This is a genomic window from Nitratireductor sp. GZWM139 (genome assembly GCF_030068685.1).
GTDB classification, from domain to species: Bacteria; Pseudomonadota; Alphaproteobacteria; order Rhizobiales; family Rhizobiaceae; genus Nitratireductor; species Nitratireductor aquimarinus.
The window spans coordinates 115,344-230,110 of the sequence record NZ_JAMQML010000003.1 but is presented as its reverse complement, the minus strand read 5'-3'; the positions used below and the strand labels follow the sequence as shown (position 1 = coordinate 230,110).

General features: G+C 62.4%; 102 protein-coding genes and 1 tRNA gene (1 of these 103 only partly in view). 47 read left to right on the top strand and 56 right to left on the bottom strand.

Annotated elements, in window-relative coordinates:
- A protein-coding gene (locus NDI72_RS05165) for a 2-dehydro-3-deoxy-phosphogluconate aldolase (RefSeq protein ID WP_113155999.1) crosses the window boundary here: on the bottom strand, positions 1 to 305 show its 5' end (the start). It extends 334 nt beyond the left edge of the window; only the first 305 of its 639 coding nucleotides appear in the window; it begins with the start codon at positions 303 to 305; the stop codon falls past the left edge of the window.
- A 131-nt stretch (positions 306 to 436) separates the two neighbouring features.
- Positions 437 to 1,324 (bottom strand): N-acetylmuramidase domain-containing protein, encoded by an 888-nt coding sequence (locus NDI72_RS05160; RefSeq protein WP_283799857.1) that lies wholly within the window; start codon positions 1,322 to 1,324, stop codon positions 437 to 439.
- A gap of 163 nt (positions 1,325 to 1,487) precedes the next feature.
- On the opposite strand from NDI72_RS05160, the gene trhO reads away from it, so the two are divergent.
- Positions 1,488 to 2,438 carry an oxygen-dependent tRNA uridine(34) hydroxylase TrhO gene (trhO, locus tag NDI72_RS05155; protein WP_206544174.1) on the top strand — a complete coding sequence of 317 codons (951 nt, stop codon included), beginning with the start codon at positions 1,488 to 1,490 and terminating at the stop codon, positions 2,436 to 2,438.
- 26 nt (positions 2,439 to 2,464) lie between these two features.
- On the opposite strand, the gene NDI72_RS05150 is transcribed toward trhO, so the two are convergent.
- Together NDI72_RS05150 and NDI72_RS05145 are read right to left on the bottom strand one after the other, a co-directional pair.
- Positions 2,465 to 2,638, bottom strand: a complete 174-nt coding sequence (locus tag NDI72_RS05150) for a hypothetical protein (protein ID WP_283799856.1) — start codon at positions 2,636 to 2,638, stop codon at positions 2,465 to 2,467.
- Between the two features lie 29 nt (positions 2,639 to 2,667).
- On the bottom strand, positions 2,668 to 3,249 hold the full coding sequence (locus tag NDI72_RS05145; RefSeq protein WP_283799855.1) for a TetR/AcrR family transcriptional regulator: 582 nt from the start codon (positions 3,247 to 3,249) through the stop codon (positions 2,668 to 2,670).
- A gap of 74 nt (positions 3,250 to 3,323) precedes the next feature.
- Between NDI72_RS05145 and NDI72_RS05140 the strand changes: the two genes are divergently transcribed.
- From NDI72_RS05140 to modC, 5 genes are all read left to right on the top strand, one after another.
- Entirely contained in the window at positions 3,324 to 4,094 is a 771-nt protein-coding gene (locus tag NDI72_RS05140) for an HD domain-containing protein (protein ID WP_283799854.1), read from the top strand.
- Positions 4,095 to 4,213: 119 nt separating this feature from the next.
- The gene (locus NDI72_RS05135) at positions 4,214 to 4,909 is read left to right on the top strand and encodes a tellurite resistance TerB family protein (RefSeq protein ID WP_113156000.1); all 696 of its coding nucleotides are present in this window, start codon (positions 4,214 to 4,216) and stop codon (positions 4,907 to 4,909) included.
- 473 nt (positions 4,910 to 5,382) lie between these two features.
- Positions 5,383 to 6,120: a molybdate ABC transporter substrate-binding protein gene (gene modA, locus NDI72_RS05130; RefSeq protein ID WP_113156001.1), complete on the top strand. Its 738-nt coding sequence runs from the start codon at positions 5,383 to 5,385 to the stop codon at positions 6,118 to 6,120.
- A 9-nt stretch (positions 6,121 to 6,129) separates the two neighbouring features.
- A complete protein-coding gene (modB, locus tag NDI72_RS05125) occupies positions 6,130 to 6,813 on the top strand; it encodes a molybdate ABC transporter permease subunit (RefSeq protein WP_206547808.1) in 684 nt (227 codons plus the stop codon).
- A complete protein-coding gene (gene modC, locus NDI72_RS05120; protein WP_283799853.1) occupies positions 6,810 to 7,931 on the top strand; it encodes a molybdenum ABC transporter ATP-binding protein in 1,122 nt (373 codons plus the stop codon). The genes modB and modC overlap by 4 nt, the downstream gene beginning before the upstream one ends.
- Here the strand turns inward: modC and NDI72_RS05115 are convergent.
- Positions 7,906 to 8,415 (bottom strand): OsmC family protein, encoded by a 510-nt coding sequence (locus NDI72_RS05115; RefSeq protein WP_206547810.1) that lies wholly within the window; start codon positions 8,413 to 8,415, stop codon positions 7,906 to 7,908. The two genes, modC and NDI72_RS05115, sit on opposite strands and share 26 nt — an antisense overlap.
- A gap of 217 nt (positions 8,416 to 8,632) precedes the next feature.
- On the opposite strand from NDI72_RS05115, the gene NDI72_RS05110 reads away from it, so the two are divergent.
- The 4 genes from NDI72_RS05110 to NDI72_RS05095 all read left to right on the top strand — a co-directional run bounded on the left by NDI72_RS05110 (position 8,633) and on the right by NDI72_RS05095 (position 13,701).
- Positions 8,633 to 10,882 carry a 5'-nucleotidase C-terminal domain-containing protein gene (locus tag NDI72_RS05110; RefSeq protein ID WP_502888374.1) on the top strand — a complete coding sequence of 750 codons (2,250 nt, stop codon included), beginning with the start codon at positions 8,633 to 8,635 and terminating at the stop codon, positions 10,880 to 10,882.
- Between the two features lie 127 nt (positions 10,883 to 11,009).
- Positions 11,010 to 12,074, top strand: a complete 1,065-nt coding sequence (gene hemH, locus NDI72_RS05105; protein ID WP_283799851.1) for a ferrochelatase — start codon at positions 11,010 to 11,012, stop codon at positions 12,072 to 12,074.
- 201 nt (positions 12,075 to 12,275) lie between these two features.
- Entirely contained in the window at positions 12,276 to 13,235 is a 960-nt protein-coding gene (locus tag NDI72_RS05100) for an SPFH domain-containing protein (RefSeq protein ID WP_113152925.1), read from the top strand.
- A gap of 4 nt (positions 13,236 to 13,239) precedes the next feature.
- Entirely contained in the window at positions 13,240 to 13,701 is a 462-nt protein-coding gene (locus NDI72_RS05095; protein WP_206544182.1) for an NfeD family protein, read from the top strand.
- A gap of 102 nt (positions 13,702 to 13,803) precedes the next feature.
- Here the strand turns inward: NDI72_RS05095 and NDI72_RS05090 are convergent, their stop codons facing one another.
- Together NDI72_RS05090 and NDI72_RS05085 are read right to left on the bottom strand one after the other, a co-directional pair.
- Positions 13,804 to 14,433, bottom strand: coding sequence for a LysE family translocator (locus NDI72_RS05090; protein WP_206994805.1), 630 nt, complete (start codon positions 14,431 to 14,433; stop codon positions 13,804 to 13,806).
- 264 nt (positions 14,434 to 14,697) lie between these two features.
- Positions 14,698 to 15,693, bottom strand: coding sequence for a KpsF/GutQ family sugar-phosphate isomerase (locus NDI72_RS05085; protein ID WP_283799850.1), 996 nt, complete (start codon positions 15,691 to 15,693; stop codon positions 14,698 to 14,700).
- A 176-nt stretch (positions 15,694 to 15,869) separates the two neighbouring features.
- Between NDI72_RS05085 and NDI72_RS05080 the strand changes: the two genes are divergently transcribed.
- Positions 15,870 to 17,477 carry an outer membrane beta-barrel protein gene (locus NDI72_RS05080; RefSeq protein WP_283799849.1) on the top strand — a complete coding sequence of 536 codons (1,608 nt, stop codon included), beginning with the start codon at positions 15,870 to 15,872 and terminating at the stop codon, positions 17,475 to 17,477.
- A 111-nt stretch (positions 17,478 to 17,588) separates the two neighbouring features.
- Here the strand turns inward: NDI72_RS05080 and galU are convergent, their stop codons facing one another.
- Positions 17,589 to 18,461, bottom strand: a complete 873-nt coding sequence (gene galU / locus NDI72_RS05075; RefSeq protein WP_113152930.1) for a UTP--glucose-1-phosphate uridylyltransferase GalU — start codon at positions 18,459 to 18,461, stop codon at positions 17,589 to 17,591.
- Positions 18,462 to 18,659: 198 nt separating this feature from the next.
- On the opposite strand from galU, the gene NDI72_RS05070 reads away from it, so the two are divergent.
- Positions 18,660 to 19,886: a lytic murein transglycosylase gene (locus tag NDI72_RS05070; protein ID WP_113152931.1), complete on the top strand. Its 1,227-nt coding sequence runs from the start codon at positions 18,660 to 18,662 to the stop codon at positions 19,884 to 19,886.
- Positions 19,887 to 19,922: 36 nt separating this feature from the next.
- Positions 19,923 to 21,167 (top strand): SGNH/GDSL hydrolase family protein, encoded by a 1,245-nt coding sequence (locus NDI72_RS05065; protein ID WP_283799848.1) that lies wholly within the window; start codon positions 19,923 to 19,925, stop codon positions 21,165 to 21,167.
- A gap of 291 nt (positions 21,168 to 21,458) precedes the next feature.
- On the opposite strand, the gene NDI72_RS05060 is transcribed toward NDI72_RS05065, so the two are convergent.
- From NDI72_RS05060 to gltB, 3 genes are all read right to left on the bottom strand, one after another.
- A complete protein-coding gene (locus tag NDI72_RS05060) occupies positions 21,459 to 22,913 on the bottom strand; it encodes a glutamate synthase subunit beta (RefSeq protein WP_206553722.1) in 1,455 nt (484 codons plus the stop codon).
- Positions 22,914 to 23,033: 120 nt separating this feature from the next.
- Positions 23,034 to 23,624, bottom strand: a complete 591-nt coding sequence (locus NDI72_RS05055) for a glutathione S-transferase family protein (protein WP_283799847.1) — start codon at positions 23,622 to 23,624, stop codon at positions 23,034 to 23,036.
- A 26-nt stretch (positions 23,625 to 23,650) separates the two neighbouring features.
- A complete protein-coding gene (gltB, locus tag NDI72_RS05050; RefSeq protein WP_283799846.1) occupies positions 23,651 to 28,384 on the bottom strand; it encodes a glutamate synthase large subunit in 4,734 nt (1,577 codons plus the stop codon).
- A 541-nt stretch (positions 28,385 to 28,925) separates the two neighbouring features.
- Here gltB and NDI72_RS05045 point away from each other — a divergent pair.
- From NDI72_RS05045 to NDI72_RS05025, 5 genes are all read left to right on the top strand, one after another.
- Positions 28,926 to 29,978 carry a threonine aldolase family protein gene (locus NDI72_RS05045; RefSeq protein WP_283799845.1) on the top strand — a complete coding sequence of 351 codons (1,053 nt, stop codon included), beginning with the start codon at positions 28,926 to 28,928 and terminating at the stop codon, positions 29,976 to 29,978.
- A 194-nt stretch (positions 29,979 to 30,172) separates the two neighbouring features.
- On the top strand, positions 30,173 to 30,478 hold the full coding sequence (locus NDI72_RS05040) for a BufA1 family periplasmic bufferin-type metallophore (RefSeq protein WP_113152937.1): 306 nt from the start codon (positions 30,173 to 30,175) through the stop codon (positions 30,476 to 30,478).
- 48 nt (positions 30,479 to 30,526) lie between these two features.
- Positions 30,527 to 31,471, top strand: a complete 945-nt coding sequence (gene bufB, locus NDI72_RS05035) for an MNIO family bufferin maturase (RefSeq protein ID WP_206547816.1) — start codon at positions 30,527 to 30,529, stop codon at positions 31,469 to 31,471.
- Positions 31,455 to 32,279 carry an HvfC/BufC N-terminal domain-containing protein gene (locus NDI72_RS05030; protein WP_283799844.1) on the top strand — a complete coding sequence of 275 codons (825 nt, stop codon included), beginning with the start codon at positions 31,455 to 31,457 and terminating at the stop codon, positions 32,277 to 32,279. Before bufB ends, NDI72_RS05030 begins: the two co-directional genes overlap by 17 nt.
- Positions 32,280 to 32,293: 14 nt before the next feature.
- A complete protein-coding gene (locus NDI72_RS05025) occupies positions 32,294 to 32,842 on the top strand; it encodes a DoxX family protein (RefSeq protein WP_283799909.1) in 549 nt (182 codons plus the stop codon).
- A 92-nt stretch (positions 32,843 to 32,934) separates the two neighbouring features.
- Here NDI72_RS05025 and NDI72_RS05020 read toward each other — a convergent pair whose 3' ends face one another.
- Positions 32,935 to 33,393, bottom strand: a complete 459-nt coding sequence (locus tag NDI72_RS05020; RefSeq protein ID WP_283799843.1) for an Hsp20 family protein — start codon at positions 33,391 to 33,393, stop codon at positions 32,935 to 32,937.
- A gap of 434 nt (positions 33,394 to 33,827) precedes the next feature.
- Between NDI72_RS05020 and NDI72_RS05015 the strand changes: the two genes are divergently transcribed.
- Positions 33,828 to 34,787: an alpha/beta hydrolase gene (locus tag NDI72_RS05015; protein WP_283799842.1), complete on the top strand. Its 960-nt coding sequence runs from the start codon at positions 33,828 to 33,830 to the stop codon at positions 34,785 to 34,787.
- A gap of 30 nt (positions 34,788 to 34,817) precedes the next feature.
- On the opposite strand, the gene hisN is transcribed toward NDI72_RS05015, so the two are convergent.
- Both hisN and NDI72_RS05005 read right to left on the bottom strand, forming a co-directional pair.
- Positions 34,818 to 35,588 carry a histidinol-phosphatase gene (gene hisN / locus NDI72_RS05010; RefSeq protein WP_206547819.1) on the bottom strand — a complete coding sequence of 257 codons (771 nt, stop codon included), beginning with the start codon at positions 35,586 to 35,588 and terminating at the stop codon, positions 34,818 to 34,820.
- Positions 35,589 to 35,856: 268 nt separating this feature from the next.
- A complete protein-coding gene (locus NDI72_RS05005; protein WP_113152943.1) occupies positions 35,857 to 36,747 on the bottom strand; it encodes an N-formylglutamate amidohydrolase in 891 nt (296 codons plus the stop codon).
- Positions 36,748 to 36,960: 213 nt separating this feature from the next.
- On the opposite strand from NDI72_RS05005, the gene cpdR reads away from it, so the two are divergent.
- Together cpdR and NDI72_RS04995 are read left to right on the top strand one after the other, a co-directional pair.
- A complete protein-coding gene (gene cpdR / locus NDI72_RS05000) occupies positions 36,961 to 37,323 on the top strand; it encodes a cell cycle two-component system response regulator CpdR (protein ID WP_007008549.1) in 363 nt (120 codons plus the stop codon).
- Between the two features lie 118 nt (positions 37,324 to 37,441).
- Positions 37,442 to 37,516, top strand: a tRNA-Val gene (locus tag NDI72_RS04995).
- Between the two features lie 121 nt (positions 37,517 to 37,637).
- Here the strand turns inward: NDI72_RS04995 and NDI72_RS04990 are convergent.
- Positions 37,638 to 38,360, bottom strand: coding sequence for a GntR family transcriptional regulator (locus NDI72_RS04990; protein ID WP_283799841.1), 723 nt, complete (start codon positions 38,358 to 38,360; stop codon positions 37,638 to 37,640).
- 107 nt (positions 38,361 to 38,467) lie between these two features.
- On the opposite strand from NDI72_RS04990, the gene kynU reads away from it, so the two are divergent.
- The 5 genes from kynU to NDI72_RS04965 all read left to right on the top strand — a co-directional run bounded on the left by kynU (position 38,468) and on the right by NDI72_RS04965 (position 45,678).
- Complete coding sequence (gene kynU / locus NDI72_RS04985; RefSeq protein ID WP_283799908.1) at positions 38,468 to 39,688, top strand: kynureninase; 1,221 nt, start codon at positions 38,468 to 38,470, stop codon at positions 39,686 to 39,688.
- Positions 39,689 to 39,856: 168 nt separating this feature from the next.
- A complete protein-coding gene (locus NDI72_RS04980) occupies positions 39,857 to 41,023 on the top strand; it encodes an efflux RND transporter periplasmic adaptor subunit (protein ID WP_206547820.1) in 1,167 nt (388 codons plus the stop codon).
- Positions 41,020 to 44,145 carry an efflux RND transporter permease subunit gene (locus NDI72_RS04975; protein WP_283799840.1) on the top strand — a complete coding sequence of 1,042 codons (3,126 nt, stop codon included), beginning with the start codon at positions 41,020 to 41,022 and terminating at the stop codon, positions 44,143 to 44,145. The genes NDI72_RS04980 and NDI72_RS04975 overlap by 4 nt, the downstream gene beginning before the upstream one ends.
- Before the next feature lie 129 nt (positions 44,146 to 44,274).
- Complete coding sequence (locus tag NDI72_RS04970) at positions 44,275 to 44,757, top strand: MaoC family dehydratase (RefSeq protein WP_113152956.1); 483 nt, start codon at positions 44,275 to 44,277, stop codon at positions 44,755 to 44,757.
- A gap of 213 nt (positions 44,758 to 44,970) precedes the next feature.
- Positions 44,971 to 45,678 carry a class I SAM-dependent methyltransferase gene (locus NDI72_RS04965; protein ID WP_283799839.1) on the top strand — a complete coding sequence of 236 codons (708 nt, stop codon included), beginning with the start codon at positions 44,971 to 44,973 and terminating at the stop codon, positions 45,676 to 45,678.
- 142 nt (positions 45,679 to 45,820) lie between these two features.
- On the opposite strand, the gene NDI72_RS04960 is transcribed toward NDI72_RS04965, so the two are convergent.
- Both NDI72_RS04960 and NDI72_RS04955 read right to left on the bottom strand, forming a co-directional pair.
- The gene (locus NDI72_RS04960; protein WP_206544199.1) at positions 45,821 to 47,827 is read right to left on the bottom strand and encodes a BCCT family transporter; all 2,007 of its coding nucleotides are present in this window, start codon (positions 47,825 to 47,827) and stop codon (positions 45,821 to 45,823) included.
- A 279-nt stretch (positions 47,828 to 48,106) separates the two neighbouring features.
- Complete coding sequence (locus NDI72_RS04955; RefSeq protein ID WP_283799838.1) at positions 48,107 to 49,135, bottom strand: DUF2156 domain-containing protein; 1,029 nt, start codon at positions 49,133 to 49,135, stop codon at positions 48,107 to 48,109.
- A 122-nt stretch (positions 49,136 to 49,257) separates the two neighbouring features.
- Between NDI72_RS04955 and NDI72_RS04950 the strand changes: the two genes are divergently transcribed.
- Together NDI72_RS04950 and NDI72_RS04945 are read left to right on the top strand one after the other, a co-directional pair.
- The gene (locus NDI72_RS04950; protein ID WP_206547822.1) at positions 49,258 to 49,929 is read left to right on the top strand and encodes a helix-turn-helix transcriptional regulator; all 672 of its coding nucleotides are present in this window, start codon (positions 49,258 to 49,260) and stop codon (positions 49,927 to 49,929) included.
- A 54-nt stretch (positions 49,930 to 49,983) separates the two neighbouring features.
- Positions 49,984 to 51,405, top strand: a complete 1,422-nt coding sequence (locus NDI72_RS04945; RefSeq protein WP_283799837.1) for an MFS transporter — start codon at positions 49,984 to 49,986, stop codon at positions 51,403 to 51,405.
- Here the strand turns inward: NDI72_RS04945 and NDI72_RS04940 are convergent.
- From NDI72_RS04940 to NDI72_RS04915, 6 genes are all read right to left on the bottom strand, one after another.
- Positions 51,402 to 51,710, bottom strand: coding sequence for a hypothetical protein (locus NDI72_RS04940; protein WP_283799836.1), 309 nt, complete (start codon positions 51,708 to 51,710; stop codon positions 51,402 to 51,404). The two genes, NDI72_RS04945 and NDI72_RS04940, sit on opposite strands and share 4 nt — an antisense overlap.
- A gap of 62 nt (positions 51,711 to 51,772) precedes the next feature.
- Positions 51,773 to 52,315, bottom strand: coding sequence for a sarcosine oxidase subunit gamma (locus NDI72_RS04935; protein WP_206547825.1), 543 nt, complete (start codon positions 52,313 to 52,315; stop codon positions 51,773 to 51,775).
- Entirely contained in the window at positions 52,308 to 55,292 is a 2,985-nt protein-coding gene (locus NDI72_RS04930) for a sarcosine oxidase subunit alpha (RefSeq protein ID WP_283799835.1), read from the bottom strand. The genes NDI72_RS04935 and NDI72_RS04930 overlap by 8 nt, the downstream gene beginning before the upstream one ends.
- A complete protein-coding gene (locus NDI72_RS04925) occupies positions 55,292 to 55,585 on the bottom strand; it encodes a sarcosine oxidase subunit delta (protein WP_206553738.1) in 294 nt (97 codons plus the stop codon). Before NDI72_RS04925 ends, NDI72_RS04930 begins: the two co-directional genes overlap by 1 nt.
- Positions 55,586 to 55,701: 116 nt before the next feature.
- Complete coding sequence (locus tag NDI72_RS04920) at positions 55,702 to 56,955, bottom strand: sarcosine oxidase subunit beta (protein ID WP_283799834.1); 1,254 nt, start codon at positions 56,953 to 56,955, stop codon at positions 55,702 to 55,704.
- Positions 56,956 to 57,101: 146 nt separating this feature from the next.
- Positions 57,102 to 58,187 carry a hypothetical protein gene (locus NDI72_RS04915; protein ID WP_283799833.1) on the bottom strand — a complete coding sequence of 362 codons (1,086 nt, stop codon included), beginning with the start codon at positions 58,185 to 58,187 and terminating at the stop codon, positions 57,102 to 57,104.
- A gap of 249 nt (positions 58,188 to 58,436) precedes the next feature.
- Between NDI72_RS04915 and rpsU the strand changes: the two genes are divergently transcribed.
- The 3 genes from rpsU to NDI72_RS04900 all read left to right on the top strand — a co-directional run bounded on the left by rpsU (position 58,437) and on the right by NDI72_RS04900 (position 60,372).
- On the top strand, positions 58,437 to 58,664 hold the full coding sequence (rpsU, locus tag NDI72_RS04910) for a 30S ribosomal protein S21 (RefSeq protein ID WP_007008828.1): 228 nt from the start codon (positions 58,437 to 58,439) through the stop codon (positions 58,662 to 58,664).
- Between the two features lie 251 nt (positions 58,665 to 58,915).
- Positions 58,916 to 59,746: a tetratricopeptide repeat protein gene (locus NDI72_RS04905; RefSeq protein WP_162742200.1), complete on the top strand. Its 831-nt coding sequence runs from the start codon at positions 58,916 to 58,918 to the stop codon at positions 59,744 to 59,746.
- 140 nt (positions 59,747 to 59,886) lie between these two features.
- Positions 59,887 to 60,372: a DUF992 domain-containing protein gene (locus NDI72_RS04900; protein WP_113152966.1), complete on the top strand. Its 486-nt coding sequence runs from the start codon at positions 59,887 to 59,889 to the stop codon at positions 60,370 to 60,372.
- Between the two features lie 225 nt (positions 60,373 to 60,597).
- Here the strand turns inward: NDI72_RS04900 and NDI72_RS04895 are convergent, their stop codons facing one another.
- From NDI72_RS04895 to NDI72_RS04830, 14 genes are all read right to left on the bottom strand, one after another.
- The gene (locus NDI72_RS04895) at positions 60,598 to 61,995 is read right to left on the bottom strand and encodes an NAD(P)(+) transhydrogenase (Re/Si-specific) subunit beta (protein ID WP_113152967.1); all 1,398 of its coding nucleotides are present in this window, start codon (positions 61,993 to 61,995) and stop codon (positions 60,598 to 60,600) included.
- A 1-nt stretch (position 61,996) separates the two neighbouring features.
- Complete coding sequence (locus tag NDI72_RS04890) at positions 61,997 to 62,422, bottom strand: proton-translocating transhydrogenase family protein (RefSeq protein WP_113152968.1); 426 nt, start codon at positions 62,420 to 62,422, stop codon at positions 61,997 to 61,999.
- Entirely contained in the window at positions 62,422 to 63,744 is a 1,323-nt protein-coding gene (locus NDI72_RS04885) for a Re/Si-specific NAD(P)(+) transhydrogenase subunit alpha (protein ID WP_206547830.1), read from the bottom strand. The genes NDI72_RS04890 and NDI72_RS04885 overlap by 1 nt, the downstream gene beginning before the upstream one ends.
- An 80-nt stretch (positions 63,745 to 63,824) precedes the next feature.
- The gene (locus NDI72_RS04880) at positions 63,825 to 64,052 is read right to left on the bottom strand and encodes an aa3-type cytochrome c oxidase subunit IV (RefSeq protein WP_283799832.1); all 228 of its coding nucleotides are present in this window, start codon (positions 64,050 to 64,052) and stop codon (positions 63,825 to 63,827) included.
- 219 nt (positions 64,053 to 64,271) lie between these two features.
- Positions 64,272 to 65,111, bottom strand: a complete 840-nt coding sequence (locus NDI72_RS04875) for an ABC transporter ATP-binding protein (RefSeq protein ID WP_206544209.1) — start codon at positions 65,109 to 65,111, stop codon at positions 64,272 to 64,274.
- Between the two features lie 71 nt (positions 65,112 to 65,182).
- Positions 65,183 to 66,502: an ABC transporter substrate-binding protein gene (locus tag NDI72_RS04870; RefSeq protein WP_206547831.1), complete on the bottom strand. Its 1,320-nt coding sequence runs from the start codon at positions 66,500 to 66,502 to the stop codon at positions 65,183 to 65,185.
- Between the two features lie 72 nt (positions 66,503 to 66,574).
- Positions 66,575 to 67,651 (bottom strand): branched-chain amino acid ABC transporter permease, encoded by a 1,077-nt coding sequence (locus NDI72_RS04865; protein ID WP_113152971.1) that lies wholly within the window; start codon positions 67,649 to 67,651, stop codon positions 66,575 to 66,577.
- Positions 67,652 to 67,654: 3 nt separating this feature from the next.
- A complete protein-coding gene (locus tag NDI72_RS04860) occupies positions 67,655 to 68,614 on the bottom strand; it encodes a branched-chain amino acid ABC transporter permease (protein WP_206544211.1) in 960 nt (319 codons plus the stop codon).
- 19 nt (positions 68,615 to 68,633) lie between these two features.
- Positions 68,634 to 69,458: an ABC transporter ATP-binding protein gene (locus NDI72_RS04855; RefSeq protein WP_113152973.1), complete on the bottom strand. Its 825-nt coding sequence runs from the start codon at positions 69,456 to 69,458 to the stop codon at positions 68,634 to 68,636.
- Positions 69,455 to 71,431: an AMP-dependent synthetase/ligase gene (locus tag NDI72_RS04850; RefSeq protein ID WP_206994778.1), complete on the bottom strand. Its 1,977-nt coding sequence runs from the start codon at positions 71,429 to 71,431 to the stop codon at positions 69,455 to 69,457. The genes NDI72_RS04855 and NDI72_RS04850 overlap by 4 nt, the downstream gene beginning before the upstream one ends.
- A gap of 319 nt (positions 71,432 to 71,750) precedes the next feature.
- Positions 71,751 to 72,425 carry a Crp/Fnr family transcriptional regulator gene (locus NDI72_RS04845; protein ID WP_113152975.1) on the bottom strand — a complete coding sequence of 225 codons (675 nt, stop codon included), beginning with the start codon at positions 72,423 to 72,425 and terminating at the stop codon, positions 71,751 to 71,753.
- A 63-nt stretch (positions 72,426 to 72,488) separates the two neighbouring features.
- Positions 72,489 to 73,274, bottom strand: coding sequence for an N-acyl amino acid synthase FeeM domain-containing protein (locus tag NDI72_RS04840; protein WP_206544213.1), 786 nt, complete (start codon positions 73,272 to 73,274; stop codon positions 72,489 to 72,491).
- Between the two features lie 165 nt (positions 73,275 to 73,439).
- Positions 73,440 to 75,746 carry a putative bifunctional diguanylate cyclase/phosphodiesterase gene (locus NDI72_RS04835; protein ID WP_206544214.1) on the bottom strand — a complete coding sequence of 769 codons (2,307 nt, stop codon included), beginning with the start codon at positions 75,744 to 75,746 and terminating at the stop codon, positions 73,440 to 73,442.
- Between the two features lie 91 nt (positions 75,747 to 75,837).
- Positions 75,838 to 79,317 (bottom strand): indolepyruvate ferredoxin oxidoreductase family protein, encoded by a 3,480-nt coding sequence (locus NDI72_RS04830; protein ID WP_283799831.1) that lies wholly within the window; start codon positions 79,315 to 79,317, stop codon positions 75,838 to 75,840.
- A gap of 454 nt (positions 79,318 to 79,771) precedes the next feature.
- Between NDI72_RS04830 and NDI72_RS04825 the strand changes: the two genes are divergently transcribed.
- Together NDI72_RS04825 and NDI72_RS04820 are read left to right on the top strand one after the other, a co-directional pair.
- Positions 79,772 to 80,344, top strand: coding sequence for a TRAP transporter small permease subunit (locus NDI72_RS04825; RefSeq protein WP_283799830.1), 573 nt, complete (start codon positions 79,772 to 79,774; stop codon positions 80,342 to 80,344).
- Positions 80,344 to 81,735 (top strand): TRAP transporter large permease, encoded by a 1,392-nt coding sequence (locus NDI72_RS04820; RefSeq protein WP_113152979.1) that lies wholly within the window; start codon positions 80,344 to 80,346, stop codon positions 81,733 to 81,735. The genes NDI72_RS04825 and NDI72_RS04820 overlap by 1 nt, the downstream gene beginning before the upstream one ends.
- A gap of 128 nt (positions 81,736 to 81,863) precedes the next feature.
- Here NDI72_RS04820 and NDI72_RS04815 read toward each other — a convergent pair whose 3' ends face one another.
- Positions 81,864 to 82,958 carry a TRAP transporter substrate-binding protein gene (locus NDI72_RS04815; protein WP_206547835.1) on the bottom strand — a complete coding sequence of 365 codons (1,095 nt, stop codon included), beginning with the start codon at positions 82,956 to 82,958 and terminating at the stop codon, positions 81,864 to 81,866.
- A gap of 433 nt (positions 82,959 to 83,391) precedes the next feature.
- Between NDI72_RS04815 and NDI72_RS04810 the strand changes: the two genes are divergently transcribed.
- Positions 83,392 to 84,000, top strand: coding sequence for a TRAP transporter small permease subunit (locus NDI72_RS04810; protein ID WP_283799829.1), 609 nt, complete (start codon positions 83,392 to 83,394; stop codon positions 83,998 to 84,000).
- Positions 83,993 to 85,849 carry a TRAP transporter large permease gene (locus NDI72_RS04805; RefSeq protein ID WP_283799828.1) on the top strand — a complete coding sequence of 619 codons (1,857 nt, stop codon included), beginning with the start codon at positions 83,993 to 83,995 and terminating at the stop codon, positions 85,847 to 85,849. Before NDI72_RS04810 ends, NDI72_RS04805 begins: the two co-directional genes overlap by 8 nt.
- Positions 85,850 to 85,922: 73 nt before the next feature.
- Here NDI72_RS04805 and NDI72_RS04800 read toward each other — a convergent pair whose 3' ends face one another.
- Complete coding sequence (locus NDI72_RS04800; RefSeq protein ID WP_113152983.1) at positions 85,923 to 87,029, bottom strand: TRAP transporter substrate-binding protein; 1,107 nt, start codon at positions 87,027 to 87,029, stop codon at positions 85,923 to 85,925.
- A 268-nt stretch (positions 87,030 to 87,297) separates the two neighbouring features.
- On the opposite strand from NDI72_RS04800, the gene NDI72_RS04795 reads away from it, so the two are divergent.
- The gene (locus NDI72_RS04795; protein ID WP_283799827.1) at positions 87,298 to 88,071 is read left to right on the top strand and encodes a gamma-glutamyl-gamma-aminobutyrate hydrolase family protein; all 774 of its coding nucleotides are present in this window, start codon (positions 87,298 to 87,300) and stop codon (positions 88,069 to 88,071) included.
- A gap of 2 nt (positions 88,072 to 88,073) precedes the next feature.
- Here the strand turns inward: NDI72_RS04795 and NDI72_RS04790 are convergent, their stop codons facing one another.
- The 4 genes from NDI72_RS04790 to NDI72_RS04775 all read right to left on the bottom strand — a co-directional run bounded on the left by NDI72_RS04790 (position 88,074) and on the right by NDI72_RS04775 (position 91,293).
- The gene (locus NDI72_RS04790; RefSeq protein ID WP_283799826.1) at positions 88,074 to 88,481 is read right to left on the bottom strand and encodes a hypothetical protein; all 408 of its coding nucleotides are present in this window, start codon (positions 88,479 to 88,481) and stop codon (positions 88,074 to 88,076) included.
- Between the two features lie 76 nt (positions 88,482 to 88,557).
- Positions 88,558 to 89,526 (bottom strand): 2-hydroxyacid dehydrogenase, encoded by a 969-nt coding sequence (locus tag NDI72_RS04785; RefSeq protein WP_283799825.1) that lies wholly within the window; start codon positions 89,524 to 89,526, stop codon positions 88,558 to 88,560.
- Positions 89,527 to 89,573: 47 nt separating this feature from the next.
- On the bottom strand, positions 89,574 to 90,593 hold the full coding sequence (locus NDI72_RS04780) for a LacI family DNA-binding transcriptional regulator (RefSeq protein ID WP_113152987.1): 1,020 nt from the start codon (positions 90,591 to 90,593) through the stop codon (positions 89,574 to 89,576).
- Positions 90,594 to 90,816: 223 nt separating this feature from the next.
- Positions 90,817 to 91,293: a MarR family winged helix-turn-helix transcriptional regulator gene (locus NDI72_RS04775; RefSeq protein ID WP_113152988.1), complete on the bottom strand. Its 477-nt coding sequence runs from the start codon at positions 91,291 to 91,293 to the stop codon at positions 90,817 to 90,819.
- Positions 91,294 to 91,467: 174 nt separating this feature from the next.
- Here NDI72_RS04775 and NDI72_RS04770 point away from each other — a divergent pair, with 174 nt between their 5' ends.
- From NDI72_RS04770 to NDI72_RS04750, 5 genes are all read left to right on the top strand, one after another.
- On the top strand, positions 91,468 to 92,232 hold the full coding sequence (locus NDI72_RS04770; RefSeq protein WP_283799824.1) for a creatininase family protein: 765 nt from the start codon (positions 91,468 to 91,470) through the stop codon (positions 92,230 to 92,232).
- 63 nt (positions 92,233 to 92,295) lie between these two features.
- On the top strand, positions 92,296 to 93,405 hold the full coding sequence (locus tag NDI72_RS04765; RefSeq protein ID WP_206544222.1) for a CobW family GTP-binding protein: 1,110 nt from the start codon (positions 92,296 to 92,298) through the stop codon (positions 93,403 to 93,405).
- 70 nt (positions 93,406 to 93,475) lie between these two features.
- Entirely contained in the window at positions 93,476 to 94,450 is a 975-nt protein-coding gene (locus NDI72_RS04760; RefSeq protein WP_206544223.1) for a WD40 repeat domain-containing protein, read from the top strand.
- An 89-nt stretch (positions 94,451 to 94,539) separates the two neighbouring features.
- Positions 94,540 to 95,211, top strand: coding sequence for an RNA polymerase sigma factor (locus NDI72_RS04755; protein ID WP_206547842.1), 672 nt, complete (start codon positions 94,540 to 94,542; stop codon positions 95,209 to 95,211).
- A 15-nt stretch (positions 95,212 to 95,226) separates the two neighbouring features.
- Complete coding sequence (locus NDI72_RS04750; RefSeq protein ID WP_206547843.1) at positions 95,227 to 95,616, top strand: VOC family protein; 390 nt, start codon at positions 95,227 to 95,229, stop codon at positions 95,614 to 95,616.
- 3 nt (positions 95,617 to 95,619) lie between these two features.
- Here NDI72_RS04750 and NDI72_RS04745 read toward each other — a convergent pair whose 3' ends face one another.
- From NDI72_RS04745 to NDI72_RS04735, 3 genes are read right to left on the bottom strand one after another with little or no spacing between them, the layout of a single operon-like run.
- On the bottom strand, positions 95,620 to 96,891 hold the full coding sequence (locus tag NDI72_RS04745) for a glycerate kinase type-2 family protein (protein ID WP_283799823.1): 1,272 nt from the start codon (positions 96,889 to 96,891) through the stop codon (positions 95,620 to 95,622).
- Positions 96,892 to 96,906: 15 nt separating this feature from the next.
- Positions 96,907 to 98,214, bottom strand: coding sequence for a guanine deaminase (gene guaD / locus NDI72_RS04740; protein WP_283799822.1), 1,308 nt, complete (start codon positions 98,212 to 98,214; stop codon positions 96,907 to 96,909).
- 3 nt (positions 98,215 to 98,217) lie between these two features.
- Positions 98,218 to 99,432, bottom strand: a complete 1,215-nt coding sequence (locus NDI72_RS04735; RefSeq protein WP_113152996.1) for a urate hydroxylase PuuD — start codon at positions 99,430 to 99,432, stop codon at positions 98,218 to 98,220.
- A 281-nt stretch (positions 99,433 to 99,713) separates the two neighbouring features.
- On the opposite strand from NDI72_RS04735, the gene NDI72_RS04730 reads away from it, so the two are divergent.
- Positions 99,714 to 100,634, top strand: coding sequence for a LysR family transcriptional regulator (locus tag NDI72_RS04730; RefSeq protein WP_206544227.1), 921 nt, complete (start codon positions 99,714 to 99,716; stop codon positions 100,632 to 100,634).
- A gap of 3 nt (positions 100,635 to 100,637) precedes the next feature.
- Here NDI72_RS04730 and NDI72_RS04725 read toward each other — a convergent pair whose 3' ends face one another.
- The 6 genes from NDI72_RS04725 to uraH form a co-directional block, all read right to left on the bottom strand.
- On the bottom strand, positions 100,638 to 100,895 hold the full coding sequence (locus NDI72_RS04725; protein ID WP_065815836.1) for a CopG family antitoxin: 258 nt from the start codon (positions 100,893 to 100,895) through the stop codon (positions 100,638 to 100,640).
- Positions 100,864 to 101,169, bottom strand: a complete 306-nt coding sequence (locus tag NDI72_RS04720; protein ID WP_113152997.1) for a BrnT family toxin — start codon at positions 101,167 to 101,169, stop codon at positions 100,864 to 100,866. Before NDI72_RS04720 ends, NDI72_RS04725 begins: the two co-directional genes overlap by 32 nt.
- A gap of 38 nt (positions 101,170 to 101,207) precedes the next feature.
- Positions 101,208 to 102,011, bottom strand: coding sequence for a xanthine dehydrogenase accessory protein XdhC (gene xdhC / locus NDI72_RS04715; RefSeq protein ID WP_283799821.1), 804 nt, complete (start codon positions 102,009 to 102,011; stop codon positions 101,208 to 101,210).
- Between the two features lie 277 nt (positions 102,012 to 102,288).
- Positions 102,289 to 104,631 carry a xanthine dehydrogenase molybdopterin binding subunit gene (gene xdhB, locus NDI72_RS04710; protein WP_283799820.1) on the bottom strand — a complete coding sequence of 781 codons (2,343 nt, stop codon included), beginning with the start codon at positions 104,629 to 104,631 and terminating at the stop codon, positions 102,289 to 102,291.
- A 2-nt stretch (positions 104,632 to 104,633) separates the two neighbouring features.
- Positions 104,634 to 106,100, bottom strand: coding sequence for a xanthine dehydrogenase small subunit (gene xdhA, locus NDI72_RS04705; protein WP_283799819.1), 1,467 nt, complete (start codon positions 106,098 to 106,100; stop codon positions 104,634 to 104,636).
- Complete coding sequence (uraH, locus tag NDI72_RS04700) at positions 106,100 to 106,465, bottom strand: hydroxyisourate hydrolase (RefSeq protein ID WP_206547848.1); 366 nt, start codon at positions 106,463 to 106,465, stop codon at positions 106,100 to 106,102. The genes xdhA and uraH overlap by 1 nt, the downstream gene beginning before the upstream one ends.
- A 185-nt stretch (positions 106,466 to 106,650) precedes the next feature.
- Here uraH and puuE point away from each other — a divergent pair, with 185 nt between their 5' ends.
- Genes puuE through NDI72_RS04680 form a run of 4 tightly spaced genes read left to right on the top strand, consistent with a single transcriptional unit; the run spans position 106,651 to position 110,034 of the window.
- On the top strand, positions 106,651 to 108,087 hold the full coding sequence (puuE, locus tag NDI72_RS04695; protein WP_283799818.1) for an allantoinase PuuE: 1,437 nt from the start codon (positions 106,651 to 106,653) through the stop codon (positions 108,085 to 108,087).
- Between the two features lie 17 nt (positions 108,088 to 108,104).
- On the top strand, positions 108,105 to 108,941 hold the full coding sequence (locus NDI72_RS04690) for a bifunctional allantoicase/(S)-ureidoglycine aminohydrolase (protein WP_283799817.1): 837 nt from the start codon (positions 108,105 to 108,107) through the stop codon (positions 108,939 to 108,941).
- Positions 108,938 to 109,438, top strand: a complete 501-nt coding sequence (locus NDI72_RS04685; protein WP_283799816.1) for an ureidoglycolate lyase — start codon at positions 108,938 to 108,940, stop codon at positions 109,436 to 109,438. Before NDI72_RS04690 ends, NDI72_RS04685 begins: the two co-directional genes overlap by 4 nt.
- Positions 109,435 to 110,034: a nucleoside deaminase gene (locus NDI72_RS04680; protein ID WP_206547852.1), complete on the top strand. Its 600-nt coding sequence runs from the start codon at positions 109,435 to 109,437 to the stop codon at positions 110,032 to 110,034. The genes NDI72_RS04685 and NDI72_RS04680 overlap by 4 nt, the downstream gene beginning before the upstream one ends.
- 548 nt (positions 110,035 to 110,582) lie before the next feature.
- On the opposite strand, the gene pcaF is transcribed toward NDI72_RS04680, so the two are convergent.
- From pcaF to NDI72_RS04665, 3 genes are all read right to left on the bottom strand, one after another.
- Positions 110,583 to 111,788, bottom strand: a complete 1,206-nt coding sequence (pcaF, locus tag NDI72_RS04675) for a 3-oxoadipyl-CoA thiolase (RefSeq protein WP_283799815.1) — start codon at positions 111,786 to 111,788, stop codon at positions 110,583 to 110,585.
- A gap of 68 nt (positions 111,789 to 111,856) precedes the next feature.
- Positions 111,857 to 112,633 carry a CoA-transferase subunit beta gene (locus NDI72_RS04670; protein WP_113153008.1) on the bottom strand — a complete coding sequence of 259 codons (777 nt, stop codon included), beginning with the start codon at positions 112,631 to 112,633 and terminating at the stop codon, positions 111,857 to 111,859.
- On the bottom strand, positions 112,630 to 113,487 hold the full coding sequence (locus NDI72_RS04665; RefSeq protein ID WP_283799814.1) for a CoA transferase subunit A: 858 nt from the start codon (positions 113,485 to 113,487) through the stop codon (positions 112,630 to 112,632). The genes NDI72_RS04670 and NDI72_RS04665 overlap by 4 nt, the downstream gene beginning before the upstream one ends.
- Before the next feature lie 56 nt (positions 113,488 to 113,543).
- On the opposite strand from NDI72_RS04665, the gene NDI72_RS04660 reads away from it, so the two are divergent.
- Positions 113,544 to 114,350, top strand: coding sequence for an IclR family transcriptional regulator domain-containing protein (locus tag NDI72_RS04660; RefSeq protein WP_283799813.1), 807 nt, complete (start codon positions 113,544 to 113,546; stop codon positions 114,348 to 114,350).
- A 32-nt stretch (positions 114,351 to 114,382) separates the two neighbouring features.
- Here the strand turns inward: NDI72_RS04660 and NDI72_RS04655 are convergent, their stop codons facing one another.
- Positions 114,383 to 114,640, bottom strand: a complete 258-nt coding sequence (locus NDI72_RS04655; RefSeq protein WP_113153011.1) for a hypothetical protein — start codon at positions 114,638 to 114,640, stop codon at positions 114,383 to 114,385.
- Positions 114,641 to 114,767 lie beyond the last annotated feature (127 nt).

Here is a 114,767-nt window from a genome sequence, read left to right as displayed (position 1 = left end):
TCAAGCAGCTCCTGCGTGATGCCGGGGCTCACGATGAACCGCGCGCCCGCCGCCACTGCATAGGAGAAATCCTTCGAGGTCAGGATCGTGCCCGCACCGACAATCGCCTCCGGCACTTCCTCGCAGACGAGACGGATCGCATCGATGGCGTCCGGCGTGCGCAGCGTGATCTCGATGGCGGGAAGCCCGCCCTTCACCAGCGCGCGGGCCAGCGGCACGGCATCTGCCAGACGGTCGATCTTCAGAACCGGAATGACCGGCTGTCCTTCAAGGATCGCCAGCAATACGTCGTTCTTCTTCTGCATGGCAGCGTTCATGTGCACACCTCTCCTCAAGGCCTGTCCGTTTCGTGCGAAACCGCACTTTTAAAACGGTTCAATACATCGATTTCGCCGCCCATGAACACTTTTCTTCCGAAACTGGCAAGCCGCAACGCTCAAAACGCCCGTGGCAAATCGCGCCAGAGGCGCAAAACAAACGCTTTTGCGCGCGTGAAAAGCCCGGTGAGCGGCAGGCTCCGACGAAGCGCCGCACGCGTCACCGGCCCGGCGATGCCATCCACCCTGATACCCGCCTCCGCCTGAAACCGCTTCAGCGCCTCTTCGGTCCGCCGCCCGAAAACGCCATCCGCCACCACCGGATAGCCCAGCGCCGAAAGCATGGTCTGCACGCTTTCCACCGCCTCTCCCCGCGCGCCCATTTTCAGCAGACCGTCAGCAGCCTGCCTTCCTTCGACACGCTCCCCGGCATGGAGGCGATAGGCCTGCGCCAGCTTCCGGTCATAGCGGTTTCGCCGGTAGCCCGGCCCGTTATAGCCATGCGCGAACCGCGCCCAGTCATGCGCGGCAAGCGGCTCCTTCAGCCCGGCCTTTTCGATGTAACGCAGCATCAGACGCATCTGCCCGGCAAGGCCGTCACGCGCCTCGGCAACCAGCGCCTCCACATCGGCAAAGCCGAGCCAGCTCCAGTGCGCGCCCATCACCTGCCCCACGCCCCACGACACCGACTCATACGCCGCCTTGCGGTCAATGCGCGCCGCCTCCTTCAAAAGCGCCCAGCGCGCCGCCTGGCTGCGTGGATTGGCAATCGCGCCCGCCTCGGGCGAAGCCAGTCCCGCCGCCCGCGCCGCCGCCTGCTTCGCACCGGAAAGCCGACGGTCGAAATAATGCCCCTCAAACCGGATCGGCGGCTCCGCCCTGCCGCGCACCATCGCCGACACCTGCCCGCCGCTTTCCACCTGCGCCACCGCCAGAAGCAGCGCCGGCTCCAGCCCCGCCGCCAGCGCCGCAATCCTGATTTCACCGATCTCCGCGTCCGAAAACATCGCGCTCGTCCCTCTCCGTTTTCGGGAATTATCGACCCGCCCCCGCAGCCGGGGAGAAAACCCGCTTCAGGAAAACCCGCGCAAACCCGGATCCGCCCCGTCAAACCGAGGAAAACGCGGCTTTTTCTTGCAAGCTGAAAAGGAGAGGCGTAGGAGACCGCGCATGATTTCATCCTCGCCAGACCAGACGTTCCGCGTCGCCGCTCTCTATCGTTTCGCCGCCCTGCCGGATTATGAGGCGCTGCGTCCGCAGCTTGCCGCCTTCTGCGAGAAGAACGGCATTCGCGGCACGCTTCTTCTGGCCGCCGAGGGCATCAACGGCACCGTTGCCGGCGCGCCCGAAGCAATCGACGCGCTGATCACCCATCTGGAAACGATCCCCGCCCTCAAGGGCATCGAGGTCAAATACAGCACGGCCTCCGAAATGCCCTTCCACCGCATGAAAGTGCGGCTGAAGAAGGAGATCGTCACCATGGGCGTGCCCGAGGTCGATCCCGTCAATCAGGTCGGCGCCTATGTTGAGCCTGCCGACTGGAACGCGCTGATCGCCGATCCCGACACACTGGTCGTCGACACCCGCAACGCCTACGAAACCGCCATCGGCACGTTCTCGCGCGCCGAGGATCCGGAAACGGAAACCTTCCGCGACTTCCCCGCCTGGGCCGAGCGCAACCTCAATCGCCTCAAGGGGCGCAAGGTCGCCATGTTCTGCACCGGCGGCATACGCTGCGAAAAGGCCACCGCCTATATGAAGCTGATCGGCGTCGATGATGTCTATCACCTCAAGGGCGGCATCCTGAAATATCTGGAAGAGGTTCCGGCCGAAGAAAGCCTGTGGGAAGGCGAGTGCTTCGTGTTCGATGAACGCGTCTCGGTGCGCCACGGTCTCGAAGAGGGCGACGCCACGCTTTGCCGCGCCTGCCGGCATCCGCTGACGCCTGAGGAGCGCGCCTCCCCGCTGTTTCAGGAAGGCGTTTCCTGCCCGCATTGCGCCGAAACCCGCAGCGAAGCAGACCGCGCCCGCTATGCCGAGCGCCAGCGCCAGGTGGAACTGGCCGAAAAACGCGGCGAGAGCTTCCCCATCGGCGCACCGTCAGAGAAGCACAAAGCCTAAAGCAATTTCAGGAAAAGCGGATTGCTCTAGACCGCTGCGGCCAGATCCTCGAGTATCGCGTCCGCATGGGTCCACAGAATGGCGCTGCCCTCGCCTTCAAGCCGGTGCAGCGTGCTGTTGACGAAACGGCCATCCAGCGTCGCACCGAAATCCGGCGAATGCACCGGGCTCGTATCGGCAAGGCCGAACCACAGCGCCACCGGATGCGCGAAATGTCAAAGTTCGATCATCAGGACTGACGCAATGCCGCAGCCACGCCGGCGCGCGCAAAGCGCTTCAGCGCCGTCTCGTCAACACCCGCACGGGCCTGAACGGCAATGCCGATCAGAACCGACACCATCAACTGCGCAAGCCCCGCCACTTCACCGTCGGCCTCTTCCCGCGCAATCCGCGCCGTAAGCTGCGCCTCGATCCCGCGGATCGTGTCCGCCAGCACGGCTGCGATCTCCTCATCGGCCGGCGCTTCCGCCGTCGCCGTGCACAGAACCAGACAGCCCGGAGCAGCACCCTCGCCATAAAAGCCGACCGCCGCGTCGAAGAACCCCGTCAGCGCATCGCCCAGAGGCCCCTCGCGCTCCAGCGCCGGCGAGACCGCCCGTTCCATCCGCCGCCGGTAATCTTCAAGGGCGGCCAGATACATGGCCTTCTTGTTGCCGAACGCGGCGAAAAGGCTGGGCCGGTTCATCCCCGCCGCCCGCGCGATCTCGTCCAGCGAGGCAGCGGCATAGCCGCGCAGGCGAAACGCTTCTGCAATGGCCATCAGCGCCGCTTCGCGGTCATAGGCAGGCGGACGTCCTCGGCGTGCAATCATTTTGTACCGTCTTGCATAAAATTCATCTCCGTGCATTTTTATGCGAAACAGTACAAATATCAAGGCACATCACAATGACCCAATCCAAACATCCCGGAAATGCAGCCATGGGCACACTCGCCTGGGGCCACGGAACGGATGGAACACTGAGCGGCGGCGAAAAAATCCGCCTCATCGGCAATCTCGCCTTTGTGCAGGTGCAGCAGGCACTCGACACGGTGCGCCACCGCCTCGGCCTTCTCACCCCGGCTCCGGTCTCGCTCGACGCGCTGATGCCGCCGCAGACCGCGCTGGTCGAAGATGCGCTTCAGCTCGCCACGGAGACCCATCGCGATGCGTTGCTTTTCCATAGCTGGCGCACCTATCTGTTCGGCGCGTTGATCGCGGCCCATGAGCGCCTCGACCACGATCCCGCCCTGTTCTTCGCGGCCGCAATCCTGCATGATATCGGCCTGACCGAGCGCCACGAGCCGTCACTCTGCACGCGCTGTTTTGCGCTCAGCGGCGGCGAGCGGGCGCGCGATCATCTCTGCGCGAAAGGACATGGCGGCGAGACCGGCCGGAAGGTCGGCGACGCCATCGCGCTCCATCTCAACGGATGGGTGTCCGCCCGCGCCCATGGCGCGGAGGCGCATCTGGTGTCGCGCGGCGCGGTCTGTGATCTTTTCGGCGCTGGCCGCCACCGCATCGCACCTGCCACGCTGGCGCAGGTGCTGGAGCGTTTTCCGCGCGACGGCGTGATCGAAGCCCTCCGGTTCGAGACGGCCGAACACAGAATGGGCACCCGCCCCGCCATCATGACCGGGCTGTCAGGCGGCAAGGCTCCTGCCGAACCCTTCGGATGACATTGGACTTTCGTCGTCCCATGCCGGTTGCAACGCCCTGCAACATTGCAATGCCGCAAATGCCTTCCTACCTTTTCGCCAACGCTACGGCGCGACAGGCGCGAAACGAGGAGATGCGGATGTTTGATCCAAAGAAGCTGCTGAACGACCTTCTGGGCTCACAGGTGCCCGGAACGCAGGGAACCGTGCGCGACAAGGCGGGCCAGGCGGTTCAGCTCGCCAAGGACAATCCGCTTGCAACCGGTGCCATCGCGGCTGTCCTTCTGGGCACCAGCACGGGGCGTTCCGTCACCGGCAGCGCGCTCAAGCTCGGCGGCATCGCCGCCGTGGCCGGCATCGCCTACAAGGCCTATCAGAACTATCAGTCCGGCAAGGAGCCGACCGAGGCTGCGAAAGAAGGCGAGCTTCTGCCGCCGCCGGAAGACACCAGCTTCAACCCGGCCCAGGCCCCGCAGGGCGAAGGCGAATTCGCGCTGGCGCTGGTGCGCGCCATGATCGCCGCCGCCCGCGCCGACGGTCATATCGATGAAGGCGAGCGCGCCAAGATCGCCGACAAGCTCAAGCTTTCCGGCATCGACAGCGAGGAGGAAGCCTTCCTCATGCGCGAGCTGGAGCGCCCGGTCGATCTCGATGCGCTGGTCGAGGCCGCACAGACCGACGCCCAGAAGATCGAGCTTTACACGGCTTCGCGCCTCACCATCGAACCGAAGACCCGCGCCGAGCGCGGCTATCTCGACATGCTCGCCGGCCGCCTGCGCCTGCCCGACCCGCTTGTCGACCACATCGAGGCAACCGTCTCCGAAGCAACGGCCTGACCGTTTCTCAACCGTCCGGTCATGATCTTCCAGTCATGGCCACCCCGACGAAAAGCCGACCTCAACGTCAATGCCCCCTTCTCCCCGCAAGCGGGGAGAAGGAAGCTGCGCAACCGCCCCGCCTAAAGCCCAAAGGCCGCACACCGCCAAACGACCCGGCCCCGGCGTCGAGGCCCCCTTCTCCCCGCATGCGGGGAGAAGGTGAGGATGAGGGGCGGGCACCGGCATTCGCGAAACACACACCCCGTCACCAGGCGCGCCACCACACCACCCCCATCCCCAGAGCTTTGCCCCATCCTCCCTTGACCCCGCCGTCACCGCCCTCCTAATATCCAAACCGGGCAGCGCGTGATGGCTGCCTCTGTCCCAAGGTTCGGGCGGCATTCGGGGCGCGAATGTCCAGACCTGACCACCATGCATTCCCGTTGACCGGCGCGCGGCACCCGTCCGCGCCAATGACCTATGGTGGTTCCATGTTCAAACGTGCTCTTGTGAGCCTCGCCCTCCTCGCTTCTCTTTCCACGGCGGCCACCGCCGAAAAACTCACCGTCTTCGCCGCTGCCAGCATGAAGGACGCCATTGAGCGCGCCGCAGGCGAATATCAGGCAGCCGGTGGCGACGAAGTGGTCGTCTCCTTTGCCTCCAGCTCCGTTCTCGCCCGCCAGATCGAGGCCGGTGCGCCGGCCGATGTCTACATCTCCGCAAACACCGACTGGATGGCGTATCTGGTCGAACGCGACCTGGTCCGCGCCGACAGCGAGACCATCATCGCCGGCAACAATCTCGTCATCGCAGCCGCAGAGGGGACAGAGCCGGCCGACAGCCCCGACGCCCTGCTTGACGAGCGCTTCGCCATGGGCGATCCGAGCCATGTGCCCGCCGGCAAATATGCCCGCACGGCGCTCGAAAACCTCGATCTCTGGAAAGACGTCGAGAAGAACGCCGTGTTCGGTGAAAACGTCCGCGTGGCGCTGGAGCTCGCCAGCCGTGGCGAGGTCAAAGCGGCCATCGTCTACGGATCGGACCAGAAAGCCGCCGGCGATCTGGTGCGGGCCTATGTCTTCCCGGCAGACAGCCATGCGCCGATCCTCTACCCCGCCGCCGCTACGAAGGATGGAGCCGAAAGCGCCGAAGCCTTCCTCGCCTTCCTGAAAAGCGAGGCCGGCCGCGCGATCTTCACCGATCTCGGTTTTTCCGAAGCTACGGAATAGACTGCCGACATGGGCGAGACCGAACTTTCGATCATACTCCTGTCCGCGAGGGTGGCGTTTACCGCCATCCTCTGCGCGCTCGTTCCGGCCTTTGCGGTGGCCTGGCTTCTGGCCCGCAAACAGTTCCCCGGAAAGGGCGTCGTTCAGGCGCTGGTCACCCTGCCGCTCGTGCTGCCGCCGGTCGTCACCGGCTACGGCCTGTTGATCCTGTTCGGTTCCAAAGGGCCGCTTGGCCAGCTCTTTGAAAACCTGTTCGGCATCAGCTTCGCCTTCCGCTGGACGGGCGCGGCGCTCGCCGCCGGCGTCATGGCGTTTCCGCTCCTCGTGCGGCCCATCCGCCTGTCGCTCGAAGCCATGGATCAGGGCTTTGGCGAGGCCGCGCGCACGCTCGGCGCATCGCGTCTCACCGTATTCTTCACCGTCACCCTGCCGCTCGCCCTTCCGGGCGTCATAGCAGGCGCCGTTCTCGGCTTCGCCAAGGCGCTTGGCGAGTTCGGGGCGACGATCACCTTCGTCTCAAACATTCCCGGCGAAACACAGACCCTGTCGCTCGCCATCTATGCGCTGCTGCAATCGCCATCGGGCGATGCCGCCGCCCTTCGCCTGATCGCAATCGCCGTCGCCCTGGCGCTCGCCGCCATCGTCGCGTCCGAATATCTGGCCCGCAGGCTCACCGCCGGAGGACGCGCATGAGCACTCTACACGTAGACATCAGGGGCCGCGCCGGCAGCTTCGAGATCGAAACCGCCTTTCAGGCCGGCGCAGGCGTCACCGCGCTGTTCGGGCCATCCGGCGCAGGCAAATCGACCCTGCTCAAGATGATCGCCGGCACGGCCCGTCCGCAGTCGGGACGCATCGTGGCTGGCGGGCGCACGCTGTTCGATTCGGCCACCGGCACGAACCTCCCGCCGGAAAAGCGCGGCATCGGCTTCGTCTTTCAGGATGCACGCCTCTTCCCGCATCTCTCGGTGCGCAGAAACCTCACCTATGCCCGCTGGGCCGGTCGCCGTCCGGCATCCCGCGCCTTCGATGAAGTGGTGGCCCTGCTTGGCCTTGAAGACCGGCTCGACGCTGCACCCGCCACGCTTTCAGGCGGCGAGCGCCAGCGCGTCGCCATTGGCCGGGCGCTGCTTGCCGACCCCGCGCTGCTTCTCATGGACGAGCCGCTCTCCTCGCTCGACAAGGCGCGGCGCAACGAGATCCTGCCCTATCTGGAAGCGATCCGCACCGAGGCCGGCATTCCCATCCTCTATGTGAGCCACGAAACTTCGGAGGTCGCGCGTCTGGCCGACACGGTGGTGCTGATCGAAAACGGACGCGTTTCCGACAGCGGCCCCGCCGCCGCCATCCTCGCCCGCCTCGGCCTTGCCGCCGGCGGCGATCCCGACGAGGCCGGCGTCATCCTTGAAGGCCGCATCACGGATGTTGACCCCGCTTACCACACCGCCGTCATCGCGCTTGATGACGACCGCATCGAGCTGACCGGAAACGGGTTTGCACCCGGCATGTCGGTGCGATTGCGCGTGCGTGCGGGCGATGTCGCCATCGCCAATGCGCCCCATGACGGGCTGTCGATCCGCAACCAGCTTCCCGCAATTGTCGAGGAGATTCGCCGCGACGGCGCGTTCGCCACCGTTGCGCTCGGCTTTGGCGGGCAGCAGCTTCTGGCCCGCATCACGGCGAAGTCGGCGGATGCACTCGGCCTTCAGCCGGGCAGCCGGGTCCACGCCCTGCTCAAGGCCGTTTCCGTCGAGATGGCGCGCATCGAAAGCCCGCGCGGCGGGCTCACATCCGCGTCATCGCCACGCTGAGCGAAGGGCCTTTCGCAATCGTCTGGTAGACCACGCAGTAGCGCTCGGTGAGCTTCAACAGCTGATCGAGCTGCTCCTGCGATGCATCCGTATCGAGATCGAAGGACAGCCGGATTTCCGCAAAACCCACCGGCGTATCCTTCACCACGCCCAGCGTGCCGCGAAAGTCGAGATCGCCCTCGGCTGAAACCACGCCCGCCCGGAGCGGTATCTCCAGCGCCGTGGCCACGGCCTTCAGCGTCACGCCCGCGCAGGCGACCAGCGCCTCCAGAAGCATGTCGCCGGAGCACAGCTCCAGCCCCGTTCCGCCCGTCGCCGGATGCAGTCCGGCAATGGCGATCGCGCGGCCGGTCTCCACCTTGCAGGCAATGTTCTGATCGTCGAGCGCGCCCCTGGCGTGAAGCGTGATGAGGGCTGCGCCCGGCTCGCCGCGATAGCGGTCCTTGATCGGCGCCTGAATGGCGCGCAGTTCTGCAGCGTCCATGGCATACACCTCCTTCGAGCCCACCGGGCTCGCCATCAAACCCCAGAATAGCACCATAAGCACGAGCCCGCGAACTTACGGTTTGCCACCCAAGTTTCACTTGCATCACCTTCAAGCCGGTGGAAACATGCCGCCGGGTCCGTCTTCAACGGGACGTCACAATGCGGCGCTAGAGACCGCGAATTGCCATTCGGGAGAAGTCACTATGCGAACTACCATATCCAAGCGTCTTGCCATTGCCTCGCTGACCGCATCGGCACTGGCCCTGAGCGCAGGCGCGGCGTTTGCCGATTACACGCTCAACATTCTCCATATGAACGACTGGCACAGCCGCATCGAGCCAATCAACAAATACGATTCCACCTGCTCGGCTGAAGACGATGCCGAGGGCAAGTGCTTCGGCGGCGCTGCCCGCCTCGTCACCGCCGTGGCCGAAGCGCGTCAGGCGCTGGACGGTGAAAACGTCCTGCTGCTCAACGCCGGCGACAATTTCCAGGGATCGCTCTTCTACACCACCTACAAGGGCGCGGCCGAAGCCGAGTTTCTGAACCTCATGAAGACCGACGCCATGGTCGTCGGCAACCATGAGTTCGACGACGGCGAAGACGGTCTGGCGACCTTCCTCGACAAGGTCGAGTTCCCCGTGCTCGGCTCCAACGTCAAGGCCAGGGAAGCTTCTGCACTGGGCGACCGGGTGAAAGAATATCTCCTGCTCGATGTGGGCGGCGATAAGATCGCCATCGTCGGCGCGGTCGCCAATGACACGGCCGAGCTTTCCTCGCCCGGCGAAAACGTCTCCATCATCGAGGATGTGGCCGGCATCACCGCTGCCGTTGAAGCCGCCACCGCCGAGGGCGCAAACAAGGTCATCGCGCTCACCCATGTGGGCTACCCGCGCGACCTCGAAGCCATCGCGAAGATCCCCGGCGTCGACGTGGTTGTCGGCGGCCATTCCAACACGCTGCTTTCCAACGCCATCGAAGGCGCCGAAGGCCCCTACCCGACCATGGTCGACAATCCCGACGGCCATCAGGTGCCCGTCGTGCAGGCCGGCTCCTATTCCAAATATCTCGGCGAACTCAAGCTCACCTTCAACGATGACGGCGTGGTCACCGCCGCCACCGGCGACGTCAAGCTGATCGATGCTTCCGTCGACAAGGACGAGGCGGTCGTCGCCCGCGTGCTGGAGCTGGGCGGCCCCATCGAGGAGCTGAAGAACAAGATCGTCGCCGAAACCGCAGCCCCGGTGGATGGCAGCCGCGAGACCTGCCGCGCCGGCGAGTGCGAGATGGGCAATCTCGTGACCGACGCCATGGTCGCGCGCACCGCCGATCAGGGTGTCCAGTTCGCCATCACCAATGGCGGCGGGCTGCGCGCCTCCATCGATGGCGGCGAAGTCACCATGGGCGAGGTGCTGGGCGTGCTGCCGTTCCAGAACACGCTCGCCACCTTCCAGATCAAAGGCGAAGATGTCGTTGCCTCGCTTGAAAGCGGCGTGAGCCAGATCGAGGACGGCGCCGGGCGTTTCCCGCAGGTCTCCGGCCTGCGCTTCAGCTTCGACCCGTCCGTCGCCCCCGGCGAAGGCCGCATCCAGTCCGTCGAAGTGAAGGATGGCGACGGCTGGACCGCAATCGACCCGGACGCCACCTACACGGTCGCCTCCAACAACTTCACGCGCAATGGCGGTGACGGCTACAAGCTCTTCGCCTTGAACGCCCAGAACGCCTATGACTACGGTCCGGGCCTCGAGCAGGTTCTCGCCGATTATCTGGCCGCCAACAGCCCCTACAAACCGTCTCTGGATGGCCGCATCACCAAGGTCGCCGCATCGACGATGGACAAGGCCGGCGAGACGATGGAAAAGGCCGCCGACGACGCCAAGACCATGGCTGAGGGCGTTGCCGAGAAGGCAAAGGAAGCCGTCGAAGGCGCTGTCGCAGGCGCAAAGGAGATGGCGGAGAAGGCCGCCGGTGAAGCCGACGCTGCCATGAAGAAGATGACCGAGGGCGCAGAAAAGGCCACGGAAGACGCAGGCAACGCCGTCGAAAAAGCGGCCGATGATGCAGCCTCCATGGCCAAAACGGCAGCCGACAAGGCCGCAGAAGCCGCCGAGAGCGCAGCCGAAGGCGCGAAGAAGATGGCGGACGACGCCGGCGAAGCCATGGAGAAGACCGCCGATGATGCGGCCTCTGCAACCGAAGGCGCAGCCGACAAGGTCGAAGAGGTTGCCGAAAACGCAGCCGAAGCCACCGGGGAGATGGCCAGCAAGACTGCGGAAGACGCGGAAAAGATGATGGATGGTGACAAGAACACCTACACCATCGCCCGCGGCGACACGCTGTGGGAGATCGCCCGCGCGCAGTATGGCGACGCCACCAAATGGCGCGACATTGCCGATGCAAACCCGCAGATGGATCCCGGCCGGCTCAAAGTGGGCATGGTCATCACCCTGCCTGCGGCCAACTGACCCCATAAAACCCCTGAAAGCCCCGCCAAACGGCGGGGCTTTTTCATTTTTTCGCCCCTGCGGCCACGCGCTGCATTGAAAACCCGCCCGGCTTCGCTAGCTTCCCCTGCATGATCGGAGCCAAAGCATGAATCTCCCCACCACTATCGACCGTTCCGCCGCAAAGGCGGTCGGCCCCCTGCCCGCAGACCACCCGCCGGTGCGCATCGGCAAGGTTGGCGTTCTGCTCGTCAATCTCGGCACGCCTGACGGCACGGATTACGCCCCCATGCGGCGCTATCTGAAGGAATTCCTGTCGGATCGCCGCGTCATCGAATGGCCAAGAGCCATCTGGTATCCGATCCTTCACGGCATCGTGCTCAACACGCGGCCCAAGAAGTCCGGTGCGGCCTACGCGGAAATCTGGAACCACGAGCGTAACGAATCGCCCCTGCGCACCTTCACCCGCGCCCAGGGTGAAAAGCTCGCCGAGGCCCTGTCGGAGCATGAGCATGTCGTCGTCGACTGGGCCATGCGCTACGGCCAGCCCTCCATCGAGACGGTCACGAAGAGCATGATGGAACGCGGCTGCGACCGCGTCGTCATGTTCCCGCTCTACCCGCAATACTCCGCCACCACCACGGCGACGGTGAACGACAAGTTCTTCGAAGCGCTCATGAAGATGCGCTTTCAGCCGGCCATCCGCACCGTGCCCTCCTATCAGGACGAGCCAGTCTATATCGAAGCGCTGGCCCGCTCCATCGAAACGCATCTGGCGAGCCTCGACTTCGAGCCGGAAGTCGTCATCGCCTCCTATCACGGCATCCCGCAGAGCTATTTCCAGCGCGGCGATCCCTATCACTGCCATTGCCAGAAAACCTCGCGCCTTCTGCGCGAGCGCCTCGGTTGGGACGAGAAGAAGCTGATGACCTGCTTTCAGTCCCGCTTCGGCCCCGAAGAATGGCTCCAGCCCTACACCGACAAGACGGTCGAGAAGCTCGCAAAGGAAGGCGTAAAATCCATCGCCGTCTTCAATCCCGGCTTCGTGTCCGACTGTCTGGAGACGCTGGAAGAAATCGCCGGCGAGGCCGGAGAAATCTTCCACGAGGCCGGCGGCACGAACTTCACGCATATCCCCTGCCTCAACGACACCGAAGAAGGCATGGCTGTCATTGAAACGCTGGTGCGGCGCGAGCTGGCAGGCTGGGTATAAACCCGGCCTCGCCATCCACGCGTCACATTTGGCGCAACATATGCGCGGCGTATTCCGCCCGCAGAGCATGCATGCCCGACAATTTGAGCCGTTGGGTTATGGTTTTGCCTGCGGTTAAGGTCTTCACAAAGCGGGTTACAACCTTACAGTGCGCCACGCGATTCAATACAAGCCCCTCCGGGGCGGTTTCAGGAGCCGATAATGCCCTTCTCCGGTTTTGACATACTCATCCCCGTCCTGGTGGTCCTCGTTGTCCTGCTGCTTTTTGCAGGCATCAAGACGGTGCCGCAGGGCTTCAACTTCACGGTGGAGCGGTTTGGTCGCTACACGAAAACCCTCACCCCCGGCCTCAACATCATTGTCCCGTTCATCGACCGCGTTGGCGCGAAGATGAACATGATGGAGCAGGTGCTCGACGTCCCCACCCAGGAAGTCATCACCCGCGACAACGCCATCGTCGCCGTCGATGGCGTCGCCTTCTATCAGGTGCTCACCGCCGCCGAGGCCGCCTATCAGGTGTCCGGACTGGAAAACGCCATCCTCAACCTGACCATGACGAACATCCGCTCCGTCATGGGCTCGATGGATCTCGATGAGCTCCTGTCCAACCGCGACGCGATCAACGAAAAACTTCTGCGCATTGTCGATGACGCCGCAAGCCCGTGGGGCATCAAGATGACCCGCGTCGAGATCAAGGACATCAACCCGCCGGCCAACCTGGTGGAATCGATGGCCCGCCAGATGATGGCCGAGCGCAACAAGCGCGCGCAGATCCTCGAGGCAGAAGGTCTGAAGCAGGCCGAAATCCTCGAAGCCGAAGGCCGCAAGGAAGCCGCCTTCCGCGATGCCGAGGCCCGCGAGCGCGCCGCCGAGGCCGAGGCCCGGGCAACGCAGGTCGTGTCCGACGCCATCGCCGCCGGCGACGTGCATGCGGTGAACTACTTCGTGGCCCAGAAATACACCGACGCGCTGGCGACCATCGGTTCGTCCAACAACAACAAGGTCGTTCTGATGCCGCTCGAAGCCTCCTCGCTGATCGGCTCTCTCGGCGGCATCGGCGCCATCGCCCGCGAAGTCTTCAGCGATGGCAACACGGCCCCCGCCCCGAAGAACCGGGCTTCCTCAGCCCGCCCGCCGCGTACGGGTCCCGCACAGGAATAGCCTCATGATCGAGCATGTCGTCGCTGAACTCGGCCCCTGGAACTGGATGCTGCTTGGCTTTGTGCTGCTGGCGGCGGAAATCCTGGCGCCCGGCGTTTTCCTTCTGTGGATCGGCATCGCCGCAATCCTGACCGGAACGCTGTCGCTCCAGTTATGGGATGCGGCGATGTGGACCTGGCACGTGCAGGTTCTCGTCTTCCTGGCGCTGTCCCTGCTCTCGGCCTATGGCGGCAAGCGTTTCATGGATTCGCGCAGAAACGAGGAGACGGATCAGCCGCTCCTCAACCGCCGCACCGAGCAGCTTGTCGGCCGCACGGCAACGCTCGAACAGGCCATCGAAAACGGCTTCGGCCGCGTCCGGCTCGATGACACGGTATGGCGTGTCGCCGGCCCGGACCTCCCGGCCGGCACGCGCGTGAAGATCGCAGCGGTGGACGGCTCCACATTGCGCGTCGAGGCAGTCTGAATCACAAAAAGCCCCGGAGCCTATGGCGTCCGGGGCTTCTTTTATCTGCCATCAAGAACGCCTCTGCCACCGCCTGTTTCAGAACAGGCAGCGCTCCGGCCATCATGATCGGGAGAGGAGCAGCCTGAGACCGGCATAGCCAAAGACCAGAGCCAACACGCCTTCGATCCACTTGCCGAACTTCTGGTAGGCCCGCCCCAGAACGCCGGTGGAGAAAAGTAACGCGTAGCCAACATTCACCGTCAGGCCCAGAATGGCGCATCCCACGATGATCGTGAGCAGAGTGTATGACGGTGCATCCGGCCTTAGCCCAAGAGCCATGATCGCGACCCAGCCAAGAACGGCTTTGGGGTTGGACAGGTGCAAAAGCACCCCTCTGCGATAGAACACCACTTTCCTTGCCGGCGCCATTGGCTTCAACTGTCCAGCCTTGGCCGTCAGTGCCGACCTCGCGGACTTCCAGGCCAGAAAAAGAAGATAGAGACCACCGGCGACCTTGATGAAAAAGACCGCTTCAGCATAGGCGGTCAGCACCGTCGCAACACCGGTCGCGGCCAAAACGGCCCAGAACATGCTTCCCGTCACCACCCCGAGCGCCAGAAGGACTGCACTTTCGCGGCCCTGCTTCATGGCAACGCCCATTATCGCCATGGTGCTGGGGCCAGGGCTGGCAATCACAACGAGATAAGCGGCGAAGACGACCAGAAGATGCTGAACGTGTTCTGCAAGCATCGGAACTCCTTCACATTGTGAGGCCTACTGGGGCCGAACAGTGGACGCTTGAGCGAAGCCGGTCTCATTCGGCCAATATGACACGCGATGGGTTCGCCCCCAATTGCAGAATTGTACCCCTTGGCATCATCCCCGCTGGCGGCACACAGCCCTGAAACAAGCAAACCGGTCAATCCTGCAAACCCTGCAGCCAAACAAAAAACGCCCCGTTTGAAACGGGGCGCCTGTCAATTTCACATGGTCCTGAATCACAGCCTGTCAGATTCAGGCAGCGCCAATCCGCAGCAGGTCGTGCAGATGCACCACGCCGCAGGGCTTGCCGCCCTCCACCACCATCAGCGTGGTGATCGACGAGGAATTGACGATCTGCAGCGCGCTTTCGGCCAGCGTTTCCGGCCCAATCGTCTTCGGATCGCGGGTCATCACCTGATCCACCGTCATCGCCAGAAGCTCGCTGTCGATGTGGCGGCGCAGATCGCCGTCGGTGATGATGCCGATCAGTGCGCCATCGCCGTCGGTGATGCCGACACAGCCAAAGCCCTTCTGGGTCATTTCCAGAATGGCCTCGCGCATCAGCGCACCGCTTTTCGCCAGCGGAAGCTCCGCGCCCGAATGCATGATCTGGCGCACCTGCGTCAGCTTTGCGCCCAGCTGCCCGCCGGGATGGAAAGTGCGGAAATGGTCAGCCGTAAAGCCGCGCGCCTCCAGAAGCGCCACGGCCAGCGCATCGCCGATCACCAGCTGCAGCACGGTCGAGGTGGTGGGAGCGAGCCCATGCGGGCAGGCTTCGGGAGCCCGGGGCAGACCGAGCACCACCGTTGCTTCCCTCGCCAGCGCCGAAGCCTTGCCGGCGGTGATTGCGATGATCGGAATGGCGAAGCGACGCGCATAGGCGATGATGCCATGCAGCTCGGTCGTCTCGCCCGACCACGACATGGCAAGGATGACATCGTCGCTGCCGATCATGCCGAGATCGCCATGATTGGCTTCGGCGGGATGCACGAAGAATGCCGGCGTTCCCGTGGAAGCCATGGTTGCGGCAATCTTGGAACCGATATGCCCGCTCTTGCCCACGCCTGTAACGATCAGGCGGCCCCTGATCCCGGCAACGGTGCGCACCGCTTCGGCAAAGGGTTCGGCAAGCCCGTTGTCGAGGGCTTCCGCCAGTTCTTTAAGTCCGGCGCGTTCGGTTTCAAGCGTGCGAACAGCAGAAGCGATAACGCTTTGCTGGTCCAGGTTCATGGAAGAGTTTTTCAGCATGGCATTGCCATTACCGCCTTGATGCCGCGCTGTCCATTCAGTTTGTCCATTGTGCCCGCCCCAGTCGTAGACGTCCGCACACAAGGTTTTGTTAACCACGATGATTTACTGCTGGGTAAGTACAATTGTGGCGCGTCTTTATAGTCTGGATCTGAATGTCTTCTCCCGGTTTCAGAGTGGGTTGGAATACGCGCATATGGCGCAGATCCACTGCGCTGGGTCTCAGTCTTTCAGCATGTGTCTACGGCGTCGCTACGGCGCAGGAAGTCAGTGGTCTGCGCGGGCTCGTTTCCGAAACAGACATCACCTCTTCCATACAGAGTGGCGCTGGTGCGGAAACGGGCCTGCCCGCCCCGCGCTATGAACCCGTAACGCCGAGCCCCTCGGGCGATCCGGCTTCTGCGGAAGCGCCAGCCGAAACCAGCAACAGCCGTTCCAGCCGCACACCATCGACCGCCATCGCGCGCGAGCGCGCCCGCGAGGCGCGCAACGTTCCCGCGCAGGCCGGCCAGACGCCGCTTGACGGTGTCGTCACCAATGGCATTCCCGAAGGCGATCTGGACGAGACCGACGGCGTAGACCGGGCTGACAGCACGGACGCCCTCAACCCGCGCGTCGGCGCCATCGAGAGCAATTTTCAGGCTTCGGAAGAAAATCCCTATGCGCCGCTCGGCCTGCGCGTCGGCACGTTCACCGTCACCCCCACGCTCGAACAGGGCGTAACCTGGACCACGAATGCCGATTCCAGCCCCGGCAGCGGCGAGGCGGCGATCTCGGAGACCACGCTCAGGCTCAACGCCGTGTCCGACTGGTCGCGCCACGCAGCCACCATCGACGCTTACGGCATCTACCGCAAATCCGTTTCGGGCGAAGCGGTCTCGGACATCGAAGGCGGCATCGATGGCGCGCTGCGTTTCGATCTGGCGGGCGACTATACGGCGCTTGCAAGCCTCGGTTACACGGTCAGCCCGGAATCCGCCTCCTCCCCCGTCGTCATCGTCGGGGTCGAAGACCGGCCAATCCGGCACATCATCGACGGCAGCCTCGGGCTCTCCAAGGATCTCGGCAAGCTGCGGCTGAGCGCCACCGGCTCGCTGACGCGCGAGCATTATGGGGACGCCACGCTCATCGATGGCAGCACGCTTTCGCAGAAAGAGCGCAACTCGACGCTGGCCACGCTGCGCCTGCGCACCGGCTATGCCATCTCGCCCGCCCTTGCCCCCTTTATCGAAGGCGAGGTCGGTCGTCGCTTCTACGATGAAGAGAGAGACAGCGCCGGCTATGAGCGTTCGGCCACGCGCTTCGCCGCCCGCGCCGGCGTCATGGTCGACATTGAAGAAAAACTGTCGGGCGAAGCCTCCATCGGCTGGGTCGCAGAAGACATCGACGACGACCGCCTCAACACGGTTTCAGGGCTTGCACTTGCCGCCGCGCTCAACTGGTCGCCGCAGCGCGGCACCGATGTGCGCCTCGACGCCTCGACCACGATTGAAGGCACCACCGATCCCGGTGACAGCGGCTCGATTCTTCACTCGGGAACCCTTCGGGTGGAACGCCAGATCCGCGCCAATCTGACGGCCGAAGCCGCCGCCGGACTTTCCTGGCGCGACTATGAAAATGGCGGGCACGACCTGACCATGAACGGCGAAGCTGGCATGACCTGGTGGCTCAACCGCACACTCGGTCTCACCGGTCGGGCGCGTTACGAGAAACGCACCAGCAGCCTCCCCAGCCGGGAGTATGACGCAAGCAGCGTGTTCCTGGGCGTGCGCATGCAGCGCTAGACCGCTGCACGGCCTGGAAAATCAGTTTTTTAGGAATTCGGTGCGGAATTTCCGCAAAAAAGACAAAACGCCGCCATTTCGGAGAAAATGGCGGCGTTTTTCAAAATTGCATCAGACGCGGCCGGAGGCCTCCACGACGCGCAGCACATGCTCGCGCAGATCGGGGCGTTCCAGCGCGAAAGCGAGGTTCGCTTCCACGAAACCTTCCGGCGAACCGCAGTCAAATGTGCGGCCCGTGAAGGGGAAACCGTGGAAGGGCTGATTCTTCAGAAGTTTTAGCATGGCGTCGGTCAGCTGGATCTCGCCACCCGCACCGCGCTCCTGCTCGGCGAGAAGGTCAAAGATCTCCGGTCGCAGGATGTAACGGCCATTGATGTAGAAGTTCGACGGCGCATCCTCGGGCTTCGGCTTCTCCACCATGGCGTTGATTTCGAACCCGCCGGCAACCGTATCGCCGCGACCGACGATGCCGTATTTGTGGGTCTGCGAGGGCTCGCACTCTTCGACGGAGACAACGTTTCCGTCCGTCTTTTCAAAGAGTTCCACCATCTGCGACAGGCAGCCCCTGGGCGACTGCATGATCATGTCGGGCAGAAGGAGCGCGAAGGGCTCATTGCCCACCAGTTCACGCGCACACCAGACGGCGTGGCCAAGGCCCAGCGGCTCCTGCTGACGGGTGAAGCTGGTCTGGCCGGGCAGCGGCTGCATGCTGTGCAGGCGGTCGAGAACCTCGTTCTTGCCGCGCCGCTCCAGTGTGTCGTACAATTCGACCTGAATGTCGAAGTGATCTTCAATGACCGCCTTGTTGCGCCCGGTCACGAAAATGAAGTGCTCAATGCCGGCTTCGCGGGCCTCATCGACGACATACTGGATCACGGGCTTATCGACGACAGTCAGCATTTCCTTGGGGATTGCCTTGGTGGCCGGAAGAAAACGCGTTCCCAGACCAGCGACAGGAAATACCGCTTTGCGAAGTTTCGTCATCAGAAATCTATCCCCGAAAGGTTGAAATGAAGGCGTTTGGCGCTGCCTTAGCAACGCCGGATTGATGTTTCCTGAATGAATGCGCGTATATCGTGACAAGTTCCGGAGAACCCGATCACGGACATTAACAGCATGGTAAACGTTTTTCTAACCGGGACCTGCCATGGAAAGGCTGGACTACCTGTAACGGAGATCGTGATGTTGTTCCGCTTGCCCCCACGAAACCTCGTCGCGACGTTGATCGCTTCTTTCGTGCTCGCATTTACCGTAACCCTCCAGCCGGCCAGCGCCGATGCCGGCTTCCAGCGCTGGGTCCAGCAGTTTCGTGCTGTTGCGATCAAGAACGGCGTTTCCGGCGCCACCTATGACCGCGCCTTTCGCGGCATCACCGCCCCCGATCCGGAGGTGCTGGAGAAAGCCCGCTACCAGCCCGAATTCCGCGCCGAGGCGTGGGAATATTTCGACAACCGCGTTCAGGCCGACGCCATCCAGCGCGGTCAGCAGCTCGCCCGCCAGTGGAAACCCTGGCTCGACCGCATCGAAAGCCAGTACGGCGTCAGCCGCTATGTGCTGCTCGCCATCTGGTCGATCGAATCGAACTATGGTGAAGTGCTGAAGAACGAACGCGTCATGCGCAGCGTGCCACGCTCGCTGGCCACGCTCGCCTATGCCGACAAGCGCCGCGCCAAATTTGCCCGTCAGCAGCTCATCGCCGCGCTCAAGATCCTGCAGAGCGGCGACATTGATGTTGGCCACCTGACCGGCTCCTGGGCCGGCGCGATGGGACACACGCAGTTCATCCCCACCAGCTATCAGGCCTATGCGGTCGACATGGACGGCAATGGCCGCCGCGACATCTGGACCTCAATCCCGGACGCCCTTGCCACCGCAGCAAACCTGCTGCGCCGCAATGGCTGGCGCACCGGCGAAACCTGGGGCTATGAAACGGCTGCGCTGCCAGGCGGACGCAAGTTCCCGGGCGGCAACATGTCGCTTGCCCGCTGGGCTTCCATCGGCGTCGTGCGCGCCAATGGCAAGCCTTTCCCGCGTCCGAACGACAGCGCCGAGCTGAAGGTCCCGGACGGTCGCGCAGGCCCCGCCTTCCTCGTGACCAAGAATTTCCAGGTCATCAAGCGCTACAACAATTCGGACAAATACGCACTTGCCGTGGGCCTTCTTGCCGACGAAATCGCCGGCTATGGCGGCCTCGTGCGTGACTGGAATCGTCCCTTCGAACGTCTCAGCTACAACGAGACGGAAGAACTGCAGCGCCGCCTTGGTGCGCTTGGCTATTATGACGGCCCCATCGATGGCAAGATCGGCTCCGGCTCGCGCGCCGCGATCCGCGCCTTCCAGTCCCGCAACGGAATGCAGGAAGACGGCCATCCGGGCAAGGAAGTGCTCCGCCGCCTGCGCGGGAACTGACCGGAGACAATTGACCGGAGACAGGGGAAACAGGACATGAAAACGGACAGGGCAGAGGCAGGACGAGAAGGCGGCAAACGCTTCGTCATTGCCATCATCTCGTTAAGCCTCGCCCTGCCCGTTATCCTCTCCACGCCCTCGCCTGCCGGGGCCCAGGAGAGAAGTCGCGGCCTTCTGGATTTCCTGTTCGGCGGGCGGGCGCGCCAACGCGAGCCCGAGCGCCCTGCGGTGCGGCAACCCAGCCAGCGCCGCAACCAGCCGGCCACGCGAAGCCCCAGCCGCTCGACAACACGCGCCGCACCCCGCCAGCCAACGACGCCTCCACCGCCGCCGGAAGTGGAGAAGCTTGAGAATGCACGCACAGTGCTGGTCGTTGGCGACTTCATGGCCGGAGGGCTCGCCGAGGGCCTGAGCGACGCATATGCAGAGTCTCCCGGTGTGCGCGTGATCAATCGCAGCAACGGTTCGTCCGGCTTTGTGCGCGACGACTATTATGACTGGAATGCCGAGATTTCAGGCATTCTGGAAGAGGTTTCCCCGACCGTCGTGGTCGTGATGATCGGCTCCAACGACCGGCAGCAACTGCGCATCGACGGTCAGCGCGAGGCCCCGCGGTCGGAGCCCTGGCTCGCCGAATACACCGACCGCGTCAAGACCTTCGCGGCGGCCATCGAAGAAAAGCAGATCCCACTCGTGTGGAGCGGCTTACCGGCCTTCAAATCATCGACCATGTCGTCCGACATGCTGGCCTTCAACGACATCTACAAGACCACAGTGGAGAGCATAGGCGGCACATTCGTCGACATCTGGGACGGTTTCGTGGATGAAAACGGGGCCTTCATCTTTACCGGGCCGGACATGAACGGGCAGCCGGTGCGGCTGCGCGGCAGCGACGGCATCAACCTGACGCGTTCCGGCAAGCGCAAGGTGGCCTTCTACGTGGAGAAACCGCTGAACAAGCTTCTCGGCGAAGCCATTTCGCCCGATATCGGCGAGGTCGGGATCGAGAACCTGCCAAACCTCGTTCTCTTCCCCGAAGAGCCCACACCTGTCGACCGGACGGTGCCGATCTCGCTGTCTGACCCGGCGCTCGATGGCGGGCTGGAGCTGATGGGCGCCGTGGTGGAACCAATCGGGCGACAGGAGCGCAGTGACGAAGCGGACATCGACAGCGCCACATCAAGTCAGCCCGGCCGCGCCGACAATTTCTCGTTACGCCCGGTCGCACCAGTGGCAGAAAAGAAAACGCCGCAGCAGCCAGAAGCCACGGCGACGCCCTGATCTCATCAAGATCTCTTCGGGGCTCGCAGATCACTGCAGGCAGGCGGGATCACCTGACGCCCGCATGATGCGATGGGGCACCGACTTCGAGGCCCCTTCTCCCCGCGCGCGGGGAGAAGGTGAGGATGAGGGGCGAGCGCCAGGTTCTGCCAACCCCACAATCTGGCGAGATTTTCTTGCGCCGCGTCAGCCCCTCATCCCCCTGCCGGGACCTTCTCCCCGCGCGCGGGGAGAAGGGGGCCGTCATCCACCGGAAGCGTTCTTTGTGCGTCCGAATGGACGCACGGCACCCTAGCGCGGCAGGACCGAACTGCCCATGAGGAACGTGTCAATCGCGTGGGCGGCCTGACGCCCCTCACGGATCGCCCAAACCACCAGAGACTGACCGCGCCGCGCATCGCCGGCTGCAAACAGACGGTCGATGGTGGTGCGATACTCACGGTCGTCAGCATTGACGTTCACAGAGTTGCGGCGGTCGATATCGGTTTTCAGCCGGTCGCCGAACTCGGACAGAACGCCTGTTTCCAGCGGGCCGGAAAAGCCGATGGCGATGAACGCGAGATCTGCGCGAATGACGAATTCCGTGCCCGGAACGGGCTTGCGCTTCTCGTCCACCTGACAGCATTTCACACCGGTCAGAACGCCATCCTCACCAACGAATTCAAGCGTCGCCACCTGGAATTCGCGATCAGCGCCTTCGGCCTGTGAAGAGGAGGTGCGCATCTTCGTCGCCCAATAGGGCCAGACGGCAAGCTTGTCTTCCTTCTCCGGCGGACGCGGGCGGATGTCGAGCTGGGTGACGCGCACCGCGCCCTGACGGAAGGCCGTGCCGACGCAATCCGATGCGGTGTCACCACCACCAACGACAACCACATGCTTGCCGCCGGCAAGGATGGGCTCCGCCGCCCATGCGACGGACTGAATATCCTCACCGCCCACACGCCGGTTCTGCTGAACCAGATAGGGCATGGCGTCGTGAACGCCGTGGAATTCGCCTCCGGGGATACCGGCCGGGCGCGGGCGCTCCGAGCCACCGCAGTAGAGAACGGCGTCGTGCTCGGCCAGAAGCTCTTCCACCGGCTTGTCCACGCCGACATTGACACCGCAATGGAAGGTCACGCCTTCGCCCTGCATCTGCTCGATGCGGCGGTCGATATAGTGTTTTTCGATCTTGAAATCGGGAATGCCGTAGCGCATCAGGCCGCCGGGCCGGCTTTCGCGCTCATAGACATGGACCTGATGACCGGCACGCCCGAGCTGCTGGGCGGCAGCCATGCCGGCCGGGCCGGAGCCGATGATGGCGACCTTCTTGCCGGTCGTGTGGTCGGCAGGATAGGGCCGCACGAAACCGGCCTCATAAGCCTTGTCGGCAATGGCCTGCTCGACCGTCTTGATGGCGACGGGAATATCTTCGAGATTGAGCGTGCAGGCTTCCTCGCAGGGTGCAGGGCAGATGCGGCCAGTCCATTCCGGGAAGTTGTTGGTGGAGTGCAGATTGCGGATCGCCTCCTCCCAGTCACCATTATAGACGAGGTCGTTCCAGTCAGGGATCTGGTTGTGGACCGGACAGCCTGTCGGGCCGTGGCAATAGGGAATGCCGCAATCCATGCAGCGCGCGGCCTGTTTCTCGACTTCCCTGTCCGACATGGGCAGCGTGAATTCGCGGAAATGGCGAATGCGGTCGGACGCCGGCTGGTACTTGTGCACCTGACGGTCGATTTCGAGAAAACCTGTAACCTTACCCATCGAGTAAACCCCGTTATTTTAGAGCTTCGAACCGAAAAGCGGATACCGTTTTCCGGTTGTTCCGATGCCCCATCAATAATTCAGATCGTCCATTGTGCGCCCCGGTGGACGCATGACGATCTAGTGAAGTGCCGGAAGTCCGAGAACATCCTCGCACCGTGCAATCCAGCGGGTGAGCGCCCTGCGCCCGTCGAGTTCAAAGCCCCCCTGAGGGGCAAGCCGCGTGTAGCCGAGAAGCGCGATATCGGCGATGGTGAGCCCGTCACCGACAAAGAAGTCGCGCGTCTTCAGCGTCTCGTCCATCAAATCGAGCGCGGCCTCACCCCGCTCGACCTTCAAAGGATCGCGCGCTTCAACCGGCTCCTTGCGGTAGAACACCTGAAAGCGCGCACCGGCCACATTGGGCTCATGGAAGTTCTGCTCCCAGAACATCCACTGATCGATTTCCGCCTGGGCAAACGCGTCTTCGGGCAAAAGCGCCGAACCGCGCGCCAGATAGCGGATGATTGCGCCCGACTGGCCAAGCGTGCGCCCGTCATCGAACCGCACGACCGGCACCTGTCCAAAGGGCGACATGGCGAGAAACACGTCCGTGCGGCTCTCGCCAGCCATGAGGTCGAGCTCATGCCAGCGATAGGGCAGACCGAGATGGTCCGCCGTGTATCTGACCTTCAGGCAATTGCCCGAATTCCGGTCGCCAAAAACATCCATGGGCAAAAGATCTCCAGAACCCACGGCTATTCTGCCGCCAGACCGAGCTTCATGCGCTCCATTTCTTCCAGTGCACGGCGGTACTCAACCGGCATCACCTTGCGGAATTTGGGACGGTATTCCGCCCAATGATCCAGAATGGCGCGCGCCCGCTCAGAGCCCGTGTAGTGGAGGTGGTTGGAGATAAGCTGCGCCAGTCGCTCCTCATCGTGCCGGGTCATGTCGCCGGTAACGTCGACACGGCCCTTGTGCATGAGGTCGCCGCCATGGTGGTGCAGCTTTTCGAGGATGTCGTCCTCCTCCGGCACCGGCTCCAGTTCGACCATGGCCATGTTGCAGCGCTCGGCGAAGTCGCCCGCCTCATCCAGCACATAGGCAACGCCGCCGGACATGCCGGCCGCGAAGTTGCGGCCCGTCTGACCGAGCACGACCACCACGCCGCCCGTCATGTATTCGCAGCCATGATCGCCGACGCCCTCGACAACGGCGACCGCACCCGAATTGCGCACGGCAAAACGCTCGCCCGCAACGCCGCGGAAATAGCATTCACCCTCGGTTGCGCCGTAAAGCACCGTGTTGCCGACAATGATGGAGTCTTCCGCGACAATGCGGGAATCGTCCGTCGGGCGGATGACGATGCGGCCGCCGGAAAGGCCCTTGCCGACATAATCATTGGCGTCGCCCTCAAGCCTGAACGAGACGCCGCGCGCCAGAAACGCGCCGAAGGACTGACCGGCCGTGCCCGTGAGGCGCACGTCGATGGTGTTTTCCTTCAGGCCCTTGTGGCCGTAGCGCTTGGCGACCGCGCCCGACAGCATCGCGCCGGCCGACCGGTCGGTGTTGCAGATCGGGAAGTCGAGCGACACGGGCTCACGGTTTTCAAGGGCCGGCCTTGCCGCCTCGATGAGCTTGCGGTCGAGCACATCATCGATGGGATGCTCCTGACGCTCGGTCCAGTGAATGGCCTCGCGCGGGGCATCGGGCTTGTAGAAGATCTTCGTGAAATCGAGGCCACGCGCCTTCCAGTGCGCGATCATGCCATCCTTTTCGAGAAGGTCGGACTGGCCGACGATATCGTCGAGCTTCGTGTAGCCCATCTCGGCGAGATACTGGCGCACCTCTTCCGCGACGTAGAAGAAGTAATTGATCACATGCTCGGGCGTGCCCTTGAAGCGCTTGCGCAGAACCGGGTCCTGCGTGGCGACGCCAACGGGGCAGGTGTTCAGGTGGCACTTGCGCATCATGATGCAGCCGGCGGCGATCAGCGGTGCGGTGGAGAAGCCATATTCGTCGGCGCCCAGCAGCGCGCCGATGATGACATCGCGACCGGTCTTCAACCCGCCATCGACCTGCAGCGCGACGCGCGAGCGCAGACCGTTCAGCACCAGGGTCTGGTGCGTTTCGGCAAGGCCCATCTCCCACGGGCTGCCCGCATGCTTGATGGAGGTGAGCGGCGAAGCGCCGGTGCCGCCATCATAGCCGGAAATGGTGATGTGGTCGGCGCGCGCCTTGGCGACGCCGGCAGCCACCGTGCCCACGCCAACCTCGGAGACGAGCTTGACGGACACATCCGCATCGGGATTGACGTTCTTAAGGTCGAAGATGAGCTGCGCCAGATCCTCAATGGAGTAGATGTCGTGGTGCGGCGGCGGCGAAATGAGGCCGACGCCCGGCGTGGAGTGGCGCACCTTGGCGATGGTGGCGTCGACCTTGTGGCCGGGAAGCTGACCGCCCTCGCCCGGCTTTGCGCCCTGCGCCACCTTGATCTGCATCATGTCGGAATTGACGAGATATTCGGTGGTGACGCCGAAACGGCCGCTGGCGATCTGCTTGATGGAGGAGCGCTCCGGGTTCATCGAACCGTCGGGCATCGGCAGATAGCGATCAGGCTCCTCGCCGCCCTCGCCGGTGTTCGACTTGCCGCCCAGCGCGTTCATGGCGCGCGCCAGCGTGGTGTGCGCCTCGCGGCTGATGGAGCCGAAGGACATGGCGCCGGTGGAGAACCGCTTGACGATTTCGGCTGCGGGCTCGACCTCATCCAGCGAGACCGGCTTGCGGCCTGTATCCTTGGCCTTCCTGACAGCGAACAGGCCGCGAATGGACTTGGCGTCGGCTGCCTGCCCGTCGACCATTTTCGCAAATTCGCGATAGGTCTCCCAGGATTTGCCGCGCACGGCATGCTGGAGGGAGGCGACGGCGTCGGGCGACCAGATGTGGGATTCGCCGCGCATGCGGAAATTGTATTCACCGCCCACTTCCAGCGCGCTCTTCAGCACCGGGTCCGCGCCAAAGGCGGCGGCATGGCGGCCAACCGTCTCGGCGGAAATCTCGTCCAGACCGACACCTTCGATGGTGGTGGCGGTGTTGGTGAAGAAGTGCTCGATGAAGTCGCTTTCCAGACCCACGGCGTCAAAGATCTGCGCACCGCAATAGGACTGGTAGGTGGAGATGCCCATCTTGGACATCACCTTGAGGATGCCCTTGCCGATGGCCTTGATGTAGCGCTGAACCACCTCCTGCGTGTCGACCTCCGGCGGGAAATCGCCGGCCTTGTGCATGGACAGAAGCGTGTCGAAGGCGAGGTAGGGGTTGATCGCCTCCGCGCCGTAGCCCGCCAGGCAGCAGAAGTGGTGCACTTCGCGCGGCTCGCCGGATTCGACCACGAGGCCAACCGCCGTGCGCAGACCCTTGCGGATCAGGTGGTGGTGAACAGCGGCCGTTGCCAGAAGCATCGGGATGGCGATGCGGTCCGGGCCGATCTGGCGGTCGGACAGGATGATGATGTTGTAGCCGCCGGCAACCGCAGCCTCGGCGCGGTCGCACACGCGCTCCAGCGCACCGCGCATACCGGCAGCCCCCTCGCCCGCCGCATAGGTGACGTCGATGGTCTTGGTGTCGAACCGGTCCTCGGTGTGGCCGATGGAGCGGATCTTCTCCAGATCGCCATTGGTGAGGATGGGCTGGCGCACCTCAAGCCGCTTGCGGCGCGAAGAGCCGACCAGATCGAAAATGTTGGGGCGCGGGCCGATGAAGGAGACAAGGCTCATCACCAGTTCTTCGCGGATCGGATCGATCGGCGGGTTGGTGACCTGCGCAAAGTTCTGCTTGAAATAGGTGTAGAGCAGCTTGGGCTTGTCGGACATGGCCGAGATCGGCGTGTCGGTACCCATGGAGCCGATGCCTTCCTGGCCGGTCGTGGCCATGGGCGCCATCAGCATCTTCGTGTCTTCCTGCGTGTAGCCGAAAGCCTGCTGAAGATCGAGCTGGGCCACATCCTTGCGCAGGGCGCGCGGTTCGACCGGCTTCAGGTCTTCAAGGATGAGCTGGGTGTTGTCGAGCCACTTCTTGAAGGGATGCCTGGTGGCGATGGCCGCCTTCACATCCTCGTCGGAAATGATGCGGCCTTCCTTCATGTCGATCAGAAGCATGCGGCCGGGCTGGAGACGCCACTTGCTGACGATCTTGTCTTCGGGAACCACGAGCGCGCCGGCTTCCGAAGCCATGATGACGCGGTCGTCATCCGTGACCACATAGCGGGCCGGGCGAAGGCCGTTGCGGTCAAGCGTTGCGCCGATCTGAATGCCGTCGGTAAAGGCCACGGCAGCCGGGCCATCCCACGGCTCCATTAACGCGGCGTGGTATTCGTAGAACGCCTTGCGCTCGTCGCTCATCAGACGGTTGCCGGCCCAGGCTTCCGGGATCAGCATCATCATCGAATGGACGAGCGAATAACCGCCCTGGAACAGGAATTCGAGCGCGTTGTCGAAGCAGGCCGTGTCGGACTGGCCCTCATAGGAAATGGGCCAAAGCTTGGAAATGTCGTTGCCGAACAGCTCCGAATCCACCGAGGCCTGACGCGCGGCCATCCAGTTAACGTTGCCACGCACCGTGTTGATCTCGCCATTGTGGGCGACCATGCGATAGGGGTGCGCGAGTTCCCAGGAGGGGAACGTGTTGGTCGAAAAGCGCTGGTGAACGAGCGCCAGCGCCGTTTCAAAACGCGGGTCTTTCAGGTCGCTGTAATAAGCGCCGAGCTGATAGGCGAGGAACATGCCCTTGTAGACAATGGTGCGCGCCGACAGCGACACGGTGTAGAAACCTTTGATGCCGCCCTCAAGCTCCTCGCGCACGCGGCCCGAAATCACCTTGCGCAGAATATAGAGACGACGCTCGAAATCCTCCTCGTCGTGAATGCCCGCGCCACGGCTGACGAAAATCTGGCGGTGGACGGGCTCGGAAGCGGCAATGTCGGGCGCCTTGGACAGGCAGGCATTGTCGACCGGCACATCACGGAAGCCGATCAGCTCCTGACCTTCCGAGCGCACCACATCGGCGATGATGTCGTAGATCTGTTTGCGCAGCTCCGCATCGCGCGGCATGAAGAAGTGACCGACGCCATAATGGCCGGGCTCCGGCAGTTCGACGCCGCGCTCCACCCATTCCTCCCGATAGAGGCGGTCGGGGATCTGCATCAGCATGCCCGCGCCATCGCCGACAAGCGGATCAGCACCCACCGCGCCGCGATGGGTCAGGTTTTCGAGCATGGCCAGGCCATCGCGCACGATATCATGCGAGCGACTGCCCTTCATATGCGCGACGAAGCCGACGCCGCAGGCATCGCGCTCATTGCGGGGATCGTAAAGCCCCTGCGCAGCGGGCACGCCCGGCGCGGACATCTTCACGGTGCGTTTGACGGCGGCCGTTTCGGCCTCGTTGGCCGGCCCGAACCCGGTCGAAAAAGAGGGCGTCATTTCCGTCATCGCAAATCCTCACATTCTAGAGCCCGGGGCAAGCCTCCCTGGGCGGTCGTTCAGTCGCCAGAAAGCCCTTGCGGCCTTCCGGGGTGTATGCACGGCATTTCCATTTAGAAGCCGGAGCAACGCTACCGATATGCTCCGGCGCGTGTTCTTGTTCTTGGGCGGGCATCCCTGCCTGTGCTCCGGTCATTGCCGGACCGCCTTTGTTGCACCGGTCGTTCGCAACACTATCACGAGCGCAAAAGCCACGCTGAGGCGCTGGCAACCGAACTGCACAACAATAGGACAGCACTGCTGTCTTATTCGCTGAAATGCCAGAAATACCAACACCAGACAAGACGGAAATGCAAATTTTTTGCGCAAAACACGAAATAAAATACCTAAACTGCAAGTATTGATGACATTTTGATAAACCGCCGCAGAATATCCTGTCAGGCGCAAAAATCACCGCAACATCTCATCCGAAGGGCTTGAACCGGAGCATCGAAGCGCGCAATCTCCCGCCGCCACTGCTTATTTTGGGGTCAAAAGAGAGATCTGCCGCATGAATTTCGCCTCCGACAACTGGGCCGGCGCCCACCCGCAAATCGCCGAAGCGCTCGTCACCAATGCAGGCGGCTTTGCGCCGGCCTATGGAACCAGCGAGCTGGACAAACGGGTGGAGAAGATGTTCAGCGACATCTTCGAACGCGAGGTGGCGGTGTTTTTCGTCGGAACGGGAACGGCGGCAAACAGCCTGTCGCTCACCTGGGCCTCGAAACCCGGCGGGGTCGCCTTCTGCCATTCGGAAGCGCACGCCATTGATGATGAGGGTGGCGCACCGGAATATCTGACCGGCGGCGCGCGCCTGAAGGGCGTGGCGGGTCAGCTTGGCCGCATGGACCCGAACGCGCTTGACGCGGCGATCCGCGAACACCCGGCGCAGTTCGTGCATGCCGGGCAGCCCATGGCCGCCTCAATCACGCAGGCGACCGAGATCGGCACACTCTATTCACTGGAACAGATCGAAGAGATCGCCGGCATCTGCCGCGAAGCGGGCATTCCGCTGCATCTGGACGGCGCGCGCTTTGCCAATGCGCTCGTGTCTCTGGACACGACGCCGGCCGAGATGACCTGGAAGCGCGGCGTGGAGATTGCCTCCTTCGGCGGCACGAAGAATGGCTGCTGGTGCGCGGAAGCGATCATCGTGTTCGATCCGGCTAAGATCGGCCAGATGCACTTCCTGCGCAAGCGCGCCGCACAGCTCTTCTCCAAGTCGCGTTTCATCGCGGCGCAGTTCGAGGCCTATTTCCGTGACGATCTCTGGCTAAAGAATGCGCGCCACGCCAACGCGATGGCCGCGGAGCTCGCAACCGCCATCTCCAATGCCGATGGGGCACGCCTTGCCTGGCAGCCGCAGGCCAATGAAGTGTTTGCGCTCATGAAGGATGAGAAGGCCCAGGCGCTTCAGGCCGCTGGCGCGCAGTTCTATCCGTGGAAGCCACCGCTCTCATTCGCAGGCGAAATGACGGCGGGCGACACGCTCTATCGTTTCGTCACAAGCTTCGCCACCAAGGCCGCCGACATCCAGAAGTGCGCGGAAGCATTGAAGGCCTGAGCAACACGGCGCGCGCGGCACGACAACAACCCCAGGGTCAGGGCCCAACGATAAACCCCAACGATAAACAAAGCCTCACACGCAAGTGATGCCGGCTCGCGCGCGCTTGATTTCCAAGTGAACGATCCCTCTGAAAAAACGGGTCCTGCCGGGACGGAACCCCGGTTTCGACAGGACCCGAGAGGAGATCATTCATGTCCACCAAAACCGCACTCACCGCCGCCTATATCGCCGGAACGGTCGCAGCCGCCCTTTCGGTCGGCACGCTGGCCACCACCACGGCCGCCCAGGCCCAGGAAAAAGAAAAGTGCTACGGCGTGTCCATGGCCGGCAAGAACGATTGCGCGGCCGGGCCCGGCACCACCTGCGCCGGCACCTCCAAGGTCGATTACCAGGGCAATGCCTGGAAATATGTCGATGCAGGCACCTGCGCCACGATGGAACTGCCCGGCGAGCGCATGGGTTCGCTTGAGCCGCTTGAGCGCGACATGCCCTCCTGATCCAGCCAGCATGATCTGACCTGACACCAAATGCCGGGAGGCGACCTCATGGCACGCGAAGCAAAACCCCTTTCCGCCATCCAGAGCCGCTTTCCGGCATTTCACCCCGCTGATGCCCCCACTGGTGCCCCCGCTGGCCGGGCCGGCGCGAGTTTCAAGCCGCAGCATTTCGACGCAATCGCTGAAAACCCTGCGTCAGTGGGTTTCGTGGAAGTACACGCAGAAAACTATATGGGCGCGGGCGGCCCGCCGCACGCCGCGCTGACCGCAATCCGCAACATGCTGCCCGTCTCGTTACACGGCGTGTGCATGTCGATTGGCGGTCTCGACCCGCTCGACCCCGAACATCTTCAACGCTTTGCCGGGCTGGTGGAGCGCTACGAACCCTTCAAAGTGTCGGAGCATCTGGCATGGTCGACCCATGACGATGTGTTTTTCAACGACCTCCTGCCCCTGCCCTACACCGATGAGACGCTTGCACGGGTGTGCGAGCACATCGATCAGGTGCAGGAAGCCATCGGCAGGCCGATGTTTTTGGAAAACCCGTCCACCTACGTCCTTTTCTCCGAATCCGAATGGCGGGAAACGGATTTCCTGCGTGAAATCGTGAAGCGCACGGGCTGCGGCCTGCTGCTCGACATCAACAATGTGTTCGTTTCTGCGACCAATCACGGCTTCAGCGCCACGGAGTATCTCGCCGATTTCCCGCTGGCGCATGTGGGAGAAATCCACCTTGCCGGCCATGACGAACAGGAAGACGACGAGGGTGCGCCGCTGCTGATCGACAGCCATGACCGACCGGTCGCCGACCCGGTGTGGAGCCTTTATGAAACGGTGATCGCCGCATGCGGCCCCGTCGACACGCTGATCGAATGGGATGCGGACATTCCCGACTGGCCGATCCTCCAATCCGAGGCGGCGGCGGCTGAACGCATTCTCGACCGTCATCGCACCCTCAAGCCGGAAGTGAAACGCCATGCGCTCCACTCCTGAAACCACGAGACAGGACCCTGCACAGCCCTATGACGACGCCTTTGGCGCCGTGCTGTTCAACCCGGATCGCGCCACGCCGCAGGGCGTGAGCGGCCCGCACGGCAAGGCGGCGATCAAGCGCTTCAACGTCTATCGCAACAATGTCACCCATAGTCTCGTGACCGCGCTTTCAGAAATCTTTCCGGCGGTCGCCATGATCCTTGGCGAAGAGAATTTCCGCATGATCGCGCGGGAGTTTCTGCGCGTGCATCCACCGCGCTCACGCCTCGTCTTCGAATACGGGCACGGGTTCGGCGATTTTCTGGCCGGGTTCGAGCCGATACGGCATCTGAAATATCTGCCCGACGTGGCCCGGCTGGAACGCGCCTGGCTTGACGCCTTTCACGCAGCCGACCGCACACCGCTCGCGCCCGCCGATCTCGCTGCCCTGCCGCCGGAAGCGCTGGCAACAGCCCGTTTCACGCCGCACCCGGCCATGCATCTCATGCGTTCGGATTATGCGGTGCATACGATCTTCACGGCGCACCGCACCGGGCCGATGCCTGATCGCATCGACGCGGGCATTGCCGAAGCAGCGCTGATGACCCGGCCCGCACTTGAGGTGCAGGTGCGCGAGCTCGACCGGGGCCAATTCGCCTTTCTGAAAACGCTCGCCAATGGCGCAGCGCTGCAACAGGCGGCCGGGGCGGCGCTTGAAGCCGACCCCGGTTTCGATCTTTCCGCCGCCATCGCCCTGATGCTCGAAAGCGGCGCATTCGAGACATGCCAGGCAGGCAATGACAGTCAGAACAAGGATGAAAGCCCGTGATCCACGCAATACAGATGCTTCATGCGCGCGTTTTCTCCACCCTTGAGCGAATGCTCGATGGCTGGTTTCCGGGCCTTGCCGCGCGCTTCGCCTTCTTCGCCGTTCTCTATTTCTACTTCCTGAATTCGGCCCGCACGAAGGTGGGCGAAGGCCTGCTCGGCTTCTTCAGCGTCGCAGACGGGGCCTATTACCAGATCGCGCTGCCGGCGGTGGAGGCTGCGGGCGGCGATGTTTCAGCCGTGCCCTTCATCCCATGGGGCGCAATCGTGTGGGCCGGCACCTATGCGGAGTTTGTCCTGCCGCTCCTGATCGTGATCGGGCTTTTCACCCGGATTGCCGCACTCGGCATGATCGGTTTCGTGCTGGTGCAGTCCTATGTGGACATTGCCGTACACAAGGTTGGCGCGGAGACCGCAGGCGCGTGGTTCGACCGCTTCTCCGACGGGCTGATCTGGGACCAGCGGACGCTCTGGGTGTTTCTGCTGCTTTATCTTGTGGTGAAGGGTGCGGGACGCATCTCGCTGGATGCCGTTCTTGGCCGCAAATTCGCGAGCACTGCCTGAAAACACAAAAGCGGCGCCACACGGGCGCCGCCATCATTCAAACTCTTATCCGTCTGCTTCTAGCAAATCGGGAATTCCCTCAGGCCGAAGCCTTAGTGGGTCCTGGCCTCGATCTCCTTCGTTTCCTTCGCCGAAGCGATGGGAATACGGCGCGGCTTCATCTCCTCGGGGATGTTGCGCGTGAGATCGATGTGAAGGAGCCCGTTTTCAAGGTTGGCGCCCGTCACTTCGACGTGGTCGGCGAGCTGGAAGCGGCGCTCGAAGCTGCGTGCGGCGATGCCGCGATAAAGCAGTTCGCCTTCGCTTTTCTGCTCGGCGTTCTTCTCACCCTTGACGATGAGCACATTGCGATGGGCCTCAATGGAGATGTCCTCATCGCCAAAGCCGGCGACAGCCATCGAGATGCGGTAGGAATCATCGCCCGTGCGCTCGATATTGTAGGGCGGATAGGTCTGGCCGCCCTCGGGCTGGGCCAGCGTATCGAGCATGCCAAAGAGCCGGTCGAAGCCGACGGTGGAACGATAGAGAGGCGAAAAATCAACGTGACGCATGGTCTGTTCTCCAGTTGAGCAACATTGCGTTATGGCCATTTTCGGAAACCCGCTTCGGGCGTTTCCCGCTGGCCAGCGACCCCGTTCTGGCGGCCGCAGAAGTTATATGGGAACCCCAAAAATCGGGTTCAAGAGCCCGTCGATTTCAGATGAACGGCGGATGAACGGGCCGCTCGGATACCGTTCAGCTTCACGCTGCTACCGTTAGCGCAATGGATCGGCGGCGGACTTATGACGCTGCCCTGCGGAACGTACCGGATGTAACGTCCCTTCCAGCCGGTGCGGAATGCCGGAAGTGGTTCAGGCCACTTCCGGCTTTCAGTTTCAGTCGCAACCGTTCTGTTTCTTGCCATTCACGCATCCCGGCTCTATTCCTTCTTAGGAATATCATCTTCCACACCCCTCAAAGCCGCTCTTGAGGTCCACGATCCTGCATGAATGACCTGCTTATCGTCGTTCCGGAAAATCCCCCGCCCGAGGGGATGAAGGCGGACCTGTTCCAGACGAAGGACGGGGTTTCGATCCGCTTTGCGCGCGCACCGGGACGCGGAGCCGAGAAACACGGCACGGTGGTGATCCTGCCCGGCCGCAACGAGTATATCGAGAAATATTTCGAGACCGCGAACGACCTGACCGAACGCGGCTATGGCGCGGCGATACTGGACTGGCGCGGACAGGGGCGCTCGCAGAGACTGCTGCCGGACGCCAATCGGGGCTATGTTGAGAGCTTCGACGATTATGTGCGCGACCTGGATGCGTTCTTCGAACAGGTGGTGCTGCCCGACTGCCGTGGCCCCTACTACATTCTCGCCCATTCCACCGGCGTTCTGATTGCGCTTCTGGCCGCACCCATGATGGCCAACCGGGTGCGCCGCATGGTGCTTTGCACGCCGCTTCTGGGACTTCCGGTCTCGCCCAGAACGACACGCTGGGTGTCGCACTTCGCGCAGCTTCTCTACGCTTTGGGACTTGGCCGAATGTATATGCCGGGCCGCCGCAACCGGATGAAAATGCCTGAATTTTCGCCGGCGGCGCTGAGTTCCGACCCGCAGCGCTTTGCCCGCAACCGGGCCACGGTCAGCGCATGGCCCGGACTTGCCATCAACGGGCCGACGGTCGCCTGGACGCGCGCCATGTTTCTGGCCATCGAACGGGTGACCGACCCGGCCTTTGCAGCCCGGATCCACATTCCCTCGCTCATCCTTTCGGCCGGAGCGGACCGCGTGGTCTCCAACCCGGCAATCGAGCGCTTTTCCCGGCAATTACGCAGCACATCGCTCCTGACCATTGATGGCGCGCGGCACGAATTACTGCAGGAGGCAGACCTTTACCGGGAACAGGTGATGGCCGCCTTCTTCGCCTTCGTGGAAGGCACCGGCGACATCAATTTCTGAACGCCAGAGCGGGTTCTCTGCCGCAATGTTCTAGCGCAGAAGCGCCATCGCCTTCTTGTGCAGTTCGGGCGTGGCGGCGGCGATGATGTCGCCTCCGCTCTCGGGACGGCCGCCGGCCCAGCTGGTGATCACGCCGCCCGCCTGCTCGATGATCGGGACAAGCGCAGCGATGTCGTAAGTCTGAAGACCGGTCTCGATGACCAGATCGATCTGGCCCGCTGCCAGCATGGCATAGGCGTAGCAATCGGTGCCGTAGCGGGCGAGGCAGACCGAATTTTCCACCCGGTCATAGGCGGCGCGGTGCAGCGGATCGAACAGCGCCGGCGTGGTGGTGCACAGCGTAGCGTCGGACAGCTCGGTCGTGTCGCGCGTCTTGAGACGGCGGGCGCCGCCCGGCCCCTCGTAATGCGCGCCATCGCCAACCGTATAGAAGAGTTCGCCGGTGAAGGGCTGGGACATCATGCCGGCAACGGCGCGGCCCGATACGGTGAGCCCCACCAGCGTGCCCCAGAGCGGCAGGCCGGAAATGAAGGCACGCGTGCCATCGATGGGATCGATGATCCAGCGGTGGTCGCTCGCCTCGCCTTCAAGGCCGAACTCCTCACCCAGAATGCCGTGATCGGGAAACGCCTCGCTGATCAGCCCGCGAATGGCGCGCTCGGCCTCGCGGTCAGCCTCCGTGACCGGATCGAAACCGCTTTCGAGCTTGTTGTCGATCAGCACCGGCTGACGGAAGCGCGGCAGGGTCTGGGCTGCGGCGGCCTCGGCAATGCGGCGCATCAAAGCCGGCGAGACGGTCATGGAACTCTCCTGAATTTACGGATTCGCTGCCTGAAAGGGCTGTTAAGAGCGGCGATCTTTGCCGCGTTTGGCGCGGTTTGCAATGGGCGCGTTACGGTTAACGCTTGACAATTGTGCATCGCAACATAGACTTTGTTCAGGCAGTTGATCTGCCGGATGCCCTTATTGGGCGTTTCCTCCCTAGACTTTTGGCCGTATCGCCAGGGCGATGCGGTCTTTTTTTGTCGCCGTCCAGAGCAAATTTGCTGCACCGCAGCAAAGCGCGACTTCACTCGGCGGCGAGCGGATAGTCGGTGAAATACTGCCCGGCGATCGCCATCAGCTCACGCACGAAGCCGGTGAGATCGTCCATCAGCGCGTTGAAGCCCGGCCTCTTCTCCAGTGTGCGCTCATCCATATAGAGGCTGCGGTTGATTTCGATCTGCAGCGCGTGAAGCCCCTGTGCGGGGCGGCCGTAATGCTCGGTGATGAAACCACCGGCATAGGGCTTGTTGTGCACCACGCAATAGCCGCGCGCCGCCAGGAGACCGATCACGCATTCGGTGAGCGCCGAAGCGGCGGAAACGCCGAAGCGGTCACCGATGATGAAATCGGGCCGCAGCGCGCCATCGCCGGAACGCACACCCGCCGGCATGGAGTGGCAATCGATCAGAATGCCGTGGCCGAAGGTGCAGTGCGTGTCGATCAAAAGGCGCTTCAGGCGCTCGTGATAGGGCACGTAGATGGTCTCGATGCGCGACACGGCCTCGGCCAGCGGCAGGCGACCCTGATAGATGTCCATCCCCTCGCCCACCAGCTTGGGCACGGTGCCGAGCCCACCGGCCACACGCGGCGAGCGGATATTGGCGTAAGGCGGCACAGGCTCGGAGAACATGCGCGGATCGAGTTCCCACGGCTCGCGGTTCACATCCAGATAGGCGCGCGGAAAATTGGCGGTGAGAAGCGGCGCGCCACAGGCGACCACGCCGGAGAAGAGCTCATCCACATAGCAGTCTTCGGAGCGCCTGATCATGGTCGCATCCAGACGACTCATGTCGAGGAAGCGCTGGGGATAATGTCGCCCGCTATGCGGCGAGTTGAAAACGAAGGGAGCAGTCTGGAACGCAGGAGAACGCACCTCGAAAGCGGGGATTTTCGCAAAATCCGCTGCGGCAGTCATACGATTTTCACGCCTCCGGCATACTATTTCGGTATAAAATCTGCCATTCGTGCGCACGCCTGTCCAGCCAGTCCACAAGCTGGATCAGCAGGTTTCACTTGATATTTACCACGCTGGAATCATATAGCTGGTCTCATTCAAGTGAATTGTGGGCAAGCGATTTTTGGGCAAGCGTTTGCGGGTCAATCGCTCTCGCACTATCTGGACGGCAAAATGGCACGGATTCTCCTGGCGGAAGACGACAATGATATGCGGCGCTTTCTGGTGAAGGCGCTGGAGCGGGCTGGTTACGAGGTCGTCGACTTCGACAATGGCGCCGGCGCTTATGACAGGCTGCGCGAAGAACCCTTCTCCCTTCTGTTGACCGACATCGTGATGCCCGAGATGGACGGCATCGAGCTGGCTCGCCGCGCCACCGAGATCGATCCGGATCTGAAGGTGATGTTCATCACGGGATTCGCGGCTGTCGCGCTCAATCCCGATTCGAACGCACCGCAGGACGCGAAAGTTCTCTCCAAGCCCTTCCATCTGCGTGACCTCGTGAACGAGGTGGAGAAACTTTTGCAGGCCGCCTGACCGCGGTTTTCAAGGCGTTCGGCGAGAGCCGGCAGAGTGATCGTCACATTGCGGTAAAAACACTCAAACTACCTATTGACGCCGGCCTGATTTGTGTGATCTATGCGCGGCGTCGGATGGGCGTGTAGCTCAGCGGGAGAGCACTACGTTGACATCGTAGGGGTCACTGGTTCAATCCCAGTCACGCCCACCATCCTTCCCAAACATCTTGAATAAAGATGATGATCTCGAACCGCTCCCGGGTCATCGAGATATCTCGAACAACTTCCATTCTACCCACTGCGTAGACGCCGCAACGGCGACAGCTCAGCCCGTCACTCCCCCTCCCCACCGGAAGCCGCGCGGTGCACGGCCAGCGTGAACTGTACGTGGGCGCGCAGCAGCGTGGCGGCATGATCCACGTCGCGGGCAAGTGCCGCATCCATCAGGCGGGTGTGGCCCTCAAGAGCAAGCGCCTCCTCAAGAAGCGCCCGCGTTGCCGGGTCATGGGTAATGACCTCCCCGCCCGCATCGGCAGGGGAAAAGAGAAGCGCGTGGTGGTGGCGGCGCAATTGCTCGGAAAGCTGCCGCTGAAACGATTTCAGCCAGACAGAGCGTGCAGCTGCAAGAAGCGCGGCGTGAAAGGCGTCATGCGCCTCCATCCACTCCGAATAGGCCTGCGCACCGTCATCCAGCGCGGCCGAGGCGCGCGCAAGACGATGATGCGCGGCAACGATGGCAGCCTCCCACGCAAGGTCGCCATGGGCGATGGCGTCTTCCAGAAGCGCCACCTCGATCAAAGCACGCGACTGCTCAAGATCCTCCAGCTCCGCAAACGAAACGGGAGCCACCCGGTAACCCCTGTTGGGGCTCAGCACCACAAGCCCCGCCTCCCCGAACCGCGACAGCGCCTCGCGCAGCGGCGTGTAGCCAACGCCATAGCGCTTCGAGAGCGCCATCAGGCGCAGCGGCTCCCCCGGTGCGAGAACGCCGCTCACAATGTCGCGCTTCAGCGCTGCAACGCCGCCCTCGCCTTCCGGAGTTTTGGTCTGAAGCATTGTCTTGACCTGAAATCCCATATAATCAATCATATTATATATAATAATTCGATCCAGTGGGATAGCGACCAATGAATGCACGGGCGGACAATCAGGACACACAGACGATGGCGCGGGCCGATGAGGCCGACCGGCTGGACCCGCTGAAGGCGTTTCGCGAGCGCTTTGCCCTGCCCGAAGGCGTGATCTATCTGGACGGCAACAGCCTGGGCGTTCTGCCGGCCGGCCTCAGCGCGCATATGAAGGACGTGGTGGAACAGCAATGGGGCGAGCGGCTCGTGCGCGGCTGGAACGATGCCGGCTGGATCGACCTGCCGGCGCGCGTCGCGGGCAAGATCGCCCGGCTGGTGGGCGCAAAGAAAGACAGTGTCGCGGTTGGCGATTCCACGACGATCAACGTGTTCAAGGTCCTTTCGGCAGCCCTTTCGCTCAGACCTGACCGCCGCGTGATCCTTTCCGACCGCAACAATTTCCCGACCGATCTCTATGTTGCGGACGGGCTCGCGCGTCTTCTGGGCCAGGGTTACGAGCTGAAACTGGCGACCGCCGACGATATGGAAGAAGCCGTCGACGAAAACGTGGCGGCGGTGCTTTTGACCGAGGTGGATTACCGCACGGGCCGGCGCTACGACATGGCGGCGATGACGAAGCACATCCACGACAAGGGCGCGCTTGCGATCTGGGATCTTTGCCACAGCGCCGGTGCTTTTCCGGTTCATCTGGACACAGCGGGCGCAGATTTTGCCATTGGCTGCGGCTACAAATATCTGAATGGCGGCCCCGGCGCGCCCGCTTTCCTCTACATTGCAGAGCGCCACGTGGCGCATGTGGCCCCGGCGCTTTCGGGCTGGATGGGGCATCAGACGCCCTTCGCCTTCACCGAGAACTACACGCCGGCAGACGGCATTGCGCGCATGATGGTCGGCACGCCGCCAATCCTTTCCATGTCATCGCTCGACAGGGCGCTGGACGCCTTCGACGGCGTCGACATGGCGCTGGTGCGCGAGAAGTCGCAGCAGCTTTGTGACCGGTTCATCGCCGAGGTTGAGCAGCGCTGCCCGGAGCTGGAACTGGCGACCCCGCGCGACCATGACCAGCGCGGCAGCCAGGTTTCCTTCCGCCATCCGGAAGGCTATGCGGTGATGCAGGCGCTGATCGCCAATGGCGTGATCGGCGACTTCCGCGCGCCCGACATTCTGCGCTTCGGCATGACGCCGCTCTATCTCAGCCATGCGGATATCGTCACGGCGGCAGAGATCCTGGAACGGGTCATGCGGGAGCGGCTGTGGGATCAGGAAATCTACCGCAAACGCGCCAAGGTGACCTGAACCGCGGCCATTTCGGCCCGCGTGCCCTGCCCTAGCCTTACGAGAATTTAATACTAGAACAGATGAAAAGCCGCCCGGAAGCTGGCATAAGACAAGTGGCCTGAAGCGACCGGTATACCGGCTGATGAATGCCACCTCCACCGCCACAAGATAACAGCCGGAGCGTGCATGTCTTTCTGGAAACAGGCAGTTCTCTGCCTCCTCATTCTCGTTGCCGCCGCGCTGGCGTGGTTCTGGTATTATCCCGGCGCGCAAAACATTCTGGCCCGTGCGGGACTGATGGAAGAGGCGCCTGCGGCCACGAGTGGAGCCGCTTCAGGCAATGGGCAGCGCGGCCCGGGTGGCGGCGCGCCCGGTCCCGTGGTCACCGCACCGGTGGCCTATGCCACGATCAATGACAGGCTGAACGCCATCGGCACCGGCCGCGCGCTGCGGTCGGTTTCGGTGAACCCGCTCACCTCCGGCACGCTGACCGAGCTTGCCGTCGCATCGGGCGCGGAGGTTCAGGCCGGCGATTTGATCGCAAAGCTGGATTCGGATTCCGAAGAGATTGCGCTCGACCGCGCCGTCATCGCGCTCGACGACGCCACGACGAAGCTTGAGCGCATCATGGCGCTGCGCGCCTCGAACACGGTGAGCGTGGTACAGCAGAACGAAGCGGAACTGGCGTTACGCAATGCCGAGCTTGCCAAGCGGGAAGCGCAGCTGGCGCTCGACCGCCGCTCCATCACCGCCCCCATCGACGGCACGGTCGGCATTCTGCCGATTTCCGCCGGCAGCTACGTGACCAACAGCACCGAGATCGCGACCATTGACGACCGCTCGCAGATCCTCGTCGATTTCTGGATTCCCGAGCGCTATGCCGACCTGATCGAGATCGGCGCGCCGCTGACCGCAGCTTCGGTCGCGCGCAGCTCTTCCGTTCATGAGGGCGAAATCAGCGCGCTCGACAACCGCATCGACCCCGACAGCCGCACGCTGCGCGTGGAAGGCCGCATCGAGAACCCGGACGACCGGCTGCGCGCGGGCATGGCCTTCACCATCACCATGCGCTTCCCCGGCGAAACCTATCCTGCAATCGATCCGCTGGCCGTGCAGTGGAGCGCGGACGGGCCGTTTGTTTGGATCGTGGAGAACGGGAAGGCGCGCCAGAAGCCGGTGCGGATCATCCAGCGCAACGCAGACAGCGTGCTGGTCGACGCCGAGTTCGCCGAGGGCGATCTGGTGGTGACGCAGGGCATTCACAACATGCGTGAAGGCGCGCCGGTGAACACGGCCGGCAACCCGGCCAGCGCCGGATCGCGCCTTGCCACCGCGGAAGGGTCAGCGACGTGAGGGAAGCGCTCCACAACGCCCAGACGGGCATTACCGCCCTTTTCGTACGGCGACCTGTTCTGGCCTTCGTCTTCAACACGCTGATCGCCGTTGCGGGTCTGGCAGCGCTGTTCGGCATCGAGGTGCGCGAACTGCCGGACGTGGACCGCCCGGTAATCACCGTCTCGACCAATTTTTCCGGCGCGGCCGCCGAAACCATGGATCGCGAGGTGACCGCGATCATCGAAGGCGCTGTCGCCCGCGTTCCCGGCGTTCAGGCCATCTCGTCCAATTCCTCTTACGGACGCAGCCGCGTAACGGTGGAGTTCAGCGACAGCGTAGATCTCGACACCGCCGCCTCCGACCTTCGCGATGCGGTGAGCCGCACCCAGAACAGCCTGCCCGACGACGCCGATGCGCCACGCATCATCAAGGCCGACAATGACGCGCAGGCCGTGATGCGCATTGCGCTCACCTCCACCACCATGCCTATCCAGGACATGACGACGCTGGTGGAAGACGAGGTGGTGGACGTCTTGTCCGCCGTGCCCGGCGTCGCCGATGTGCAGGTCTATGGCGACCGCACCGAGATTTTCCGCATCGACATCAACCAGACGAGGCTTTCGAGCCTTGGGCTGACGGTGGCCGATGTCTCCAGAGCGCTTGGCACGGTCGCGTTCGACACGCCGGCGGGCTCTCTGAGCAACACGACGCAGAACCTGACGGTGCGCGCGACGGCGGCCATTTCGACGCCCGGGCAGTTCGAAGCGATCTATCTGAAAGACCATGTGCGGCTTGGCGACGTTGCCACCGTGACGCTGGGCGGCGATATCGGCGAAAGCCAGTTACGCGCCAATGGCCGCACGGGCATCGGCATCGGCATCGTGCGTCAGGCCCAGTCGAACACGCTGGAAATCTCGTCCGGCGTGCGTGCCGCAGTGGAGCAGCTGAGCACCACCCTGCCCGACGGGGTGGACATTGAGGTGACCAGCGATGATGCGACCTTCATCAATGGCGCAATCCATGAGGTGGAAATCGCGCTGGTGATCGCCGTGACGGTCGTGCTTCTGGTGATCTTCCTGTTCCTGCGCGACTTCCGCGCGACACTTATTCCCGGGCTTGCCATTCCGGTGGCCCTGATCGGCACGCTGGCGACGATCTATCTGGCGGGCTTCTCCATCAACATTCTCACCCTTCTGGCGCTGGTGCTCGCCACCGGCCTCGTGGTGGACGACGCCATCGTGGTTCTGGAGAACATCGTGCGCCGCCGCAATGAGGGCATGGGCGCGCGGGCAGCCGCCGTTCTGGGCACGCAGGAGGTGTTTTTCGCCGTGCTTGCGACCACGGCAACGCTGATCGCGGTGTTCGTGCCGATCTCCTTCCTGCCGGGACAGGCCGGCGGCCTGTTCAAGGAATTCGGCTTCGTGCTGGCGATGGCGGTGTTCCTGTCTTCGCTGGTCGCGCTGTCGCTTTGCCCGATGCTCGCCTCGCGCATGCTGATCGCGCATCCCGAGGGTGAAGCGCGCGAAGACACCGGCGTCATCGCCAGGGTGGGCGGCGCGATGACGACGCTCTATCGGAAACTTCTGCGCTTCTGCCTCGATGCACCGGCGCTGATCCTGCTCATTTCGGTGCTGTTTGCGGGCGCATCCTATGGCGCGTTCGGCTTCATCAAATCCGAAATCACGCCGAGCGAAGACCGCTCCATGGCGTTCATGCGGGTCTCGGCACCGCAGGGTGTGAGCCTCGATTATTTCGCAGAGCGCCTGCGCCGCATCGAAGCGCTGATCGAGCCGCTGCGCGACAGTGGCGAGATCGTCAGCACCTTCTCCATTGCCGGACAGGGTGCTGGCAATAGCGGTTTTCTGGTGCTGCGGCTTGCCCCGTGGGACGAGCGCGACCGCAGCCAGCAGGAAATCGTCGCCGACATCTCCGAACGGGTCCGCAATGAGCCGGGTGTGCGCGCCTTTGTCTTCCAGCCCAACAGCCTTGGTATTCGTGGCGCGGGCAACGGGCTGAGCTTCGCGGTTGCGGGCAACAATTTCACAAAGTTATCGGCCACCGCCGCCAGCATCGTGGAGGCCATGGGCGAAGATCCGAGTTTCCGGCAGGCGCGGCTTTCCAGCGATTCCACGCAGCCGCAGCTCTCCATCGCCATCGACCGCGACCGCGCCTTCGATCTGGGGATCGACATTGACGGCCTCGGCAACACGATCCAGGCCATGCTCGATGGCCGCAGGATCGGCTCGGTGTTCATCAACGACCGCAGCGTCGACGTGAAACTCGTCTCGACCACCAATCCGGTCGATGACCCGACCGACCTCGAAAACACCTATGTGAAGGCCGGTGACGGGCGTTTCGTGCCGCTTTCGGTGATCGCGCGGCTCGAAGAACAGGCCGTGCCGCCATCGCTCTCACGCGAAAACCAGCTGCGCGCCGTGGGCGTCAGCGCGTCGCTTGCGCCGGGTGTTGCGCTGGGCGAAGCCTATCAGCGGGCACAGGAGATCGCGGAGCCCCTGCTCGAACCCGGCATGCGGCTTGTTCCGCTTGGCGAGGCGGCGGCCCTTGGCGAAACCGCCAATTCGATGCAGATCATCTTCGGCTTTGCGCTGGTGATCATCCTTCTGGTGCTGGCGGCGCAGTTCGAGAGCTTCATCAGTGCGCTGATCATCATGGCGACGGTGCCGCTGGGGCTGGCCTGCGCGGTGTTCGCCATGCTGCTGACGGGCACGAGCCTCAACGTCTACAGCCAGATCGGCCTTGTGCTTCTGGTCGGCATCATGGCCAAGAACGGCATCCTCATCGTGGAGTTCGCCAATCAGCTTCGTGACCGCGGGCTCGGGGTGCGCGAAGCCATCGAACAGGCGTCCCTCATCCGCCTGCGGCCCGTGGCGATGACCATGATCTGCACGATCGTGGGCGGGGTGCCGCTGGTGATGGCGAGCGGTGCGGGCGCAGAAGCGCGCATCGCGCTCGGCTGGGTGATGGTGGGTGGTCTCGGCCTTGCCACCGTCTCCACCCTCTTCCTCACGCCGGTCGCCTATCTGCTGCTCGGTCGGTTCATCACGCCCAAGGCGGAAGAGGAGGCGCGGCTGGTGCGCGAGCTCGATCATGCGACCCGACTTGGGGACAAAACCACCTGAATGGGCGCGCCGCGCAATCGCGCGGCGCCAGGCGGGTGACAATCGCAAAACAAAACTGTATCTGTTCGCGGCGCGCAGGCGGGATCCATCCCGCCCGCCTGACCAGCTCAACAGCCACGGAGTGCCCCGTTGACCACCGGGACAATCAGCATTGAAGAAGCGCAGAAACTGGTGGGACAGGAAGTCGGCCTGTCCGACTGGCGTGTTGTCACCCAGGAGATGATCGACCAGTTCGCTGCGGCGACGGACGATCACCAGTTCATTCACACCGATCCAGAGCGCGCCGCACGCGAGACGCCCTATGGCGGAACCATCGCGCATGGTTTCCTGTCGCTCTCGCTGCTCTCGACCATGGTTTTCGAGGCCGTGCCCCGTCTCGACGGTTCGGCGATGGGCGTGAATTTCGGCTTTGAGCGCATCCGCTTTCTGGCTCCTATCCGCAGCGGCGCACGCATTCGCGCACGCTTCGTGCTCGCCAACATCAAGCTGCGCCCCTCGGGCATTGCAGAGGTCAATTACGATGTGACGGTGGAGATCGAGAACTCGATCAAACCCGCCCTCACCGCGCACTGGCTGACGCTTGCCATGCCGGACCGCTCGCGCGAGGACTAGTTTCGCAAAGCAGGAAGCAGGCGAACACTGGCTGATGCGACTTGCAACAGTCGGTGGCTTTCGCACACGACATAAGCACGCTGCATCATCAACTGTTCAGCGACCTGTTTTTTTGCAGAAAGAGACAGAATAAGAGAATTATTCTTTATCTTTCGCAAATATCAAATCATAAGGCCTGAAACGCAGAGCGACGGGCGCGAAAAGAATATTTTCATGACTACAGATTTTAAAGTTCTGACTGATGAGCCAGCAAAGAAAACTCCATACGACAATCCCAAAAGCATCGAGTTCAATTTTCGGGCAAAGCGCTTTCAGAATGTACGGACGCTGATCGAGGACGCTCTTTCAGAGAAAACCCAGATTCGTATTCTCGACCTCGGTGGAACCGAGGAATACTGGAAAATCGGATCCGATTTTCTTGAAAAACACCGTCAGAATCTGAAAATTACGCTCGTCAACCTCGAAGCCGAGCGCGTCAGGAACACCGAACTGTTTGATTCACTTGCCGGTGACGCTGCCGATCCGCAGCTCCTGGCGGGAGAGAGCTTCGACCTGGTGCATTCCAATTCCGTGGTCGAGCATGTCGGAAGCTGGGAACGGATGATCCAGTTTGCCGAGAACACCAAGCGGCTTTCGAAGCGCTATTTCGTGCAGACGCCGAATTACTGGTTTCCCTTCGAGCCGCACTTCCGGACACCGGGATTTCAGTATCTGCCAAACAGTGTGAAGGTTGGCCTTGTCAGGCGCTTTCAGCTGGGCTTTTTCCCGCGCACCCCGGACCTTGAGGAAGCGCGCGATCTGGTCGAGCACAACAAGCTCATTTCGGCCCGCCAGATGCGGCGTCTGTTCGACGATGGAGAGATCCTGTTCGAGAAACTCGCATTCCTCAACAAATCGATCATGGCGATCCGGGCGGGCTAACCGCCAATCACTGATAGAGAGCCTCCCCTGACGCAATGAAGCGGCGGGAGATCAGGCGACAGCGCCACCTGCAATAAAGACCGGCGATGAACCGCGCAGTCATGAGGCGGGCCGGCAGCGCGTGCGCCACCGGCCCGGTCCCCTATTCTTCCGTCAGAGCCTGAACATCATGCTCCGGCGCAGCCGAAACCAGCTCCGAGGCCGGCGACTGCACGAGCAAGAGATAACGCTCATACTGGATCAGAACATCGTGGATGATCTGATCGCGCGTCATGCCCATGATGTCATACCCCTTGCTGCCACTGGAGAACTGCGTCCGCGCCTCATAGCGCAGGCCCGAGCGCGCAGCCTCGAACGCCGAGAATGCAGGCAGTTTCTGAGAAACGGGCGCAACGCCATAGACGAAGTCGCGCATGTCTTCGGCCGGTGAGGTCAGAGCGATGGCGCCCGCCTCTCCATCCTCGACAAAGGCCTCGCGACCGCGATCCGTCAGTTCCTTGGCAACCTGCTCCAACGCGGGCTTCACATTGCTCTGAATGAAGGTGTGAATTTCCTTCTCGCTGGGCGCATGCATCATCAGGCTCAGCCGGCGCTGCCAGGTGATGCCCGACGCCGGATGCGCCGGCGCAACCTGCGGAATTCCGGCATGCGCCTCACGCTGGGCAAGGTCTGCCCGCATGCCCACGAAGAGCGCCCAGACAAGCGCCAGCATGACAAAGGTGAACGGCAGCGCACTGGCTACGGTTGCGGACTGCAACGCGCCAAGCCCGCCTGCCAGAAGCAGGCTTGCCGCAACCAGCCCTTCCATGCCGCACCAGAACACGCGCTGCAGGGTGGTGGTTTCGGTTTCGCCACCGGCGGCGATTGTGTCGATGACCAGCGAGCCGGAATCCGAAGAGGTGATGAAGAAGATCGCCACCAGAAGGACGGCCAGCGTCGAGGTGATCGCCGTCAGCGGCAGGTAGGTGAAAAACTGGAACAGGCCGACCGAAACATCGGCCGCGACCGCAGCGCCAAGCTCGCCGGCGGCAACACCGGTGTCGATGAAGATCGCGGTGTTGCCGAACACGGTCATCCAGAAGAAGGTGAAGCCGGCGGGGATGAACAGAACCGCCGTCACGAACTGGCGCACCGTACGGCCGCGCGAGATGCGAGCGATGAACATGCCCACGAAAGGCGACCAGGAAATCCACCAGGCCCAGTAGAACAGCGTCCAGCCGTCGATCCACGGGGTCGGCTCATAGGCGTAGATGTTGAAGGTGCGTAACACCAGCGTGTCGAGATAGAGACCGATGTTCTGCACGAAATCGCGGAACAGCGCCGATGTCGGACCGACAACCAGCACGAAAACCATCAACAGAACGGCGACGATCAGGTTGGTCTCGGAGAGGATGCGCACGCCCTTGTCGAGGCCGGTGACGACCGAAATGGTGGCAAGCGCGGTGATGACCGCAATGAGCGGCACCTGCACCCAGGGGGCGATGGGAACGCCGACCAGATAGTTGAGGCCGGCATTGATCTGCGTCACGCCAAGACCGAGCGACGTGGCGATGCCGAACATGGTGCCGACGATGGCGAAGATGTCCACCGCGTGGCCAATGGGACCATTGATGCGGTCTTTCAGAAGCGGATAAAGGCCCGAACGAATGGTGAGCGGCAGGTTGTAGCGATAGCCGAAATAGGCGAGCGACAGACCGACCACCGCATAGATGGCCCAGGCGTGAATGCCCCAGTGGAAGAAGGTGACCGACATGGATTCGCGCATGGCGGCGATGCTGCCCGGCTCCGCAGTGGGCGGTGCGAGGAAATGCGTCATGGGCTCGCCCACGGCATAGAACATCAGGCCGATGCCCATGCCGGCGGCAAAGAGCATGGCAACCCAGGAATGATATTTGAAGTCAGGCTCGGAATCGTCCGGTCCCAGCTTCAGCCTGCCGAAACGGCCGATGGAAAACAGAAGAACGGAAGCAAGGAAAATACCGACGGAAAGCAGGTACAGCCAGCCGAATGCGGACAGGATATTGCTTTGCAGGGCGGAAAAAACATCGCCGGCCCGGCCGGGGAAGATAACGCCGATCAGGAGAAACACGGCGATAATAATCACCGAGCCGAAAAAGACCGGCGGGTTGATGACAAAACGACTAAACATGGGGAATTACTTTGCGCTCCCGTTTGTGAAACTGGCAGATGGCGCTCGCGATAAAAGCTCCCGACAGAAGCTGACAGCCTGTACAAGGCAAAAAAAGCTGAAATCGAGCACCGGCGGCAGGCCTCCCGTTTCTGCTTGCCGCCGGCTAACTTGTCAATGATAGACACGTCAGGCTCACGACAAGACACGAAATGACTTTGCTGAACGGCAATTATCCTGTGTTTTTCTCTAAAAACCCAGAGAACAGAACCATTCAGGATCGCACGTGGCCTTGCGGGATCAAACGACCCCGCACGCCCGAACAAGCTTGAGCAGACGCGGCAGGGATGGCGGCGTGTTTAGCGCACACCAGGTTTCACGCGCCTCGCCGCCATAGCTTTCCTTGTGCCGGGCAAGCGACTGGGTCGGGTAAACCAGTTTCTGGGCGATCGGGTTTGTGTAGATGAACCGGAAGGCGCGGCGCGTGAGCCAGTCCTTCTGGAACTCCTGATCCTCGATCTTGTGAAATGGCATGAGGCCCAGATAGAGCTTCGGCACGCCTTCTGCCTGGAAGGTTTCCACCGCACGGCGAACGAGGAAATAGGCCGCCAGCGGATCGGTATCGGGCAGCCAGCGGCGCGTGGCTGACAAATAGCCGATCAGCCTGCCATCTTCATAAAGCGGGTCGAAGAAAGCGAAGGCGACCGGCTGGTCGTTCTCGTCGAGGATGAAGAACTTTCGCACATCCGGTTCGTCGCGAAGCTGGATCGGTCGCACGAGAAAAGAGAGTTCGCGCCGCTTGGTGGTGCGGGTGCGCCGCCAGCCCAGCGAAATGGCCTCCACGCGTTTCGGGTCCAGCGAGGCCACCGGCACTTCGGCAACGCGATGCCCCATGCGCTCGAAGCGGTTGGTCGCGGTGCGGAAACTGCGTCGGCTGGGACCGGTGAAACTATAGGTATCGAGGTCGATCAGGCTTTCGATGCCGAGCGCGTTGACGAAAAAACCCTTGGTCGAAAGCAGTTCAGCCATGGGGCGCGATATCTGCCAGAAGGTGACATCACGCCGGACGGCGACAAACGCATCAATCAGATCGGACCAGAGTGCGCGCGGGGCGAGCGGATCTGCCAGCACATAGGCCGTACGGCCCACCATGCGATAGGCGATGACGCCATGCTCACTGCCGAAATAACGCATGTCGGGCTGATGCGCGACGGAATAGGCCAGCACGAAATTTCCGTGCCGCTGAAGAAGCGCATGGCGCTGTTCATCGGAAAGGTGAGCGTCGTCGCTCGGGAGACTGGTTCTGGACAAGCGCGTAATCTGGTTCACGGCGAAGAATCAAGTTCTGCGCCCCCACGTGGCGATGGATGCCACGCATCGCGGAAAGTGACAAGGTGGAATTGACAATAAAGAAACCATTAGGTTATTTAATTGTCGACTGGAGACTCGCCATGACTGCCTCGATCCTGCCCGCCCAGCCTGAAGCCGCCCCGGAAACGGCGGATGAACGCGTTCTTTTTGCCCTGAAGACCAAAGGGGCCATGACCGCGCAGCGTCTTGCACATCATCTCGCAATCTCGCCGGTTGCCGCGCGCAAACAGCTCGCCCGGCTGGAGGATGCAGCGCTGGTGCAGTTTCAGGAGGAAGCGCGCGGACCGGGCCGCCCGGAGCGCGTGTGGCGGCTGACGGCAAAGGGCCATGGCCGCTTTCCCGACAGCCATTCCGACCTGACGCTGGAGTTGATCGGCTCGATCCGCCGCCTGTTTGGCGAGGAAGGTCTCGACCGCCTGATCGGCCAGCGCGAACAGATCATGCAGCACTCCTATGAGAGCGCGCTGGAGACACAGGACGACCTGAAGGACCGGGTGGCCGCACTGGCCCGCATTCGCGCCCGCGAAGGCTATATGGCGGAGGTGGAGGCGCTCGAAGACGGGGCCTTTCTCCTGATCGAGAACCACTGCCCGATCTGCGCTGCGGCGACGGCCTGCCAGGGTTTCTGCCGCTCCGAACTCAGCGTTTTCAGAACCGTGCTCGGCCCGCAGACGCGGGTGGAGCGCACGGACCACATTCTGGCGGGCGCGCGGCGCTGCGCCTACCGCATAGAAGCCCGTTCAGGCGACTGAACATTTGAAAGCCGGATGCCGCTTTTCGGCCCGGTGCACCAGACGAGGCACATCATGAGCACAACAGACACCGGGCAACAGCCCGGCAATTCCGGCTGGGCTGCCATCTCGCAAACCGGCCAACTGGGGCAGTTCGCCCTCTTATGTCTCGGCATCTGGCTTCACGCCGCCGACACGCTTCTGGTGGCGACGGCGATGCCGGCTGCGGTGGCGGAAATCGGTGGCGACCGGCTGGTGAGCTGGACGCTGTCGCTCTACCTTTTGGGCTCCATCATCTCGGCGGCGGCTGCCGCACTCATCGCCTCGGCGGCGGGCCTGCGCCGCGCTTTCGTGATCGCAGCGCTCATCTACACGGTGGGCTGCGTGATCAGCGCGCTCGCCCCGAACATGCCAGCCATGCTGCTTGGCCGTTTTGGCCAGGGCGTGGGCGGCGGTCTTCTGGTGGCGCTCACCTATGTGGCGACCCAGCGCCTTTTCCCGGAAGAGATGTGGCCGCGGCTGATCGCCCTGATGTCGGCCATATGGGGCGCATCCGCCTTTTGCGGGCCGATGATCGGTGGTTTCTTCGCCGATATGGGCCTGTGGCGCTGGGGCTTCTGGACCTTCGCGATACAGGCGGTTCTGCTGGCGGTTCTGGTGCCGCTGTTCATGCGGCCGACCAAAGGGGCCTCGGAAACGGCGCAGCGCTTTCCGGTGGTGCGGCTCGCGCTCCTGTCACTCGCCGTTCTGGCGGTGGCGACCGCCGGCATTTATGTGACGCCCGGCATCTCGCTGCCGCTGGTGGCGGCGGGCGCGCTGCTCTTCTATCTGTTCCTGAAGCGTGACGGCAGCCGCGCGACGGACAAGATGTTCCCCACCCGCGCCTTCGACCCGCGCACGGTGGTTGGCTGCGGCTTCATCGCCAATCTGGCGCTCGGAACGGCCATCATGTCCTTCACCGTCTACGGGCCATTCTTCCTGCAGCGCATTCACGGCATGTCGGCACTGGGCGCGGGCTATGTGATGGCGGCCGAAGCGGTGGCCTGGAGCACGATGGCGATGGTGTTTGCCGGCGTGGGCGCAAAGGGTGAAGTGCGGGTCATCAAGGGTGGCGCATTGCTGATCGTGCTGGCGATTGCCCTGCTCGGTCCGCTGATGGCGGAGGGGCCGCTCTCAGCCATCGTGCTTCTGTCGATCGCGCAGGGCGCGGGCTTCGGCATGATGTGGGGCTTTCTGATCCGCCGTGTGGTCGCGGCAGCGCCCGGAGACGAGCGCGACAGCGCATCGGCCGCCATGCCGACCACGCAGCAGATCGCCTTCGCGCTGGGGGCAGCCCTTTCGGGCATCATCGCCAACTTGGCGGGCTTCGCAGAGGCGCAAACGCCGGCAGCCATGCAGCCGGTGGCCATCTGGGTGTTCATCAGCTTCCTGCCCCTGGCCGTGCTTGGCGCTGCTGCTGCCTGGCGGCTCGCCCGCGAGGTTGGGGCAGGAGATTAGTCATCCCGCCTCGGACGGCCCGTATGGGTGGTCGAGGTGACGGAAACGGGATCACTGGCCGGGAAGGTGTCTTCGAGACCTTCTTCAAGCTCCTCTTCCAGTTCCTCGTCATCCAGCTTTCTGCGCGCCGGCTTTGTGGCGAATTCGGCAGGTGCGCCGGTGCGGGTCGTGCGTGTGACGGAGACCGGGTCGCTTGCCGGGAAACTATCCTCAAGCCCTTCTTCCAGGGCTTCTTCAAGGGCTTCTTCCCTGGCCGCGCGTTCGCTTTCGGTTTCAGGTTTTGGCTTCTTGGGGTCAGGCTGCATCGAGATCATCCCTTTTCAGGGTCAATGACGAGACAGCCCGTCCGGTTCCAATCTTTCAGCGATTACCGGTCGCGCGAGGCTGCCTCCAGAAGCATGAAGACATAGTCGGAAAAGGAGCGCCAGCATTCCACACGGAAAGCGTCCCTCTCCGTGCGCCACAGAATGACCTCCGCCTTGCCGAACACCGTGCGCGAGCATGCGCCGACGGGAAAGACGTCAAGCGAGAGATCCTGCGGGCAACCGGCATTGAGCACGGCCTCGACACGCGGGCCGGAGACAAGCACCGCCGTGTTGCGGTGCGAGACATCGACGGCGGAGTGGAACGCGCTGACAGAGGCGCAGTCTTCCATCAGGTCGCCGCCATTCTCATCGATCACCAGCCATTCGTCGGGACCGAGCCAAAGCGCTGCGCGTTTGCCGCCTGAAACCGACGCTTTGGGGCGCTGCGGCAGGTCGAGCCCGAGCGCCTTCGACAGCGGCTTTAGCGCCGTTTCGGGTGCGCGAAGCAAAAGCCGCGTGGCCGGCTCCGCACGCACCAGCGTGATGCCTTCATCATTGAGAAAGCGCCCTTCGAGCGCGCCTGTGCGGGCGATTGCGTCAGCCATTGGTGCGCGCTCCCTTCTCGTCAAAGAAAACCGTGGAGGTGACTTCCACCGTGATCGCGCCTTCGGGCATTGGCACGTAGAGGGTTTCGCCCATGCGTTCATGTCCGCCTGCCACCAGCGCCAGCGCGATGGAATGGCCGCAATTCTCCGACCAGTATGAGGAGGTGACATGGCCGAGCATGGGCACGGGAACCGGGGCGTCCGGATCGGCGACGATCTGCGCGCCCTCTTCCAGAACGGTTTTCGGGTCGCGCGTCCTGAGGCCCACGAGCTGTTTGCGGCCGGGAGCCACAAGATCCGGTCGGGCAAGGCCGCGCATGCCGACGAAATCCGTCTTCTTCTTGCCAATGGCCCATGAAAGCCCCGCATCGTGGGGCGTTACGGTGCCATCGGTCTCCTGCCCGACAATGATGAAGCCTTTTTCGGCGCGCAGCACATGCATGGTTTCGGTGCCGTAGGCGCAGGCCCCGTGCTTTTCGCCTTCCGCCCAGACGGCCTCCCACACGGCGCGGCCATAGTCGGCCGGGACGTTGATCTCGAAACCGCGCTCGCCGGTGAACGACATGCGGAAAAGCCTCGTGGGAACGCCGCAGATCATCCCCTCGCGCACCGACATATGCGGCATCGCATCGTCGGAGAGGTCGATGCCTTCCACCAGCGGGGCGATGATGTCGCGGCTTTTCGGCCCCTGAACGGCGATCACCGCCCATTGCTCCGAGGTGGAGGTCAGATAGACCTTCAGATCCGGGAACTCGGTCTGGAGATAGTCTTCCATGTGGTTGAGCACGCGCGGCGCGCCGCCGGTCGTGGTGGTCACGTGGAAGCGGTCTTCGGCGAGCCGCCCCACCACGCCGTCATCATAGATGAACCCGTCCTCGCGCAGCATGACGCCATAGCGGCAGCGCCCGACGCCGAGCTTCTGCCACGGGTTGGTGTACATCAGCTCCATGAAGCGCGCGGCATCCGGCCCGACGACCTCGATCTTGCCAAGCGTGGTGGCGTCGAAAATGCCCGCACTCTGGCGCACCGTGCGGCACTCGCGGGCAACCGCTGCATGCATGTCTTCACCGGCTTGCGGAAAATACCATGCGCGCTTCCACTGGCCGACATCCTCGAACACGGCCCCGTGCGCCTCTGCCCAGTCATGCATGGGCGTGCGCCGCACCGGCTCGAACAGACGGCCCTTGCCGTGCCCCACAAGCGCACCGAAAGTGACGGGCGTGTAGGGCGCGCGGAACGTGGTGAGCCCCACTTCGGGGATCGGCCGGTCCAGCATCTCGGCGGCGATGGCGAGCCCGTGCATGTTGGACGTCTTGCCCTGATCGGTCGCCATGCCGGTGGTGGTGAAACGCTTGACGTGCTCGATGGAGCGCATGCCCTCGCGCACCGCCTGGCGGATGTCCTTCGCGGTCACATCGTTCTGAAAATCGACAAAAGCCTTGGCCGTGCTTTCGGCTCCGGCCCCCTCGCCCGCACCCAGCATGCCGCCGGACCAGCGCTCGGTGCTGTCGGCGGCAAGTTTTGGCAGCTTGCGGGCCGCCCCGCCGGCGGCCTCATGCCCGGCCCTCAGGGCCTCGGCGACGGTTTCGCCAAGATCGATGCTGCCCGCACACGCGCCGACCGAGACCAGTTCCTGCACGGCATTGCCCGGCAGGAAACGCTGTGTTTCCGCATCGAAGGCCAGCTTGCCGCGCGACTGCGAGAAGAGGTGGACGGCCGGCGTCCAGCCAGACGAGGTCAGAAGCGCATCGCAGGTGATCGTGCGCTCCGCGCCGCCGGAAACCGGTCGTATCTTTATGGATGAAACCCTGAGCCGCCCGCCCGTGCCGGTGACGGCATGCCCCGTCAGGCACTCGATGCCAAGCCGGCGGGCCTCTTCCACATGCGGCCCCTGCGGATCGGGCCGGCAGTCGACGATGGCGGCAATGCTCACGCCGGAACGCTTCAGGTCCAGAGCAGCCTGCCAGGCACTGTCCCCGGCCGTGTAGATCGCCACATTGCGCCCCACCGTGACGCCGAAATGGTTCAGATAGGTGCGGGCGGCGGACGCCAGCATGATGCCCGGCCTGTCATTGTCGGGAAACACCATGTGCCGCTCGATGGCACCGGTGGCGAGCACAACGCACTTAGCCCGCACCTGCCAGAGCCGTTCGCGCGGCTGATCGGTGGCCGGGCTGACCAGATGATCGGTCAGCTGCTCGACGAGCCCCACCATGTTCTGCGCGTAATAGCCGAAACCCGTGGTGCGGGTGAGAAGCCGGACATTGTCGCGCGCGGCGAGATCCGCCGTCACGGCCTGCGCCCAGTTCCAGCCGGGCATGCCGTCGATCATCGCGCCGGTCTCATAGCGCAGCGCTCCGCCCGTTTCCGCCTGTTCGTCGGCCAGAATGACACGCGCACCGGCATTGGCGGCAGCAAGCGCTGCCGAAAGCCCGGCAGCCCCACCGCCGATGACAAGAACGTCGCAATGGGCGAAACGGTTTGCATAACAATCCGGATCGGGCCGGTCGGGCGCTTCGCCAAGACCGGCGGCGCGCCGGATGAAGGGCTCGTACACCCGCTCCCAGGCAGCCTTCGGCCACATGAAGGTCTTGTAGTAGAACCCGGCGGAGAAGAAGGGCGACGCCAGATCGTTGAGCGCACCGACATCGAAGGAGAGCGAGGGCCAGCGGTTCTGTGACACCGCGTTGAGCCCCTCATGGATTTCCTGAACCGTGGCCCGCACATTGGGCGCCCTGCGCGCGGCATCACGGTGAACGCCGACCAGCGCATTGGGTTCTTCCGCACCGGCGGAGACCATGCCGCGCGGGCGATGATATTTGAAGGAGCGACCGACAAGATGCACGCCATTGGCAAGCAGGGCCGATGCAAGCGTGTCGCCATGCAGCCCCTCGAAGGACTTGCCATCGAAGGTGAAACGAACGGGATCGGCCTTGCCGAGCCGGCCAGCGGTGGCGATGCGGAAAGGCTGGGTCATCACTTGCCCTCCCCGCCGATACCGGGCTTAGGCTCGCCTGCCTTATAAGTCGTCAGGAACCGGTCCGATACGGTGTCGCGCGCGGCGTTGAAGAACCGGGCGCAGCCATGGATGTGCCGCCAGCGTTCATAGACGATGCCCTTGGGGTTTGAGCGAATGAAGAAGAACCGCTCGAAATCTTCGTCAGACATTTCGGCCATGTTTTCTGGACGGGCGATATGCGCCTCGCCGGCATGGCGGAACTCCAGTTCCGGCCGGTCTTCCTGGCAATAGGGGCAGTGAATGAGAAGCATGTGATCCCCTTGTTTAGAGCGCCGTGCGTCCATTCGGACGCACAAAGGACGCTCTGTCCTGTTGAACCTGCGCATCGTGCTTTCCGAAGATCGTTTCCGATTTTCGGGCCGATGCGCTAGTGCGCCACGGCGGCGGCTGCCGCCTCATCGATGAGCCGGCCCTTGCGGAACCGTTCCAGCGTGAAGGGCGCGTTGACGGGATGCGGCTCGTCGCGCGCGACGGTGTGGGCAAAGACATGCGCCGAGCCCGGCGTCGCCTTGAAGCCACCCGTGCCCCAGCCGCAATTCACATAGAGCCCGCTGACCGGCGTTTTTGCGAGAATGGGCGAGCGGTCGGGCGTGACATCGACAATACCGCCCCAGGACCGCAGCATCTTCATGCGGGTGAAGATCGGGAACATCTCGCAGATGGCGTCGAGCGTGTGCTGGATGATGTGCAGCCCGCCGGTCTGGGAATAGGAGGTGTATTGATCGGTGCCCGCCCCGATGACCAGTTCGCCCTTGTCGGACTGGGAGATATAGGCGTGGACCGTGTTGGACATGACCACGCAGGGGAAGACCGGCTTGACCGGCTCCGACACAAGCGCCTGAAGCGGGTAGGATTCCAGCGGCACCTGAACGCCCGCCATCTGCATCAGCACCGAGGAATGACCGGCGGCAACGACGCCCACCTTCTTCGCGCCGATGGTTCCACGCGTGGTCTCCACGCCGGTGACGGCCCCGTCTGGCCCGCGATTGATGCCGGTAACCTCGCAGTTCTGGATGATGTCGACGCCGCGCGCGGCGGCTGCCCGCGCATAGCCCCAGGCAACCGCATCATGGCGGGCCGTGCCGCCGCGCCGCTGCAGCGCGGCCCCCATGACCGGATAGCGCGCCTCACGCGAAATGTTGAGCGGCGGGCAATAGGCCTTCGCCTCTTCAGGCGTCAGCCACTCATTGTCCACGCCGTTCAGCCGGTTGGCGTGGATATGGCGTTTGAACACCTGCACATCGTGCACATTGTGCGCCAGCATCATCACGCCGCGCGGCGAATACATGACGTTGTAGTTCAGATCCTGCGAAAGCCCGTCCCAGAGCTTCACGGAATGATCGTAGATGCCCGCGCTTTCGTCATAGAGATAATTGGAGCGGATGATGGTGGTGTTGCGGCCCGTGTTGCCGCCGCCGAGCCAGCCCTTTTCCAGCACGGCGACATTGGTGATGCCGTGCTCCTTTGCGAGATAATAGGCCGTTCCGAGCCCATGGCCGCCGGCTCCGACAATGATGACGTCGTAATTCTTCTTCGGTTCGGGAGAGGACCACTGTTCCGGCCAGCCCTTGTGGCCACGCATGGCCTCGCAGGCGATGGCGAAGACGGAATATTTGCGCATGGGCCTCTCCGCAATGCAGGCAGCGCGCCGCAGCCGGGCGCGTTCAGACACAGCCTAGCAGTAACGAAATCCCGCGCAATGGCTTGCGCTGATTGCGACGGCGCTTGCCGTTTTGCGTCAAATTTCGCGCTGAAGAAGACCCGTTGTCACGCAGCCAGATACTGGCTCTCTTCCTGCCGGCGAACACGCTTCGCCAGCAGACAGCCATAGGCCAGGAAAAGTAGCGAGATATAGAGCTCGCGCACCTCGGAGAGCTCATATCCATCCACCATGTCGACGCCGCGAATGATGAACACCAGCTTGGAGAACACATAGACGGCGGCAAGGGCGATGGCGGCAAGGCGCAGCTCGGAGGATTTGAGCTGGCGCACGATATCGAGACAGATCAGCAGCCCGAGGAAGAACCAGACCTGATAGGGCACGATGTTCCAGGATTCAAACATCAGTGACGCCACGGGCAGCCCGAAAAGCGCGAAGATGCGCGGCGGGATATAGGCCTCCACCTGACCGAAGAGACCGCCCGCACCACGCGGCCAGCACCAGGGCAGGACCACGAAGCAGAAAATCGCGCTCGTGTAATAGATGGCCTCGAACTGGTAGGTGTAGAAATTATGGATGTTGGTTTCATTCTGGATGTTCTTGCTGAAGAGATCGGGCGTGGCCCAGCCGAGCCAATGCTGCCCCCAGGACATCTCCTCCATCAGAATGAGAAATACCACGCCGGCCATGCCGGCCAGCACGAGACATGGCGGGAAAACACCGAGAAGGCGCGCGCCGCGCACGCTGCGCGACCGCCAGGCCGCAACGAGGAAGCTGATGACTGCGGCAATGAGCAGAACCTCGGTCGCCATGCCCAGCGGCTGCATCTCGCGCACAAAATCATTCAACGAGGTGGGAACGAAATGAACGGCGGCGGCGACCGCCAGAAGGAACCCACCAGCGACACCAATGCCCCAGAACGCCTGCGCCCGCTCGCCCCGAACCACCTCCAGGGTGCGCATGACAGGCTTCAACGCGATGAAAAGAAAAAGTGCAGCCAGAAAGGAAATGCCAATCCGGGCGCGACCGAAGGGCGTGAAGTCCGGATCCCCCTTGCGCAGCAGGCCATATCCATGGATGAGTTCGCCATAGACGGCCGAGCCAACAACCAATGCGAAAGCGGCCATGCCGAAACCGAGCCTCATCACGCTGGTTTTTAAGCCAGTGCCGGCCCGCCCATACTTCTCCGACATGTCGATATACTCCAATATACAAGACACGCCTGTGTAGTGCTCTTTCCTTTTCTCTACGTTAACGGGAACTGCCAGTTGAGCGCTTCCGGAAAAAATGCGAAAGAAAGCGCTCGACAGAAATATACCGTTCTGGTATGAGCCAGCGCTATTCGTGGCAGAATATGGCTGCGGAAACCTCTGCCCATGGGCGGAGGAAACCAGAATTCACTTTTGAAAATTAGAAGACCAACGTTCTGACAGGAAACCCACGTGCAGGTACTCGTCCGCGACAACAATGTTGATCAGGCGCTTCGCGCGCTGAAGAAGAAAATGCAGCGCGAAGGCATCTTCCGCGAGATGAAGATGCGTGGGCATTACGAAAAGCCGTCGGAAAAGCGCGCCCGCGAAAAGGCTGAAGCCGTTCGCCGCGCCCGCAAGCTGGCCCGCAAGCGCGCCCAGCGCGAAGGTCTGGTCGGCGGTCGTCCGGGCGCACGCTAACAGCGCCCATCTTTCGACGATTTCTGTCTGTATCGAACGCGGTTCGACCCTGTGGTCGCGCCGCGTTTTTGCTTACATATATCTCTGCACGAGGATGGGAGTTCTGCATGAGGACGGCAATGGCTTGGTTTGACACTTCGGTTATGGCATTAAAAGCCATGACTTTTTTCCCAGCGCCTTCGCCCAGCCCCCAGAGCCCTCGTGACATGAGCCCCCGTAACATGAGCCCCCCTGACATGAGGCCCAGCCGCATGCGTTCCCGCCCCCTCAGCCATGGACTTGCCGGCCTCGCGCTGGCGGCCCTGTTACCGCTGGCCGCCTGCCAGTCCGGCTCCAATCCGGCGACGGACATCAGCCGTGTGGATACGGCTCAGGGTTCTGCGCAGAACATCGGGTCGCTCAGCTCGGTCATCGACCGCACACCCAACGAGCCCGAAGCCTACAATATGCGTGGCGCGGCTTACGGACGTGCAGGGCGCTATCAGGAGGCGCTGAAGGATTTTGACAAGGCGATCTCGCTTAATCCGCGCTCGCCAAACGCCTATGCCAATCGCGCGCTGATCCACCGCTATATGGGCAACGACCAGCAGGCGCTGGCGGACTATAATCAGGCGATCTCGCTCGATCCCAATTACGACACCGCCTATATCGGCCGCGCGGAAATCTATCGCCTGGCCGGCCGCAGCACGGATGCGCTGGCGGATCTGGAGCGTGCGATCCAGCTCGATACGACGGACCCGCGCGCCTATTACCGTCGCGGCCTTCTCTATCAGGCTACGGGCCAGCATCCGTTCGCCATCGAGGATTTCGCCAAGGCGATCTCGCTCGCGCCAGATCAGCCCTATGGTTACAATGGCCGCGGCCTCTCCTACCTCGCCCAGGGTGATGACGAGAACGCATTCTCCGACTTCAACACGGCCATTCGCCTCGACAAGGACGTGGCGGAGAGCTGGGCAAACCAGGCGCTCGTCTATGAGAAACGCGGCGACAGGGCGAAGGCTGCCAAGTCCTATTCGCGCGCCCTTCAGCTCGATCCGGACTACATTCCCGCACGCGATGGTCTGGCGCGCACCCGCGCCTGATTCTCACCCACTCGCAGACTGCTGATCTTCTTTCAACGGCCCGCCATCGCGCGGGCCGTTGACGTATGGTCACCAAATTTAATCTGGAACCTTCTCTTTCGTGACGGGTTGTGAGGCCGGACGAAAAAGGAGTTCCAGTGATGAAAAAAGCAATCATTCTCGCTTCCGCCCTGACCGCCGCAGCCGCAGCGCCTGCCTTTGCGCAGGAGCGCGTCGAGGTCGGCGTTCTGGACTGCGTGATCGAAGGCGGCGCGGGCGTTGTGATCGCCTCTTCCCAGGAACTGGCCTGCACCTTCGAGCCCGCCGGTGACGAGCGCCCGCCGGAGACCTATGTGGGCGTGGTGAACAAGTTCGGCATCGATGTGGGCGTGAAGGACGCCACGCAGATGCAGTGGCTGGTTCTGGCCCCGACGGCGGACGCCTATGCGCCGGGCGCGCTTGAGGGCGACTATGCCGGCGTGAGCGCGGAGATCGCAGCAGGCCTGGGCGCCGGTGCAAACATCCTTGTCACCAAGGAGAGCGAGAGCCTGATGCTGCAGCCGGTGAGCCTTGAGGGCAAGACCGGGCTCAACGTCGCCCTTGGCGTCAGCGAGTTCCAGCTGCGCTCGACCTCTGCTGCCGAGTGAGACCTCCCTGCCCCACCTGGCACCAATAAAAAAGCCCGGCTTCAGGCCGGGCTTTCTTTTATCCAGAGCGCTTCCACTGTTCGTTGAATCGCGGAAGCGCTCTCATTCACTGTCTTTGCGCAATTCCGGGCGGAAAACCGGTTCCCACTTTTCCTGGAATTGCTCTAGCATTGTCTTTGCGCATTTCCGGGCGGAAAACCGGTTCCCACTTTTCCTGGAACTGCTCTAGTGATCCATCGCCTTGACGATGTCTTCGGTCATCTTCTTGGCGTCGCCCAGAAGCATCATCGTGCCGTCCTTGTAGAACAGCGTGTTGTCGATGCCGGCATAGCCGGAGCCGAGCGAGCGCTTGACGAAGAGACAGGTGCGCGCCTTGTCCACATCGAGGATCGGCATGCCGTAGATCGGCGAGGTCTTGTCGTCACGCGCGGCCGGGTTGGTCACGTCGTTCGCGCCGATGACATAGGCAACGTCTGCCTGAGCGAACTCGGAGTTGATGTCTTCGAGCTCGAACACCTCGTCATAAGGCACCTGGGCCTCTGCGAGCAGAACGTTCATGTGACCGGGCATACGGCCTGCAACCGGGTGAATGGCGTATTTCACCTCGACACCGGCTTCCTTCAGCTTGTCGGCCAGCTCACGCAGCGCATGCTGCGCCTGGGCGACGGCCATGCCGTAACCGGGCACGATGATGACCTTCTGCGCATTGGCCATCAGGTAGGCGGCATCGTCTGCCGAACCCTGTTTGACCGTGCGCTCGATGCCATCGTCTGCAGCCGCTGCCGTCTCGCCGCCGAAGCCGCCGAGAATGACCGAGATGAAGGAGCGGTTCATGCCCTTGCACATGATGTAAGACAGGATCGCGCCGGAAGAGCCAACCAGCGCGCCGGTGATGATGAGCGCGAGGTTGCCGAGCGTGAAGCCGATGCCGGCTGCGGCCCAACCCGAATAGGAGTTGAGCATGGACACGACGACCGGCATGTCAGCACCGCCGATCGGGATGATGATGAGCACACCGAGCACGAGCGAGGCGATCACGATCAGCCAGAAGATCGAGGTGCTCTGCGTGGTGACGAGCAGCACGATCAGAACGACCAGCGCGATTGCCAGACCTGCATTCACCACATGGCGCATGGGCAGGAGGATCGGCTTGCCGGACATGCGGCCATCGAGCTTCAGGAAGGCGATGATGGAGCCGGTGAAGGTGATCGCGCCAATGGCGACGCCCAGCGACATCTCGACCAGCGCCTGCGCGTGGATCGCGCCCAGCGTGCCGATGCCGAAGCTTTCCGGCGCATAGAGCGCCGCGGCGGCAACCATCACGGCGGCCAGACCGACCAGCGAGTGGAAGGCGGCCACGAGCTGCGGCATCGCGGTCATGGCGATGCGCTTTGCAATCACCGCGCCGATGCCGCCGCCGATGGCGAGGCCGAGCACGATGAGCACGAACCCGCCGAAGGAGGGCGTTGCGTAGAGCAGCGTGGTGCCGATGGCGATGGCCATGCCGACCATGCCGTAGACATTGCCCTGACGGCTGGTGGTGGGATGCGACAGGCCCCTCAGCGCGAGGATGAAGAGAATGCCGGAAACGAGGTAGAGGAAGGATGCAAGATTGGCGCTCACGTCACTTGTCCTTCTTCTTGTACATGGCCAGCATGCGGCTGGTCACGAGGAAGCCGCCAAAGATGTTCACCGACGCCAGGATGAGCGCGATGAAACCAAAGCCCGTGGCAAGCCCGGAAGCGGAGATGCCCACGGCGAGCAGCGCGCCGACCACGATCACCGAGGAGATCGCGTTGGTGACCGACATCAGCGGCGTGTGCAGCGCCGGCGTCACCGACCAGACAACGTAGTAGCCAACGAAAATCGCCAGCACGAAGATCGCGAAGCGGAAGACGAACGGGTCGATCGCCCCGCCGGATGCAGCATGCGCGAGTGCGCTGGCTGCATCGGCGACTTCGGCCGACTGCATGCTTTCAACGGCGGCGCGAACGCTCGCCCCGGCGCTGTCGAGCTGGTCGAGCGCCTTTTCCAGTGCGGTTGGTTCCATCAGGATTCTCCCCCCGATTTGGCTGCGGCAGGCTTGTCGGCAGCGCTGGACGCGCCAGCAGGCTTTGCTGCCGTTTTCTGGGCCGCTGTTTTCTTCGTCGCCGCGCCTGCTGCAGCCTTGGCTGCGGGCTTGCGGGCCGGGGCCTTCTTGGGCGCGGCCTTCCTGGGCGCGGCCGCCTTGGCCACCGGCTTCACGGTGTCGACGAAATTGGGATGAACCACCTTGCCGTCATGGGTGAGCATGGTGGCCTTCACCAGCTCGTCTTCCATGTCGACGGCGAGTTCCTTCTTCTCCTTGTCGACCATGGTCTCAAGGAAGGTGTAGAGGTTCTTGGCGTAGAGCAGCGAGGCGGAAGCAGCCACACGGCCCGGCACATTGAGGTGGCCGACGATCTTCACGCCATTGGCCGTGGTGACGACCTCACCCGCCTTCGCGCCTTCCACATTGCCGCCTCGCTCGACCGCCAGATCGACGATGATGGAGCCCGGCTTCATGGACTTGACCATGTCGGTGCTGACGAGGCGCGGCGCGGGCCGGCCCGGAATGAGCGCCGTGGTGATGACGATGTCCTGCTTGGCGATGTGCTCGGCGACGAGTTCGGCCTGGGCCTTCTTCTCTTCATCTGTCAGCTCGCGGGCATAACCGCCATCGCCGGAAGCATCCTTCAGCGCCTCGGTCATGATGAACTTCGCGCCGAGCGACTGGACCTGCTCGCCCGCAGCCGCACGAACGTCGGTGGCGGTGACGACAGCGCCCAGACGGCGCGCGGTTGCGATGGCCTGAAGGCCGGCAACACCAGCACCCATGACGAACACCTTGGCAGCCGGAACGGTGCCGGCGGCGGTCATCATCATCGGCAGCGCACGATCATACTCGGCGGCTGCGTCGATCACCGCGCGGTAACCGGCAAGGTTGGCCTGCGAGGACAGGACGTCCATGGACTGGGCGCGCGTGATGCGCGGCATGAACTCCATGGCAAAGGCGGTGACGCCCGCAGCAGCCATGGCCGCAACATCGCCCTCATTGCCGTAAGGGTCCATGCTGGCGAGAACCAGCGCGCCTTTTTTGTAGGTTTTGACTTCGGCCGGCGTCGGACGCCGCAGCTTCAGAACGACATCGGCTTTCGAGGCATCGGATGCCTTGCCGATTTTCGCTCCGGCTTTTTCAAATTCACTATCGACAATACGCGACTGCTCGCCTGCGTTCTTCTCGACGACAATGTCGAAACCCAGTCCAGCCAGCCGTTTGACCGTTTCAGGAGAGACCGCAACGCGACCTTCCGTAACGTCAACTTCTTTAGGCACAAATATGCTTTGTCCCACCGTCATATCCTTTCGGTTGGACCGTCCTCCCGGTCACGGAGCTGCGGCGGCAGCCCCGTTTGTTGTAGCGGATGACTGCTTCAGGACAGCAGCCAGACACCCAGCGCAGTGATGAGGATGAAGAGAACGGTGCTGGAGAAAAAGCCAGCAGGGGTGAAGAAACCAAAAGCCATGGCCACCAGAATGGCGACGATCACCAGGCTTGAATATTTGATGACGGCCAGGAAGAGATTGTAGGTCTTCTCGTGCTCGGCGTAGTCCATTTCTGCGCCCGTTTCGGCCGGTCCGGCCGGCATATTCTCTGCCATCACAAAAACCCCATCGGAATAGAATTGGTCTTGGGAGATAGCGAAAAGATGGCGCAAGGGCAATGGGAGGATTGCCCGATAAACAGCCAGATGCGCTTTCAAACGGTTTGGGAGAACCGTTTTGGCCCAATCGGTACGCTTTTTGGAACAAATCGTCGGCACACCGCCGCAATGGAGGCGTGCAATCTCACTGCCAGATGAGAAAAGCCGGCCCGGGCGTCAGGAAAGCCAGCGCTTGCGCCGCTTGTAGTGCTTCACATTGCGGAAGGAGCGCCGTCCCTCGCCGCCGACGCCAAGGTAGAACTCCTTCACGTCTTCGTTTTCGCGCAGGGCCTTGGCCTCGCCATCCAGCACCACGCGTCCCGATTCCAGAATGTAACCGTATTTTGCATAGCGCAGCGCCACATTGGTGTTCTGCTCGGCCAGCAGGAACGACACGCCCTGCTCTTCATTGAGCTGTTTGACGATCTCGAAAATCTCTTCGACCAGCTGCGGCGCGAGCCCCATGGAAGGCTCGTCAAGCAGGATCATCTTCGGGCGCGACATCAGCGCCCGGCCAATCGCCGTCATCTGTTGCTCGCCGCCCGATGTGTAACCGGCCTGCGAGTTGCGCCGTTCCCTGAGGCGCGGGAAATAAGTGTAGACGAGTTCGAGGTCCTCGCGGATCGCCGCCTGCCCGTCGCGACGGGTGAAAGCGCCCGTGAGGAGATTGTCCTCGACCGAGAGATGGCCGAAACAGTGCCGCCCTTCCATGACCTGGATGCAGCCCCGGCGCACCAGATCATTGGGCGAGAGGTTCTGCACCTCATCGCCACCGAACAGGATGGATCCCTTGGTCACCTCGCCACGCTCTGCGTGAAGCAGGTTGGAGATCGCCTTCAGCGTCGTGGTCTTGCCGGCGCCATTGGCCCCCAGAAGGGCCGTGATGCCGCCGCGCGGCACCGAGAGCGAAACGCCCTTCAAAACCAGAATGACGTGATCGTAGATCACCTCGATATTGTTGACTTCAAGGATCTGCTCTGCGGCTTCTGCCGGTGATGCTGGCGCTGTGGTCGTCATGCTTGCATGTCCTGTTTGAGCGGATCGCCGCTCCCCGTCGGGGCATTGAAGGGGAGCGGCGGCAGAAGGTGCTACATCTTGCACTCTTCATTGACCGGCCAGGGCGCATTCGCCTCGGCATACTCCTTGGCCTTTTCAAGCTCGAGCGGCTCGATCTCGGCGCGGTCGGGCGTCAGGAGATCAGACGCCTTGACGAACTTTGCGCCGTCCCACTGCAGCATCCAGCCGCCGCCATGGCCCGTGTGGTTGGAGCAGGAGGTGCTGAAGGGCACGAGCATGCCATCCGCGCCCAGCTCTTTCAGGCGGGCTTCATCCAGATTGATGTTCTCCAGCCCCCAGCGCAGCTGCTCCGGGCTCGGCGTGCGAACGTCGAACTCTTCCTGAGCGGCCTTGATGCCTTCGACCAGGATCACGGAGATCATCAGACCGCGCTGATAGAACACGGAGTCGAACTCGCCCTCGGACTGGTTGATCTGTGACTTGCCGGCATCGACGACATATTTCTTGATGTCGGCCATCAGCGGGGCTTCGGAATTCGGCACACTCCACGAGATGGAGCGATAACCCTTGCCCTGTTCGCCAACCAGTTTCAGGTCGCCATCATGGCCGGACCACCAGACGCCAACGAACTGATCCATCGGATATTTCGTCTTCACGGCTTCGGTGATGGCGCCGGCGTTCATCGCGCCCCAGCCCCACATGACCACGAAATCCGGACGCTCACGGCGGATCTGCAGCCACTGCGCCGACTGGTTCTGCATCTCGGTCAGACCGACCGGGATCGGCACCAGTTCGAAGCCATGCTTCTCGGCCAGCACTTCAAGCAGCGGAATGGGCTCCTTGCCGAAGGGGTGATCGAGGTGCAGGAAGGCGATCTTCTTGTCCTTGAGACTGTCGAGATTGCCGTCGGAAATGTTCTTCAGGATCATCGACGCGCCATCCCAGTAGGAAGATGGCGGGTTGTAGGCCCACTGGAACACCTTGCCGTCGGCCATCGGCGAGAAGCCGTAGCCGGGAGCCAGAATCGGGATCTTGTCGACATTCGATTTCGGCAGAACCTGAAGCGTAATGCCCGTGGACCAGGGCTGCGTGACCACGGCCCGCGCCTTGGTCTTTTCGTAGCACTCGACGCCCTTTTCGGTGTTGTAGCCGGTCTCGCACTCGTCATAGTCGAGTTTGACGCCGTTCAGCCCGCCATCACGTTCGTTGAGCAGGGTGATGTAATCGCGCTGACCGTTCATCAGCGGCGTGCCGGTGGCCGCAAACGGGCCTGTGCGGTAGGCCAGGTTCGGGATGTAGATGCTATCGTCCTGCGCCATGGCAGGCCCGGCAATGCCAACGCCCATCATGAGCGCCGACGACAGGATCGCAGTTTTGAGCATTCTCTTCATACTGTCTCCTCCACTTGTTCCGTTCTTCAAAAGGAAGGGGTGAACAATCCCCGTTTGATGCCCCCTGCCCGCCTAATGCGGGAAGGGCCAAAGAATGAACTTTTCGCGGATCATGGCCCAGAAACGCGCCAGACCGTGCGGTTCGATGATCAGGAAGGCGATGATGAGCGCGCCGATGATCATGATGTTCAGGTGCTCGACCATGGCGGAATCGACCGGGATGCCGAAGGCCCCCGGCACGCTGCTGATGATGACCGGCAGCGCCACGATCAGGATCGCCCCGAGGAAATTGCCGAGGATCGAGCCAAGCCCGCCAATGATGGCGATGAACAGCACACGGAACGAGAGCGGAATGTCGAACAGGTTCGCTTCCGCCGCGCCGCGCCACAGGAACACGAACAGCGCCCCGGCAATGCCCACCACATAGGACGACACGAAGAAGGCCATCAGCTTGGTGCGCATCAGGTTGATGCCCACGAGCTCGGCGGCGATGTCCATGTCGCGCACCGCCTTCCACATGCGCCCGATGCGGCCGCGCGTGATGTTGATGGCGAAGAAGGTGATCGCACAGACCACACACAGAACGAAATAATACTGCGCCATGGCCGTGGCGCGCGGCCCCGCGACCGTGATGCCGAACAGATCGATATTGGGCACCTGGATCGCACCGGAGGCATTGTAATTGTAGAGCCAGGCCCATTTCTGGAACAGCCAGACGAGGAAGAACTGCGCCGCCAGCGTGGCGATGGCCAGATAGAAGCCCTTGATGCGCAGCGATGGCAGGCCGAACAGCACGCCAATGGCCGCCGAGAAGAAGCCCGACAGCGCGATCGCCACGACAATGTTCATCTCCGGAAAGATTGAGACGAGCTTGTAGCAGGCATAGGCGCCCACGCCCATGAATGCGCCGGTGCCGAGCGACAGCTGCCCCGCATAGCCGGTGAGGATGTTGAGGCCGAGGGCTGCCAGCGAATAGATGAGCACCGGGATCAGGAGTGCGCGAAAGGCGAACTCGCTTGCGGTGAACGGAAAGATGACGAAGGCGAAGATCAGGATGACGCCGAGCAGGATCGCATCCTGACGCACCGGAAACAGCGCGTGATCGGCTTCATAGCTGGTCTTGAACTGGCCTGCTGTGCGGTAAAACATGGATTACACCCGCTCGATGATTTTTTCGCCAAACAGCCCCTGCGGGCGGAAGAGAAGCACGAGCAGCGCCAGCATGTAGGCGAACCACGCTTCGGTGTTGCCGCCAAGCAGCGGCTGGCCCCAGTAGATCTCGAAGACCTTTTCCAGAATGCCGATGGCCAGCCCGCCGATGATCGCGCCCATGACGCTTTCCAGACCGCCGAGCATGAGCACCGGCAGCGCCTTGAAGGCGATGACCTCCAGCGCGAAGGACACACCGGCCCGCGCGCCCCAGACAATGCCCGTGGCGAGCGCGATGACACCGGCGATGAACCAGACGATCACCCAGATGGTGGAGAGCGAAATGCCGACGGACAGCGCGGCCTGATGGTCATCGCCAAGCGCGCGGATGGCCCGGCCGATCTTGGATTTGTTGAGGAAGACCAGAAGAGCCGCCACGAGAACCATGGCTCCGATGACCGCCGTGAGATCCTTTTCCTCGATGGAGACGAAACCGCCAAACGGCTCGAACACAATGCTGCCGGTCGGGATGAAGAGCTGCTCGGTGATCATCACCTTGTTCTCGCCGCCGAAGATCAGTTCGCCGAAGCCGATCAAAAACAGCGTGATGCCGATGGTCGCCATGAACAGGATGATGTCGGGCTGGTTGACCAGCGGCCGAAGCACCACGCGCTCGATGGTCATCGCAAGGATCAGCATGACGACGAGCGTGAGCGGCAGCGCCAACAGGGCGGGAACGCCCTTTTCATAGAGGCCCACCAGCGTCAGCGCGGCGAACACCACCATGATGCCCTGCGCAAAATTGAAGATGCGCGAGGATTTGTAGATCAGCACGAAGCCGAGCGCGATCAGCGCGTAAAGCACCCCGCCGACGAGCCCTTCCCAGAGCACCTGAAGCAGGAAATCGGGAGCCGCAGCCATATCGGCGAAGGGCTGCACCAGAACATCGTTCAAGAATTCCATACGTTCCTCCCCTCGCCGCCTAGTGCGGGACACCCAGATAGGCGTCGATCACGTTCTGATTGTTTTTCACCTCGTCAGGCGGGCCGTCGGCGATCTTCTTGCCGTAATCGAGCACCACCACGCGGTCGGACAGATCCATGACCACGCCCATATCGTGCTCGATCAGCGCAATCGTGGTGCCGCGCTGCTGGTTCACGTCGATGATGAACCGGCTCATGTCTTCCTTTTCCTCGAGGTTCATGCCCGCCATGGGCTCGTCGAGGAGAAGAAGGGTCGGCTCCATGGCGAGTGCGCGGCCAAGCTCGACGCGCTTTTGCAGGCCATAGGGCAATTTGCCCACCGGTGTGCGGCGAATGTGCTGGATCTCCAGAAAGTCGATGATTTCCTCGACCTTTTCGCGATGCTCGATCTCTTCGCGCAGCGCAGGCCCATGCCAGAGCATCTGCCAGCCAATGTTGCGCTTCATCCTGACCGAACGCCCGGCCATGATGTTGTCGAGCGTCGACATGCCCTTGAACAGAGCCACGTTCTGGAAGGTGCGGGCGATGCCCTGCCCCACCGCCTGATGCGGCTTCATGGAGCGGCGCTCTTTGCCGCGAAAGATGATGGTGCCTTCCTGCGGCGTGTAGAAACCGTTGATGACGTTGAGCATCGAGGTCTTGCCGGCGCCATTGGGACCGATGATGGCGCGGATCTCGCCCTTCAGAACGTTCAGCGAGATGTCGGTGATCGCCTTCACGCCGCCGAAGGAAAGCGAGACATTCTTCACGTCGAGAAGCACACCGCCCCTGGCAATGCCGTCATCGGGCGCGGTGAGCTCATTGGGATCGGGGCGCGGGTTCATTCGGCAGCCTCCCGGACATTTTCGGCCGGAACCTCATGGATCTCGGCATCGACGATCTTGACCGTCGCGCGGATGACGCCCTTGCGGCCATCCTCGTAAGTGACCTGGGTTTCCACGAACTTCTCCGTCGAGCCATCGTAGAGCGCCTCGATCAGCTCGCCGTAACGCTCGGCGATGAACTTGCGGCGCACTTTCTGGGTGCGGGTCAGCTCGCCGTCATCGGCATCCAGCTCCTTGTGCAGGACGAGGAAGCGCTTGACTTGCGAGGCCGCCATCAGGGGCTCGCGGGCGAGCCTGCGATTGGCCTCGTTCACATGCGCGGCGATGGTCTCATAGACGCGCGGATGCCCGGCCAGTTCCTGATAGGACGCGTAGGCGATGTTGTTGCGTTCGGCCCAGTTGCCGACCGCCTGCAGGTCAATGTTGATGAAGGCTGCGCAGAATTCGCGCCCATGGCCGAACGCCACCGCTTCCTGAATGTCGGGGAAGAATTTTAGCGTGTTCTCGATGTATTTCGGCGCAAACAGCGCGCCCGAGGCGAGCTTGCCGACATCCTTGGCCCGGTCGATGATCTTGAGCTGGCCGTCGGTGTCGAAGAAGCCGGCATCGCCGGTGTGCACCCAGCCATCCTCGGTCTTGGTTTCGCGGGTTGCCTCGTCATTTTTGTAGTAGCCGACGAAAACGCCCGGCGAGCGATACATCACCTCGCCGCTCTCGGCGATGCGAATTTCCACCTCGGGCGATGGCAGCCCCACCGTGTCGGGACGGATCTTTCCGTCTTCCTGCGCGGTGATGTAGACGGTGGCTTCGGTCTGGCCGTAGAGCTGTTTCAGGTTCAGCCCGAGCGAGCGGTAGAAGGAGAAAAGCTCCGGTCCGATGGCCTCACCGGCCGTATAGCCGACCCGCATGTTCGAAAAGCCCATGCGGTTTTTCAGCGGGCCATAGACCATGAATTCGCCGAGCCGGTATTTCAGCCGGTCCACGAACCCGACCTGCTCACCATTCAGAATGCGCTCACCGACCTTAGCGGCATGGGCGAGGAAATAGTCGAACATGCCCTTTTTGAGCTTTCCGGCATCTTCCATCCGCACCATGATCGAGGTCAGCATGGCCTCGAAGACGCGCGGCGGCGCGAAGAAATAGGTCGGCGCGATCTCGCGTCGGTCCTCGTTCACCGTTTCCGGGCTTTCGGGACAGGCAACGCAGAAGCCCGCCGTATAGGACTGGGCGTAGGAGAACAGGTGATCGCCCACCCATGCCAGCGGCAGATAGGCGATGATCGTCTCGTTCTCGGTCAGATTGTCGAAGGCGTTGCCGTTGATGGCCGAGCGCACGAAATTGTCGTTCGACAGCATCACGCCCTTGGGGCGGCCGGTGGTGCCGGAGGTGTAGAGAATGACCGACAGGTCGTCCCCGCGCCCCTTCCCGATCTCGGCCAGCCAGCCGGCATTCGCCTCGGGCTCCCCGGCAAAGCGGCGCATGCCCGTTTCGCGCACATCGTCATAGGCATGAAGATGGGTGTGGTCGTAATCCCTGAGGCCGCGCTCCTCGTCATAGACGATCTCGGTCAGGAGCGGCACCTCGTCCGAGATGGAGAGAACCTTGTCGACCTGCTCCTGATCCTCGACCACGGCGAAGGTGACCTCGGCATGGTTGAGCACATAGGCCATTTCTTCCGCCACGGAATCGGCATAGACCGGCACGGGAACCGCGCCCAGAGACTGGGCGGCGGCAAAGGTCCAGTAGAGCCTTGGCCGGTTGGAGCCGATGACGGCGATCTTGTCGCCGCGCTTCAGGCCGATTTTCTGCAGGCCGAGCGCGAAAGCCCGGACCTCCTCAAGCTGTTCTGCCCAGGTCCAGCTCTGCCAGATGCCATAGTCCTTGAAACGCATGGACGGCCGGTCGCGGAACCGCTCGGCGTTCAAGAGCAGATATTTGGCGAACGTATCCTTAGACGCGTCTGTATGCGCCAAGTCGCTTACCTCCCACTGTCAGCGGTAGATCCGCTGTTGTTCCGGTTCCTCCCCGAACCGGACTATTGATTGGGTTGAGGGTTCCACGAAACCCGCAGCCATTCAACACGCCCCTTGACAGACACCGCACCAGTTTGTCTTTATACTGGAGGAAGTCTATGCGCAGGCGGCAGTATTTCCGAAGCGCGAAAAGCATATTTCAGACCAAAGTCTAAAGCTGATCTTGGAGCCGTATGGCGCGCGCCTTTGCGCCTGCCGAACAGGCCCGGACGATGCTGCGCATCGGCCGATCAGAATCTTCCCGTCCGGCACTTTCCCGTCAGGAATCGTAGCGGCTCAGCGCCTCGGCATCGACAACCGTGATGCGCCCGTGCTCGGCCTTGAGAAGCCCCTCGTCTTCCAGCTCGTGCAGGGCGCGATTGACCACCTGGCGCGAAACGCCGGCCAGAAGGCCCAGTTCCTCCTGGCTGATCTCGATGGCGTTGCCGGCGCGCGGATAGAGCGTTCGATTGAAAAACCACGACAGATTGCGCGCCACACGGGCGTTCGGCCCGAGAATACGGTCATATTCGATGGTGGCGATGAACTGGCCCATACGCTCGTTGAGCTGGCGCACGAGGAAGCGATTGAAGCCGGTGCTGTTTTCAAACAGCCACATGAAGGTCGGGCGCGACAGCATGGTGAGCCGCGTGTCGCGGATGGCGACCACGTCATACTGGCGCGGTTCGCCCTTGAGCACCGATCCTTCGCCGAACCAGCCGCCATCGGTCACGCCGGCAAAGGTCATTGCCTTGCCGGCAGCCGAAATCGCGCTGATCTTGATGAGCCCCTCGGCAACGCCGGTCCAGTGGTCCAGCCGGTCACCGCGGTGACAGATATAGCTTCCCTTGGAAAACAGGCGTTCCGTCAGGCCGCGCCGCGCACGCTCCAGCTCGTCGTCGCTCAGTTCGACAGACCAGATGGCATCCGCTGCAATGTCCTTTTTGATGCTCATGTCTTTTCGATAACCCGCCTGCCGGCGAGCGACAAGAAGCGATCCCGGCGAATGGCAAATAGATCAGGCAGCGTCGAGCAGATATTTCGCGGTCGGGAGAACGGTCAGCGGCGCCACTTGGCCGGGCGCCGGGCGCTCAAAAAGGAGCCGCTGTTCGGATTTCGTCGACAGGAAGAAGGGAAAACGCTCGACAATCGGGCCGAATTCCTTGGAGCAGATACCGCCAAAGAGCATCAGGGGGATGCTGATCGGCGGGTATGCGCGCTCCGGGCTCATCTGACGCGCGCCAAAGATACGGCGGTAGAAAGCCGTGTGTTCCTGGCGGATCAGGCAGGCGCAATAGGTTGAATGAAAATACTCATAGGCAGCAATGACCAGACGCAGCGACACATAGGGTAACGCCCGGTATTCGCGCGCGATGTCCGGATCGGCCGCAAGCATGCTCGGATTGATGCAGGTTTCGCCGTCATCGATATGCGGCAACATGATATCGCCAAACCCTTTGGTCACGGGGCCAAGCGGATTGTCATGGTCGATCTGGTGCAGACGCACAGTGCTGACCAGACGCTTGTCTATGTAAACAGCGAAATTGTAGCAGTTGGGAAGATCGTCCAGATCATCCTTCACGATCTGCCGCTCCGATTCCGGCACGAAACCATGCGCATGATAGGAGCGATAGCGAAGGTGAAAGATCTCTTCCCGATCTTCGCTCGTATCGCAACGGCGATACTCCGTGCGCTCCAGAAGCGCCATCACGCCATCGATGAAGCTTGAGGATTTTCTTTCCGGTTCACGGACGAAACGCTCCGCCCCCGGTTTTAGGCCGACCAGGCCGGTACTCGTGACCATTGCCGCATGCCCCACGTCGACTTTTACAACCTCTCGTACATTTCAAGCGTAAACCCCTCACGGTTTATGTAAAGCTGAAATTCGTACGAATTATATTTAGATTTTATTAACCTTAACAAAAGCTTTTCGGGCAAACGCCATTGCAAAGCAAAGAATCAAGCCTTGTCAGACAGATGCGCGGTTGGTGCCGGAAGGGGAATGGGCGGGGAAGGACTGCTTCACTTCCGCCATGGTCTCGATGCCGGAAGCCGTAAGCGCTGCGCCGAAGAGGAAACCCTGTAAAAGATCGGGTTTCACATGGCTTTCGAGCAGCCGGAGCTGGTCGAAACGCTCGACGCCTTCGACGGTCACATCGAGGCCGAGCTTGCGCGACAGGTCCACAACGCCCTGAAGCAGGTGAAGCGAACGCTCGCCCTCCTTCAGATTGGCAACGAAGCTGCCATCGATCTTGACCTTGTCGAGCGGTAAGGTGTGCAAATAGCTGAGTGAAGAATAGCCGGTGCCGAAATCATCAAGCGCAATCCGCACGCCGAGCTTCTTGAGCGTGTTGATGTAGCGCACCGTGGCTTCGGTGTCGTTCAGAAGCGCGGTCTCGGTCACCTCGATTTCGAGGCGCGCCGGATGCAGCCCTGCCCTCTCGAGCGCGCGCTCCACCTTGCCGATCACGTCACTGGAACGAAAATCCTTGGCCGACAGGTTGACCGAAACGCCCACATGTTCGGGCCATGTCACGCATTCCTTGCAGGCCGCTTCCAGCACGATGGTGCTGATTTCGGAGATCAGCCCCATTTCCTCGGCAAGCGGAATAAAGATGGCCGGCGACACGAGACCAAGATCCGGGTGATCCCAGCGGCACAGCGCCTCGCAGCTTGCGATCCGCATCGTGTGGGCGTCCACGATCGGCTGGTAGACAACCCGCAGGCTGCGGGCCTCAATGGCGCTTCTGAGGTCGGCCTTCATCACCTGGCGGTTGCGGAAGGCAACATCCATTTCCGTCTCGAACAGGCTCCAGCCGTTCTTGCCGAGCTCCTTGGCCTTGTAGAGCGCAAGGTCGGCCTTGACGATCATGGAATCCACATCGCTGGAGCGAACAGGAACAACCACGGCGCCACCGCTCGACTGGATGCGCATCGCGTGGCCGGCAACATCGACTTCACCACTGAGCGACGAGAAGATCTGCTCGAACTGACGGGCGAACTCCGCCTCGTCTTCCACCTGATTGAAATAGAGCATGAACTCATCGCCGCCAAAGCGGCTGATGCGCACATTGGCGCTCTCAAAAGCGGAAAGCCGCTCCGCCATGGCGTAGATCAGCCCGTCGCCGACCGGATGACCGAGCGTGTCGTTCACCGTCTTGAAATCGTCGAGGTCGAGAACGGCCAGACCACACAGGCGGTCCTGATCGCCCGCAGCCATGGCCTCGGAAACCTTTTCATGGAAATAGGCCCGGTTGGGCAGGCTGGTGAGGCTGTCATAGCGCGCCATGAAGCGGATCTTCTCTTCCGCCTCCACACGGCTTGTCACCTCTTCGAAGGTGAGCACACCGACCTCGTCATGGCCTTCGCGCGCGGCGAACTCGAAGTGACGGCCATTGGTCATCCGCAGCAGAACCTTCCGATTACGGCCCTCGCGCAGGGCCTTCGAAAGGTGCTCTTCTGCATAGTCGTAATCACGCTGGGACAGGAGACCGCTCGCCACGCCGCGCATCAGCAGCGATTTGAGCGTGCGGCCAAGCATCTGCTCCGGTGATTTGAAGCCCAGCATTTCGGCAGCCTGGGTGTTGCTGACCACCACCCGCTCCTCATTGTTCAGCATGAGAAGGCCGTGGTGCATGGTGTTCAGCGCCCGGTCGAAGCGCTGCGCCAGGCGCGTGGAGCGCTTTTCCTCGCTGATCGCCGTGAACAGCACGGTGCGCACCAGATCCGCCATCTTGGTGACCACCAGCATGAAGGGCGCGATGAAAAGGCCAAGCGCGAAATGATAGAAATCGCCCTTCAGCATCAGGCCGAGCGCCATCGGGAAGACGATGGTGAGCGTCAGGATCGACACCATTTTGTGGGAGCCGTAATTGCGCCCGGCAATGGTGATTGTGCCGCTCAGAATGGCGGAAACGGCGGCGAGTTCACTGAAATTGTCGCTCGACCAGACAATCGCGAAGAAGCCGAACGCACCGACCACAAGGCCGTGCAGGCTGCCCCACCACAGATAGCGGTTTTCCCAGGCGAGCGCCGAGGGGTAATCAGAGATCAGATCGTGATCGACGCGCGTGATCTTGAAGTAGCGCCACAGGCCGGCGGCAAACATGGCCGGCCCGAAGAACAGATGCGCGGCCTGGCCGGTCTTATAGTAGAGAAGAAGCGCAATCAGGCCATAGCAAGCCGCGCCGACGGGCAGTACTCCGACGTCCTGAAACAACGAACGGATGTACCCAACGTAGACGTCTTCCGGTATGCTGTTCTTAGAGTTTTTCACTGCATGAGCCCGATTGACGGGCCCATTTGTGACACAACAGCATTAAGAAAAGTTTATCCGGCTTTTCACCATGCCAGCCGGCAAAATCCAGCTATTCCGCAGCCTTCAGAAGCGTCCCCGGCTCATCGCCATCCTCAAGACGCTGCCTGAGCCGCGCCCGCTCGCCGGCAGCCTTTTCGGCGTTGCCTTCCTTGATGTAGCCGAAACCGCGAATGAGAGAAGGCACCGAAGCCAGAGCAACAGCGGCCTCAGCACGCTCGGGCGACAGAAGCGCCTCGATGCGATCCAGATCGCTTTCATACTCGGCAAGCAGCCTGCGCTCCATGCGGCGCTCTTCGGTACGGCCGAAGATGTCGAGCCCGGTTCCGCGCAGGCCCTTCAGGCCCGCAAGCAGGCGGAAAGCGGTCATCATCCACGGACCGAAAGCCGACTTCCTTGGATGCCCCTGCGCATCGTGACGACCGAGGATCGGTGGCGCCAGATGGAATTCCAGATGGTCGTAGCTCTCGAACTCGGCAGCGAGCTGACGCTTGAAAGCGCCATCCGTATAGAGCCGGGCAACCTCGTACTCATCCTTGATGGCCATGAGCTTGAAGAGGTTGCGGGCGGCAGCTTCCGTCACTGCCGTTGAGCCTGGTAACGCCTTTTCCTCGGCCGCGCGCAGGCGGGCGATGCGGGCGCGATAGCGTTCCGCATAGGCCGCGTTCTGATAGCCGGTGAGGAACGTCGCACGCCGCTCGATGACCTCGTCCAGCGTCTGCGACAGGGGCTGGCGCACATTGCCATTGGACGATTTGGCGACAAGCCGGCGCACATGGTCGGGGTCATGCGCGGCGCGGCGGCCCCAGCGGAAGGCCGAGACATTCATGGACACGGCCTGCCCGTTGAGCGCGATGGCCTTCTCGATGGCTTCCGCCGATACGGGTAACCCGCCATACTGATAGGCCATGCCGAGCATGAACATGTTTGCGCCGACGGAATTGCCAAACAGCACGCTGGCCGTGCGCGTGGCGTCGAAGAAATGCGCCTTCTCCTCGCCTGCCGCAGCGCGAATGGCCTGTTTCAGCCGTTCGATGGGCAGCGAGAAATCAGCGGAGCGGGCGAAATCGCCCGGCATGACTTCCGCCGTGTTGGCCATGAACAGCGTGTGCCCGTGGCGTGCGGACGCCAGAACCTTCTTCGCGCCGGAAACGACGAGATCGCAGCCCAGAACCAGATCGGCCTCGCCTGCGGAAACGCGGATGGCGTAAATGTCTTCAGGCGTCGGCGCGATACGCAGATGCGTGAACACCGCCCCGCCCTTCTGCGCAAGGCCGGCCATGTCGATGATGCCAGCGCCCTTGCCTTCCAGATGCGCGGCCATGCCGAGGATTGCGCCGATGGTGACGACGCCGGTGCCGCCGATGCCATCCACCACGGCCGACCAGCCGCGCTCCATCTGGTAAAGCGCAGGCTCCGGCACACCTTCCAGCGGATCGTTCGCACCGGTGACGCCCTTCGCCTTCTTCAGCTTCGCCCCGTGAACGGTGACGAAGGAGGGGCAGAAGCCGTTGACGCAGGAGAAATCCTTGTTGCAGCTGGACTGGTCGATGCGGCGCTTGCGGCCGAATTCGGTTTCCTGCGGCTGCACCGAAACGCAGTTCGACTTGACGCCGCAATCGCCACAGCCCTCGCAGACGAGTTCATTGATGAACACGCGCTTGTCGGGATCGGGAAACGTGCCGCGCTTGCGACGGCGGCGTTTTTCGGCGGCGCAGGTCTGATCGTAAAGCAGAACGGAAACGCCCTTCACCTCGCGCAGATCGCGCTGCACCTGATCGAGATCGTCGCGGTGGTTGATGGTCGTGCCCTGCGGGAACGAGACCACGCCGGCATATTTTTCCGGCTCATCGCTGACCACGGCGATGCGTTCCACGCCTTCGGCGCGCACCTGATCGGCAATCATGTCGACGGTGAGACCGCCCTCATGCGGCTGGCCGCCGGTCATGGCCACGGCGTCATTGTAAAGAATCTTGTAGGTGATGTTCGCACCGGACGCGATGGCGAAGCGGATCGCCATGGAGCCGGAATGATTGTAGGTGCCGTCACCCAGATTCTGGAAGAAATGCTCGCGTTTCGAGAATGGCGCCTGACCGATGAACTGCGCGCCCTCCCCGCCCATGGCCGTGAAGCCGATATTGGAGCGGTCCATCCAGGTGGCCATGAAATGGCAGCCAATGCCACCGCCGGCGATGGAGCCCTCGGGCACATTGGTGGAAGTGTTGTGCGGGCAGCCGGAGCAAAAATAGGGTGCGCGACCGGAGACATCCTTGGTGTCGGCAAGCATCGCCTGAAACTGGCGCAGGCGCGACACATGCGCCGCGATCTCTTCGGACGGGCCGATTACCCGCAAGATGCGCTCGCCGATGGCGATGGCGATCTCGTTGGGATCGAGTGCCGCAGTGGGCGCAAACAGGCGCTCGCCCCTCTCGTTCACCTTGCCGATGATCTCCGGCTGGTTGGCCGTGCCGTACAGGTTTTCGCGCAGCTGCACCTCGATGAGCGAGCGTTTCTCCTCCACGACGATGACCATGTCGAGACCGCGCGCGAAGTCGCGCATATGCTCCACGTCGAACGGCCAGGGACAGGCCACCTTGAAGAGACGGATGCCAAGCTGGTTGGCGCGCGCCTCGTCAATGCCCAGATCGTCGAGCGCCTGACGCGTATCGAGATAACTCTTGCCGAGCGTGACAATGCCGATCTTCGCCTTCGAACCGCCGGAATAGATGATGCGGTTGAGTTTGTTGGCCTGCACGAAGGCGGCGGCGGCAGCGCGCTTGTAATCGTAAAGCCGCGCCTCCTGACCGAGCATGTTGATCTCGTTGCGGATGTTCAGCCCGCCGGGCGGCATGTCGAATTCCGGGCGAACGATGTTCAGCCGTTCAAGCGAGACATCCACGGCTGCGGTCGACTCGATGTTGTCCTTCACGCATTTGATCGCCGTCCAGGTGCCGGCGAAACGGGAGAGCGCGTAGCCGTAAAGCCCGTAATCGATGAGCTCCTGAACGCCGGCCGGGTTCAGGATGGGGATCATCGCATCCACGAAGGCGAATTCGCTGGCGTTGGCGACAGTGGAGGACTCGGCCGTGTGGTCGTCGCCCATCAGCGCCAGAACGCCGCCATGCCTGGAGGAACCGGCCTGATTGGCGTGGCGGAACACGTCGCCGGACCGGTCGACGCCCGGCCCCTTGCCATACCAGACGCCGAAAACGCCGTCATATTTGCCCTCGCCCAGAAGCTCGGTCTGCTGCGAACCCCAGCAGGCGGTGGCGGCCAGTTCCTCATTGAGGCCCGGCTGAAAAATCACATTGGACGCTTCAAGCTGCTTCTTGGCCTTCCACAGCTGGAGATCGAGACCGCCAATGGGCGATCCGCGATAGCCGGAAACGAAGCCTGCCGTGTTGAGCCCTGCGCGTCGATCACGCTCGCGCTGCATCAGGAGCATGCGGACAACCGCCTGCGCGCCGGAAACGAAGATGCGTTCCTTGGTCAGATCATACTTGTCGTCGAGCGCAACGTCATGAAGCGTCATGAATTATTTCCTCCTCCGCGGACCACGTGTTGGAAACGTTTCCGCAAGGGTAGTTTTGTATTCGGCCGGCATCCCGTCAAACGAATTTGCCGCTCGGGCCACAATGCGCAACACCGCAGCAAAGCAGCGATTTGAAAGGACATTTTATTAGCCCTGCAACGCGTGCGACGAACGAATCTAACGGCGCCGCACTTACACTTCTCCCGTTCCGTGCGGCGAGTGCAACAGCCACATCCATTAATTTAGGTGGGCAGCGCAAAAAGGCGACTTTTCTTGCGCCATTACTTTTGCAGCCGCAACAAAGCTGCTAATCACTCGATACCCGTTTTACGGGCAGGAAGGGCAGGACAGGGAACAACTGCCGCCCAACCAAAGGGGAAATGCAAGAGGGCCCATATGGCAGATCACACCGCGCAACTCGCCGTGCGCGCAAACGGCGGAGGTTTGTGACCCCGTGCGCGCAATCGCTTCTCTCGTCCGCGCCATAAGCGGATTGAACGCCTTTATCGGAAACATCTTTTCCTGGCTTTCGCTGGCCATCGTTCTGGTCTGCTTCACCGTCGTGGTGCAGCGTTATGTCTTCTCCGTCAGTTTCGTGTGGATGCAGGATCTCTACATCTGGCTGAACGGCGCAATGTTCACGGCGGTGGCCGGCTTTGCGCTGTTGAGAAACGACCATGTCCGCGTCGACATCTTCTACCGGCCCGCCAGCACAAGGCGGAAAGCCGTGGTCGACCTGATCGGCGTGTTCCTGTTCCTGCTGCCTTTCTGCTGGATCGTCGTCTATTACGGCTGGAGCTTTGTCAGCCGGTCATGGCGGCTGGGCGAAGCGTCCGCCAATGTGGGCGGCATGCCGGGGCTTTTCATACTCAAGGGGTTCATCCTTGCTTTCGCGGTGCTTTTGGCGTTGCAGGGCATCGCCATGGCGCTGCGGTCCATTCTCGTCCTCAATGACGCAGAAGACCTCCTGCCCCCTAAACTCCGTTACACCAACGATGAAGAAGAGCAGCCGGAGGCAAGCGTCTGATGGATCCGGTTCTTATTGGCGAGCTCCTTTCGGGGCTCATGTTCTTCGGCATTATCGGCTTTCTGCTCCTGGGCTTCCCGGTGGCTTTCACGCTGGCCGGCGTATCGCTCATGTTCGGCCTTGTCGGCATGTGGTTCGGCGTGTTCGACCCGTCCAATTTCGGCAGTCTGGCCAACCGCTATATCGGCTACATGACCAATGAAGTGCTGGTGGCCGTGCCGCTCTTCATCTTCATGGGCGTGATGCTCGAACGCTCCAAGATCGCCGAGCAATTGCTGCTTACGATGGGCAAGCTGTTCGGCAATCTGCGCGGCGGCCTTGGCATGTCGGTCATCATTGTCGGCGCGCTTCTTGCCGCTTCCACCGGCGTGGTGGGCGCAACGGTCGTCACGATGGGCCTGATTTCGCTGCCGGCCATGCTGCGCGCGAATTACGATCCGAAGCTGGCGACCGGCGTCATCTGCGCGTCGGGCACGCTCGGCCAGATCATCCCGCCATCCACCGTTCTCATCTTCATGGGCGACATGCTTTCGGGCATCAACGCGCAGGTGCAGATGGCCAAGGGCAATTTCGCCCCGGTGCCCGTCTCCGTCGGCGATCTGTTCGCCGGCGCGCTTCTGCCCGGCGTCATGCTGGTGGCGCTCTATCTCGGCTGGACGATCTTCAAGGCCATCTTCGATCCCGCCTCCTGCCCGGCAACGCCGGTGCCGCCTGAAGAGAAGAAAGAGCTGCTTGGCGAAGTCGCGGTGGCGCTGGTGCCGCCGCTGCTTCTGATCATGGCCGTTCTGGGCTCCATTCTGGGCGGCATCGCAACGCCGACAGAGGCCGCTTCCGTGGGCGCGGTGGGCGCAATGGTGCTGGCGGGGCTCCGCTGGCGGCTTTCCTTCGCGGTTCTGCGCGAGACGGCCATCGCCACGGCCTCCATCACCTGCATGGTGTTCATCATCCTGTTCGGCGCGTCGGTGTTCTCCATTGTCTTCCGCCTGATGGGCGGCGACAATCTGGTGCACGAGTTCCTCGCCAACCTGCCGGGCGGCACGCTGGCGGCCGTGGCCGTGGTGATGCTGATCATGTTCCTTCTGGGCTTCATCCTGGATACGTTCGAGATCATCTTCATCGTGATCCCGATCACCGCACCGATCCTGCTGGCTCTCGACGTGGACCCGGTGTGGCTCGGCGTTCTGGTGGGCGTGAACCTGCAGACGAGCTTCCTGACACCGCCCTTCGGCTTTGCGCTGTTCTATCTGCGCGGCGTCGCACCGCCCAATGTGAAGACATCGATGATCTACAAGGGCGTGCTGCCCTTCGTGGGACTGCAGGTGCTCGCAATCGCGATCATGTTCATGTTCCCGGAGATCGCGACATGGCTGCCAAGGGCGATCTACAATTAAGGCGTCCGGCAGCCGGGTGATCTCCTCCGGCTGCCGCATGCAAGGACTGCCGCTCGAGAGGCGACAGTCTGACGGCAACAAAAAAGCCCGGGCCAATGCCCGGGCTTTTTCATTTCAGCCGAAACCGGTCAGATCGAGAAGTACTTCTTGCGCGCCTCGATGAAGGGACCATCCGTGCCTTCGGTGCGGGTGCGCAGGATGTTGAGCGACTCGATGAAGCTCTCGGTCGTCTTCTTGGTGAGCGCATCACCGGAATCGCGCAGCTCGCCCATGATCTCGGCAGCGGCCACTGCACCGGCCTCGATGATATCATCGGGGAACTGACGCACATTCACGCCATGCTCTTCGACGAGCGTCTTCAGCGCGCGCGGATCGTTGGCATAGAAGTCCGAAGCCACCTGGTCGTACTCGGCCTGACAGACGTCGCGGACGATTGCCTGAAGGTCGGACGGCAGCTCCTGATACTTCGCCTTGTTGACCACCAGCTCGGTTGCCAGACCCGGCTCCACGAAGCTCGGGAAGTAGTAGTTCTTGGCAACCTGGTAGAAGCCCAGCGCCAGATCGTTGTAGGGACCGACGAACTCGGCGGCGTCCAGCGTGCCGGATTGCAGCGCCTGGAAGATCTCGCCGGCGGCCATGTTGGTGACCGTTGCGCCAAGCTTCTCCCACACGCGGCCACCGAGGCCAGGGGTGCGGAAGCGCAGACCCTTTACGGAATCAAGACCCGTAAGCTCATCGCGGAACCAACCGCCGGCCTGCGTGCCGGTGTCGCCCGACAGGAAGCCCTGAACGCCGAACTGATCGTAAATCTCATCCCAGATTTCCTGACCGCCCATGTAACGCACCCAGGCAGCCATCTCGCGCGAGGTCATGCCATAGGGAACGCCGGTGAAGAAGGAGAGCGCGGGGCTCTTGTTCTGCCAGTAATAGGCCGCGCCGTGGCTCATCTCGGCCGAACCGTCAATGACGGCGTCGAGCGACTGAAGCGGCGGCACGAGTTCACCGGCGGAGTAAACCTGTACGGTCAGGCGACCGTCGGATGCGGCGGTAATGCGGTCGGCGAGACGCTGCGCGCCAACACCCAGTCCCGGAAAATTCTTCGGCCAGGTCGTAACCATGCGCCAGGTCTGGTTGCCCTGCGCAATCGCCGGCGTGGCCAGTGCTGCAGCGCCTGCGCCGGCGCCGGCAAGGCTGGCCTTCCGGAGAAATGAACGACGATCCATGAAATACCTCCCAAGTATTCAAAAAGCGAAAAAAATGGCCGTTAAACGGCCTCTTCTACTGAACAGTGACGCGTGTAAACACAATCATCCCGTTCCGAACTGTTATCAATACACGCAGCCGCGTGGGTGTCTAGCGCGAACGGAATCTGGCCCGATGAAATTTTGAGAGTGCCTCTAGCCAGCGAAAAACCGCAGAGAAAGCCGGCTTTCAAAGAAAATACCCCTTTTCGAACCCGGCTGAATCCTCCCCAAACGCCTCAAAACGCCCCCTTACCCCTCATTTTCAACAGGAAAACGTCCACGCACACCCAGGGCGGCCCGCGCAATGTCGACTTTTGGCTCACTTGAAGCCACGCTGCATATGCAACACAAAGCAAACACCCGAGAATCATAAAAAAACGATCCGGGGGGAACACATTGCTGGGAGGAAAGCATGGCGGGGCTCCTTGGCCTTTCGCGCCTCATAGACGCTATTAATCGTTTCATCGGGAAACAGGTTTCCTGGCTCATCCTGTTCGCGGTGCTGGTCTCCGCCTACAACGCCATCGTGCGCTTTCTCGGCGACGGGCTGCCCGCCTATCTGCCGATTCCCCGCGCCTCCAACAGTCTTCTGGAACTTCAGTGGTATCTCTATGGAACCGTGTTCCTGCTGGCGTCCGCCTACACGCTGCAGCGCAATGAACACATCCGCATCGATATCATTTCGAGCCTGTTTTCCAAGCGCACGCGCGACTGGATAGACCTGTTCTGCCACATCTTCTTTCTGCTGCCCTTCGTCACGCTGATCGTCTGGCTGAGCTGGCCATGGTTTCAGCGCTCCTTCGTGTCGGGCGAGATTTCGGCCAATGCGAGCGGACTGATCATCTGGCCGGCGAAATTCATGGTGCTTGCCGGCTTCGTGCTTCTGACCGCGCAGGCGGTTTCCGAAATCATCAAGCGCTGGGCGGTTCTGAGCGGCATGATCGACGAGCCAAATCCGCAGCATGAACTCCACCCGGCAGCGGAAGCCGCCATCGAGATGGAGGAAAAGCGCGATGATTGATTTTATCGCCCACAACCTCGCGCCCATCATGTTCGTGACCGTCATGGCGATGCTGCTGATCGGCTATCCGGTCGCGTTCACGCTGGCCGCGGGCGGTCTGCTGTTCTTCGTCATCGGTGTCGAGCTCTCGCACATTTCGAGCGAGATCCGGCTCTTCTGGCCGCTCCTGCAATCGCATCCCGAGCGCATTTACGGGATCATGTACAATGACACGCTGCTGGCGATCCCGTTCTTCACCTTCATGGGACTGATCCTCGAACGTTCGCGCATGGCCGAAGACCTGCTCGACACGATCGGCCAGCTCTTCGGGCCGGTGCGCGGCGGGCTTGCCTATGCGGCGGTTCTGGTCGGCGCGCTTCTGGCGGCGACGACCGGCGTGGTCGCCGCATCGGTGATCGCGATGGGTCTGATCTCGCTGCCGATCATGATGCGCTACAATTACAATCGCGGCTTTGCGACCGGCACCATTGCCGCCTCCGGAACGCTGGCGCAGATCGTGCCGCCGTCGCTGGTGCTGATCGTCATGGCCGATCAGCTCGGCCGTTCGGTCGGCGACATGTATGTGGGCGCGTTACTGCCGGCACTGGTCATCATCGCGGCCTATTGCCTGCTGGTTTTCGCGGTCACCATCTTCAAGCCGGAATGGGCGCCCGCACTGCCGCCGGAGACACGCAAGCTCGGCGGCGGCGTCATGTCTCTCGTCCTTCTGATCGCCGCATCCGTGGCGATTTATTTCGCCACCTATCACACCGTCTTCGCCGAAATGCGCGGCGAGGTGCGGCTTGTCTGGGCGGCCACCACGGCGACGATCTTCGCGCTGCTGTTCAGCCTCGCCAACCGCTATCTCAAACTGAACATCCTCTCGCGGCTGGCCGAACAGGTGGTGATCGTGCTGATCCCGCCGCTGGCGCTGATCTTCCTCGTGCTCGGCACCATCTTCCTGGGCATCGCCACGCCGACCGAGGGCGGCGCGATGGGGGCCGCCGGAGCGCTGCTCCTCGCCATCGTCAAAAGAAGGCTCACCTTCACCGTTCTCAAACAGGCTCTCGACGCAACGACGAAGCTCTCGGCATTCGTCATGTTCATCCTGATCGGCGCGCGCGTCTTCGGCCTGACCTTCTACGGCATCAACGGCAATGTCTGGATCGAGGAGCTTCTACTGGCGCTGCCTGGCGGCGAGATCGGCTTCCTGCTCACCGTCACGGTGATCGTGTTCATTCTCGGCTGCTTCCTCGACTTCTTCGAGATCGCCTTCATCATGGTGCCGCTTCTGGTGCCGGCAGCGGAAACGCTGGGCATCGACCTGATCTGGTTCGGCGTCATCCTCGGCATCAATCTCCAGACATCGTTCCTGACGCCGCCCTTCGGCTTCTCGCTCTTCTATCTGCGCTCCATTGCGCCGATGAAGGAGTGGAAGGACGAGGTGTCCGGGCGGATATTGCCGGCGGTGAAGACGACGGAGATCTACAAGGGGGCGATCCCGTTCATCATCATCCAGTTCCTGATGATCATCCTTGTGATCAGCTTCCCCGGCCTCGTGACCCACTACAAGAAGGAAAGCACGGTCAATCCCAGCGAGGTGGAGATCAACATTCCCTCCTTCGGCAGCGGCAATGATGGCGGACCCGGATTTGGCCTGCCCGGCGGGCTCGGCAGTTCGCCCTTCGGCGCGCCACCCGGCCAGTCCGGCGGCAGCGATGGCGGCGCGCAGAACAACGGGCTGCAATTGCCGGGCCTTGGCGGCCTGCCCCCGATCGGCGCACCCGCCGGTGCGCCGGAAGCCGCGCCGCAGGAGCAGGAGCAGAAGCCGGCGACCCCGGATCTCAGCCAGCCGCCAAGCTTCGACTGACCGAACCGACAGCCAAAAGAAAACCCCGGAGCGACCGCTCCGGGGTTTTCACTGTCTGCATCCAATCAGAAGGCTAGAGCTTGCCGGCCCGCTGCTGGATCATCATGAAGGTATCGAACGTGTACTCGGAAAGCTGCGCCCACAGATAGGCGTCCTTCTTGAAGGCCTGCTGATTGTCGTAGATCTTCTTGAAGGTCGCGTTCGAGCCGTTAATCTCGCTGTAGGTCTCCATGGAGGCATTGTAGCACGCTTCCAGGATTTCCTGGCTGAACGGCCGCAGCTGCGCGCCATCCGCCACCAGCTGACGCAGGGCTGCCGGGTTCTTGTAATCGTAGCGCGCCATCATGTCGGCATTGGCCGCGCGACAGGCCGCATCGACAACGGTCTTGTAGGCATCCGGCAGTTCGTCCCACTTCTGCTTGTTGAACATGGCGTGGAGAACCGGACCGCCTTCCCACCAGCCGGGATAGTAATAATACTGGGCGACCTTGTTGAAGCCGAGCTTCTGATCGTCATAGGGGCCGACCCACTCCGTCGCGTCGATCGTGCCCTTTTCCAGCGCCGGATAGATGTCGCCGCCGGCGATCTGCTGGGGAACGACACCGAGTTTCTCGATGATCTTGCCGCCCATGCCGCCAATACGCATCTTGAGGCCCTTGAGGTCCTCGACCGTGTTGATCTCCTTGCGGAACCAGCCGCCCATCTGTGCGCCGGTGTTGCCGCATGGCAGGGCATGGAGACCCTGCTCATTGTAGAACTCGTTCATCAGCGTGTTGCCGTCGCCATAATAGAACCAGGCATTCTGCTGACGGTAATTGAGGCCGAAAGGGATGGCGGTGCCGAGCGCGTATGTCGGGTCCTTGCCCCAGTAATAATAGGAGGCCGTGTGCGCCATCTCGACCGTTCCGGTGGCGGCTGCATCGGCTGCCTGCAGACCGGGCACGATCTCGCCGGCGGCAAAGACCTGAATTTCGAAATTCCCGTCCGTCGCGCCTTTCACGAAATCGGCCATGGTCTCGGCTGCGCCGTAAATCGTGTCGAGCGCCTTGGGAAAAGACGAGGTGCAGCGCCAGGTGATCTTTGGCATTGACTGGGCGATTGCCGGCGTTGCCAGGGCTGAAGCGGCAGCGACACCCGTGCCGGCCATTCCCGCCTTCTTGATGAAGGTTCTGCGGTCCATATGTTTTCCTCCCATTCTGGAACCGTCTGCCGAAGCACGCATGCACTTCGACCCGTTTATGGTTTCGTCGCTCCATATGTTTGCTTTTCTTGAGCGCCGAAAGCCTTGCGCATCAATGCACGCAGGGGTTTTTAAGTCCAGCGCCGAGCCCCCCGTTTACGACCAATGTCGAAGGCCCAAGAAAAGGCTCAAACGCCCCTTTGGAAACGCTTCGGCAATCTCTACATTCGGCTTCAACACACAAAGCCGCCAACCTACGGAAATTCAAATGCCCACGCCCCTCATCGCCGTCACGACGGACGCAAAGGATCTTGAGAAATACACCTGGCACGCAACGCCGCAGCCCTATCTTGACGCGGCGATCTCGACCGCCGGCGTGCTGCCGGTTCTCGTGCCCTCGCTCGGCGACAAATACGACCTCGACAGCCTGCTCGAGACGGTCAACGGCGTGCTGGTGACGGGATCGGCATCCAACGTCTATCCGGCGCTCTATGGCGGAGACGCCACGGACGAGAACGGCCCCTACGACCATGCGCGCGATGCGACGACACTGCCGCTCATTCGCCGGGCCATCGAAAAGGGTGTGCCGCTTCTGGCGATCTGCCGCGGCATTCAGGAGCTCAACGTGGCGCTTGGCGGAACGCTGGCCATGGAGGTCCACGAGCGCGACGGCGCGTTCGACCATCGCGGCGACGAGGAAGCCGCCTTCGATGCGCGTTTCGCCATCCGCCAGTCGGTGAAGATCACGCCGGGCGGGTGCCTGGCGGGACTGTTCGATACGTCAGAGATCGCGGTGAACTCGGTGCACCGGCAGGCGGCATCGACTGTCGCGCCGCGCCTTCAGGTGGAAGCCATGGCCGATGACGGAACCGTTGAAGCCGTTTCGGTGAAGGATGCGCCGGGATTTGCGCTTGGCGTGCAATGGCACCCCGAATACTGGGCGCACAATGACAATGCGTCGGCACGAATCTTCAAGGCTTTCGGCGAGGCCGTTCACCGGCACGCGACCGCCCGCATCAGCGCGCGGATTGCGGCGGAATAGGCTCAGTCTTCGCGGTAGAGGCTGAGAAGGGGCGAGCTGGGTCGCAGGGACTCATAAGTCACCCCGTCGCCGGGGAAGAACTCGACCAGCGTTTCACCGGAAGCAGAGAGGAACGCGACCGTGCCATCGGCGCGTTCCTGCCAGACCCGCGCACCGGCAAGGGCGGGCACAAGCTGCGCGCAGGCGCTGTCGAGGGTCAGTTGCGCCTCGCCGGATGTGTCCGCGCGGCGCAGCTTGCACACATCTTCAAAACCGATGCGCATCAGGGTGAATTCGGAGGCGTTCGTTCCTGCAAGCGCTTCCTGCGTCAGCGGGGTTTCGGAGCCATCCCTGGCCGAAACCGCATCTGAGAAATAGCCGCCCGAGGCCAAAAGCGTGGCCAGCAATGCACCCGACACAAACAGTTTCATATAGGCGGAACCCCCAACTCAAAGTAGAATCGGAAGTTCCGCTTTCCTGGTTAACAAATCGCTAACAAAGCGCCTTTCAGCGCGTGACGGAAGCCGTTTCCGGCACCGGCGTAATCGGCTGCCCTTTGACGAACCAGGAGACGAGATTATCCGCCACCAGATCGGCCATTCCCTGCCGCGTGGCCACCGAGGCAGAGCCGACATGCGGCAGCAGGGATGCGTTCTCCACGGCAAGCAGCGCCTCGGGCACGTTGGGCTCATCCTCAAACACATCAAGCCCGGCAGCGAAGATCGTGCCATCCTCAAGCGCCCTGATGAGAGCTGCCTCATCAACCGTGCTGCCGCGACCGATATTCACGAAAACACCATTGGAGCCCAGCGCCTTCAACACCGCTTCATTGATGGCCTTGCTGGTTTCCTCGCCGCCGGGCGCGACGCAGATCAGCGTATCGACGGCAGAAGCGAGCCCCAGAAGCGTGTCGTGATAGGCATAGGGCACATCATCGACCGCTCGGCGGTTGTGATAGGCAATCGGCAGGCCAAAGGCTGCAAGACGCTGTGCAATGGCGCGGCCGATGCGGCCCATGCCGAAAATGCCGACCGTGCGCCCGCGAAGCGACCCGCGCGAGAATGGGTAAGCGCCCTCGCGCACCCAGCGGCCCTCGCGCAGCCATGCTTCGGCGCGCGGCAGCTCGCGCACCGTGTTGAGAAGGAGCCCGACGGCCGTGTCGGCAACTTCGTCAGTCAGCACGTCGGGCGTGTTGGTCACCATCACACCCTTGCGGGCGGCATGCGCGGCATCGACCGCATCATAACCCACGCCGAAATTCGCGATGATCTCAAGATTGGGCAGCGCATCGATAAAGGCGGCGTCCACCACCGTCATTGAAGCAATGCCACGCACTTTCGCGGCCATCTCTTCCGTGACCAGAGTGGCGTCGGCCTGCTCCAGCGTCAGGAGTTCAAATTCTGCATCAATGCGTTCCAGCGCGTGCGGGTGCAATCGCCCCGGCACCAGAATGGCGGTCCCCTGCGTTTCCGACAAATCCACTCTCCCAATAAGATCAACAGTAAAGGCCAGGACGAAACCGGTCAGCGCTCGACCGGTTTCCCCGTCGACTGGCGTATGTGCAGCTCCGGCTTGATCAGCTCCTGAGCAAGGTTCACATCGGCGCCGTTCAGCCGGTCCAGAAGGACCCGCGCAGCGCGGCGGCCAACTTCACGCTGACCGTTCCAGACCGTCGTCAGCGCCGGCGTGGCGATGGCGGCTTCCTCCAGATCGTCATAGCCGGTGACGGAGACATCCACCCCCGGCACGAGGCCAGCGCGCGCAATGCCGTTCATCAGGCCGATGGCAACGAGGTCGTTCCAGCAGACGGCAGCCGTCGGCTTGTCCTTGAGCGCGAGGAAAGCACCGGCGATCTCGAAGCCCGCCTGCTTGGTGCGCGGCCCCGGAAAACGCCATTGCGGCTTGATCTCCAGCCCCGCCTTCTGCATGGCGTCGACATAGCCCTGATAACGGTCGCGACCCGTAGAGGTCTGATCCGTGCCACCGATCATGGCGATGCGCGTGTGACCGAGCGAGATCAGATGATTGGTGGCCAGCCCCGTGCCATAGGCGTCGTCGCCCCGGAACACGGGCACGCGCGCGCCCTCTACCGAACGTGCAATGAGCACCGTCGGCAGACCGTTCTCCTCCACAAGACGAATGTCCTGCGGCGGCGTACCAATGGCCGGCGACATGATCACCCCGTCTGCGCCAAGCTGCAGAAGCGTGTCGATGAAGGTGCGCTGCTTCTCCAACTGGTCGTAATGGTTCGACAGCAGGAAGGTCTGGCGCGACCGGTCCAGCTCGCTTTCGATGGAGCGGAGAATCTCGGCAAAGAACGGGTTCATGATGTCGTGCACCACAACCCCGATAATGCCGGATCGCGAGGTGCGCAGGCTGGCTGCGCGCCTGTTGTAGATGTAACCGATCTCCCGCGCATGCTCCTTGATGCGCTGGCGCGTGGCATCTGCCACCAGCGGGCTGTCGCGAAGCGCGAGAGACACGGTCGCCGTTGAAACACCAAGCGCTTCGGCGATTGTTGAAAGCTTGATCTTCTGCGCCAGTCGACCTCTCCCCTACCCGCAATACCAACCCGCATCTGGTGTCGGACAACGACAGATGCGTCGTATCCAACCCAAAATCAGGTCGTGACAGATTAAGCCACCTTAAACTGTTTAAGGTTGCTTATGCCATGGCTGGGGAAAAGGTCAATCTAGTTACGCATTCTGCGTAGAAAGCTTGATCAAGCCGATCCTCGGGCGTCGCTGGAAACGCCGAAGATCCTAACTACGCATCGACCTCCGCATCTTCGTCCTCGTCAATCATGTCGTGGCTTTCGCCATTCAGATTGGCTTCGATTTTCAAGAGGAGCGTGGCGAGGGCCTTTTGATCTTTTTTATCGAATCCCTTCAGTGCGAGCTTCTCGGTTTTGCGAACCGATTTTTCGATTGCCTTGATGGCCTGCTCGCCCTGTTCGGTCAGAAAAATATGGGCACGTCGTCCGTCTTCGTCCGATAATCGCTTTTCCAAAAACCCCTGATTGGCAAGTCGATTGATTGTTTTCGTAATGGTTGGCGGCCTGACGCCTAACAGTCCGGCAAGCTGACTTGGCGCTTGCCCGTTTTCAATGGATAAGGCTAACATGATCTTGTCCTGGCCGGCATAGAAGCCGTGTGCCAGAAGCCGCTCGGCCAGAGCGGTACGTGAAAGCCTGGCGGCCGACTGCAACAACCCTATCGTCGCGCCCCTTACAGCTTTGGCCATATATTTAGTCCCCTTTAGACATCCTCGAGAATGAGTTAGAACGCCCCTGCGGTCAAAATAGCCGTAACGAAGCTCAATGCAACCTAAGATTGACCAGTTTCATACCAATGGGGATGGTCTACTTTTGGCTAAGCATACAACGTTATCTCGTCTTGAGGCAGTCGGTATTAAGCAATGACCACACAAGAAGTTCCCTCCGCTCAAGGCAAAAAGATTTCCATTTTGCCTCTGGGCGCAACAGAGCAGCATGGCCCGCACCTGCCGCCCGAAACCGACTGGATCATCGCCCAAGCCATTGCTTCAAAAGCAAAAAGCGCCTGCCCCGAAAATCTCGACATCACGTGTCTTCCGGTTGAGAAGATAGGCTATTCTATCGAACACTCGGACTCGCCGAAAACGCGCAGCCTTTCTTTCGATGAAGCCGTTGAACGCTGGGTCGGCATCGGTGAGGCGCAGAACAAAGCCGGCGCAAAAAAACTGGTCCTTTTGAACGCTCACGGCGGAAACTCACCGCTTTTGACCATCGTGGCGACGGAATTGCGCGTTCGATTCGGCATGCTGGCGGTCGCCACGAGCTGGACCCGCTTCGGCTATCCGCAGGATCTGGTCTCCGACGAGGAGCGCGCGCTGGGCATCCATGGCGGCTTCATCGAAACATCGGTCATGCTGGCGCTGCGACCGGATCTCGTCGACATGGAGAAGGCGGCAGACTTCCAGTCTGCGCAGGCCGCCTTCCGCCGCGACTTCAGGCATCTGCGCGCCTACGGGCCACACGCTTTCGGCTGGATGATGCGCGATCTCTCGCCGATGGGCGTGACAGGCAATGCGGCGGCTTCCAGCGCAGAAGCGGGCGAACGCATCATCGACAACGCAGTCACAGGCTTCGTCGAGCTGCTTGTCGATGTCGACCGGTTCGATCTGTCCCATTTCGAAGACTGACCGTGCAATCGGCAAAACGCCGTCTTATATAGTCGAGAAACCTTTCAAGTTATGCGAGAAACCATGTCCGACGCGCAGACCGAGACGCCCAGCGAAACGACCCCGAACCAGATCCCGGTCACGGTGCTGACCGGCTATCTCGGATCCGGCAAGACGACGCTTCTGAACCGCATTCTCACCGAAGACCACGGCAAGCGTTATGCGGTGATCGTCAACGAATTCGGCGAGATAGGCATCGACAACGACCTGATCGTGGAATCCGACGAGGAAATCTACGAGATGAACAATGGCTGCGTGTGCTGCACGGTGCGCGGCGACCTGGTGCGCGTGGTCGAAGGGCTGACCCGGCGTCCGGGCCGGTTCGACGCCATCGTGGTGGAGACCACGGGCCTGGCCGATCCCGCCCCCGTGGCGCAGACCTTCTTCATGGATGACGATGTGCGCGCCAAGACCCGCCTCGATGCGGTGGTCGCACTGGTCGACGCCAAGCACCTGCCGCTGCGCCTGAAGGATTCCAATGAGGCCGAAGACCAGATCGCGTTCGCCGATGTCGTGATCGTCAACAAGACCGATCTCGTGACGCCGGAAGAACTGGCGGCGGTCGAGGCAACGATCCGCGCGATCAACCCGATGGCCCGCATTCACCGCGCCGAACGCGCCGGCGTTTCGCTGACCGAGGTTCTGGACCGTGGCGCATTCGATCTGAAGCGCGTGCTCGACAATGATCCGCACTTCCTCGATCACGACGATCCGGACCATGTGTGCGGCCCCGACTGCGACCACGATCATCATCATCATGACCACGGGCATGATCACGACCATGGGCATGGGCACCACGATCATGCGCATGACCATGGCGCTGCCTCGCCGATCCACGATGCGGGCGTGAAATCACTGTCGCTGCGCGGTGGCGAGATGGACCCGAAAAAGTTCTTCCCGTGGATCGAGAAGACCACCCAGATAGACGGGCCGAGCATTCTGCGCCTCAAGGGCATCATCGCGTTCCCGGACGATCCGGACCGGTTCGTGGTGCAGGGCGTACACATGATCATCGAGGGCGATCACCAGCGCCCCTGGCGCGACGACGAAAAGCGTGAGACGCGGCTCGTCTTCATTGGCCGCGACCTCGACACCGAGCGTCTGCAGCGCACGTTCGAGGCCTGTCAGGCATAAGGCCTGACAGAGCCACACGCGCCGCGCCACACGAAAATCCATAGACCGGCATCGCCCAGGACCTGCCCACATGCCCACAGTCGCCCCGCTCGACCTCGAAAGCCATTGCATTGCCACTGCCTGGCTGAACGACATTCCGCATTTCGCGCTGGCCGATGGCGTGGTGCATCGTCTCGACAATGGCCACAAATGGGCAGAGGTTCATGACGGGCTGCTGGCCGCCTGCCCCGACGTCGATCATGCACGCCTTATCACCGGCGGCGAAGATGGACGGGTCGCAGCACTCGCGGCTGACGGCACGGTGGAAACGCTGGCCGAGATCGGCCGCAAATGGGTGACCAGCGTTGCAGCTGGTCCGCAGGGCACGGTCGGCTTTGCGGTCGGGCGCAACGCCTATGTGCGCTTTGCCGATGGAAAACAGCGCGAATTCCAGCACCCGCGCTCGGTGGAAGGCATCGCCTTTGCGCCGAAGGGGATGCGGCTTGCGGTTGCCCGCTACAATGGCGCGACGTTGCATTTTCCGGCCACCGACGGCAAGCCGACAGAGCTGGAATGGGCGGGCGCGCACACCGGCATCACCTTCTCGCCGGACGGCAAGTTCCTTGTCACCACCATGCAGGAAAACGCCCTGCACGGCTGGAAACTCGCGGATGGCAAGCATATGCGCATGGCCGGCTATCCGGGCAAGGTGAAGAGCTTTTCCTGGAGCGCCAAGGGCAAGTGGCTCGCCACTTCCGGCGCTCCGGCCGCCATTGTCTGGCCCTTCCAGGCCAAGGACGGCCCGATGGGCAAGGCGCCACTTGAGCTGGGAACACGCGGCGACACGATGGTGACGCAGGTTTGCTGCCATCCGACCGAGGAAATCGTCGCCATCGGCTATGCCGACGGCATGATCCTCGCCGGGCGCTTTGCCGACCAGAAGGAGGTGCTTCTGCGCCGGCAGGGCAAGGGTGCGATCACCGCCATGGCCTGGGACGATGATGGCCGCCGCCTTGCCTTTGGCTCCGAGACCGGTGAAAGCGGCGTGGTGGATATCGCGGGTTGAATTTCACGCCCTGTGCCTCAGTCTTTGCTTGCAGCGCGCACTGCGTCCTGTAGCTTCCTCACCTGACTGGAAGCATGGGGGAGCGAGCGGTGGATAGCAGGCGCACAGTGCAGGAGATGCCTGCCCGGCTTGAACTCACCCCCGCGACCTATCGCCATCTTCTGAAAACGGCGCATCGCCACGCATCGCACCAGATTGAAGCGGAAGACCTGCTGCATGAAACGCTGATCGCAGCGCTGAATGCCGGCAACCGGCCATGCGTGGAGAACCGCGCCTGGCTTCAGGGCGTCATGCGCAACGTGGCGGCGACGAAACGTCGGTCCGCCTATCGCCGGACAAGGCGTGAGAACGCTGCAAGCCTTTTCGAGCCTGCAGACGACGGGGATGTCCCGAGCGCGTTTCTCGCCGGCCTGCCAAGGGGCCAGAGAATTGTTGCGCTCCTCGCGCTCGGCGGTCATACGCGCAGTGAAATCCGGCACCTTCTGCGCATTTCCGATGCGAGCCTGCGTCAGCGCATTGCCGGCCTTCGCAAGCGTTGGCGCGATGCCCCGCCCGATGCAGCTCCCCTTCCCGGAAAGTTGCTGGCGGGCACGCTCGCCTTCGGCACGATCCGGCAGAACCTTCTTCCGCTGACCGGTCGCAATTCTGCATTCCTTGCAAGCCACGATCCGGACGGGCACCTCTTTGCGGTAAGTTTTTCTCACCCCAAAGCTCACAAACCTGGCTCCTGCGGCAATCAAGAAGCAGAACCAACATTGTAACATCAGGAGACACACATGCTTTCCAACGTCCGCATCGGCACCATCTGCTACTACGTCAACGACATCGACCGCACGGAAGCGTTCTACCGCGACGTGGCCGGGCTGAATGTCCAGAGGATGGAAGGGGACGAGGAGACGGGCGACTGGCTGCTGGCCAGCATCGAGAACAATATCGAACTCATCTTCTTCAAGATGGAATCCCGCCCCGGAAACACGCCCATTGTGGTGTTCGACCTCTCAGAAGGTGGCATCGACAATGTCGTGGAAGGCCTTGCCGAGAAAGGCGCGACCATTGTGACGCCCGTCAGCCATGCTCCGGGCGGCTGGTCTGCCGAATTCGCAGATCCGGACGGGCATGTCCTGTCCGTTTATCAGTCGGAAGAGCGCCCGCGCAGAAGCGCGTAACCATCACCGCACCAGAACCGCTCGCAGATCGTTGACATTCGTGCCGGTTGGCCCCGGCGCGAACAGATCGCCCAGAGCATCAAACGCGCCCCAGGCGTCATGCGCGGCAAGCAGCGCCTTCGGGTCGTGGCCGGCAGAGCGCAGCCGCGCGACGGTGCCGTGATCGGCAAAGGCGCCGGCATTCTCCTCCGACCCGTCGATGCCATCCGTATCGGCGGCGAAAGCCGAGATGCCGGAAATACCCTCGATGCCAAGCGCAAGCGCCAGAAGGAATTCGGTGTTGCGCCCGCCGCGCCCGCCGCTTCGGCGCAGCGTCACCGTGGTTTCGCCGCCCGAAAGCAGCACGACCGGCTTTCTGAAAGGCCGGTCGCGCAACGCCACCTCACGGGCAATCGCCGCATGAACGGGGCCCACCTCACGCGCCTCACCCTCAATCGCATCCGACAGGATGACGGCAGGCACGCCCTGCGCTTCGGCGGCGGCGGAGGCCGCTTCCAGCGAACGCGCGGCCGAGGCGATGACATGGACCTCATGACCTGCAAAACGCGGATCATCCGGCTTTGGTGCGTCTGCCGCCGGTGATGCGAGATGCTGCATCACCGCATCGGGCAGCTGCATGCCATGGGTCTCGATCACGGCAAGCGCGTCCGCACGGCTGGCCATGTCGGGCACGGTCGGACCGGATGAAACAAGCGCCGGGTCATCGCCGGGAATATCCGAAACAATCAGCGAGACGACGCGCGCGGGATGGGCCGCGGCGGCCAGCCTGCCGCCCTTGATTGCGGAGATGTGCTTGCGCACCGTGTTCATGGCCGAGATCGGCGCGCCGGACGCCAGAAGCGCCTCGTTGACGGCAATCTCATCGGCGAGCGTCAGGGAACCTGCGGGGGCGGGCAGCAGCGCCGATCCGCCGCCGCAGACGAGCGCGATCACCAGATCATCCGGGCCGAGCCCGTTCACGCTGTCCATGAGACGCTTTGCGCCCGAGAGGCCGGCCTCATCCGGCACCGGGTGCGCCGCCTCCAGAACCTCGATCATGCGGGTCGGCGCGCCATAGCCGTAGCGGGTGACGACCACGCCTTCCAGAGGCCCGTCCCAGGCATCTTCCAGCGCCGCCGCCATCTGGGCCGCTCCCTTGCCGGCCCCGACCACGATTGTGCGGCCCCGGGGCTTTTCCGGCAGGAATGCGCGAATGGTTTTGGCCGGGTCGGCGGCGGCGACGGCAGCGGCGAACAGTCTTGTGAAAAACGCCTTCGGATCGATGCTGCCGGTCACATGCGCCCCCAGAATTTATAAGGCGCTTTTGGCAGCCTCTCCTGCGACATAGGTTTCCACGATGGCGCGGTCGTCGGCAAGCGTCTGGAGCAGGAAAAGCTCCTCGGCCAGCGTTTCGATGCGCTCCATGCGCAGCGCCATGACCGGCGTTGCGCGCGCGTTCAGAACCACGATATCGGCGTCGGTGCCCGGTTCCAGCGTGCCCACGCGCTCCGACAGGGAAAGCGCCTCGGCATTGCCGCGCGTGATCTGCCAGAAGGAGGCAAGCGGGTTCAGCTTCTCGCCATTGAGCGCGATGACCTTGTAGCCCTCATCCATGGTGCGCAGCATGGAGTAATTGGTGCCGCCGCCCACATCCGTCGCCGAGGCCAGACGCAGCGGCTTCTCACGCTTGCGATAACGCAGATAGTCGAACAGGCCGGAACCGAGGAAGAGGTTGGAGGTGGGGCAGAACACGGCGACCGAGCCCGTGTCGGAAAGCACATCCGCCTCGCGCTCGGAAAGATGAATGCAATGGCCGAGCAGCGCCCTGGGGCCAAGCAGACCGTACTGCTCGTAGATGCCGGTATAGTCCGGCGCGTCGGGATAAAGCTCCGCCGTCAGCGCGATCTCGTCGTGATTTTCGGAGAGATGCGTCTGCATGTGAAGGTCGGGGAATTCGCGCATCAGCGCTGCGGCCATCTCCAGCTGCCCGGGGCTGGAGGTGATGGCGAAACGCGGCGTGACGGCATAATTGAGCCGGCCCCTGCCGTGCCATTCGCCGATCAGCGCCTTCGTGTCGTCGTAGGAGGACTGCGGCGTATCGGTGAGTGCGGCCGGCGCGTTGCGGTCCATCATCACCTTGCCGCCCACAACGCACATGTTGCGCGCCAGCGCCTCACCGAAAAACGCCTCCGCGCTTTCCTTGTGAACGGAGCAATAGGCAGCAACCGTGGTCGTGCCGTTGCGCAGCAGCTCATCGAAGAACAGACGGGCGATGTGACGGCCGTGCTGAATGTCGGAGAACCTGGTTTCTTCGGGGAAGGTGTAGTTGTTCAGCCAGTCCAGAAGCTCGGCGCCATAGCTCGCGATCACCTGCATCTGCGGGAAATGCGCATGGGCGTCGATGAAGCCCGGCAGAATGAGATGCGGGCGATGATCCACCACCGCGTGCCCCGCTTCTGCGCCTGCTGCGACCTCGGCAAAGCTGCCGGATGCAAGGATAACGCCATCTTCGACCAGAACCGCGCCATCCTCTTCAAACAGATAGGCGTCGTGGTCGTCGATGCTCCGCGGTTCGGCTTTGAACGACAGGAGCCGCCCGCGGATGAGTTTCTGTGCCATGCGCTAGCGCGCCTCCTCGAACCAGGTAACGATCAGTTGCCGCTCCTCGTCCGTGATGCCCGAAACATTGCCGGGCGGCATGGCGTGGCTGCGGCCTGCCTGCAGATAGATTTCACGCGCGTGCTCGGCAATAGCCGCATCCGTGTCGAGCACAACATTCTTCGGTGGGTAGGGAATGCCCTCATAGCCCGGCACCACCGCGTGGCACATGGCGCAACGTCCCATCACCGTGTCGCGCACGGCCGGAAAATGGGTCGAGGCGACGAAGGTCTGCCCCGTCGCCGAAAGCTTCGTCTCACCCGTCAGCACCTGCGGCACGGTGGAGAGCCACATGATGATGATGAAGAGAACGCCGGCCAGCCCCCAGGTCCAGTGCGGGGTGCCCTTGCGGGCGTGCACGGTGTTGAAATAGTGCCGGATCAGCACGCCGATGATGAAGATGAGCGATGCGATGATCCAGTTGAACTGGGTGCCGAAGGCCAGCGGATAATGGTTCGACAGCATCAGGAAGACGACGGGCAGCGTCAGGTAATTGTTGTGCAGCGAACGCTGCTTCGCCTGCAGGCCAAGTTTCGGGTCGGGCGTGCGCCCCGCCTTCAGATCGGCCACCACGATCTTCTGATTGGGGATGATGATCAGGAAGACATTCGCCGTCATGATCGTCGCGGTGAACGCGCCCAGATGCAGGAAGGCCGCGCGACCGGTGAAGAGCTGCGTATAGCCCCACGCCATCACCACAAGGATCACATAGAGCACCAGCATCAGCGCCGTGTCGTTCTTGCCGAGCGGCGATTTGCACAGAAGGTCGTAGAGCAGCCAGCCAAGCCCGATTGAAGCGAGCGAGATCAGGATGCCGCCCCAGGCCGGCACATCAAGCACATTGCGGTCGACCAGATAGAGATCCGCGCCCGCATAATAGACGATGGCGAGCAGCGCGAAACCGGACAGCCAGGTGGAGTAGGATTCCCATTTGAACCAGGTCAGGTGCTCGGGCATGGAGGCCGGCGCGACCATGTATTTCTGGATATGGTAGAAACCGCCGCCATGGACCTGCCATTCCTCGCCATGCACGCCCTCGGGCAGACCCGGCCGCTTCACCAGCCCCAGATCCAGCGCGATGAAATAGAAGGATGAGCCAATCCAGGCGATGGCCGTGACCACATGCAGCCAGCGCACGCCAAAGGACAGCCAGTCCCACAAAACCGCGTAATCGTTCATGCCCGTTCCCTCAACTCCCGTCAGCCCTGCCCCAATAGCCAGCCTTGTTCCTGCGCGCTTCCTTTTGCCCAACTTCGGGCGGAAAACCGGTGACCACTTTTCCTGGAATTGCTCATTCATTGTTCCTGCGCAATTCCAGACGGAAAACCGGTAACCACTTTTCCTGGAATTGCTCTGGCGGCCCAAGGTGACGGAACCCGGTATAAACGGAAAGCGGGGAAGATCACGATGACTTTCAAAAAAATATGGAAAATAATGCGCGCGAATCTTGGGGGAACCGCATGGCCTATCTCGACAATATCGCCGTTTTTGTCCGCGTCGTGGAACTCGGCAATCTGTCTTCAGCAGGCCGCGACATGCGGCTTTCTCCGGCCGTTGCCTCGAACCGGGTGAAGGAGCTCGAAAAGCATCTTGGCGTGCGGCTCTTCAACCGCACCACGCGCCAGCTCACCCCCACCGAGCAGGGCCGCGTCTTCTATGAGGGCGCGCGCAAGGTTCTCGAAGCGGTGGCGGAAGCCGAAGCCTCGGTCGCAGATCTTTCCGGCCAGCCGCGCGGCACGATCCGCGTCACCGCGCCGCTTGGCATCGGCAAGCGTCTGATCGCCAGCGGCATTCCCGAATTCCGCGACCAGTATCCCGAAATCGAGGTTCGCTTACGACTCTCCGACCATGAGGTCGACATGATGCGCGAGGGCATCGACGTCGCCTTCAAGCTCGGCATTCTGGAGAATTCCTCTTTCCGCATGCGCGGCATCATGGATTGCGAGCGCGTTTTGGCGGCGGCCCCTGATTATCTGAAACGGCGCGGCGAACCGAAGACGCCCGAAGCGCTGATCGATGAGCGGCACGACTGCCTGATGTTGCGCTTTCCCGGCGCACGCGAGCATTTCTGGATGCTGCAGACGCCGGAGGGCGCACGAAAGTTCGAGGTCGGGGGACCGTTCGATTCCGACGATGGCGACGTGATCACCGACTGGGCGCTTGCCGGGCGCGGCATCGTCAACAAGCCCCGCTTCGAGATCGAACCATTCCTGCGCGACGGGCGGCTCCAGGTGGTCTTGCCCGAAACCCCGCCAGTGCCGGTAAAGCTTGCCGCGCTCTACCCGCACAAGAAGTTTCAGGACCCCAAAGTGCGGCTTCTGGTGGACTTCATGGCAGGCCGCTGCCAGCGCATGATTGGCGCGACCCTGTCAGAGCAATAATGGTCAGCCTGCACGCAGACTTTCCAGACCGCGCTGAACAAGCTCGCGCATGAGCCGCTGATAGGGAACACCACGCTTCTTCGCCTCAGCCTTCACGGCATCCAACTGGCTTTGCGGCATGCGCATATTCACCCTTGCCGCCTTGTTCTCGAACTCGAACCCGGCGGGTTTGAATGCACCAAAATCCAGATCGGAAAGATCCTGATCGAGGAAGTCTTCCGCATCCTTATCAGTTTTCAGTTTGGGAACGCTGCGTTTCATAGCGTTTCACCTCCTTGGCATGCATATAGCGCGCTGTGATCGGACGAATAAGACGCTTCCCGTCAACCATGCGAAAGGTCACGCCCATGAACATGGGGCGGCCCTGCCGGTTGCGTCCGATGACGATGTAGCGATCTTCGGGCCCAGAGTGTGCTGGATCAGGCGCAATCAACGGGTCATGAAGAAGCGCATGTTCGATCTCGTCCTTCGAGACACCATGCTTTGCGCATTTCGGCCAGTTTCCGGTGTCCCAGTCAAAGCCCGCGATCTTCATTCATAAAGTATGTAAGTTTGTACACACAAATGTCAACATCACGACTGCAAAGCCGTCAGTATCTCCGCAGCCGCCATGGCTGCGATGACGGCGGGGCGCTTGTCGTGGACGGCGTTCCCGCCAATGGGGGTGGTCAGCTGCGCGAAACGGCGTTCATCGCCGCCATTCTTCAGATACCAGCTCCGGAAGGTCGCGCGTTTGGTTCTGGAGCCGATCATGCCGACATAGGCCGCGTCATCGCGCGCCAGCGCCTCGGCAACCAGCAGGAAATCGAGCGCATGATCATGGGTCAGGACCACGAAGGCCGTCCCGGCGGAGGCTGAACGCACCGCCTCTTCCGGCAGGGCCGTAAGGCGCGTCTCCACATCATCCGGAAAATCCTCCAGCGCTTCCTCACGGGTCTCGACCACCAGCACCCGCACGGGCAGCGGGGTCAGCGCTGCCGCCAGCGCATGGCCGACATGGCCGCCGCCAAACAGGATCACCTGCGGGAAGGCGTTCGCCTCATCGCCGACGCGCTTCACCAGCGCCCTGCGCTCCGCCTCATCGAGAAGGCGAATGTCGAGCGCCACCCGGCCGCCGCAGCACTGGCCGATTTCCGGTCCCAGCGGAATGTCGAGAGCACCATTTGCAAGATTGTCCGAGATGAGTTCGCGCGCCCTGGCAATCGCCATGAATTCAAGCTGGCCGCCACCGATGGTTCCAAAAATCGCCTCGGGCGATACCAGCATCCACGCGCCCTCTTCGCGCGGGGTGGAGCCTTTCGCCTCGCGCACCTCGACGAGAGCGGCGGACGGCGCGGCATCCAGAAATATCTGAAGGTTTTCAGCTGGATGGCTCATTGCCGCCCCCATGCATGACGGTGAGAAGACGCGAACCAGAGACCAGTGCGAAGAAGCAGAAGCATGTCAGAACGATAACGGCAGGAAGACTTAATGTCTTTCAAGGCTTTGCGAGAAAGTAGCCCGTGCAAATCAGGCTGATCCGAAGGACGCTCGATAGACCGGCGACCTGCTGCGTAAACCCCCTTGACCGGGAGGGAAACCCCGCTCTGCGGGCTTTTCCTGGCATCTCTTGGTCTATCGAACGCCATTGCGGCCATATTAATGGGTCCTGACCCTAGCGCGCGCCTTCAGCCTTCATGCGTTCCACCGCCATCAGCACACGCTCCGGCGTGGCCGGCGCATCGAGACGCGGGCAGACCGTGTGACCGGCAACGCTCGCCACTGCATCGGACAGCGCGTGAAGCACGCACATGGCCAGCATGAAGGGCGGCTCGCCCACGGCCTTGGAACGGTGCACCGTCGGCTCGGCGTTTTCCGCCCAGTCGGCAAGCGCCACGTTGAACACTTTTGGCCGGTCGGACGCGAGCGGGATCTTGTAGGTGGAAGGCGCATGCGTCCGAAGCCGCCCCTTGCCATCCCAGACCAGCTCTTCCGTCGTCAGCCAGCCCATGCCCTGAATGAAGCCGCCCTCGATCTGGCCAATGTCGATGGCGCGGTTCAGCGAGCGGCCCGTCTCGTGCAGAATATCAACGCGCTCGACCATGTATTCGCCGGTCAGCGTGTCCACGGAGACCTCGGCGCAGGCTGCGCCATAGGCGAAGTAGTAGAACGGCCGCCCCTGCCCCTTGTCGCGATCCCAGTGGATCTTCGGCGTCTTGTAGAAACCGGCTGCGGAAAGCTGGATGCGAGCCATATAGGCCTCGCCGATCAGCTCGACGAAGGGAATTTCACGGTTGCCGATGCGCACCCGGCCCGGGAGGAACACCACCTGATCCTTCGGCACGTCATGCGCCTCGGCGGCGAAGGCGATCAGCCGGTTCTTGATCTGGCGCGCCGCATCCTGCGCGGCCATGCCGTTCAGATCCGTGCCGGAGGAAGCCGCCGTTGCGGAGGTGTTGGGCACCTTGCCCGTGGTCGTGGCGGTGATCTTCACCTGATCGATGTCGATCTGGAATTCCTCGGCAACGATCTGCGCCACCTTGGTGTGCAGCCCCTGCCCCATTTCGGTGCCGCCATGGTTCAGATGCACGGAGCCATCCGTGTAGACATGCACCAGCGCGCCGGCCTGATTGAAATGCGTGGCCGTGAAGGAGATGCCGAACTTGACCGGCGTCAGCGCCAGACCACGCTTGATGACCGGGCTTTTTGCGTTGAAGGCCGCGATTTCACGCCGCCGCGCGGCATAATCGGCACTTTCCTCCAGTTCGGCGATGACCCGTTCTGCAACATTGTCCTCCACCGTCTGGTGATAGGGCGTGACGTTGCGGTCGACCGTGCCGTAGAGGTTTTTCTTGCGGATTTCGAGCGGGTCCCTGCCCAGCGCGAAGGCCACCTCATCGATGATGCGCTCTGCGCCAACCATGCCCTGCGGCCCACCGAAACCGCGAAACGCGGTGTTGGAAACGGTGTTCGTGTAGAGCGGGCGCGAGACGGCCCGCGCAGCCGGGTAGAAATAGGTGTTGTCGCAGTGAAACAGCGCCCGGTCTGTCACCGGACCGGAGAGATCGGCCGCATAGCCGCAGCGCGCGGCATAGGTGAAATCGACGCCGAGAATACCGCCCTCATCATCGAAACCGACCGTGTAATCGATCAGGAAGTCGTGACGCTTGCCGGTCGCGGTCATGTCGTCATCCCGGTCGGGACGCAGCTTGACCGGCCGGTTCAGCTTCTTGGCGGCAATGGCCGCAATGGTGGCGAACAGATTGGCCTGTGTTTCCTTGCCGCCGAAGCCGCCGCCCATGCGCCGCACCTCGATGGTGACGGCGTGGGAGGGAACGCCCAGCGCATGCGCCACCATGTGCTGCACCTCGCTTGGGTGCTGGGTGGAGGAAAACACGGTCACATCGCCGTCTTCGCCCGGAAGCGCGAAAGCGATCTGGCCTTCAAGATAGAAATGGTCCTGCCCGCCAACCCGCATCTGACCGCGGATCGTGTGCGGCGCAGCGGCAATCGCCGCAGCGCTGTCACCGCGCTCGAGCTTCAGCGGTGCGGTAACGAGCTTCGCGTCATCCGCGGCATCGGCGACATCGATCAGTGCGGGTTCTTCCGCATAGTCGATCTTCGCCAGACGGCAGGCGCGCCGCGCCGCTTCGCGCGTTTCGGCAATGACCGCGAAAACCGGCTGGCCGAAAAACTGCACACGCCCGTCTGCCAGAATGGGCTCGTCATGCAGCCCGGTCGGGCTCATATCGTTGTCGCCGGGCACATCGTTCGCCGTCAAAACGGCGACAACGCCGGGCGCTGCCCGCACATCGGAAAGGTCAAAGCCGGTGATCGCGCCATGCGCCACCTCGGAAAGACCGAGACAGGCATGCAGCGTGCCGGCGGGTTCGGCCATGTCATCGATATAGATGGCCTCGCCGCTCACATGTTTGCGGGCGGAATCGTGCTTCTCGTCGCTGGCGACACCGCCATCGATCTTCGCCTTGCCCTGCGTGCGTGGTTCATGCCGCGTCATGGTCAGGCCGCCTCATGTCTGGAGAGGTCCACCGCGCCAGCGCCGGTGCTTTCAAGGAAATAGCGGCGCAGCAGGTTCTTCGCCGCCATCATGCGATAGTCGGCGGATGCGCGCATATCGGAGATCGGCTGGAAGTCCCCGTCATAGGCCGAAAGTGCTGCCTCGACGGTTTCCTGCGTCCATGCCTTGCCGGTCAGCGCCGCCTCGACGGATTTTGCGCGTTTCGGCGTCGCGGCCATGCCGCCATAGGCGATGCGGGCGGCTTCGACCCGGCCATCGGCGATCCGCAGATCGAACGCGCCGAGAACCGCCGTGATGTCTTCATCCCGACGCTTGGAGATTTTCCAGACCGCGAAACGGGAGGCCGCATCGGGCACCGGAACATGCACCGCCTCGACGAACTCGCCGGGCGCGCGATCCTGCTTGCCATAGTCGATGAAGAAATCTTCCAGCGGAATGGTGCGGCGCGCGCTGCCCCTGCGCAGTGTGAGCGTCGCGCCAAGCGCGATCAGTGGCGGCGGCGTGTCGCCGATGGGCGAACCATTGGCGATGTTGCCGCCAATCGTGCCCATATTGCGCACCTGCTCGCCGCCAATGCGGTCGATCAGTGCACCGAGTTGGGGAATGCGTTTCGCCAGAAGTTCAAATGCCCCGGTGTAGCTCACGCCTGCGCCAATGCTGATGACGCCGTCCTGCTCACCGATCTCCTGCAGGCCATCGAGCCCGCCGATGAAGACCACCGGCGCGATGTCGCGCATGAATTTGGTGACCCATAAGCCCACATCCGTTGCACCGGCGACGATTGTGGCCTCGGGCTCGGCTTCAAGGATCGCGGCAAAATCATCGACATCCGCCGGGATGAGCAGACGCTCGCGGCCCGAGCCGATCTCCACCCGCGCGCCATCCTTCATGCCTTGCAATGCGGCGATGACCGCAGCGCGCTCCGTCGCCAGCGGATCAGACGCGGCATTGCCATAGTCGGAGACCGCGCGCGCAGCCCGCACGATGGGTTCATAGCCGGTGCAGCGACACAGATTGCCCTGCAATGCCTTCTCAATGGCCCTGTCGGAAGGCTGCGGTTCGCGCATCCAGAGCGCGTAAAGCGACATGACGAAGCCCGGCGTGCAGAAGCCGCATTGCGAGCCGTGATAATCGACCATCGCCTGCTGAACCGGATGCAGGCTGCCATCGGCACGCTTCAAATGCTCCACCGTCACCACGTGACAGGCATCCAGCGATCCCAGGAAGCGGATGCAGGCATTGACGCTCTCATAGGAAAGCGCGCCATTGCGCAACCGACCGACGAGCACGGTGCACGCGCCGCAATCGCCTTCCGCGCAGCCTTCCTTGGTGCCGGTCAGGCGCTGCCGCAGGCGCAGATAGTCAAGCAGGGTTTCGTCCGGGCGGACATTGCCCAGCGCCACCGGCGCGCCGTTCAAAAGAAAACGGATTTCACCGCGCGCGCCCATCAGCTCCCCCTGTAGGTGGAATAGCCATAGGGCGAGATGAGGAGCGGCACGTGATAATGCGTGTTTTCAGCCATGCCGAAGCGGATCGGCACCTGATCGAGAAAGGCCGGAGCCGGCAGATCAACGCCCTGCGCACGCAGATAGGCGCCGGCTTCAAACACCAGTTCATAGAAGCCGGTGCGAAACGCATCGCCAGCAAGCAGCGGCGCATCGCAGCGGCCATCGCTGTTGGTCGTGACCGTCTTCACATGAGTGCGCGCATCCCCCTCCAGGCGATAGAGCGCAATCTCCAGTCCTCCGGCCGGTTTTCCGCTGGCCGTGTCCAGCACATGGGTCGTCAGACGGCCCTCACCCGCATTGCTCATGCGGCCTCCCTTTAAATTCACTAAAGCCACTTGCCCTATATATAGGGTTGATTGTGGGACAAATCCGCAGCGAGCATAAGAGCCCCGGCGAAGGATCGACAACTAAACTCTTTCAAATTTTTCGGGAAAGTTCACACCCCATTCCATCGATTATCCTTGCCAATAAAGAATATCGGAAAGTTTGCATGACCCGCTACCTCAGAAACATGACCGGCTACGGCCAGAACCCGCCGAATGCCGACTGGCCCGACGGCGCACGCGTAGCCGTGCAGTTCGTCGTCAACTACGAGGAAGGCGGCGAAAACTGTGTCCTGCACGGCGACGAGGCCTCCGAAGCCTTCCTGTCGGAAGTGGTGGGCGCAGCGCCCTGGCAGGGCATGCGCCACTGGAACATGGAATCCATTTATGAGTACGGCTCGCGCGCCGGGTTCTGGCGGCTCCACCGCATGTTCACGGCAGCCGGCGTGCCGGTCACCGTTTTCGGCGTCGCTTCAGCGCTTGCCCGCAGCCCCGACCAGCTTGCCGCCATGCAGGATGCCGGCTGGGAAATCGCGTCGCACGGCCTGAAATGGATCGACTACCGCGCCCATTCGGAAGAAAGCGAGCGCGCCGACCTTCTGGAAGCCATCCGGCTGCACACCGAAGTGGTGGGCGAACGCCCGCGCGGCCTGTATCTCGGACGCACCTCGGTCAATTCGGTCAAACTGGCCATCGAGGAAGGCGGGTTCGACTGGATTTCCGACACCTATGACGACGACCTGCCCTACTGGATCGACCATGACGGCCACGGGCACGGCACGCGCGCGCAACTGGTCATTCCCTACACGCTTGATGCAAACGACATGCGCTTTGCCACGGCGCAGGGCTTCAATTCCGGCGATCAGTTCTTCAGCTATCTGAAGGACGCTTTCGACACACTCTATACCGAGGGGGGCTCGGGGCGGCCGGCCATGATGAGCATCGGCCTTCATTGCCGTCTCATCGGCCGGCCGGGACGCGCTGCAGCCCTCCAGCGTTTCATCGATTATGTGAAGAGCCACGACCATGTGTGGCTTGCGACACGTGGCGAGATCGCCCGGCACTGGCGCGAAAAGCACCCCTATGAAGCCCCGGCCCTGCGCCCGAGCCGCATGAGCGAACCGGAGTTCATCGAACGGTTCGGCAGCATCTATGAGCATTCGCCATGGATCGCCGAACGCGCAGCAAAGCTGGAACTCGGCCCCGCACATGACACGGCCGGGGGCCTCGCCAATGCGCTCGCCCGCGCCTTCCGTTCGGCCAGCGAAGACGAACGCCTTGGCGTTCTGAAAGCCCACCCGGACCTTGCGGGCAAGCTGGCGGCAGCCAAAAGGCTGACCGAGGAATCGAGCAAAGAGCAGGCTTCGGCAGGGCTCGATGCGCTGACCGACAGCGAACGCGCACGCTTTACCGAACTCAACACCGCCTATACGCAAAAATTCGGGTTTCCCTTCATCATCGCCGTCAAGGACAACACCAGGGACAGCATTCTGAAGGCCTTCGAAGCCCGCTTGGAGAACAGCCGCGACGAGGAATTCGCCACCGCCTGCCGGCAGGTGGAGCGGATCGCCCGGCTGCGGCTCAACGACATCCTCCCCGTGTGAAATCAGGACGAGACCAGATGAACGCCCGCACCTATTACGCCCCGCATGGCGGGCATCCGCCGCAGACCCAGCTCCTGACCGATCGCGCGGTTCTGACGGACGCCTATGCGCTGATGCCGAAAGGCGTCATGCAGGACATCGTCACCAGCCTGCTTCCGTTCTGGGAGAAGACCCGCTGCTGGATCATTGCGCGTCCCCTTTCCGGCTTTGCCGAGACCTTTTCGCAATACATCATGGAAGTGGAGCCCGGCGGCGGCAGCGACCGGGCCGAACTCGATGAGACCGCGGAAGGCGTGCTTTTCATCGTCGAGGGCGAGCTGACCGTCGAGATCGCAGGCGAGACGCACAAGATGACGCCCGGCGGCTACGCCTATCTGCCGCCATCGAGCGGCTGGACAGCACACAATCGGGGCGACGCGCCCGCGCGCTTCCACTGGGTGCGCAAGGCCTATGAACCCGTTGCCGGCCTCGACACGCCCGATGCGCTGTTTCTGAACGAGGCCGATGTCGCGCCCTCTCCCATGCCGGGAACGGATGGCAAATGGGCAACGACGCGCTTTGTCGATCCGGCCGATCTGCGCCACGACATGCATGTGACCATCGTCACGCTGCAGCCCGGCGCGGTGATCCCCTTCGCCGAAACGCATGTCATGGAGCACGGTCTCTATGTGCTGGAAGGCAAGGCCGTCTACCGGCTCAACCAGGACTGGGTGGAGGTGGAAGCCGGTGACTTCATGTGGCTGCGCGCCTTCTGTCCGCAGGCCTGCTATGCGGGCGGGCCGGGCAATTTCCGCTACCTGCTCTACAAGGACGTCAACCGGCACGCCCGGCTGGGTGGCAGCTTCGCGCGATGAAGCGGATCGAAGCCGAGAAGCTCACACGCGCAGCCTTCGCGCCCTTCGGCGACGTGATCGAAACCGAAGGCGCGGAGAGCTTCCTCATCAATGCCGACAAGTGCCGCCGCTTTCACGATTTGGCGACGGTCGAAACGGCGGGTGAGAACGCCCGCGTTCTGATCAACATCTTTCGCGGCACGCCCTATGCGCTGCCGCTGCGGCTTTCCATGGTGGAGCGGCACCCGCTTGGAAGCCAGGCCTTCATGCCGCTTTCGCCAGCCCCCTTTCTGGTGATCGTGTGCCCGGATGAAGACGGGCGGCCCGGCTACCCCCGCGCCTTCATCACGCATCCCGGACAGGGCGTGAACTATGCGCGCGGCACCTGGCATGGCGTTTTGACGCCCATTGCCGCACCCCAGGATTTCGTGGTGGTCGACCGTGGCGGAGACGGCAACAATCTGGAAGAGTTCCACTTTCAGGAACTTTTTGAAATCACGGTGCCATCCCTCCCATGACCGCTCCCGACCTTCACCTCATCAACCGGCTGCTCGACGTGATCGAACAGGACATCCTGCCGAAGACCGCCGCGGGCGTCGCCCATGGCAACAAGCTCTTCGGCGCGGCCATCCTGAAGAAAAGCGACCTGTCGCTGGTGCTTGCCGAAACCAACAATGAGCTGGAAAACCCGCTCTGGCATGGTGAGGTTCATACGCTGAAGCGGTTCTACGAACTGCCGAAGGATGCGCGCCCGGACACGAAGGACTGCATTTTCCTGTCCACGCACGAGCCCTGCTCGCTGTGTCTTTCGGCGATCACCTGGACCGGCTTCGACAATTTCTACTATCTGTTCAGCCACGAAGATTCGCGCGACGCCTTCGCGATCCCGCACGATCTGAAGATTCTCAAGGAAGTCTTCACGCTGGAGCCCGGCGGCTACAATGCCGAAAACGCCTTCTGGAAAAGCTACGCCCTGCCCGCTCTGGCAACCGCACTGCCAGCGGCTGATGTGGAAGCCGTGAAAGCGCGGATTGCAAAGCTCGCCACAGCCTATGCCGCCCTTTCCGAACGCTATCAGGACAGCAAGGCAGAGAACGACATTCCGCTGAACTGACGGGGATGACCGGGGTGGAGGCACGCGCCAACGTCACCACCTGAGCCCGTCATGCCGCCCTCGCCCTTCGACAGGCTCAGGATGAGGGCTGTGTGGCGAGTTCGACGCGCGAGACGATGGGATGAACATTTCGAAGACCAAGACAATGCGGAAGCGCCGGTGATGTGGGAGAGGCGAACAAGCACATCACGGCATCGCAAAGCACTGCAACGCAACCCAAGGCGAGGCAACCCGAGGCGGGGCAACCCGAGGCGGGGCACCGCAACGCGAGACAAGACAACGCAAGGCAAGGCAAGACAAGCGCCTCACATCTCCCTGCTTTCACCTCATCCTGAGCCTGTCGAAGGGCGAGGTGAAGGCACGCGCCAACGTCACCGCCTGAGCCCGTCATGCCGCCCCCGCCCTTCGACAAGCTCAGTATGAGGGCTGTGTTGGCGCTACTGTGTTGTGAGGGCTCATGTTGTCACCCTGCGAGGATAAAGGCCCCCACCGCAATGAGCGCGCCCAATAACAAAAGGGCGGGTTACCCCGCCCCATCGCCGTCGTGATTAAACGCGTTCCATCGCCAGTGCGATGCCCTGGCCAACGCCGATGCACATGGTGGCGAGCGCGCGCTTGCCGCCGCCGGCCTGCAACTCAAGCGCAGCGGTGCCGGAGATGCGGGCGCCCGACATGCCGAGCGGATGGCCAAGCGCGATTGCGCCGCCATTCGGATTCACCTGCGGCGCATCCTCGGCAAGGCCCAGTTCGCGCAGCACGGCGATGCCCTGCGAGGCGAACGCCTCGTTGAGCTCAATGACATCGAAATCCGAAGGTTTCAGGCCAAGCCGCGCACAAAGGCGCTGCGTTGCCGGAGCCGGGCCGATGCCCATGATGCGCGGCGGAACGCCAGCCGTCGCGCCGCCGAGAATGCGGGCGATCGGCGTCAGGCCGTATTTCTTCGCCGCTGCTTCCGAAGCGATGATGAGCGCAGCCGCACCGTCATTGACGCCAGAGGCATTGCCGGCGGTCACGCTGCCGCCCTCGCGGAAAGGCGTCGGCAGCTTGCCGAGCTTTTCAACCGTGGTGCCCGGACGCGGATGCTCGTCCCTGTCGACCACCACCGGGTCGCCCTTGCGCTGGGGAATGGTGACGGGGATGATTTCCCTGGCGAGACGCCCGTTTTCCTGCGCGGCAACAGCCTTGTTCTGGCTGCGCACGGCAAAGGCGTCCTGATCGGCGCGGCTGACAGAGAAATCAGCCGCCACGTTCTCACCCGTCTCCGGCATGGAATCGACGCCATACTGCTTCTTGAGCAGCTTGTTGACGAAGCGCCAGCCAATGGTGGTGTCGTAGATTTCCGCATGACGCGAGAAGGCCGTTTCGGCCTTCGGCATGACGAAGGGCGCGCGGCTCATGGATTCCACGCCGCCGGCGATCATGATCTCCGCCTCACCCGCCTTGATGGCGCGCGCGGCAATGGTGATCGCATCCATGCCCGAACCGCACAGGCGGTTCACCGTGGAGCCCGGCACCTCGATGGGCAGGCCCGCAAGAAGCACGGCCATGCGCGCCACGTTGCGGTTGTCCTCACCGGCCTGGTTGGCGCAGCCATAGAACACATCGTCCAGCGCCGCCCAGTCGACCTTCGGGTTGCGCTCCATCAGCGCCTTGATCGGCAGGGCAGCCAGGTCGTCGGCGCGAACGGAGGAAAGCGCGCCGCCGAAACGGCCGATCGGCGTGCGGATGTAGTCGCAGATGAAAGCTTCAGCCATGAGTGAGGTCTCCTAACCATCAATGCCGGGCAGCGCCCAGCCGCCGCGTGCGCCACGCGACGGAAAGATCATGCGCCCTTATGGGCCGCTTCGGTGCGGGCTTTCAAGTCGCGCAATGTCGCAAGCTCGAGTTCGGTGGGCGGCGGCGTCTCTTCGACACCGTCAGCAAACGTCACGGTCCAGCCGCAGGTTTCCTGCACCTGATCGCGCGTAACGCCGGGATGCAGCGACACGACGGTGAACTCCTTCGTCACCGGATCCGGCTTCCAGATCGCAAGATCGGTGATGAGCAGCGTCGGCCCCTTGGTGTCGATGCCGAGCTTCTGGCGGTGGTCGCCGCCATCGCCATGTCCAAAGGAGGTGTAGAAATCGATCTTCTCCACCATGCCCCGCTTCGACTGGGCGAGCGTGATGTAGACTTCCTGCGAGGAGGTCGCGATTTCCGGAGCGCCACCGCCACCGGGAAGCCGCGTCTTCGGGCTGTCATAGTCACCGATGACGGTGGTGTTGATGTTGCCGTATTTGTCGATCTGGGCCGCGCCCAGAAAGCCGATGGTGATGCGCCCGCCCTGCAGCCAGTAGCGGAACATTTCCGGCACCGGCACCGTGGTCAGCGCGGTGTCGCACAGCTCGCCATCGCCAATCGAGAGCGGCAGAACGTCCGGCGCGGTGCCGATGGTGCCGGATTCGTAGATCAGCGTGATGTCGGGCGCATGCGTCAGACGCGCAATGTTGCACGCAGCCGAGGGCGCGCCGATGCCGACGAAACACACATCGTCGTTCTTCAGCGCGCGTGAGGCCGCAATCGTCATCATTTCATTGGGAGTGAATTCGGGCTTGCTCATCCTGCGTCCCTCAGCTTCTCGACGCGGCCTGCGAAATCCTCGGGCGTCGCATCAAGCACATTCTTCTGCATCCAGTCGCGGAACAGGTCGCGGTCTGCGGCGATCTTGTCCCATTTCAGATATTCGGCGTTGTCACGCGCGTAATAGCCATGCGTGTAGGAGGGGTGCGCGCCACCCGGCACCACGGCGATGTCGGTCACCGTCCAGTGGGGCAGAATGGTCAGATTGGGGTGCAGGTCGGAGAAATCGTCGACGACTTCTTCGACGGTCACGACAGCGCGTTTCGCTGCAAGCACCGCCTCTTTCTGAATGCCGACAATGCCCTCGACCAGAACATTGCCCTTCCGGTCCGCCTTCTGCGCATGAATGAAGACGACATCGGGCCGCAGTGCCGGCACGGCGGCCAGGCTCTCGCCCGTGAAGGGGCACTCGATGAACTTGATGTTCGGGTTCACACGGGCGAGCTCCGCGCCGCGATAGCCACGGAAAATCGCGCAGGGAAGCCCGGCCGCACCCGCCTCATAGGCATTGGCCATGGCGGCGTGGGAGTGTTCCTCGATCTCGAGCTTGTGCGGAAAGCCGTTTTCCACCGCATCGCGCAGGCGGCGCAGAAGCCCCACCCCCGGATTGCCGGCATAGGAAAAGACCAGTTTGCGGGCGAGGCCCATGCCGATCATCTGGTCGTAGACCACATCGGGGGTCATGCGGATCAGCGTGAGATCACGGAAACCCTGGCGGATCGCCTCATGGGCGGCGGCGGTGGGGATGAGATGGGTGAAGCCTTCAAAAGCGACGCTGTCGCCATTGTTCAGGTTCTCCGCAACCGCCTGGGGCAGCGGGACGAAACGCGCCATGGCACTCCTCGTAAGTTCGTATTGCGAACAAAAGTTTTATATGCGATACTTTCTAGATGGAGAATGAAACCGAGTCAAATGCCCCCGCCACAGCTGAAGCCCAGGCTTCGCGCGATCTCGTTGGATCGCTGCAGAAGGGGCTTGGCGTTCTGGAGATTCTGGCAAATGCGCCGGACGGCATGACGCTGACGGAAGTGGCGACGGAGGCGGGGCTGACACGCGCAGGCGCGCGGCGGCTGCTCCTCACACTGGTGGCGAGCGGCTATGCGCGCCAGACGGACCGGCGCTTCCTGCTTTCCGCGAAACTGCTGGGGCTCGCCCGGACATGGATGGGCGACGCCGCGCTTTGGCGCTATGCAGAGCCCGTCATGCGACGTGTGTCCGCAACGCTTGGCGAATCCTGCTCCGCAGCCGTTCTGGAGGGCGAGGATGTCGTCTATGTGGCCCGTGTGGCCGGCCGGCGCATCGTGTCCGTGAGGCTCAATGTCGGCACGCGGCTTCCGGCCTATTGCACGTCGATGGGTCGGGTTCTTCTGTCAGATCTGGAAGCGTCCGAACTCACCGGTTTTCTCGCGAAGGCGTCGATCAGCGCCAAGACCGAACGAACGGTGACGGACCGGGCCGAACTCGCCCAAACGGTGACCATGGCCGGCGCGCGCGGTTACGCCATCGTCGACCAGGAGCTGGAGCTCGGACTGCGCTCGATTGCCGTGCCGATACGCAACAGGGCGGGGCGCATCACCGCCGCCCTCAACGTCTCCACGCAGTCGGCGCGCTTCACCTGCGCCGAGATGGAGCAGTCCATCCTGCCCACCCTGCTGGCTGCCGCGCGCGAAATCGAAGACTTTCTCGCCCTGCAATAGGCGGCCGCCCTCAAGCGGTATGACACAGCGGTTCATGCGGCACTCCTTGGACGTTTGTCGTCATTGCCTGGAGATTGCTCGATGGTCTGGCGCATACGGCGCGCAAGGCGCGCTTCGAGCCGCGCCTCCAGCACACGCTCCAGCACGTCGCGCGCGCCGGCATGGCCATGCCCCTTTGACATGGTGAAAAGCGAATCCACGATGGACACCTCATCCTGCGGAGACAGGAGGGCATCGATTTGCGCATCAGTCTGCGCGTCCGAACGGGCGTTTTGAATCAGTCTTCTCATAATTTGGAATCTTGCGCGCCGAACCTGACGGCAAAGCGGCGGCTGGGTGAAATTTTGACGACAGTTTCTAGGGTCAGGATCCATTAATATGGCCGCAATGGTCGGCCTGATTTGTGCGGATACGCGA

Bases quoted from the DNA above. Each gene is read 5' to 3' on its own strand.
- NDI72_RS05160 (WP_283799857.1), bottom strand. From the start codon at position 1,324: ATGTTTTCGGACGCGGAGATCGGTGAAATCAGGATTGCGGCGCTGGCG.
- trhO (WP_206544174.1), top strand. From the start codon at position 1,488: ATGATTTCATCCTCGCCAGACCAGACGTTCCGCGTCGCCGCTCTCTAT.
- NDI72_RS05145 (WP_283799855.1), bottom strand. From the start codon at position 3,249: ATGATTGCACGCCGAGGACGTCCGCCTGCCTATGACCGCGAAGCGGCG.
- NDI72_RS05140 (WP_283799854.1), top strand. From the start codon at position 3,324: ATGACCCAATCCAAACATCCCGGAAATGCAGCCATGGGCACACTCGCC.
- NDI72_RS05135 (WP_113156000.1), top strand. From the start codon at position 4,214: ATGTTTGATCCAAAGAAGCTGCTGAACGACCTTCTGGGCTCACAGGTG.
- modA (WP_113156001.1), top strand. From the start codon at position 5,383: ATGTTCAAACGTGCTCTTGTGAGCCTCGCCCTCCTCGCTTCTCTTTCC.
- modB (WP_206547808.1), top strand. From the start codon at position 6,130: ATGGGCGAGACCGAACTTTCGATCATACTCCTGTCCGCGAGGGTGGCG.
- modC (WP_283799853.1), top strand. From the start codon at position 6,810: ATGAGCACTCTACACGTAGACATCAGGGGCCGCGCCGGCAGCTTCGAG.
- NDI72_RS05115 (WP_206547810.1), bottom strand. From the start codon at position 8,415: ATGGACGCTGCAGAACTGCGCGCCATTCAGGCGCCGATCAAGGACCGC.
- hemH (WP_283799851.1), top strand. From the start codon at position 11,010: ATGAATCTCCCCACCACTATCGACCGTTCCGCCGCAAAGGCGGTCGGC.
- NDI72_RS05100 (WP_113152925.1), top strand. From the start codon at position 12,276: ATGCCCTTCTCCGGTTTTGACATACTCATCCCCGTCCTGGTGGTCCTC.
- NDI72_RS05095 (WP_206544182.1), top strand. From the start codon at position 13,240: ATGATCGAGCATGTCGTCGCTGAACTCGGCCCCTGGAACTGGATGCTG.
- NDI72_RS05090 (WP_206994805.1), bottom strand. From the start codon at position 14,433: ATGCTTGCAGAACACGTTCAGCATCTTCTGGTCGTCTTCGCCGCTTAT.
- NDI72_RS05085 (WP_283799850.1), bottom strand. From the start codon at position 15,693: ATGCTGAAAAACTCTTCCATGAACCTGGACCAGCAAAGCGTTATCGCT.
- galU (WP_113152930.1), bottom strand. From the start codon at position 18,461: ATGACGAAACTTCGCAAAGCGGTATTTCCTGTCGCTGGTCTGGGAACG.
- NDI72_RS05070 (WP_113152931.1), top strand. From the start codon at position 18,660: ATGTTGTTCCGCTTGCCCCCACGAAACCTCGTCGCGACGTTGATCGCT.
- NDI72_RS05065 (WP_283799848.1), top strand. From the start codon at position 19,923: ATGAAAACGGACAGGGCAGAGGCAGGACGAGAAGGCGGCAAACGCTTC.
- NDI72_RS05060 (WP_206553722.1), bottom strand. From the start codon at position 22,913: ATGGGTAAGGTTACAGGTTTTCTCGAAATCGACCGTCAGGTGCACAAG.
- NDI72_RS05055 (WP_283799847.1), bottom strand. From the start codon at position 23,624: ATGGATGTTTTTGGCGACCGGAATTCGGGCAATTGCCTGAAGGTCAGA.
- gltB (WP_283799846.1), bottom strand. From the start codon at position 28,384: ATGACGGAAATGACGCCCTCTTTTTCGACCGGGTTCGGGCCGGCCAAC.
- NDI72_RS05045 (WP_283799845.1), top strand. From the start codon at position 28,926: ATGAATTTCGCCTCCGACAACTGGGCCGGCGCCCACCCGCAAATCGCC.
- NDI72_RS05040 (WP_113152937.1), top strand. From the start codon at position 30,173: ATGTCCACCAAAACCGCACTCACCGCCGCCTATATCGCCGGAACGGTC.
- bufB (WP_206547816.1), top strand. From the start codon at position 30,527: ATGGCACGCGAAGCAAAACCCCTTTCCGCCATCCAGAGCCGCTTTCCG.
- NDI72_RS05030 (WP_283799844.1), top strand. From the start codon at position 31,455: ATGCGCTCCACTCCTGAAACCACGAGACAGGACCCTGCACAGCCCTAT.
- NDI72_RS05025 (WP_283799909.1), top strand. From the start codon at position 32,294: ATGCTTCATGCGCGCGTTTTCTCCACCCTTGAGCGAATGCTCGATGGC.
- NDI72_RS05020 (WP_283799843.1), bottom strand. From the start codon at position 33,393: ATGCGTCACGTTGATTTTTCGCCTCTCTATCGTTCCACCGTCGGCTTC.
- NDI72_RS05015 (WP_283799842.1), top strand. From the start codon at position 33,828: ATGAATGACCTGCTTATCGTCGTTCCGGAAAATCCCCCGCCCGAGGGG.
- hisN (WP_206547819.1), bottom strand. From the start codon at position 35,588: ATGACCGTCTCGCCGGCTTTGATGCGCCGCATTGCCGAGGCCGCCGCA.
- NDI72_RS05005 (WP_113152943.1), bottom strand. From the start codon at position 36,747: ATGACTGCCGCAGCGGATTTTGCGAAAATCCCCGCTTTCGAGGTGCGT.
- cpdR (WP_007008549.1), top strand. From the start codon at position 36,961: ATGGCACGGATTCTCCTGGCGGAAGACGACAATGATATGCGGCGCTTT.
- NDI72_RS04990 (WP_283799841.1), bottom strand. From the start codon at position 38,360: ATGCTTCAGACCAAAACTCCGGAAGGCGAGGGCGGCGTTGCAGCGCTG.
- kynU (WP_283799908.1), top strand. From the start codon at position 38,468: ATGGCGCGGGCCGATGAGGCCGACCGGCTGGACCCGCTGAAGGCGTTT.
- NDI72_RS04980 (WP_206547820.1), top strand. From the start codon at position 39,857: ATGTCTTTCTGGAAACAGGCAGTTCTCTGCCTCCTCATTCTCGTTGCC.
- NDI72_RS04965 (WP_283799839.1), top strand. From the start codon at position 44,971: ATGACTACAGATTTTAAAGTTCTGACTGATGAGCCAGCAAAGAAAACT.
- NDI72_RS04960 (WP_206544199.1), bottom strand. From the start codon at position 47,827: ATGTTTAGTCGTTTTGTCATCAACCCGCCGGTCTTTTTCGGCTCGGTG.
- NDI72_RS04950 (WP_206547822.1), top strand. From the start codon at position 49,258: ATGACTGCCTCGATCCTGCCCGCCCAGCCTGAAGCCGCCCCGGAAACG.
- NDI72_RS04945 (WP_283799837.1), top strand. From the start codon at position 49,984: ATGAGCACAACAGACACCGGGCAACAGCCCGGCAATTCCGGCTGGGCT.
- NDI72_RS04940 (WP_283799836.1), bottom strand. From the start codon at position 51,710: ATGCAGCCTGACCCCAAGAAGCCAAAACCTGAAACCGAAAGCGAACGC.
- NDI72_RS04935 (WP_206547825.1), bottom strand. From the start codon at position 52,315: ATGGCTGACGCAATCGCCCGCACAGGCGCGCTCGAAGGGCGCTTTCTC.
- NDI72_RS04930 (WP_283799835.1), bottom strand. From the start codon at position 55,292: ATGACCCAGCCTTTCCGCATCGCCACCGCTGGCCGGCTCGGCAAGGCC.
- NDI72_RS04925 (WP_206553738.1), bottom strand. From the start codon at position 55,585: ATGCTTCTCATTCACTGCCCCTATTGCCAGGAAGACCGGCCGGAACTG.
- NDI72_RS04920 (WP_283799834.1), bottom strand. From the start codon at position 56,955: ATGCGCAAATATTCCGTCTTCGCCATCGCCTGCGAGGCCATGCGTGGC.
- NDI72_RS04915 (WP_283799833.1), bottom strand. From the start codon at position 58,187: ATGTCGGAGAAGTATGGGCGGGCCGGCACTGGCTTAAAAACCAGCGTG.
- NDI72_RS04905 (WP_162742200.1), top strand. From the start codon at position 58,916: ATGCGTTCCCGCCCCCTCAGCCATGGACTTGCCGGCCTCGCGCTGGCG.
- NDI72_RS04900 (WP_113152966.1), top strand. From the start codon at position 59,887: ATGAAAAAAGCAATCATTCTCGCTTCCGCCCTGACCGCCGCAGCCGCA.
- NDI72_RS04890 (WP_113152968.1), bottom strand. From the start codon at position 62,422: ATGGAACCAACCGCACTGGAAAAGGCGCTCGACCAGCTCGACAGCGCC.
- NDI72_RS04880 (WP_283799832.1), bottom strand. From the start codon at position 64,052: ATGGCAGAGAATATGCCGGCCGGACCGGCCGAAACGGGCGCAGAAATG.
- NDI72_RS04875 (WP_206544209.1), bottom strand. From the start codon at position 65,111: ATGACGACCACAGCGCCAGCATCACCGGCAGAAGCCGCAGAGCAGATC.
- NDI72_RS04870 (WP_206547831.1), bottom strand. From the start codon at position 66,502: ATGAAGAGAATGCTCAAAACTGCGATCCTGTCGTCGGCGCTCATGATG.
- NDI72_RS04865 (WP_113152971.1), bottom strand. From the start codon at position 67,651: ATGTTTTACCGCACAGCAGGCCAGTTCAAGACCAGCTATGAAGCCGAT.
- NDI72_RS04860 (WP_206544211.1), bottom strand. From the start codon at position 68,614: ATGGAATTCTTGAACGATGTTCTGGTGCAGCCCTTCGCCGATATGGCT.
- NDI72_RS04855 (WP_113152973.1), bottom strand. From the start codon at position 69,458: ATGAACCCGCGCCCCGATCCCAATGAGCTCACCGCGCCCGATGACGGC.
- NDI72_RS04845 (WP_113152975.1), bottom strand. From the start codon at position 72,425: ATGAGCATCAAAAAGGACATTGCAGCGGATGCCATCTGGTCTGTCGAA.
- NDI72_RS04840 (WP_206544213.1), bottom strand. From the start codon at position 73,274: ATGGTCACGAGTACCGGCCTGGTCGGCCTAAAACCGGGGGCGGAGCGT.
- NDI72_RS04830 (WP_283799831.1), bottom strand. From the start codon at position 79,317: ATGACGCTTCATGACGTTGCGCTCGACGACAAGTATGATCTGACCAAG.
- NDI72_RS04820 (WP_113152979.1), top strand. From the start codon at position 80,344: ATGGATCCGGTTCTTATTGGCGAGCTCCTTTCGGGGCTCATGTTCTTC.
- NDI72_RS04815 (WP_206547835.1), bottom strand. From the start codon at position 82,958: ATGGATCGTCGTTCATTTCTCCGGAAGGCCAGCCTTGCCGGCGCCGGC.
- NDI72_RS04810 (WP_283799829.1), top strand. From the start codon at position 83,392: ATGGCGGGGCTCCTTGGCCTTTCGCGCCTCATAGACGCTATTAATCGT.
- NDI72_RS04805 (WP_283799828.1), top strand. From the start codon at position 83,993: ATGATTGATTTTATCGCCCACAACCTCGCGCCCATCATGTTCGTGACC.
- NDI72_RS04800 (WP_113152983.1), bottom strand. From the start codon at position 87,029: ATGGACCGCAGAACCTTCATCAAGAAGGCGGGAATGGCCGGCACGGGT.
- NDI72_RS04795 (WP_283799827.1), top strand. From the start codon at position 87,298: ATGCCCACGCCCCTCATCGCCGTCACGACGGACGCAAAGGATCTTGAG.
- NDI72_RS04790 (WP_283799826.1), bottom strand. From the start codon at position 88,481: ATGAAACTGTTTGTGTCGGGTGCATTGCTGGCCACGCTTTTGGCCTCG.
- NDI72_RS04775 (WP_113152988.1), bottom strand. From the start codon at position 91,293: ATGGCCAAAGCTGTAAGGGGCGCGACGATAGGGTTGTTGCAGTCGGCC.
- NDI72_RS04770 (WP_283799824.1), top strand. From the start codon at position 91,468: ATGACCACACAAGAAGTTCCCTCCGCTCAAGGCAAAAAGATTTCCATT.
- NDI72_RS04765 (WP_206544222.1), top strand. From the start codon at position 92,296: ATGTCCGACGCGCAGACCGAGACGCCCAGCGAAACGACCCCGAACCAG.
- NDI72_RS04760 (WP_206544223.1), top strand. From the start codon at position 93,476: ATGCCCACAGTCGCCCCGCTCGACCTCGAAAGCCATTGCATTGCCACT.
- NDI72_RS04750 (WP_206547843.1), top strand. From the start codon at position 95,227: ATGCTTTCCAACGTCCGCATCGGCACCATCTGCTACTACGTCAACGAC.
- guaD (WP_283799822.1), bottom strand. From the start codon at position 98,214: ATGGCACAGAAACTCATCCGCGGGCGGCTCCTGTCGTTCAAAGCCGAA.
- NDI72_RS04735 (WP_113152996.1), bottom strand. From the start codon at position 99,432: ATGAACGATTACGCGGTTTTGTGGGACTGGCTGTCCTTTGGCGTGCGC.
- NDI72_RS04730 (WP_206544227.1), top strand. From the start codon at position 99,714: ATGGCCTATCTCGACAATATCGCCGTTTTTGTCCGCGTCGTGGAACTC.
- NDI72_RS04725 (WP_065815836.1), bottom strand. From the start codon at position 100,895: ATGAAACGCAGCGTTCCCAAACTGAAAACTGATAAGGATGCGGAAGAC.
- NDI72_RS04720 (WP_113152997.1), bottom strand. From the start codon at position 101,169: ATGAAGATCGCGGGCTTTGACTGGGACACCGGAAACTGGCCGAAATGC.
- xdhC (WP_283799821.1), bottom strand. From the start codon at position 102,011: ATGAGCCATCCAGCTGAAAACCTTCAGATATTTCTGGATGCCGCGCCG.
- xdhB (WP_283799820.1), bottom strand. From the start codon at position 104,631: ATGACGCGGCATGAACCACGCACGCAGGGCAAGGCGAAGATCGATGGC.
- xdhA (WP_283799819.1), bottom strand. From the start codon at position 106,100: ATGGGCGCGCGCGGTGAAATCCGTTTTCTTTTGAACGGCGCGCCGGTG.
- uraH (WP_206547848.1), bottom strand. From the start codon at position 106,465: ATGAGCAATGCGGGTGAGGGCCGTCTGACGACCCATGTGCTGGACACG.
- puuE (WP_283799818.1), top strand. From the start codon at position 106,651: ATGACCCGCTACCTCAGAAACATGACCGGCTACGGCCAGAACCCGCCG.
- NDI72_RS04690 (WP_283799817.1), top strand. From the start codon at position 108,105: ATGAACGCCCGCACCTATTACGCCCCGCATGGCGGGCATCCGCCGCAG.
- NDI72_RS04685 (WP_283799816.1), top strand. From the start codon at position 108,938: ATGAAGCGGATCGAAGCCGAGAAGCTCACACGCGCAGCCTTCGCGCCC.
- NDI72_RS04680 (WP_206547852.1), top strand. From the start codon at position 109,435: ATGACCGCTCCCGACCTTCACCTCATCAACCGGCTGCTCGACGTGATC.
- pcaF (WP_283799815.1), bottom strand. From the start codon at position 111,788: ATGGCTGAAGCTTTCATCTGCGACTACATCCGCACGCCGATCGGCCGT.
- NDI72_RS04670 (WP_113153008.1), bottom strand. From the start codon at position 112,633: ATGAGCAAGCCCGAATTCACTCCCAATGAAATGATGACGATTGCGGCC.
- NDI72_RS04665 (WP_283799814.1), bottom strand. From the start codon at position 113,487: ATGGCGCGTTTCGTCCCGCTGCCCCAGGCGGTTGCGGAGAACCTGAAC.
- NDI72_RS04660 (WP_283799813.1), top strand. From the start codon at position 113,544: ATGGAGAATGAAACCGAGTCAAATGCCCCCGCCACAGCTGAAGCCCAG.
- NDI72_RS04655 (WP_113153011.1), bottom strand. From the start codon at position 114,640: ATGAGAAGACTGATTCAAAACGCCCGTTCGGACGCGCAGACTGATGCG.